The sequence below is a fragment of the Pseudomonas sp. FSL R10-2189 genome, from assembly GCF_009600325.1.
In the GTDB taxonomy this organism is placed as follows: domain Bacteria; phylum Pseudomonadota; class Gammaproteobacteria; order Pseudomonadales; family Pseudomonadaceae; genus Aquipseudomonas; species Aquipseudomonas helleri.
Genome location: NZ_WIVZ01000004.1, coordinates 1 through 112943, shown reverse-complemented (window position 1 = coordinate 112943; position 112943 = coordinate 1). Strand labels below are relative to the sequence as shown.

General features: G+C 57.4%; 109 protein-coding genes, 2 tRNA genes, 1 rRNA gene and 3 pseudogenes (1 of these 115 running past the window's edge). 54 read left to right on the top strand and 61 right to left on the bottom strand.

Annotated elements, in window-relative coordinates:
• Positions 1 to 517: the 3' portion of a sulfate transporter CysZ gene (cysZ, locus tag GHO32_RS04955; protein ID WP_123749624.1), read on the top strand. It extends 239 nt beyond the left edge of the window; only the last 517 of its 756 coding nucleotides appear in the window; the start codon falls outside the window, past its left edge; it ends in the stop codon at positions 515 to 517.
• Positions 518 to 668: 151 nt separating this feature from the next.
• Complete coding sequence (locus tag GHO32_RS04950) at positions 669 to 1838, top strand: glycosyltransferase family 1 protein (protein WP_153333310.1); 1170 nt, start codon at positions 669 to 671, stop codon at positions 1836 to 1838.
• A gap of 134 nt (positions 1839 to 1972) precedes the next feature.
• Here GHO32_RS04950 and GHO32_RS04945 read toward each other — a convergent pair whose 3' ends face one another.
• Positions 1973 to 2458 (bottom strand): peptidylprolyl isomerase, encoded by a 486-nt coding sequence (locus GHO32_RS04945; RefSeq protein ID WP_153333312.1) that lies wholly within the window; start codon positions 2456 to 2458, stop codon positions 1973 to 1975.
• Here GHO32_RS04945 and GHO32_RS04940 point away from each other — a divergent pair.
• The 3 genes from GHO32_RS04940 to GHO32_RS04930 are packed head-to-tail and all read left to right on the top strand — an operon-like array spanning position 2427 to position 5831.
• Entirely contained in the window at positions 2427 to 2765 is a 339-nt protein-coding gene (locus GHO32_RS04940) for a DUF3565 domain-containing protein (RefSeq protein ID WP_153333314.1), read from the top strand. The two genes, GHO32_RS04945 and GHO32_RS04940, sit on opposite strands and share 32 nt — an antisense overlap.
• Positions 2766 to 2825: 60 nt before the next feature.
• A complete protein-coding gene (gene pta, locus GHO32_RS04935; RefSeq protein ID WP_048368321.1) occupies positions 2826 to 4925 on the top strand; it encodes a phosphate acetyltransferase in 2100 nt (699 codons plus the stop codon).
• Positions 4926 to 5831 carry an acyltransferase gene (locus GHO32_RS04930; RefSeq protein WP_153333316.1) on the top strand — a complete coding sequence of 302 codons (906 nt, stop codon included), beginning with the start codon at positions 4926 to 4928 and terminating at the stop codon, positions 5829 to 5831.
• A gap of 96 nt (positions 5832 to 5927) precedes the next feature.
• On the opposite strand, the gene cysN is transcribed toward GHO32_RS04930, so the two are convergent.
• The 3 genes from cysN to GHO32_RS04915 all read right to left on the bottom strand — a co-directional run bounded on the left by cysN (position 5928) and on the right by GHO32_RS04915 (position 9776).
• A complete protein-coding gene (gene cysN, locus GHO32_RS04925) occupies positions 5928 to 7826 on the bottom strand; it encodes a sulfate adenylyltransferase subunit CysN (RefSeq protein ID WP_153333318.1) in 1899 nt (632 codons plus the stop codon).
• 9 nt (positions 7827 to 7835) lie between these two features.
• Positions 7836 to 8753 carry a sulfate adenylyltransferase subunit CysD gene (gene cysD, locus GHO32_RS04920; protein WP_153333320.1) on the bottom strand — a complete coding sequence of 306 codons (918 nt, stop codon included), beginning with the start codon at positions 8751 to 8753 and terminating at the stop codon, positions 7836 to 7838.
• Between the two features lie 264 nt (positions 8754 to 9017).
• Positions 9018 to 9776 carry a Nif3-like dinuclear metal center hexameric protein gene (locus GHO32_RS04915; protein WP_153333322.1) on the bottom strand — a complete coding sequence of 253 codons (759 nt, stop codon included), beginning with the start codon at positions 9774 to 9776 and terminating at the stop codon, positions 9018 to 9020.
• A 102-nt stretch (positions 9777 to 9878) separates the two neighbouring features.
• Here GHO32_RS04915 and algW point away from each other — a divergent pair, with 102 nt between their 5' ends.
• Positions 9879 to 11036, top strand: coding sequence for a Do family serine endopeptidase AlgW (gene algW, locus GHO32_RS04910; protein ID WP_048368331.1), 1158 nt, complete (start codon positions 9879 to 9881; stop codon positions 11034 to 11036).
• An 84-nt stretch (positions 11037 to 11120) separates the two neighbouring features.
• On the opposite strand, the gene hisC is transcribed toward algW, so the two are convergent.
• The 10 genes from hisC to GHO32_RS04860 all read right to left on the bottom strand — a co-directional run bounded on the left by hisC (position 11121) and on the right by GHO32_RS04860 (position 19162).
• A complete protein-coding gene (hisC, locus tag GHO32_RS04905; RefSeq protein ID WP_153333324.1) occupies positions 11121 to 12173 on the bottom strand; it encodes a histidinol-phosphate transaminase in 1053 nt (350 codons plus the stop codon).
• 2 nt (positions 12174 to 12175) lie between these two features.
• On the bottom strand, positions 12176 to 13504 hold the full coding sequence (hisD, locus tag GHO32_RS04900; protein WP_123749617.1) for a histidinol dehydrogenase: 1329 nt from the start codon (positions 13502 to 13504) through the stop codon (positions 12176 to 12178).
• A gap of 162 nt (positions 13505 to 13666) precedes the next feature.
• Entirely contained in the window at positions 13667 to 14302 is a 636-nt protein-coding gene (hisG, locus tag GHO32_RS04895) for an ATP phosphoribosyltransferase (RefSeq protein WP_048390272.1), read from the bottom strand.
• Between the two features lie 179 nt (positions 14303 to 14481).
• Positions 14482 to 15747, bottom strand: a complete 1266-nt coding sequence (gene murA / locus GHO32_RS04890) for a UDP-N-acetylglucosamine 1-carboxyvinyltransferase (protein WP_048368338.1) — start codon at positions 15745 to 15747, stop codon at positions 14482 to 14484.
• A gap of 23 nt (positions 15748 to 15770) precedes the next feature.
• Positions 15771 to 16010: a BolA family protein gene (locus GHO32_RS04885; RefSeq protein WP_048368340.1), complete on the bottom strand. Its 240-nt coding sequence runs from the start codon at positions 16008 to 16010 to the stop codon at positions 15771 to 15773.
• 114 nt (positions 16011 to 16124) lie between these two features.
• Positions 16125 to 16430 (bottom strand): lipid asymmetry maintenance protein MlaB, encoded by a 306-nt coding sequence (locus tag GHO32_RS04880; RefSeq protein WP_123749616.1) that lies wholly within the window; start codon positions 16428 to 16430, stop codon positions 16125 to 16127.
• Positions 16427 to 17077, bottom strand: a complete 651-nt coding sequence (locus tag GHO32_RS04875; protein ID WP_123749615.1) for a phospholipid-binding protein MlaC — start codon at positions 17075 to 17077, stop codon at positions 16427 to 16429. The genes GHO32_RS04880 and GHO32_RS04875 overlap by 4 nt, the downstream gene beginning before the upstream one ends.
• An 11-nt stretch (positions 17078 to 17088) precedes the next feature.
• Positions 17089 to 17556: an outer membrane lipid asymmetry maintenance protein MlaD gene (gene mlaD / locus GHO32_RS04870; RefSeq protein ID WP_048368345.1), complete on the bottom strand. Its 468-nt coding sequence runs from the start codon at positions 17554 to 17556 to the stop codon at positions 17089 to 17091.
• The gene (mlaE, locus tag GHO32_RS04865) at positions 17556 to 18353 is read right to left on the bottom strand and encodes a lipid asymmetry maintenance ABC transporter permease subunit MlaE (RefSeq protein WP_048368347.1); all 798 of its coding nucleotides are present in this window, start codon (positions 18351 to 18353) and stop codon (positions 17556 to 17558) included. Before mlaE ends, mlaD begins: the two co-directional genes overlap by 1 nt.
• Positions 18353 to 19162 carry an ATP-binding cassette domain-containing protein gene (locus GHO32_RS04860; protein ID WP_048368349.1) on the bottom strand — a complete coding sequence of 270 codons (810 nt, stop codon included), beginning with the start codon at positions 19160 to 19162 and terminating at the stop codon, positions 18353 to 18355. The genes mlaE and GHO32_RS04860 overlap by 1 nt, the downstream gene beginning before the upstream one ends.
• 292 nt (positions 19163 to 19454) lie before the next feature.
• On the opposite strand from GHO32_RS04860, the gene GHO32_RS04855 reads away from it, so the two are divergent.
• From GHO32_RS04855 to GHO32_RS04810, 10 genes are all read left to right on the top strand, one after another.
• A complete protein-coding gene (locus GHO32_RS04855; protein WP_153333327.1) occupies positions 19455 to 20429 on the top strand; it encodes a KpsF/GutQ family sugar-phosphate isomerase in 975 nt (324 codons plus the stop codon).
• A complete protein-coding gene (locus GHO32_RS04850) occupies positions 20429 to 20953 on the top strand; it encodes an HAD family hydrolase (protein ID WP_048390280.1) in 525 nt (174 codons plus the stop codon). Before GHO32_RS04855 ends, GHO32_RS04850 begins: the two co-directional genes overlap by 1 nt.
• Positions 20954 to 20961: 8 nt before the next feature.
• On the top strand, positions 20962 to 21534 hold the full coding sequence (gene lptC, locus GHO32_RS04845) for an LPS export ABC transporter periplasmic protein LptC (RefSeq protein WP_153333329.1): 573 nt from the start codon (positions 20962 to 20964) through the stop codon (positions 21532 to 21534).
• Positions 21521 to 22066 (top strand): lipopolysaccharide transport periplasmic protein LptA, encoded by a 546-nt coding sequence (lptA, locus tag GHO32_RS04840; protein WP_048368358.1) that lies wholly within the window; start codon positions 21521 to 21523, stop codon positions 22064 to 22066. The genes lptC and lptA overlap by 14 nt, the downstream gene beginning before the upstream one ends.
• Positions 22066 to 22791 carry an LPS export ABC transporter ATP-binding protein gene (gene lptB / locus GHO32_RS04835; RefSeq protein WP_048368360.1) on the top strand — a complete coding sequence of 242 codons (726 nt, stop codon included), beginning with the start codon at positions 22066 to 22068 and terminating at the stop codon, positions 22789 to 22791. Before lptA ends, lptB begins: the two co-directional genes overlap by 1 nt.
• A gap of 224 nt (positions 22792 to 23015) precedes the next feature.
• On the top strand, positions 23016 to 24512 hold the full coding sequence (locus GHO32_RS04830) for an RNA polymerase factor sigma-54 (RefSeq protein WP_048390283.1): 1497 nt from the start codon (positions 23016 to 23018) through the stop codon (positions 24510 to 24512).
• A 75-nt stretch (positions 24513 to 24587) separates the two neighbouring features.
• On the top strand, positions 24588 to 24896 hold the full coding sequence (hpf, locus tag GHO32_RS04825; protein WP_123749612.1) for a ribosome hibernation-promoting factor, HPF/YfiA family: 309 nt from the start codon (positions 24588 to 24590) through the stop codon (positions 24894 to 24896).
• Between the two features lie 12 nt (positions 24897 to 24908).
• Positions 24909 to 25373 carry a PTS IIA-like nitrogen regulatory protein PtsN gene (gene ptsN / locus GHO32_RS04820; RefSeq protein WP_123749611.1) on the top strand — a complete coding sequence of 155 codons (465 nt, stop codon included), beginning with the start codon at positions 24909 to 24911 and terminating at the stop codon, positions 25371 to 25373.
• Between the two features lie 2 nt (positions 25374 to 25375).
• Positions 25376 to 26233, top strand: a complete 858-nt coding sequence (gene rapZ / locus GHO32_RS04815; protein WP_048368367.1) for an RNase adapter RapZ — start codon at positions 25376 to 25378, stop codon at positions 26231 to 26233.
• A 16-nt stretch (positions 26234 to 26249) separates the two neighbouring features.
• Positions 26250 to 26522 (top strand): HPr family phosphocarrier protein, encoded by a 273-nt coding sequence (locus tag GHO32_RS04810; protein WP_048368368.1) that lies wholly within the window; start codon positions 26250 to 26252, stop codon positions 26520 to 26522.
• A 108-nt stretch (positions 26523 to 26630) separates the two neighbouring features.
• Here GHO32_RS04810 and GHO32_RS04805 read toward each other — a convergent pair whose 3' ends face one another.
• From GHO32_RS04805 to pmbA, 6 genes are all read right to left on the bottom strand, one after another.
• The gene (locus tag GHO32_RS04805; RefSeq protein ID WP_153331367.1) at positions 26631 to 27524 is read right to left on the bottom strand and encodes a ZIP family metal transporter; all 894 of its coding nucleotides are present in this window, start codon (positions 27522 to 27524) and stop codon (positions 26631 to 26633) included.
• A 27-nt stretch (positions 27525 to 27551) separates the two neighbouring features.
• A complete protein-coding gene (locus tag GHO32_RS04800; protein ID WP_153333331.1) occupies positions 27552 to 28163 on the bottom strand; it encodes a superoxide dismutase in 612 nt (203 codons plus the stop codon).
• Position 28164: 1 nt separating this feature from the next.
• Positions 28165 to 28614, bottom strand: a complete 450-nt coding sequence (locus GHO32_RS04795) for a hypothetical protein (RefSeq protein WP_153333333.1) — start codon at positions 28612 to 28614, stop codon at positions 28165 to 28167.
• A gap of 33 nt (positions 28615 to 28647) precedes the next feature.
• Positions 28648 to 30024 carry an aspartate ammonia-lyase gene (locus GHO32_RS04790; protein ID WP_153333335.1) on the bottom strand — a complete coding sequence of 459 codons (1377 nt, stop codon included), beginning with the start codon at positions 30022 to 30024 and terminating at the stop codon, positions 28648 to 28650.
• Entirely contained in the window at positions 30017 to 30412 is a 396-nt protein-coding gene (locus GHO32_RS04785; RefSeq protein ID WP_048368376.1) for a hypothetical protein, read from the bottom strand. Before GHO32_RS04785 ends, GHO32_RS04790 begins: the two co-directional genes overlap by 8 nt.
• Before the next feature lie 200 nt (positions 30413 to 30612).
• Positions 30613 to 31959 carry a metalloprotease PmbA gene (gene pmbA / locus GHO32_RS04780; RefSeq protein ID WP_153333337.1) on the bottom strand — a complete coding sequence of 449 codons (1347 nt, stop codon included), beginning with the start codon at positions 31957 to 31959 and terminating at the stop codon, positions 30613 to 30615.
• 107 nt (positions 31960 to 32066) lie between these two features.
• On the opposite strand from pmbA, the gene yjgA reads away from it, so the two are divergent.
• Positions 32067 to 32588 carry a ribosome biogenesis factor YjgA gene (gene yjgA / locus GHO32_RS04775; RefSeq protein ID WP_048368378.1) on the top strand — a complete coding sequence of 174 codons (522 nt, stop codon included), beginning with the start codon at positions 32067 to 32069 and terminating at the stop codon, positions 32586 to 32588.
• 44 nt (positions 32589 to 32632) lie between these two features.
• Here the strand turns inward: yjgA and tldD are convergent, their stop codons facing one another.
• From tldD to mreB, 8 genes are all read right to left on the bottom strand, one after another.
• The gene (gene tldD / locus GHO32_RS04770) at positions 32633 to 34075 is read right to left on the bottom strand and encodes a metalloprotease TldD (RefSeq protein WP_048368379.1); all 1443 of its coding nucleotides are present in this window, start codon (positions 34073 to 34075) and stop codon (positions 32633 to 32635) included.
• 62 nt (positions 34076 to 34137) lie between these two features.
• Entirely contained in the window at positions 34138 to 34986 is an 849-nt protein-coding gene (locus GHO32_RS04765; protein ID WP_153333339.1) for a carbon-nitrogen hydrolase family protein, read from the bottom strand.
• 63 nt (positions 34987 to 35049) lie between these two features.
• Positions 35050 to 38862 (bottom strand): YhdP family protein, encoded by a 3813-nt coding sequence (locus tag GHO32_RS04760; RefSeq protein WP_153333341.1) that lies wholly within the window; start codon positions 38860 to 38862, stop codon positions 35050 to 35052.
• Between the two features lie 75 nt (positions 38863 to 38937).
• Complete coding sequence (rng, locus tag GHO32_RS04755; RefSeq protein WP_048368382.1) at positions 38938 to 40395, bottom strand: ribonuclease G; 1458 nt, start codon at positions 40393 to 40395, stop codon at positions 38938 to 38940.
• Between the two features lie 53 nt (positions 40396 to 40448).
• Positions 40449 to 41057: a nucleoside triphosphate pyrophosphatase gene (locus GHO32_RS04750; protein ID WP_153333343.1), complete on the bottom strand. Its 609-nt coding sequence runs from the start codon at positions 41055 to 41057 to the stop codon at positions 40449 to 40451.
• A 52-nt stretch (positions 41058 to 41109) separates the two neighbouring features.
• The gene (gene mreD / locus GHO32_RS04745; RefSeq protein WP_048368384.1) at positions 41110 to 41598 is read right to left on the bottom strand and encodes a rod shape-determining protein MreD; all 489 of its coding nucleotides are present in this window, start codon (positions 41596 to 41598) and stop codon (positions 41110 to 41112) included.
• Entirely contained in the window at positions 41598 to 42620 is a 1023-nt protein-coding gene (gene mreC / locus GHO32_RS04740; RefSeq protein WP_372239786.1) for a rod shape-determining protein MreC, read from the bottom strand. The genes mreD and mreC overlap by 1 nt, the downstream gene beginning before the upstream one ends.
• Before the next feature lie 191 nt (positions 42621 to 42811).
• Entirely contained in the window at positions 42812 to 43849 is a 1038-nt protein-coding gene (gene mreB / locus GHO32_RS04735; RefSeq protein WP_002555108.1) for a rod shape-determining protein MreB, read from the bottom strand.
• 210 nt (positions 43850 to 44059) lie between these two features.
• On the opposite strand from mreB, the gene gatC reads away from it, so the two are divergent.
• The 6 genes from gatC to GHO32_RS04705 all read left to right on the top strand — a co-directional run bounded on the left by gatC (position 44060) and on the right by GHO32_RS04705 (position 49229).
• On the top strand, positions 44060 to 44347 hold the full coding sequence (gene gatC, locus GHO32_RS04730; protein ID WP_048368386.1) for an Asp-tRNA(Asn)/Glu-tRNA(Gln) amidotransferase subunit GatC: 288 nt from the start codon (positions 44060 to 44062) through the stop codon (positions 44345 to 44347).
• A 15-nt stretch (positions 44348 to 44362) separates the two neighbouring features.
• Positions 44363 to 45814, top strand: a complete 1452-nt coding sequence (gene gatA, locus GHO32_RS04725) for an Asp-tRNA(Asn)/Glu-tRNA(Gln) amidotransferase subunit GatA (protein ID WP_153333347.1) — start codon at positions 44363 to 44365, stop codon at positions 45812 to 45814.
• Positions 45815 to 45824: 10 nt separating this feature from the next.
• Positions 45825 to 47270 carry an Asp-tRNA(Asn)/Glu-tRNA(Gln) amidotransferase subunit GatB gene (gatB, locus tag GHO32_RS04720; protein ID WP_153442784.1) on the top strand — a complete coding sequence of 482 codons (1446 nt, stop codon included), beginning with the start codon at positions 45825 to 45827 and terminating at the stop codon, positions 47268 to 47270.
• A gap of 112 nt (positions 47271 to 47382) precedes the next feature.
• Entirely contained in the window at positions 47383 to 47754 is a 372-nt protein-coding gene (locus GHO32_RS04715; RefSeq protein ID WP_153333349.1) for a septal ring lytic transglycosylase RlpA family protein, read from the top strand.
• 51 nt (positions 47755 to 47805) lie between these two features.
• Positions 47806 to 48846, top strand: coding sequence for a calcium/sodium antiporter (locus GHO32_RS04710; RefSeq protein WP_153333399.1), 1041 nt, complete (start codon positions 47806 to 47808; stop codon positions 48844 to 48846).
• Between the two features lie 11 nt (positions 48847 to 48857).
• The gene (locus tag GHO32_RS04705; RefSeq protein WP_048368390.1) at positions 48858 to 49229 is read left to right on the top strand and encodes a carboxymuconolactone decarboxylase family protein; all 372 of its coding nucleotides are present in this window, start codon (positions 48858 to 48860) and stop codon (positions 49227 to 49229) included.
• Here the strand turns inward: GHO32_RS04705 and GHO32_RS04700 are convergent.
• Entirely contained in the window at positions 49226 to 50167 is a 942-nt protein-coding gene (locus GHO32_RS04700) for an AEC family transporter (protein WP_048368391.1), read from the bottom strand. The two genes, GHO32_RS04705 and GHO32_RS04700, sit on opposite strands and share 4 nt — an antisense overlap.
• A gap of 91 nt (positions 50168 to 50258) precedes the next feature.
• A complete protein-coding gene (locus tag GHO32_RS04695) occupies positions 50259 to 50816 on the bottom strand; it encodes a hypoxanthine-guanine phosphoribosyltransferase (RefSeq protein ID WP_153333351.1) in 558 nt (185 codons plus the stop codon).
• Between the two features lie 167 nt (positions 50817 to 50983).
• Here GHO32_RS04695 and upp point away from each other — a divergent pair, with 167 nt between their 5' ends.
• A complete protein-coding gene (gene upp / locus GHO32_RS04690; protein WP_048368393.1) occupies positions 50984 to 51619 on the top strand; it encodes a uracil phosphoribosyltransferase in 636 nt (211 codons plus the stop codon).
• Between the two features lie 4 nt (positions 51620 to 51623).
• The gene (locus GHO32_RS04685) at positions 51624 to 52898 is read left to right on the top strand and encodes a uracil-xanthine permease family protein (protein ID WP_153333353.1); all 1275 of its coding nucleotides are present in this window, start codon (positions 51624 to 51626) and stop codon (positions 52896 to 52898) included.
• A gap of 95 nt (positions 52899 to 52993) precedes the next feature.
• On the opposite strand, the gene hemH is transcribed toward GHO32_RS04685, so the two are convergent.
• Both hemH and GHO32_RS04675 read right to left on the bottom strand, forming a co-directional pair.
• Complete coding sequence (hemH, locus tag GHO32_RS04680) at positions 52994 to 54019, bottom strand: ferrochelatase (protein WP_123749600.1); 1026 nt, start codon at positions 54017 to 54019, stop codon at positions 52994 to 52996.
• A 13-nt stretch (positions 54020 to 54032) separates the two neighbouring features.
• The gene (locus GHO32_RS04675; protein WP_153333355.1) at positions 54033 to 54935 is read right to left on the bottom strand and encodes a TIGR01777 family oxidoreductase; all 903 of its coding nucleotides are present in this window, start codon (positions 54933 to 54935) and stop codon (positions 54033 to 54035) included.
• 192 nt (positions 54936 to 55127) lie between these two features.
• On the opposite strand from GHO32_RS04675, the gene GHO32_RS04670 reads away from it, so the two are divergent.
• The 7 genes from GHO32_RS04670 to GHO32_RS04640 all read left to right on the top strand — a co-directional run bounded on the left by GHO32_RS04670 (position 55128) and on the right by GHO32_RS04640 (position 60959).
• The gene (locus GHO32_RS04670; RefSeq protein ID WP_153333357.1) at positions 55128 to 56114 is read left to right on the top strand and encodes an NAD(P)/FAD-dependent oxidoreductase; all 987 of its coding nucleotides are present in this window, start codon (positions 55128 to 55130) and stop codon (positions 56112 to 56114) included.
• Positions 56111 to 56326 (top strand): TIGR02450 family Trp-rich protein, encoded by a 216-nt coding sequence (locus GHO32_RS04665; RefSeq protein WP_368668419.1) that lies wholly within the window; start codon positions 56111 to 56113, stop codon positions 56324 to 56326. The genes GHO32_RS04670 and GHO32_RS04665 overlap by 4 nt, the downstream gene beginning before the upstream one ends.
• 122 nt (positions 56327 to 56448) lie before the next feature.
• Positions 56449 to 57417 (top strand): DUF523 and DUF1722 domain-containing protein, encoded by a 969-nt coding sequence (locus GHO32_RS04660; protein ID WP_153333359.1) that lies wholly within the window; start codon positions 56449 to 56451, stop codon positions 57415 to 57417.
• 2 nt (positions 57418 to 57419) lie between these two features.
• Positions 57420 to 58355: a MerR family transcriptional regulator gene (locus GHO32_RS04655; protein ID WP_153333361.1), complete on the top strand. Its 936-nt coding sequence runs from the start codon at positions 57420 to 57422 to the stop codon at positions 58353 to 58355.
• A gap of 18 nt (positions 58356 to 58373) precedes the next feature.
• Positions 58374 to 59819 carry a deoxyribodipyrimidine photo-lyase gene (gene phrB, locus GHO32_RS04650; protein WP_153333363.1) on the top strand — a complete coding sequence of 482 codons (1446 nt, stop codon included), beginning with the start codon at positions 58374 to 58376 and terminating at the stop codon, positions 59817 to 59819.
• Complete coding sequence (locus tag GHO32_RS04645) at positions 59812 to 60582, top strand: SDR family oxidoreductase (protein WP_153333365.1); 771 nt, start codon at positions 59812 to 59814, stop codon at positions 60580 to 60582. Before phrB ends, GHO32_RS04645 begins: the two co-directional genes overlap by 8 nt.
• Before the next feature lie 71 nt (positions 60583 to 60653).
• Complete coding sequence (locus GHO32_RS04640; RefSeq protein WP_123749594.1) at positions 60654 to 60959, top strand: YkgJ family cysteine cluster protein; 306 nt, start codon at positions 60654 to 60656, stop codon at positions 60957 to 60959.
• Between the two features lie 59 nt (positions 60960 to 61018).
• On the opposite strand, the gene GHO32_RS04635 is transcribed toward GHO32_RS04640, so the two are convergent.
• The 6 genes from GHO32_RS04635 to hemA form a co-directional block, all read right to left on the bottom strand.
• Positions 61019 to 61537, bottom strand: coding sequence for an acyloxyacyl hydrolase (locus tag GHO32_RS04635; RefSeq protein WP_048368404.1), 519 nt, complete (start codon positions 61535 to 61537; stop codon positions 61019 to 61021).
• A 116-nt stretch (positions 61538 to 61653) separates the two neighbouring features.
• The gene (gene murI / locus GHO32_RS04630) at positions 61654 to 62445 is read right to left on the bottom strand and encodes a glutamate racemase (RefSeq protein WP_153333367.1); all 792 of its coding nucleotides are present in this window, start codon (positions 62443 to 62445) and stop codon (positions 61654 to 61656) included.
• Positions 62438 to 63193, bottom strand: coding sequence for a molybdopterin-synthase adenylyltransferase MoeB (locus GHO32_RS04625; RefSeq protein ID WP_368668420.1), 756 nt, complete (start codon positions 63191 to 63193; stop codon positions 62438 to 62440). Before GHO32_RS04625 ends, murI begins: the two co-directional genes overlap by 8 nt.
• A complete protein-coding gene (gene prmC, locus GHO32_RS04620; RefSeq protein ID WP_153338198.1) occupies positions 63187 to 64017 on the bottom strand; it encodes a peptide chain release factor N(5)-glutamine methyltransferase in 831 nt (276 codons plus the stop codon). The genes GHO32_RS04625 and prmC overlap by 7 nt, the downstream gene beginning before the upstream one ends.
• On the bottom strand, positions 64018 to 65100 hold the full coding sequence (gene prfA / locus GHO32_RS04615) for a peptide chain release factor 1 (RefSeq protein WP_153333371.1): 1083 nt from the start codon (positions 65098 to 65100) through the stop codon (positions 64018 to 64020).
• Complete coding sequence (hemA, locus tag GHO32_RS04610; protein ID WP_153333373.1) at positions 65100 to 66386, bottom strand: glutamyl-tRNA reductase; 1287 nt, start codon at positions 66384 to 66386, stop codon at positions 65100 to 65102. Before hemA ends, prfA begins: the two co-directional genes overlap by 1 nt.
• A 222-nt stretch (positions 66387 to 66608) precedes the next feature.
• Between hemA and GHO32_RS04605 the strand changes: the two genes are divergently transcribed.
• The 9 genes from GHO32_RS04605 to GHO32_RS04565 all read left to right on the top strand — a co-directional run bounded on the left by GHO32_RS04605 (position 66609) and on the right by GHO32_RS04565 (position 74691).
• Positions 66609 to 68333, top strand: a complete 1725-nt coding sequence (locus tag GHO32_RS04605) for a tetratricopeptide repeat protein (protein ID WP_153333375.1) — start codon at positions 66609 to 66611, stop codon at positions 68331 to 68333.
• Positions 68334 to 68336: 3 nt separating this feature from the next.
• The gene (lolB, locus tag GHO32_RS04600) at positions 68337 to 68963 is read left to right on the top strand and encodes a lipoprotein insertase outer membrane protein LolB (protein ID WP_153333377.1); all 627 of its coding nucleotides are present in this window, start codon (positions 68337 to 68339) and stop codon (positions 68961 to 68963) included.
• A 1-nt stretch (position 68964) separates the two neighbouring features.
• The gene (ispE, locus tag GHO32_RS04595; RefSeq protein WP_153333379.1) at positions 68965 to 69813 is read left to right on the top strand and encodes a 4-(cytidine 5'-diphospho)-2-C-methyl-D-erythritol kinase; all 849 of its coding nucleotides are present in this window, start codon (positions 68965 to 68967) and stop codon (positions 69811 to 69813) included.
• Positions 69814 to 69850: 37 nt separating this feature from the next.
• Positions 69851 to 69925 (top strand) — tRNA-Gln (locus GHO32_RS04590).
• Positions 69926 to 69970: 45 nt separating this feature from the next.
• A complete protein-coding gene (locus tag GHO32_RS04585; RefSeq protein WP_003171603.1) occupies positions 69971 to 70912 on the top strand; it encodes a ribose-phosphate pyrophosphokinase in 942 nt (313 codons plus the stop codon).
• 139 nt (positions 70913 to 71051) lie between these two features.
• Positions 71052 to 71642, top strand: coding sequence for a 50S ribosomal protein L25/general stress protein Ctc (locus GHO32_RS04580; RefSeq protein ID WP_153333381.1), 591 nt, complete (start codon positions 71052 to 71054; stop codon positions 71640 to 71642).
• Positions 71643 to 71807: 165 nt separating this feature from the next.
• The gene (gene pth, locus GHO32_RS04575; RefSeq protein WP_048368414.1) at positions 71808 to 72392 is read left to right on the top strand and encodes an aminoacyl-tRNA hydrolase; all 585 of its coding nucleotides are present in this window, start codon (positions 71808 to 71810) and stop codon (positions 72390 to 72392) included.
• Between the two features lie 23 nt (positions 72393 to 72415).
• A complete protein-coding gene (ychF, locus tag GHO32_RS04570; RefSeq protein ID WP_048368415.1) occupies positions 72416 to 73516 on the top strand; it encodes a redox-regulated ATPase YchF in 1101 nt (366 codons plus the stop codon).
• Positions 73517 to 73650: 134 nt separating this feature from the next.
• Positions 73651 to 74691, top strand: coding sequence for an aromatic acid exporter family protein (locus tag GHO32_RS04565; RefSeq protein ID WP_153333383.1), 1041 nt, complete (start codon positions 73651 to 73653; stop codon positions 74689 to 74691).
• Positions 74692 to 74794: 103 nt separating this feature from the next.
• On the opposite strand, the gene GHO32_RS04560 is transcribed toward GHO32_RS04565, so the two are convergent.
• Complete coding sequence (locus GHO32_RS04560) at positions 74795 to 75967, bottom strand: MFS transporter (RefSeq protein ID WP_153333385.1); 1173 nt, start codon at positions 75965 to 75967, stop codon at positions 74795 to 74797.
• Positions 75968 to 76182: 215 nt separating this feature from the next.
• Between GHO32_RS04560 and GHO32_RS04555 the strand changes: the two genes are divergently transcribed.
• Together GHO32_RS04555 and GHO32_RS04550 are read left to right on the top strand one after the other, a co-directional pair.
• Positions 76183 to 76259: transfer RNA gene (locus GHO32_RS04555), tRNA-Met, on the top strand.
• Between the two features lie 539 nt (positions 76260 to 76798).
• Positions 76799 to 77149 (top strand): DUF6124 family protein, encoded by a 351-nt coding sequence (locus tag GHO32_RS04550; RefSeq protein ID WP_153333387.1) that lies wholly within the window; start codon positions 76799 to 76801, stop codon positions 77147 to 77149.
• A 61-nt stretch (positions 77150 to 77210) separates the two neighbouring features.
• Here GHO32_RS04550 and GHO32_RS04545 read toward each other — a convergent pair whose 3' ends face one another.
• The 5 genes and pseudogenes from GHO32_RS04545 to GHO32_RS04530 all read right to left on the bottom strand — a co-directional run bounded on the left by GHO32_RS04545 (position 77211) and on the right by GHO32_RS04530 (position 80221).
• On the bottom strand, positions 77211 to 78095 hold the full coding sequence (locus tag GHO32_RS04545) for a Dyp-type peroxidase (protein WP_048368431.1): 885 nt from the start codon (positions 78093 to 78095) through the stop codon (positions 77211 to 77213).
• Positions 78096 to 78195: 100 nt separating this feature from the next.
• Positions 78196 to 78624, bottom strand: a pseudogene (locus GHO32_RS27145) (methyl-accepting chemotaxis protein); the annotation flags it as partial.
• Between the two features lie 111 nt (positions 78625 to 78735).
• Positions 78736 to 79413, bottom strand: a pseudogene (locus tag GHO32_RS27140) (PAS domain-containing protein); the annotation flags it as partial.
• 337 nt (positions 79414 to 79750) lie between these two features.
• A pseudogene (locus GHO32_RS04535) lies at positions 79751 to 79957 on the bottom strand (carbonic anhydrase); the annotation flags it as partial.
• Positions 79958 to 80053: 96 nt separating this feature from the next.
• Positions 80054 to 80221, bottom strand: a complete 168-nt coding sequence (locus GHO32_RS04530) for a metallothionein (RefSeq protein WP_048368434.1) — start codon at positions 80219 to 80221, stop codon at positions 80054 to 80056.
• 213 nt (positions 80222 to 80434) lie between these two features.
• Between GHO32_RS04530 and GHO32_RS04525 the strand changes: the two genes are divergently transcribed.
• Complete coding sequence (locus tag GHO32_RS04525; RefSeq protein WP_153333391.1) at positions 80435 to 81853, top strand: short-chain fatty acid transporter; 1419 nt, start codon at positions 80435 to 80437, stop codon at positions 81851 to 81853.
• Between the two features lie 80 nt (positions 81854 to 81933).
• On the opposite strand, the gene can is transcribed toward GHO32_RS04525, so the two are convergent.
• Entirely contained in the window at positions 81934 to 82578 is a 645-nt protein-coding gene (can, locus tag GHO32_RS04520; RefSeq protein WP_048391532.1) for a carbonate dehydratase, read from the bottom strand.
• Positions 82579 to 82733: 155 nt separating this feature from the next.
• On the opposite strand from can, the gene GHO32_RS04515 reads away from it, so the two are divergent.
• A complete protein-coding gene (locus GHO32_RS04515) occupies positions 82734 to 83159 on the top strand; it encodes a serine kinase/phosphatase (protein WP_153333393.1) in 426 nt (141 codons plus the stop codon).
• Positions 83160 to 83296: 137 nt separating this feature from the next.
• On the opposite strand, the gene rimI is transcribed toward GHO32_RS04515, so the two are convergent.
• Entirely contained in the window at positions 83297 to 83749 is a 453-nt protein-coding gene (gene rimI / locus GHO32_RS04510; protein ID WP_153333395.1) for a ribosomal protein S18-alanine N-acetyltransferase, read from the bottom strand.
• Positions 83742 to 84518: an SPOR domain-containing protein gene (locus tag GHO32_RS04505; protein WP_123749573.1), complete on the bottom strand. Its 777-nt coding sequence runs from the start codon at positions 84516 to 84518 to the stop codon at positions 83742 to 83744. Before GHO32_RS04505 ends, rimI begins: the two co-directional genes overlap by 8 nt.
• Before the next feature lie 143 nt (positions 84519 to 84661).
• Between GHO32_RS04505 and mksB the strand changes: the two genes are divergently transcribed.
• The 7 genes from mksB (at position 84662) to GHO32_RS04470 (ending at position 94079) form a co-directional block, all read left to right on the top strand.
• Positions 84662 to 85939, top strand: a complete 1278-nt coding sequence (mksB, locus tag GHO32_RS04500; protein ID WP_048368440.1) for an Mks condensin complex protein MksB — start codon at positions 84662 to 84664, stop codon at positions 85937 to 85939.
• Entirely contained in the window at positions 85929 to 86597 is a 669-nt protein-coding gene (gene mksE / locus GHO32_RS04495) for an Mks condensin complex protein MksE (RefSeq protein ID WP_153336502.1), read from the top strand. The genes mksB and mksE overlap by 11 nt, the downstream gene beginning before the upstream one ends.
• Complete coding sequence (mksF, locus tag GHO32_RS04490; protein WP_153336503.1) at positions 86594 to 89434, top strand: Mks condensin complex protein MksF; 2841 nt, start codon at positions 86594 to 86596, stop codon at positions 89432 to 89434. Before mksE ends, mksF begins: the two co-directional genes overlap by 4 nt.
• 572 nt (positions 89435 to 90006) lie before the next feature.
• On the top strand, positions 90007 to 90624 hold the full coding sequence (locus GHO32_RS04485) for a response regulator transcription factor (RefSeq protein WP_153336504.1): 618 nt from the start codon (positions 90007 to 90009) through the stop codon (positions 90622 to 90624).
• A 92-nt stretch (positions 90625 to 90716) separates the two neighbouring features.
• The gene (locus tag GHO32_RS04480) at positions 90717 to 92825 is read left to right on the top strand and encodes a transporter substrate-binding domain-containing protein (protein WP_218581158.1); all 2109 of its coding nucleotides are present in this window, start codon (positions 90717 to 90719) and stop codon (positions 92823 to 92825) included.
• Positions 92826 to 93021: 196 nt separating this feature from the next.
• A complete protein-coding gene (locus GHO32_RS04475) occupies positions 93022 to 93573 on the top strand; it encodes a type 4 pilus major pilin (protein WP_079744108.1) in 552 nt (183 codons plus the stop codon).
• Between the two features lie 188 nt (positions 93574 to 93761).
• The gene (locus GHO32_RS04470; RefSeq protein ID WP_057384159.1) at positions 93762 to 94079 is read left to right on the top strand and encodes a hypothetical protein; all 318 of its coding nucleotides are present in this window, start codon (positions 93762 to 93764) and stop codon (positions 94077 to 94079) included.
• Positions 94080 to 94319: 240 nt separating this feature from the next.
• Here the strand turns inward: GHO32_RS04470 and GHO32_RS04465 are convergent, their stop codons facing one another.
• From GHO32_RS04465 to GHO32_RS04455, 3 genes are all read right to left on the bottom strand, one after another.
• Positions 94320 to 95333 (bottom strand): replication initiation protein, encoded by a 1014-nt coding sequence (locus GHO32_RS04465; RefSeq protein WP_153442780.1) that lies wholly within the window; start codon positions 95331 to 95333, stop codon positions 94320 to 94322.
• Positions 95334 to 95678: 345 nt separating this feature from the next.
• On the bottom strand, positions 95679 to 97283 hold the full coding sequence (locus tag GHO32_RS04460; protein ID WP_153442778.1) for a hypothetical protein: 1605 nt from the start codon (positions 97281 to 97283) through the stop codon (positions 95679 to 95681).
• Positions 97284 to 97605: 322 nt separating this feature from the next.
• Entirely contained in the window at positions 97606 to 99201 is a 1596-nt protein-coding gene (locus GHO32_RS04455) for a recombinase family protein (RefSeq protein ID WP_057384460.1), read from the bottom strand.
• A 74-nt stretch (positions 99202 to 99275) separates the two neighbouring features.
• On the opposite strand from GHO32_RS04455, the gene GHO32_RS04450 reads away from it, so the two are divergent.
• Both GHO32_RS04450 and GHO32_RS04445 read left to right on the top strand, forming a co-directional pair.
• Positions 99276 to 100703 carry an ATP-binding protein gene (locus tag GHO32_RS04450; protein WP_153338208.1) on the top strand — a complete coding sequence of 476 codons (1428 nt, stop codon included), beginning with the start codon at positions 99276 to 99278 and terminating at the stop codon, positions 100701 to 100703.
• A 243-nt stretch (positions 100704 to 100946) separates the two neighbouring features.
• Positions 100947 to 101267 (top strand): hypothetical protein, encoded by a 321-nt coding sequence (locus tag GHO32_RS04445; protein WP_153336506.1) that lies wholly within the window; start codon positions 100947 to 100949, stop codon positions 101265 to 101267.
• A gap of 574 nt (positions 101268 to 101841) precedes the next feature.
• Here the strand turns inward: GHO32_RS04445 and GHO32_RS27035 are convergent.
• From GHO32_RS27035 to rrf, 11 genes are all read right to left on the bottom strand, one after another.
• Positions 101842 to 102873 carry a fimbrial protein gene (locus GHO32_RS27035; RefSeq protein WP_306106464.1) on the bottom strand — a complete coding sequence of 344 codons (1032 nt, stop codon included), beginning with the start codon at positions 102871 to 102873 and terminating at the stop codon, positions 101842 to 101844.
• Positions 102870 to 103379, bottom strand: coding sequence for a fimbrial protein (locus tag GHO32_RS04430; protein ID WP_153336507.1), 510 nt, complete (start codon positions 103377 to 103379; stop codon positions 102870 to 102872). The genes GHO32_RS27035 and GHO32_RS04430 overlap by 4 nt, the downstream gene beginning before the upstream one ends.
• Positions 103372 to 103971, bottom strand: a complete 600-nt coding sequence (locus GHO32_RS04425; RefSeq protein WP_256665518.1) for a fimbrial protein — start codon at positions 103969 to 103971, stop codon at positions 103372 to 103374. The genes GHO32_RS04430 and GHO32_RS04425 overlap by 8 nt, the downstream gene beginning before the upstream one ends.
• On the bottom strand, positions 103964 to 104725 hold the full coding sequence (locus GHO32_RS04420) for a fimbria/pilus periplasmic chaperone (RefSeq protein WP_153336508.1): 762 nt from the start codon (positions 104723 to 104725) through the stop codon (positions 103964 to 103966). The genes GHO32_RS04425 and GHO32_RS04420 overlap by 8 nt, the downstream gene beginning before the upstream one ends.
• Entirely contained in the window at positions 104722 to 107256 is a 2535-nt protein-coding gene (locus tag GHO32_RS04415; protein WP_153336514.1) for an outer membrane usher protein, read from the bottom strand. The genes GHO32_RS04420 and GHO32_RS04415 overlap by 4 nt, the downstream gene beginning before the upstream one ends.
• Before the next feature lie 19 nt (positions 107257 to 107275).
• The gene (locus GHO32_RS04410) at positions 107276 to 107839 is read right to left on the bottom strand and encodes a fimbrial protein (protein ID WP_368668421.1); all 564 of its coding nucleotides are present in this window, start codon (positions 107837 to 107839) and stop codon (positions 107276 to 107278) included.
• A 55-nt stretch (positions 107840 to 107894) separates the two neighbouring features.
• On the bottom strand, positions 107895 to 108425 hold the full coding sequence (locus tag GHO32_RS04405; RefSeq protein ID WP_153336510.1) for a fimbrial protein: 531 nt from the start codon (positions 108423 to 108425) through the stop codon (positions 107895 to 107897).
• A gap of 366 nt (positions 108426 to 108791) precedes the next feature.
• The gene (locus tag GHO32_RS04400; RefSeq protein ID WP_153442776.1) at positions 108792 to 111095 is read right to left on the bottom strand and encodes a PqiB family protein; all 2304 of its coding nucleotides are present in this window, start codon (positions 111093 to 111095) and stop codon (positions 108792 to 108794) included.
• Positions 111088 to 111711 carry a paraquat-inducible protein A gene (locus tag GHO32_RS04395; protein ID WP_048391768.1) on the bottom strand — a complete coding sequence of 208 codons (624 nt, stop codon included), beginning with the start codon at positions 111709 to 111711 and terminating at the stop codon, positions 111088 to 111090. The genes GHO32_RS04400 and GHO32_RS04395 overlap by 8 nt, the downstream gene beginning before the upstream one ends.
• Positions 111698 to 112357 carry a paraquat-inducible protein A gene (locus GHO32_RS04390; protein WP_153330760.1) on the bottom strand — a complete coding sequence of 220 codons (660 nt, stop codon included), beginning with the start codon at positions 112355 to 112357 and terminating at the stop codon, positions 111698 to 111700. The genes GHO32_RS04395 and GHO32_RS04390 overlap by 14 nt, the downstream gene beginning before the upstream one ends.
• A gap of 268 nt (positions 112358 to 112625) precedes the next feature.
• A 5S ribosomal RNA gene (gene rrf, locus GHO32_RS04385) occupies positions 112626 to 112741 on the bottom strand.
• Between the last annotated feature and the right edge of the window lie 202 nt (positions 112742 to 112943).

The window sequence follows — 112943 nt, the reverse complement described above, 5'->3', positions numbered from 1 at the left end:
CATTCTGATGGTGTTTTTCACCTTCACTATGTTCGCCAACATTATCGCCGCGCCTTTTAACGGGTTTCTTTCGGAGAAAGTCGAAGCCGTGGTACGCGGGGTCGATAACTCGCCGCCCTTCAGTTGGGGCGAACTGATCGCCATGGTGCCCCGCACACTGGCCCGTGAAATGCGTAAGCTGGGCTACTTTCTGCCCCGCGCCATTGCCTTACTGATTTTGTCGTTTGTGCCCGTGGTCAACCTGGTCGCCGCGCCGTTGTGGCTGATCTTCGGGGTCTGGATGATGGCCATCCAGTACATCGACTACCCAGCCGACAACCACAAACTGGGCTGGAACGAGATGCTCGCCTGGCTGCGCCAGAAACGCTGGCAGAGCCTGAGCTTTGGCGGGGTGGTGTATCTGGTACTGCTGGTGCCCGTGGTCAACCTGCTGATGATGCCTGCCGCTGTGGCCGGGGCAACGCTGTTTTGGGTGCGTGAACGGGGCGAAGAAGCCTTGACCGTGAAAAAGCCATGAAGGGATAAAAATCACGGCTCTCAGCGCTGCATTAAAAACGCTGAGAGCCTTATTGCACCTAAGCTGTCTCCACGCTGTCTACGGATCAGTCGCCATAAATTCATCATTTGGCTGACACGTAGCCGACACAGATCACGTTGAGACTGGTGCCATGACAACTGCCCTGCATATTTCCCTGATCACCGAAACGTTTCCACCAGAAATAAATGGCGTGGCCAACACCCTTGGGCGTTTGTTTGATGGCCTGCGCGCTCGCGATCACCATGTGGAGCTGGTGCGCCCTCGTCAGACCTGCGATGGCAATCAACGCAGTAACGATCAGGTGATGCTGTGCCGGGGCTGGTCTATCCCCGGTTATCCGGGACTGCAGTGGGGCATGGCCTCCACCCGTCGCTTGATGAAGCGCTGGCAAGTACAACGCCCGGACGTGGTGTACATCGCCACCGAAGGCCCGCTTGGGTTGTGTGCGCTGCGCGTGGCACGCCGACTGGGTATTGCAGTGGTCAGCGGTTTTCATACCAACTTCCAGCACTACTCCAGCATTTACGGCCTGGGGGTATTTACCCGGCTGCTGACCCAGTACTTGCGCTGGTTCCATAATCGCTCGGCGTTGACCCTGGTGCCCAGCGCCAGCCAGCGGCTTGAACTGCAGCGCCGGCATTTCGATCGCCTGGAATTACTGGAGCGCGGGGTCGACAGCCGACTGTTCAACCCGGCGAAACGCCAAAGCGCCTTGCGCCAGAGCTGGGGCCTGGGCGAAGACGATATTGCCCTGCTGCATGTGGGGCGCCTGGCACCCGAGAAAAATCTGGGTGCGCTCAAGCGCTGCCTGGAAGCCTTGCAGGAACGCTACCCACGGCGCCGCTTCAAGCTGATCATCGTCGGTGACGGGCCCAAACGGGCCGCACTGGAAGCCTCGCTGCCGGATGCGTTTTTTTGTGGCGCTCAGTCCGGTGAAGACCTGGCCCGCCACTATGCCTGTGGCGACGTTTTTTTGTTCCCGAGCATGACCGAAACGTTCGGCAATGTGGTGCTCGAAGCCTTGGCCTCAGGGCTGGGCGTTGTGGCTTATGACGCCGCTGCTGCGGGCCAGCATATTCGTCACGGCTACAACGGTGTGTTGGCTATGCCAGGGGATGAGTATGCCTGGGTCGACGCTGCCGCCTGGCTCCTTGAAGAGCCGGAAACCCTGCGCACCGTGCGTCTGAATGCGCGCCACCATGCCTGTCGCCAGGGCTGGCCGCAAATTATCGAACAGTTCGAAAACCAGTTGCAGCGCGCCTGCCAAAGCCAGACCGGCTCGCTGCCGCTACCTGAATAAATCCGCCCTGACCTGTGCCGCGCGATCGTCAATCAACAATCGTTCAGAGCGCTGATGACATAACTTAAAGGCGCAAAAAAGGCGCCAACAGGCGCCTTTCTCTACTCGCTCACAGGTGAGCGTAGTAGCCGGTATCAGTGCTGATGACCGCCTTCACCGTGCACGTGGCCGTGAGCAACTTCTTCTTCGCTCGCGTCACGTACAGCAACAACCTTGACCTCGAAGTTCAGGCGCTGACCGGCCAACGGGTGGTTGCCATCAACGGTTACGTCGTCGCCATCCAGGTCACGGATGGTCACGATTTGCATTTGGCCGTCCGGCGCGGAAGCGTGGAACTGCATACCAACTTCCAGTTGGTCAACGCCTTCGAACATGCTGCTGCTCAAGGTGCTGACCAGTTCAGCGGAGTACTCGCCGTAAGCGTCTTCTGGCTCAACGGAAACCTTCAGCTCGTCACCGACGTTTTTGCCTTCGAGGGCTTTTTCCAGACCCGGAATGATGTTGCCCGCGCCTTGCAGGTAAACCAGCGGAGCGCCGCCAGCAGAACTGTCAATGACATCACCAGCGTCGTTGGTCAGGGTATATTCGATGGAGACTGCCTTGTTGGCGGCGATCGTCATGGGGCGAGACCTTTTGCAAAATAATAATGAGTTCGCAAGTTTAACCAAGCATTCGCACGAAAGCGAACACAACCAAGACCAACGGATAACTTTGAAAACCTCAACAATCATTGGCTGGCGCCAAGATGAAGAGCAGCACTGGGTTGTTGTGCTCTCCTGTTGCCACACCCAGCATCAGCGCCATCAACCGCCCTGGCAGTCACGCCCCTGGGTGCTGGACCCTGAGCAGCGGGCAAAAAAAATAGGCCAGCCCTTTCGTTGTGGCTGGTGTGCTCAGGAGGCTGATAGCGTTAACCTTGGCAATTGATTCCAGCACATGGCTCGTTTATCGAGTGTTGCTCTTGCACTGCTACGTCAGGAAGCTCGCATGCAAACTTTCTTTATCGCCCCCACTGATTTTGGTGTGGGCCTGACCTCAATCAGCCTCGGCCTGGTTCGTACTCTGGAGCGTGCAGGCTTGAAAGTCGGCTTTTTCAAGCCCATTGCCCAGCCGCACCCCGGCGACACCGGGCCTGAACGCTCGACCGAACTGGTGGCGCGTACCCACGGCCTCAAGCCGCCACAGCCCTTGGGCCTGGCCCACGTTGAGCGCATGCTCGGCGACGGCCAGCTCGATGAGTTGCTCGAAGAGATTATCAGCCTTTATCAGCAAGCCGCCGTTGGCAAAGACGTGTTGATTGTTGAAGGCATGGTGCCCACGCGCACCGCCAGTTACGCGGCGCGCGTCAATCTGCACCTGGCCAAGAGCCTGGATGCAGAAGTGATTCTGGTGTCGGCCCCGGAAAACGAAGTGCTGACCGAGCTCTCCGGCCGGGTTGAGCTGCAAGCGCAGCTGTTCGGCGGGCCGAAAGACCCGAAAGTGCTCGGCGTGATCCTTAATAAGGTGAAAACCGACGAAAGCATGGAAGTGTTTTCAGCGCGTCTCAAGGAGCACTCACCGTTACTGCGGACCGGCGACTTCAAGCTATTGGGCTGCATTCCGTACCAGCCCGAACTCAATGCCCCGCGCACCCGTGACGTGGCCGAGTTGCTCGGCGCGCAGGTACTGAATGCGGGCGATTATGAAACCCGGCGCATGTCCAAGATCATCCTCTGCGCCCGCACCGTGCTGAACACGCTGCAACTGCTCAAACCCGGCGTGTTGGTGGTAACCCCCGGTGACCGCGATGACATCATCCTGGCCGTCAGCCTGGCCGCCATGAATGGCGTACCGCTGGCGGGCCTGCTGTTGACCAGCGACACCAAACCCGACCCGCGCCTGATGGAGCTGTGCCGTGGAGCTTTGCAAGCCGGTCTGCCCGTGCTATCGGTGAGCACCGGCTCGTACGACACCGCTAACCAGCTCAATCAGCTCAACAAAGAAATCCCGATCGATGACCGCGAGCGCGCAGAGATCATCACTGATTTTGTCGCCAGCCACCTCGACGCGCACTGGCTGCACCAGCGTTGCGGCACGCCACGGGAGATGCGCCTCACGCCTGCGGTGTTCCGCTATCAATTGATCCAGCGCGCCCAGCACGCCAACAAGCGCATCGTCTTGCCCGAAGGTAGCGAGCCCTTGACCGTGCAGGCCGCCGCCATTTGTCAGGCCCGCGGTATCGCCCGTTGCGTGCTGCTGGCCAAGCCTGAAGAAGTTCACGCCGTGGCCAAGGCCCATGGGTTTGAACTGCCGCCGGGGCTGGAGATTCTCGACCCGGATGTGATTCGTGGCCGTTATGTCGAACCGATGGTGGCCCTGCGCAAAACCAAAAGCATCAATGCGCCGATGGCCGAGCAGCAACTGGAAGACCCGGTGGTGATCGGCACCATGATGCTCGCGCTGGACGAGGTCGACGGGCTGGTTTCCGGGGTCATCCACTCCACGGCCAACACCATCCGTCCTGCCCTGCAACTGATCAAGACGGCGCCGGGCTGCACCTTGGTGTCGTCGGTGTTCTTCATGTTGTTCCCGGAACAGGTGCTGGTGTATGGCGACTGCGTGATGAACCCGCACCCGTCGGCCACTGAGCTGGCAGAAATTGCCCTGCAAAGCGCTGACTCGGCCGCAGCGTTCGGCATCACCCCGCGTGTGGCCATGATCAGCTACTCCAGCGGCGACTCGGCCAGCGGCGAAGAGGTCGAAAAAGTCCGTGAAGCCACCCTCCTCGCCCATGAAGCCCAGCGCGCACTGCTCATCGACGGCCCGTTGCAGTACGACGCTGCGGCCAACGAAACAGTGGCCCGCCAACTGGCGCCCAACAGCCAGGTGGCCGGCCGTGCGACGGTGTTTGTCTTCCCCGACCTGAACACCGGCAACACCACTCACAAGGCCGTGCAGCGCAGCGCTGATTGCGTGAGTTTGGGCCCGATGCTGCAAGGCCTGCGCAAACCGGTGAACGACCTGCCCCGTGGTGCGCAAGTGGACGACATCGTCTACACCATCGCCCTGACGGCGATTCAAGCCGCCAACCGACCTATGGATGTGTAAATGCTGGATTTTCTGCCTGCGCCGTTACGCGGCGTCATTGCTTCATTGTTCTTGGCGATCAACACCATCGTGTGTTGCACGCCGTTGTTTGTGGTCGCGATCTTTAAGCTGTGCCTGCCGTTCAAGCCTGCGCAACGGGTGACCGACGAACTGATGCGACACATTCACCAAGCCTGGGTCGGCAACAACAAACGCTGGATGGACCTGCTGGGCAAAACCCGCTGGCACATCAAGGGGCTCGACGGGCTGGACTATGAGCACTCGTACCTGGTGACCAGCAACCACCAGAGCTGGGTCGACATCATGGTGCTGCAATACGTGCTCAACAAACGTATCCGCCCGCTGAAGTTCTTCCTCAAGCAAGAGCTGATCTGGGTGCCGGTGATCGGGCTGGCGTGGTGGGCGTTGGGCTTCCCGTTCATGAAGCGCTACTCCAAGGCGTACCTGGCCAAACACCCGGAAAAGAAAGGCGCCGACCTGGCGACCACCCGCAGAACCTGCGCCAAGTTCAAAAACCAGCCGGTGGGCATTTTCAACTTCGTCGAAGGCACACGCTTCACCGAAGGCAAACACGCTGAACAGCAATCGCCGTTCCGCTACCTGCTCAAACCTAAAGCCGGCGGCATTGCCTTCGTGCTGGATGCGATGGGCGAACAGTTAAAGTCCATCGTCAACGTAACGATTCATTACCCTGGTGGACGCCCGGGGTATTGGGATTTGCTATGTGGCAACGTGCGGGACGTGGTGGTGGTGTTTGAAGAGCTGGAAATCCCGGCGGAGTTCATCGGCAAAAACTACGACCAGGACCCGGCCTATAAATTGGCGTTTCAGAGCTGGATCAACCAGCTGTGGGAAGACAAGGACCGCTTGCTGGAGCAATTGCATCGGGAATACCCCAAGGCCTAAGGCACCGCCGCTTTTGGGGATGCGTCCTGCCTCAGTTCCACACCCAACAAAAAGCCCGCCACCGATTGCTCGGTGGCGGGCTTTTTTAATCGCGGCTTAAATTGCGCCGCGTTGACGCAACAGGTCGAGCACCCGCTTGACGCCTTCTTCGATGGTCAGCGCTTGAGTGTCGACCACCAGGTCTGCATTCAAAGGCACGTCGTACGGGAAGGATTCGCCCGGGATGTTGTCGCCACCCGCTGCATACAGGCCCTGCGGGTCACGCTCGGCGCAGACCGCAGGCGATGCCTGTACATACACCGTGATCAAGCGGTCATCACCGATCAGGGCTTTGGCCTGTTCGCGGCCTTCAGCATCCGGCGCGACGAAAGCTGCCAGGGTCAGCAAGCCGGCTTCGTTGAATTGACGCGCCACGTGGGCAGCACGACGCCAGTTCTCGGTACGGCCCGCACGGTCCTGTGGCAGACCTTTGTTCAGGTCATGACGCAGGTTTTGACCGTCCAGGACGAACACCGCACGGCCCATGTCAAACAACTTGCGTTCAACCGCGTAGGCCAAGGTGCTTTTACCGGCACCCGACAAGCCGCTGAACAATACGGTCGCCGGTTGTTGGCCAAAGCGCTGGGCGCGCTCTTGAGTAGTGACGTGTGCCAACTCGCCGTGATGCGTGGCGCTGCCGTGGCTGACCGGCGAAGCGATGATCATACCCGCGCCCACGGTGCCGTTGGTCAAACGGTCGATGATGATGAACGAACCGGTGGTGCGGTTGCTTTCATAACCATCCAGGGCAATCGGTGCGTCGAGGCTGATCTTGACCTTGCCGATCTCGTTCAACTGCAACGAGCTGGCCGAGCCTTCTTCGAGGGTGTTCACATCGACTTTGTTGACGATGCTGGCAATCGAACCTGGCACATAGCTGGTCGCACGCTTGATGTCGTACTTCTTGCCCGGCAACATCGGCTCTTCAGCCATCCACACCAGCATGGCTTCGAAGTTATCAGTCACCTGCGGCACGTTGTCGGCATGCACCAACAAGTCGCCACGGGAGATGTCGATCTCGTCTTCCATGGTCAGCGTGATCGCCTGGCCAGGCCCGGCGTGCTCCAGTTCACCTTCAAAGGTGACAATGGATTTCACGCGGCTGCTTTTACCCGACGGCAGCACCACGATCTCGTCGCCCTTGTGCACGACGCCGCTGGCCAGCGTACCGGCGAAACCCCGGAAGTTCAGGTTCGGACGGTTCACGTATTGCACCGGGAAGCGCAGATCGGTGAGGTTGCGGTCGGCCGCGATTTCCACGGTTTCGAGGATTTCCATCAGCGACTGACCGGTGTACCACGGCGAGCGCTCGGACTTGTTCACCACGTTGTCGCCCTTGAGGGCAGACATCGGCACGAAATGCAGGCTAGAAGGCTTCATTTTCAAGCCTTCAGCGAACTTCAGGTAATCGGCCTTGATCGACTCGAACACGCCTTCGTCAAAGTTCTTGAGGTCCATCTTGTTGATGGCCACGACGATGTGCTTGATGCCCAGCAACGAGGCGATAAAGCTGTGACGACGGGTTTGGGTCTGCACGCCGTAACGGGCATCCACCAGAATGATAGCCAGGTCACAGGTGGACGCACCGGTGGCCATGTTGCGGGTGTACTGCTCGTGTCCCGGGGTATCGGCAATGATGAACTTGCGCTTGGCCGTGGAGAAGTAGCGGTACGCCACGTCAATGGTGATGCCCTGCTCGCGCTCGGCTTGCAGGCCGTCGACCAGCAGCGCCAGGTCGATGTCGTCGCCGGTGGTGCCGCTTTTTTTCGAATCGCGGGTAATGGCTTCCAGATGGTCTTCATAGATCATCTTGGAGTCGTGCAGCAGGCGCCCGATCAGGGTGCTCTTACCGTCATCGACGTTGCCGCAGGTCAGAAAGCGCAACATCTCTTTGCGCTCGTGCTGGCCCAGGTAGGCGAGGATGTCCTCGCTGATCAAATCAGATACGTGCGACATGACAACCCCTTAGAAATAACCTTGACGTTTTTTATCTTCCATCGAGCCTGCGCCATCGTGATCGATGACTCGGCCCTGGCGCTCGGAAGTTCGCGTCAGGAGCATTTCCTGGATGATGTCGGTCAGGGTTTCTGCCTCGGACTCTACCGCGCCAGTCAGCGGGTAGCAGCCCAGAGTACGGAAGCGGACCTTTTTCTTGACGATGCGCGCCTTGTCTTCGTCAGACAGGTGCTCAAGGATGCGCTCGTCGTCGATCATGATCAGTGTGCCGTTCTTCTCGATGACTTCACGCTCAGCCGCGAAGTACAGCGGCACGATCGGGATACCTTCAAGGTAGATGTATTGCCAGATGTCGAGTTCGGTCCAGTTGGACAACGGGAACACGCGAATCGACTCGCCTTTGTTGACGTTGCCGTTGTAGACGTTCCACAACTCGGGGCGCTGGTTTTTTGGGTCCCAGCGGTGTTTGCTGTCACGGAACGAGTACACGCGCTCTTTGGCACGGGACTTTTCTTCGTCGCGACGGGCACCACCGAAGGCGGCATCAAAACCGTGTTTGTCGAGCGCCTGTTTGAGGCCCTCAGTTTTCATGATGTCGGTGTGCTTGGCGCTGCCGTGGGTGAAGGGGTTGATCCCTTGCGCCACGCCGTCAGGATTTACGTGAGTGATGAGGTCCAGGCCCAGCTCGGCAACCATCTTGTCGCGAAAGCTGTACATCTCCTGGAATTTCCACTGGGTATCAACATGCATTACCGGAAACGGCAGCTTGCCAGGGAAAAATGCCTTGCGGGCAAGGTGCAGCATTACGGCGGAATCTTTACCAATGGAGTACAGCATCACCGGGTTATCGAACTCGGCGGCCACCTCGCGAATGATATGGATGCTCTCCGCCTCCAACTGTTTCAGGTGCGTCAGTTTGTCGACCATGGCTACTCACGAAAGCTATCTTATTAACGGCCTGCGGGCCGTGTTCGAGGGTCGAATGCTAGCACAGCGCCTACTTCTATTGAGGGCGCCAAGTAGACCTAAACGATCTAAGAATAGATCGCCAGGTTTGGCCGCCCCGCCCACTGTAGCCGCTGCCGCAGGCTGCGATGGGTTGCGCAGCAGCCCTGCTTTTGGGGTTAAAAGCGAAGGTCCTGCGGCCCTTATCGCAGCCTTCGGCAGCGGCTACAGATGTTTGCCAAAGTTTTAAATCGGATTGGGGCAGTCGATGAACAGGTGTTCCAGGGCAAAGCGTCGCGCCAGGTAATCGCCCAGCGCCTGTACGCCGTAACGCTCGGTGGCGTGGTGGCCGGCAGCGATGAAGCTGATGTCGTTTTCCCGCGCACTGTGGAAGGTTTGCTCGGACGCTTCGCCGCTCAAGTACAGGTCAACGCCCGCCAGCACGGCCTGGTCGATAAACCCTTGGCCGCCGCCGGTGCACCAGCCCACGCGGCGAATCATGTCGCGGCCTTCAATAAGCAACGGTTCACGACCCAGCGCTTCCTGGACACGGCGGGCAAAATCGCGGGCAGTCATCGGTTCGGCCAATGACCCCACCAGGCCCACGACTTTGTTGTTGGCCGGGTCCAGCGGGCCTTCAACGGTAATGTCCAGTTGCCGCGCCAATTGCACGTTATTACCCACCTCAGGGTGCAGGTCGAGTGGTAAGTGGTAGGCCAGCAAGCTGATATCGTGCTTGAGCAGGGTTTTCAGGCGACGCTGCTTCATGCCGGTGACGCACGGGTCTTCGCCCTTCCAGAAGTAGCCGTGATGCACCAGGATCAGGTCGGCCTCAGCGTCGACCGCAGCATCCAGCAACGCCTGGCTGGCAGTGACCCCGCTCACAATTCGCACTACTTGCGGTCGGCCTTCGACTTGCAGGCCGTTGGGGCAGTAATCGCTGATTGCAGCGCTGTTCAGGTAACGATTTGCTTCTTCTACCAGCGTGCTCAGGGCGACAGCCATAAAAGACTCCTAAATATAGCGTTCAGAGGCGCTCGGGCACTCGTATAATGGCCGCCATTATGGGCCGTCATGGTGGCTCTGCAACCTTCAGGATTAAGTTCAATGTTCAAGGCTTTGCGTTTTTTTGGCTGGCCATTGCTGGCCGGCGTGCTTATCGCTTTGCTGATTATTCAACGCTATCCAGAGTGGGTTGGCCTGCCGACGCTGGACGTTAATCTGCAACAAGCCCCGCGCACCAGTTATGTGCAGCAAGGCCCTGTGACCTATGCCGACGCCGTGACCCGCGCCGCCCCGGCAGTCGCCAACCTGTACACCACCAAAGTGGTGAACAAAAACGCCAGCCCGCTGTTTGAAGACCCGCAGTTCCGACGCTTTTTCGGCAACAACGCGCCCAAACAAAAGCGTATGGAATCGAGCCTCGGCTCGGGCGTGATCATGAGCCCGGAAGGCTATTTGCTGACCAACAACCACGTGGTGGCGGGTGCTGACCAGATTGTCGTGGCGCTCAAGGACGGTCGCGAAACCCTGGCCCGCATGATCGGCAGCGACCCTGAAACTGACCTGGCCGTGCTCAAGATTGACCTGAAAAACCTGCCCTCGATCACCATTGGTCGCTCTGACGCCTTGCGCATCGGTGACATCGCGCTGGCCATTGGTAACCCGTTTGGTGTGGGTCAAACCACCACCATGGGCATCATCAGCGCCACCGGGCGTAACCAGTTGGGCCTGAACAACTACGAAGACTTTATCCAGACCGATGCCGCGATCAACCCCGGCAACTCGGGCGGCGCGCTGGTGGATGCCAACGGCAACCTGACCGGCATCAACACCGCGATCTTCTCCGAGTCGGGTGGCTCGCAAGGTATTGGCTTTGCGATCCCGATCAACCTGGCGATGGAAGTCATGAAGTCGATTATCGAGCACGGCCAAGTGATCCGTGGCTGGCTGGGGATTGAAGTTCAGTCACTGACGCCGGACCTGGCCGAGTCGTTTGGCATGAATGGACGCCCGGGGATTGTCGTCGCGGGGATCTTCCGTGATGGCCCGGCGCAAAAAGCCGGTATGCAACTGGGTGATGTGATCCTGAGCATTGACGGCGAACCGGCCAACGATGGTCGTCGCTCGATGAACCAGGTGGCCCGCATCAAGCCTTCAGACAAGGTGGCGATTCTGGTCTTGCGCAATGGCAAAGAGCTCAAGCTCACCGCCGAAGTGGGCCTGCGGCCACAGCAAGAACAGCCGGCGCATACCGAGAAGTAAACACCCCTCTGTAGGAGCGAGCTTGCCTCGCGATCTTTTGATCTTAAAAGATCGCGAGGCAAGCTCGCTCCTACAGGTCGTTAGTTAAATATCTGACAACCCTTCAATCAGCGCCGCGTTCTGCTCAGGCGTGCCAATGCTGATGCGCAGGAACTGGGCGATGCGCAGTTGCTTAAAGTGACGCACGATCACGCCCTGTTCACGCAATTTGGCCGCCAGTGCTGGCGCATCGTGTTCCGGGTGGCGGGCAAAAATAAAGTTCGCCGCCGACGGCAGCACTTCAAAACCCAACGCCTTCAACTGACCGACCACGTGCTCGCGGCTGTCGATGACCGCCTGACAGGTCTGTGCGAAGTAGTCACGGTCGGCAAAAGCCGCAGCCGCGCCGACGATGGCGATGCGGTCCAGCGGGTAGGAGTTGAAGCTGTTTTTAATCCGCTCCAGGGCCTCGATCAGGTCAGGATGGCCCACCGCCAGGCCCACCCGCAAACCGGCCAGCGAGCGCGATTTGGACAGGGTTTGGGTCACCAGCAGGTTCGGATAGCGGTCCACCAGGCTGATGGCGGTTTCACCACCAAAGTCGATGTAGGCTTCGTCCACCACAACCACTGAGTCCGGGCTGGCCTCGAGCATTTGCTCAATGGCGTCCAGCGCCAGCAAGCAGCCCGTCGGCGCGTTAGGGTTCGGGAAGATGATGCCGCCGTTGGGCTTGGCATAGTCCGCAGGCTGGATCTGGAACTGCTCATCCAGCGGCACCGCGTCGAACTCGATGCCATAGAGGCCGCAGTACACCGGGTAGAAGCTGTAGCTGATGTCCGGGAACAACAGCGGTTTGTCGTGCTGCAACAGGCCATTGAAGATGTGCGCCAGCACTTCGTCAGAACCGTTGCCGAGAAACACCTGGTTGGTCTGTACGCCGTAATACTCGGCCACCGCCTGCTTGAGCAAGTCGCTGTTCGGATCCGGGTACAGACGCAGGTTGTCGTTAACTTCGGCCTGCATCGCAGCCAGCGCTTTGGGCGATGGCCCGTAAGGGTTCTCGTTGGTGTTGAGCTTGACCAGTTTGGTCAGTTTTGGCTGCTCACCCGGCACGTAGGGCACCAGCTCTTTAACGAACGAACTCCAGAATTTGCTCATGCTTATTGCCCCTGTTCGGTGTCGGCGATGATCCGGTATTCAGCACTGCGGGCGTGGCCGGTCAACGACTCGCCACGGGCCAGAATCGAAGCGGTTTTGCCCAGGTCAGAAGCGCCCTGCTCCGAGCAAAAAATGATCGATGAGCGCTTCTGGAAGTCGTACACACCCAGCGGCGACGAGAAACGTGCGGTACCCGACGTCGGCAATACGTGGTTCGGGCCTGCGCAGTAATCGCCCAGAGCTTCGGAGGTGTGACGGCCCATGAAGATGGCCCCGGCGTGACGGATCTGCGGCAACCAGGCTTGCGGGTCTGCCACCGACAGCTCCAGGTGTTCCGGGGCAATGCGGTTGGCAACGTCCATGGCTTGCTGCATGTCATTCACCAGAATCAACGCGCCACGGCCATTGATCGAGGTGTTGATGATGTCGGCACGTTCCATGGTCGGCAGCAGTTTGGCGATGCTGGCAGCCACCTTGTCGAGGAACTCGGCATCCGGGCTGACCAGAATCGCTTGCGCGTCTTCGTCGTGCTCGGCCTGGGAGAACAGGTCCATGGCGATCCAGTCCGGGTCGGTCAGGCCGTCGCAGACCACGAGGATCTCCGAAGGCCCGGCGATCATATCGATACCCACTTGGCCAAACACATGGCGCTTGGCGGTGGCCACGTAGATGTTGCCCGGCCCGACCACTTTGTCGACTTGCGGCACGCTTTCAGTGCCATAGGCCAGCGCTGCAACGGCCTGGGCGCCACCGATGGTGAACACCCGGTCAACCCCGGCAATGCAGGCAGCAGCGAGAACCAGCTCGTTGATTTCACCACGCGGCGTGGGCACGACCATGACCACTTCGCCCACACCTGCCACTTTGGCCGGGATCGCGTTCATCAACACGGAAGATGGATACGACGCTTTGCCGCCCGGCACGTACAGACCGGCGCGGTCCAGTGGCGTGACCTTCTGCCCCAGCACGGTGCCGTCGGCTTCTGTGTAGCTCCAGGAGTCCTGCTTCTGTTTTTCGTGGTAGCTGCGCACACGCTGTGCGGCTTTTTCCAGCGCTTCACGCTGCGCGTCGGTGATGCGGGTCAAGGCCAGTTCCAGGCGCTCACGCGGCAGGATCAAGTCGGCCATGGAGTTAACGCTCAAGCCGTCAAAACGCTGGGTGAACTCTACCAACGCGGCATCGCCACGCTCGCGAACGGCTTTGATGATGTCGAGCACACGCTGGTTGACCGAGTCGTCAGACACACTTTCCCAGCTCAGCAGATGATCCAGATGCTGCGCGAAGTCCGGGTCAGCAGCGTTGAGTCGGCGAATTGCAGTGGGAGCGGTCATAGCGAGGGCCTCGGTAATGGGCGTTTGCTTGGAATTAAGGGATGCAAGTATCAGGCACGGCAAGACTACCAAGCCATCCGCGTGGGTACCTGAAATTTCTGGCTATTACACGGATGGATGGGCGCGACGTAAAGATGCTGGATCCAGGGTCGCGCAGGTGTGTCAGCCGCGGTGTCGAGACTCGACTGCTTTGCGCAGGGTATCGATCAGGGCTTGAATGCGGGCGTGCTGCATTTTCATCGACGCTTTGTTGACCACCAGACGGGAACTGATGGCGGCGATGAAGTCTTGTGGCTCAAGGCCGTTGGCACGCAGGGTGTTACCGGTATCGACGACGTCGATGATTTTGTCGGCCAAGCCGATCAGCGGAGCCAGTTCCATCGAGCCGTAGAGCTTGATGATGTCGACCTGACGGCCTTGTTCGGCGTAGTAACGCTTGGCGATATTGACGAACTTGGTGGCAACGCGCAGGCGGCCTTTAGGTTCAGCGGCGCCGACAGCACCGGCTGTCATCAGCTTGCATTGGGCAATCTGAAGGTCCAGCGGCTCGTAAAGACCCTGGCCGCCGTATTCCATCAGCACATCTTTGCCCGCGACACCGAGGTCGGCGGCACCATGCTCGACATACGTTGGTACATCGGTGGCACGGACGATCAGCAGACGGACGTCCGGCTGGGAGGTCGGGATGATCAGCTTGCGGCTTTTGTCCGGATTCTCGGTCGGCACAATGCCTGCTTCAGCCAGAAGCGGCAGGGTGTCGTCAAGGATACGGCCCTTGGACAGTGCAATGGTCAACATGGGAAACGTAAGTCCTTATCAGGGTACTTATGCCCGGCGCAATCGGCGCCGGACATGCATCGAGCCTGATATCAGGCTCGACTTGAACGATTCAAGGCCAGGTAAGGTAACGCGTGGGAGCGCTTACGTCACCTGGCAGCTGGACACGATCCCTGTGCCCATGATGCCAAACCCCAAAACTAGCCCGGAACGCGGCGGATTTTGGCACCCAGCATTTGCAGTTTTTCTTCGATGCACTCGTAGCCACGGTCTATGTGGTAGATGCGGTCGATCAGGGTGTCGCCTTCAGCAACCAGTGCCGAAATGACCAGGCTGGCCGAAGCACGCAGGTCGGTGGCCATGACGGGCGCGCCTTTGAGCGTTTCAGTGCCGGTGACGATGGCGGTGTTGCCTTCTACCTGGATCTTGGCGCCCATGCGGTGCAGTTCGTAAACGTGCATGAAGCGGTTTTCGAAGATGGTCTCGATCACTGCACCGGTGCCTTCGGCAATGGCGTTGAGCGAAATGAACTGCGCTTGCATGTCCGTCGGGAACGCCGGGTACGGAGCCGTACGCACGTTGACCGCCTTCGGGCGTTTGCCGTGCATGTTCAGCTCGATCCAGTCTTCGCCGGTGGTGATCTCGGCGCCCGCTTCCTTGAGCTTCTCAAGGACGGCTTCGAGGATGGTCGGATCGGTGTCCTTAACCTTCACGCGACCGCCGGTCACAGCGGCAGCCACCAGGTAAGTACCGGTTTCGATACGGTCCGGCATCACGCGGTAAGTTGCCGGGTGCAGCTCTTTAACGCCATCAATGGTGATGGTGTCAGTGCCAGCACCGCTTACCTTGGCGCCCATGGCGTTCAGGAAGTTGGCCAGGTCAACCACTTCAGGCTCGCGCGCAGAGTTCTGCAATACGCTGCGGCCATTGGCCAGAGCTGCGGCCATCATGATGTTTTCAGTACCGGTTACGCTGACGGTATCAAAGAAGAAGTTGGCACCGCGCAAGCCGCCTTCTGGCGCCTTGGCCTTGATGTAGCCACCTTCGACGTCAATCACGGCGCCCATGGCTTCGAGGCCACGGATGTGCAGGTCGACTGGACGCGAGCCAATGGCGCAACCGCCAGGCAGGGCAACTTCGGCTTCACCGAAGCGTGCAACCATCGGGCCCAGCACCAGGATCGACGCACGCATGGTTTTCACCAACTCGTACGGTGCAACCAGGGTCTTGATGGTGTTCGGGTTGATTTCGACGCTGAGCTTCTCGTCGATCACCGGCTCAATGCCCATGCGACCGAACAGCTCGATCATGGTGGTGATGTCATGCAAATGCGGCAGGTTGCCAACCGTGACCGGGCCATTGCACAGCAAGGTCGCAGCCAGAATCGGCAAAGCAGAGTTCTTCGCACCGGAAATACGGATTTCGCCATCAAGACGGGCACCGCCGGTAATAATCAATTTATCCATAACAATCTCGACGCCAAGGGGGCTCAGGTGCGCTCGGCCCAGGCCGCGCGGCTGAAGAATTTCATAGTCACCGCATGGATGCTGCCATCAGCGATCCACGGGTTCAAATGGGTATAGATGCTTTGTTGACGTTTGACCGGGCTCAAGGCCGCCAGCTCGTCACTAATCACGTTCAGCTGAAAGTTGCAGCCTTCGCCTTCAACTTCTACCTGGATTTCAGGCAGCTTCTCTTCAAGAAAGCTCTTAACTTCTACGGCCTGCATGCTCAACCTCAATCGGCGCCTAACGCGCGCGGGTCGGCCATCATACAAAAAAGCCCCGCGCCTGCGAACCCCGTATAACAGGACTCTGACGGGGGGCTTTTTTATAAGTGGCTATTAATGATGTGCCAGCAACTCGGTCAGACCCGAAACTTTAGCGATTTCACGCATGTCTTCGGGCAAACCGGTGATGCTCATTGGCTTGTTCAGGGTTTGCGCGTCACGGATGTAGCACAGCAGCAGGGACAAGCCCACGCTGCTGGACTTGGTGACCGCCGAGCAATCCACCACCAGGGCTTTGGCCAAGGCCTTTTTGATCAAGGCCTGGCCTTCTTTGCGCAAGCGCGGGCCGGTCTGATAGTCGAGTACGCCACTCAGGCGCAGCTCGCTTTCGCCAGCCAGGGTAATGGCGGCGTCACTCATTGGCTCAACTTCTCGTCGGTTTTTTCCTTGGCCTTGGCAACTTCGCCGGCCCAGCCATCAATGGTCTTGTCCAGATCATTGCCGTTGCGCTGCATGGCATCGGCGAACTGATCACGGAACAACTTGCCGATGTTGATACCGTTGATGATGACGTTACGTACTTTCCACTCGCCATCCACTTGGGTCAGCGTGTAGGAAACAGGGTAAACCGCACCATTGGCACCTTTGACCGTCATCGGTACAGAGACATTATCGCCATTGGTCTGTTGCTTGGCGTCACCGACGCTGATGCCCTCGTTCTTGAACTCAAGCAAGGCGTTGCCGTAAAACTGGATCAGGCTGCGCTTGAAGTTGTCCTGAAAGCGCTGCATCTGTGCGGGGGTGGCCCTGCGCGAATACTTGACGGTCATGATGCTTTTGGAAACACCGTCAACGTCCACAACCGGCCCAACGATGTTGTTCAGGGCATCGTAAAACTCGGTCGGGCTTGCTTTGTATTTTTCTTTGTTGGCGGACAGGTCAGCCAGCAGTCGAGTGGTGGTGTCGGTCACGATGTCATGGGGAGACTGACCCGGCGCAGCACTCGCCATCATCGGCAAAGCCGCCGCCAACATTACCAGCAGGCCACGGCGCAAGAGAGAAATCATCTTAAGGCTCCTTATTTGGCTTCTTTGCTAACGGTGTTCATGAGGAACTTGCCGATCAGGTCTTCGAGGACCAGCGACGATTGCGTGTCGTGAATGGTGCCACCATCCTTGAGCACAACGTCATCCCCGCCTACGCTGATACCGATGTACTTCTCGCCCAACAGCCCGGCTGTGAGGATAGACGCTGTCGAGTCCGTCGGCAGGTTATTCACATCCTTTTCCACTTGCAGGGTGACGCGTGCCGTGAAGTTGTCACGGTCCAGGTCAATTGCCGTGACCTTGCCGATGGTGACGCCTGCCATGGTGACTTTGGCGCGCACCGTCAGACCGGCGATGTTGTCAAAGTAGGCATAGAGTTTGTAGGTGTCCGTGCTGGCAGTCGGCGACAGCCCACTGACTCGCAGGGCAAGTAACAGTAAAGCCAGGATGCCAGCCAGCAGGAACAGGCCGACACCGATTTCCATGGTGCGGTTTTGCATCAGAAATCTCCAAACATCAAGGCAGTCAAAATGAAGTCCAACCCGAGGACTGCCAGAGAGGCATACACCACGGTTTTGGTAGTGGCACGGCTGATCCCCTCTGATGTGGGCTCGCAGTCATAACCTTGAAACACAGCAATCCAGGTCACTACAAAAGCAAACACGATACTTTTGATGATCCCGTTAATCACGTCACCACTGAAGGTCACACTGTTCTGCATGTTGGCCCAGTAGGAACCGTCGTAGACACCCAGCCAGTCGACTGCCACCCACGAACCGCCCCAGATCCCGACCACACTGAAAATCATCGCCAGCACCGGCAGGGAAATGAACCCGGCCCACAAACGTGGCGCAATGATGTATTTGAGCGGGTCAACACCGATCATTTCCAGGCTGGACAACTGTTCGGTTGATTTCATGTTGCCGATTTCGGCGGTCAGCGCCGACCCGGCACGCCCGGCGAACAGCAAGGCAGTCACCACCGGCCCCAGCTCACGCAACAGGGTCAAGGCAACCATTTGCCCTACCGCCTGCTCGGAACCGTAGCTGGACAAGATACTGAAGCCCTGCAGCGCCAGCACCATGCCGATAAAAATACCGGACACCACGATGATGACCAGCGACATGACGCCCACAGAGTGCAGTTGTTTGAGCAACAGCCCAAACCCGCCGCCAATGCCGCCACGCCCAAGCAATGCATGGAACAGGAAGATGGTCGAACGGCCCAGTACCGAGACCATGTCGATCCCGGCTCTGCCGAATAACCCGATTCGGTCAATCATTGATTTTTTGGGCATTAACGCTTCCCCAGAAGATCGGTTCGGTAGTCCGACGCCGGAAAATGGAACGGAACCGGGCCGTCCGGATCGCCGTTCATGAATTGACGAATGCGCGGGTTATCCGCATTCATCAGTTCTTCTGGCGTGCCCTGCCCCAGCACCTGGCCATCGCCGACGACATAAAGATAGTCAGAAATACTCGCCGTCTCCGCCAGGTCGTGGGACACCACAATGCTGGTGATGCCCAACGCGTCGTTGAGCAGACGGATCAGCCGCACCAGAACCCCCATGGCAATCGGGTCCTGGCCAACAAAGGGTTCGTCATACATCAGGATCTGCGGATCCATGGCAATCGCCCGCGCCAGGGCTACCCGGCGCTTCATGCCGCCCGACAGCTCATCGGGCATCAGATCGATTGCCCCGCGCAGCCCCACGGCCTGCAATTTAAGCAGCACGATGTCACGGATCATGTCTTCTGGCAGTTGGGTGTGAACCCGCAGCGGGAACGCTACGTTTTCGAACACGTCCAGGTCGGTGAACAACGCGCCACTCTGGAACAACACGCCCATGTGCTTGCGCGCATCGAACAGGTCGCTGCGTGACAGGGTCGGCAGATTCTGGCCATTGACCCACACTTCACCGCTGCTGGGACGCAGTTGCATGCCCATCAAACGTAACAGGGTAGTCTTGCCGCAGCCGGACGGGCCCATGATTCCCGTGACTTTGCCACGCGGAATTCGAATATCGACATTATTGAAGATGCTGCGCGAACCGCGCTTGAAGGACACTCCCTTCAGCTCGACCGCGTAGGCGTTATCGGCGCTCATCTAAACTCCTTGCGATGCAGCTTCTGCCTCTCACCCGGACACCATGCTTCTTATTAAGAAGCTCGCGCTCCTGAGCGGGCCGAACTGGCGGCGAACTATAGCACTGCTGATACAGACCGCCCAAGACCGAAGGAGTGCCCTCACAGGTTCCAGACAGCTAATAAATGCCAAATTAACCGCAGTCCTGACACTGACTTGTAACCTGGCGCAACAAAGCATCACGATCAAGCGTGAGGGAATTGCGCATAACCGCTATAATCGTCGCCTTTTCTCAGGCTACCCGACTTCAAACATGAGCCAATCCAGCGACCTGATTCAATCTGCCCACCGTACTATCCGTCTTGAACTGGAAGCCGTCGAAGGTTTGCTGGCTCATATCGACGCTGATTTCGTACGCGCTTGCGAGATGATTCTGGCAAGTAAAGGCCGGGTTGTCGTGGTCGGCATGGGCAAATCCGGGCATGTCGGCAATAAAATTGCCGCCACCCTGGCCAGCACCGGCACCACGGCTTTTTTTGTTCATCCCGCAGAAGCCAGCCATGGCGACATGGGCATGATCACCAGCGATGACATCATTCTGGCCTTGTCGAACTCCGGCACCACGGCCGAAATCGTTACCCTGCTGCCACTGATCAAGCGCCTGGGCATCAAACTGATCAGCGTGACCGGCAACCCGAACTCGACGCTGGCCAAAGCCGCCGAGGTGAACCTCAACGTTCATGTTGCCCACGAAGCCTGCCCACTGAACCTGGCGCCGACTTCCTCGACCACCGCAGCGCTGGTCATGGGCGACGCCCTGGCCGTGGCATTGCTCGAAGCGCGCGGCTTTACCGCCGAAGACTTCGCCTTCTCGCACCCCGGTGGCGCCCTGGGCCGTCGCCTGCTGCTGAAAGTCGACAACGTGATGCACTCTGGCGATGAACTGCCAAACGTGGTCCGCGGCACCTTGCTTAAAGACGCCTTGATGGAAATGACCCGCAAAGGCCTTGGCATGACCGTTGTCGTTGAAGAAGACGGGCGACTGGCCGGGATCTTCACTGACGGCGACTTGCGCCGCACCCTGGACCGCGAAATCGATATTCGCAATGCAACCATCGACTCGGTCATGACGCCGCACGGCAAAACGGCCAAGGCCGACATGCTGGCCGCCGAAGCCCTGAAAATCATGGAAGACCACAAGATCAGCGCGCTGGTCGTGGTCGACAAGGATGATCGCCCGGTGGGCGCCTTGAACATGCACGACTTGTTGCGCGCAGGAGTAATGTAATGACCAGCGATCTGCTTGAGCGTGGCAAACACATCAAACTCGCTGTTTTTGACGTCGACGGCGTACTGACCGACGGTCGCCTGTACTTCCTCGAAGACGGCAGCGAATTCAAGACCTTCAACACTCTGGACGGCCAAGGCATCAAGATGCTGATGGCTGGCGGTGTGCAGACCGCAATCATCAGTGGTCGCAAGACCCCGGTCGTTGAACGGCGCGCACAAAACCTGGGCATCCCGCACCTCTATCAGGGGCGCGAAGATAAATTGGTGGTATTGGACGAGCTTCTCGGCCAACTCGGCCTAAGCTATGAACAGGTTGCCTACTTGGGTGACGACCTGCCCGACCTGCCCGTCATACGCCGGGTCGGCCTGGGCATGGCGGTGGCCAACGCTGCCGGTTTTGTTCGCGAGCACGCCCACGGCACTACCCAGGCACGCGGTGGCGAAGGTGCCGCCCGCGAATTTTGCGAGCTGATCCTGCGCGCTCAAGGGCGCCTTGACGCAGCCCTCGCCGCCTACTTATAGAGCGTTTTATGCTGAGTAAAAAGATTCGCAACATTCTGTTATTCGCAGTCATTGCCGCGCTGTTTGCGGCCGTTGGCTACTGGAATATCAGCCCGGAGCGCTTTCTCGACAAGCCTGTTGCGCCTGTCGATGACACCGCTATCGACTATTACGCAATCAATGCTCACAGCTTGCAGTTCTTGCCCGATGGCAAGCTGCAATATGAGCTGACATCTGACAAGGTCGAACATTTGCAGGCTTCTGAAGTCACATTAATGACCAAGCCAGATATGCAAATTTTCCGCGGCACACCCTTCCCGTGGCACGTTCAGAGCGAGCGCGGCGAAGTTAACCCGGACGGTACTCAGGTCGAACTCATCGATTCTGTGCGCGTTGCACGCACCGACGATAAAAACCGCACTACGATTATTACCACGACCCGCATGACTGTATTCCCACAGAAGGAATATGCGCAGACCGACCGAGACGTTAGAATCGACGGCGCCGGTGGTGTGACGACTGGTAAGGGAATGAAAGCATATTTGAAAGACGGCAGGATGGACCTGCTGTCCAACGTAAGAGGACAGTATGAGTCTCGTTAAAACCCTCCCTTTATTGCTCAGCCTGAGCGCAGCACTGGGAAGCGCGAGCGCCTGGGCTCTGCCGGATGACAACAAGCAGCCTATCCGTATCCAGGCCGACGAAGCCCAACTGGATGACAAGCAAGGCGTTGCGACTTACAAGGGCGATGTGATCATCACCCAAGGGTCCATGAAAATTACCGGTAACACCGTCACCCTTACCCGCACCGCAGCGGGCGATATTGACGTGGTGACCTCGGTCGGCAACCTGGCTTATTTCGAACAACTGCAAAAAGTGGGTGACCCGAAACCGGTTCAGGCGTACGCCGTGACGATTCAATATCACGCGCCGCAAAACCGCATCGTGCTGATCGACAAGGCTAAAGTCATCAACGAAGGCAACACGACCGAAGGCGAGAAGATCGTCTACGACACCGTGAAGCAAGTCGCCAATGCCGGCCGGGCCAATGGCACGAACGTCACTGCGCCTCGTCCACGCATTGACATGGTGATCCAGCCAAAGAGTAAAACCGACCAGCAGAAGGCCCAGTAATGGCAACCCTGAAAGCCCAGCATCTGGCTAAAAGCTACAAGAGTCGCCAAGTGGTACGCGATGTCAGCCTGTCGATCGACAGCGGGCAGATCGTCGGTTTGCTCGGGCCTAACGGCGCGGGTAAAACCACCTGCTTCTACATGATCGTCGGCCTGGTACAAGCGGATCAGGGCCGTGTGCTGATCGACGACCTGGACGTCAGCCACCAGCCCATGCACGGTCGCGCACGCGCCGGCATCGGCTACCTGCCGCAAGAAGCCTCGATCTTCCGCAAGCTGTCAGTCGCCGATAACATCATGGCGATTCTTGAGACACGCAAGGAGCTCGACAAGGCTGGCCGCCGCAAAGAGCTGGAAAGCCTGCTGCAGGAGTTCCATATCAATCACATCCGCGACAACCTCGGCATGAGCCTGTCCGGCGGTGAGCGTCGCCGTGTAGAAATCGCCCGTGCCCTGGCGACCAACCCCAAGTTCATCCTGCTCGATGAACCTTTTGCAGGCGTTGACCCCATCTCGGTGGGCGATATCAAGCAAATCATTCACCACCTCAAGGCCAAAGGCATTGGCGTGCTGATCACTGACCACAACGTCCGTGAGACGCTCGATATTTGCGAAACAGCCTACATCGTCAACGACGGTCAATTGATCGCTGAAGGCGATGCTGAAACGATTCTCGCCAACAAGTTGGTGCGAGAAGTGTATCTAGGCCACGAGTTCCGCCTCTAAAGCTGCACACTGAGCGCCATTTGAAGCACCCGGCAACCGCCCGTGTTGCCGAATCCTTCAAGTGGCGCCCTGCCGCAGATTGCCGCCCTAGCACAAACTTATTAAAAATGCCCCCTAGGCAAACGCCCCGCTTTCAGGCATATAATTTGCTTAAGTTTGGCGCTCACGCGCCCTGTAGTGGATGGCGCCATGCGCGCCGGCGAATAAGGTGTTAAGCCCCTGCCATGAAACCATCGCTAGTCTTGAGAATGGGCCAGCAGCTGACGATGACGCCTCAGCTGCAACAAGCCATCCGTTTGCTCCAACTGTCGACCCTGGACCTGCAACAGGAAATCCAGGAGGCCCTGGAATCCAATCCGATGCTCGAACGCCAGGAAGAAGGCGACGACTTCGACAACTCGGACCCTCTGGCTGACAACATCGAGCAAAAACCCAACAGCGATATTCAGGAGCCTTCCTACCAGCAAGAGTCCGCCCCTACCGTGGACAACCTGGAAGACGGCGACTGGAGCGAGCGTATCCCCAACGAACTGCCGGTCGATACCGCCTGGGAAGACATCTACCAGACCAGCGCCAGCAGCCTGCCCAGCAGCGATGATGACGAGTGGGACTTCACCACCCGTACCTCGGCCGGCGAAAGCCTGCAAAGCCATCTGTTGTGGCAATTGAACCTGGCACCGATGTCGGACACCGATCGCCTGATCGCTGTGACACTCATCGACTGCATCAACAACCAGGGTTACCTCGACGAAACACTCGAAGAAATTCTGGAAGCCTTTGATCCGGAACTCGATATCGAACTCGACGAGATCGAAGCCGTCTTGCACCGCATTCAACAATTTGAGCCAGCCGGCATTGGCGCCCGCAACCTGGGCGAGTGCTTGCTGCTGCAACTGCGCCAGTTGCCCGCCAAGACGCCCTGGATCAATGAAGCCAAGCGCCTGGTCACCGACTACATCGACTTGCTCGGCGCGCGTGACTACAGCCAACTGATGCGGCGCATGAAGCTCAAGGAAGACGAGCTGCGCCAGGTCATTGAACTGGTGCAAAGCCTCAACCCGCGTCCGGGTTCGCAAATCGAGTCCAGCGAAGCGGAATACGTGGTTCCTGACGTCATCGTTCGCAAGGACAACGACCGCTGGCTGGTCGAGCTGAACCAGGAGTCGGTGCCACGCCTGCGGGTCAACCCGCAATACGCAGGCTTCGTGCGCCGTGCCGACACCAGCGCCGACAACACCTTCATGCGCAACCAGTTGCAAGAAGCCCGCTGGTTTATCAAAAGCCTGCAGAGCCGCAATGAAACACTGATGAAAGTAGCGACCCAAATCGTCGAGCATCAGCGTGGCTTTCTGGAATATGGCGATGAGGCCATGAAGCCGCTGGTACTGCATGACATCGCAGAAGCGGTCGGCATGCACGAATCAACGATTTCGCGCGTCACCACACAAAAATTCATGCATACCCCGCGCGGTATTTATGAATTGAAGTACTTTTTTTCCAGCCACGTCAGCACCTCGGAAGGCGGTGAATGCTCGTCCACCGCGATCCGCGCGATCATCAAAAAACTGGTCGCCGCTGAAAATCAGAAAAAGCCGTTGAGTGACAGCAAGATCGCTGGTTTACTGGAGGCACAAGGCATTCAGGTGGCCCGTCGCACCGTCGCCAAGTACCGCGAATCCCTTGGGATTGCGCCTTCGAGCGAACGCAAGCGTTTGATGTAAGTACGGGTCACAGCGTTTCAGTGGCAGGCGCTTCGGCCTGTCACTTTATGCAATGGCAACAGAAGGAGAAACTGTATGCAAGTCAACATCAGTGGACAACATCTGGAAGTCACCCAAGCGCTGCGCGACTCGATCAATGACAAACTCGCACGTCTGGAACGTCACTACGACAAAATCACCAACGTGCAGGTGATCCTCTCTGTTGAAAAGCTTCAACAGAAAATCGAAGCCACTCTCAATATTCCCGGCGGAGAAGTTGTCGGCAATGCGGTCAATGAAGACATGTACGCCGCCATCGACAGCCTCTACGAGAAGCTTGATCGCCAACTGAAAAAGCATAAGGAAAAGACTCAAAGCCTGCTCCAGGGCGCAACGGGTCGTTAATACTCCATCACCATGATTCGACTTGAAACTATCCTGACCCCCGGCCGTTCCCTGGTGAACGCGCCGGGCGGCAGTAAAAAGCGCGCACTCGAACTGATTGCCCAACTGATCAGCCGCGAAGTACCTGATCTGGACGAGCAAAAAGTGTTTGAGGCGCTGATCGCCCGTGAAAAACTGGGCTCCACCGGTTTTGGCAACGGCATCGCAATACCTCATTGCCGTCTGGCTGGCTGCGAGTCGCCCATCAGCGCCTTGCTGCACCTGGACGCACCCATAGATTTCGACGCCATCGATGGCGCACCGGTCGACCTTTTGTTCGTTTTGCTGGTGCCACAAGCGGCTACCGATGCGCACCTGGAACTGCTCCGGCAGATCGCCAGCATGCTCGACCGCAAAGACGTGCGTGAAAGATTGCGCAGCGCACCCAGCAACGAAGCGTTGTATCAGGTTGTTCTGGACGTACAGAACGGTCATTAATCATGCGCTTAGTCATTGTCAGCGGACGCTCCGGCTCCGGAAAAAGTACAGCCCTCGCAGTCCTCGAAGACAACGGTTTTTATTGCATCGACAACCTGCCGGCCGGCTTGCTGCCTGAGCTGGCTGAACGCGCACTGATCCATACAGAATTACCGCAACCGCTGGTCGCCGTCTCCATTGATGCGCGTAACCTGCCGAGCCATCTGTCACGCTTTCCGCAATTGCTCGAAGAAGTGCGCAACCGGCATATCCAGTGCGATGTCCTGTATCTGGATGCCGATGAAGAAACCCTGCTCAAGCGCTTCTCGGAAACCCGTCGTCGGCACCCGCTGAGCAGTGAAAGCCGCTCGCTGGCAGAAGCCATTCGCGATGAAACCCACTTGCTGGGGCCAATTGCCGACCTCGCCGACCTGACCGTCAACACCACCAATCTGAACCTGTATCAGTTGCGCGATACGATCAAGTTGCGCCTGCTGAACAAGCCCGAACCGGGCACTGCGTTCCTGATTGAATCGTTTGGCTTCAAGCGCGGCATGCCGGTAGACGCTGACCTGGTGTTTGACGTGCGCTGCCTGCCCAACCCGTACTGGAAACCAGAACTGCGCGAACAGTCGGGCCTGGATCAACCCGTGGCGGATTACCTCGCCGCACAGCCGGATGTTGAAGAGATGTTTCAGGACATCTCCAGCTACCTGCTTAAATGGCTACCCCGCTTTGCCGCCAGCAATCGTGCTTATGTGACCATTGCTATCGGCTGCACAGGCGGGCACCACCGCTCGGTGTACCTGACCGAGCGGCTTGGCAAATGCCTGCAAGAAACTCTTAAGAACGTCCAGGTTCGCCACCGCGACCTGACCTGAAAGGACCCACCCCGCGATGCCTGCTCTGGAAATCGAAATCATCAACAAACTGGGCTTGCACGCTCGGGCATCAGCAAAATTCGTCGGCGTCGCCGGGAAGTTCCCGTGTCAGGTAAGAGCGGGTCGTACCCCTGAATCCATGGTCGACGGCAAGAGCATCATGGCCATGATGATGCTCGCTGCCGGCAAAGGCACCAAGATCCATTTGAAGACTGAAGGCGAGCAGGAACAGGAAGCGCTCGACGCACTGGTCAAACTCATCAACAACTACTTCGATGAGGGTGAGTGAAGAGCAGCCCGGCGTACCGTAGGCGCGAGCTTGCCTCGCGATCTTTTAAGATCAAAAGATCGCGAGGCAAGCTCGCTCCTACGGGTTTTTAGGGCATCAATGCGGACGTTAGCCCAGTGCGGTGTCCATCACCATCATCAGGCAAAAGCCGATGCACAAGCCCAGGCTTGCGAGCTTTTCGTGACCATTGCGCCGCGATTCGGGGATCACTTCTTGAGTGACCACCAACAACATCGCACCCGCCGCCAACGCCAGCCCAAATGGCAATAACACTTCGGCCAGGTTGACCAGCCAGGCACACAGCAGCGCAAACACCGGCTCTACCAGGCCGGAGGCCGCACCGATCAAGAACGCCTTGACCCGTGACATGCCTGCACCCGCCAGTACCAGCGCGATCACCAGGCCCTCCGGGACGTCCTGCAAGGCAATGCCCATCGCCAGGCTGTCAGCATCTGGCATGCCGCCGCCCGCTGACACCCCGACCGCCATCCCTTCCGGGATGTTGTGCGCAATGATGGCAATCACGAACAGCCAGATGCGCGGCGCAATCACGGGCTCGCCGGGCTTGCTGATGATCATTTCAGGGGCAGCCCCGGAGACCTTGAGGTCGACCAGAAACAGAAAAAATGCCCCCAGCAAAATACCCGCACTGACCAGGCCGCTGGCGCCCCATGACGACAGCCCAAGATTTTGTGCAGCCGTAATGCCCGGCACAATCAACGAAAATGCCGTGGCCGCCAACATGACCCCCGCCCCAAAACCCAGCAAGGTGTCGCTCACCGCAACCGGCATTTTGCGGATAACCAATACCGGCACGGCGCCCAAAGCGGTGCCCAGCGCACACAGCGCACCGCCTTGCAGAGCCCGCAACAACCTGGGTTCAAGATCCAGCCAGACCAACCCCTTGGCCACCAGCAAGGCCGTGCCCGCCAACAGCAAGAGCGTGCCCAGCGCATAGCGGAACATCCGCACGCCACCCACCGCTAATATTTGCGTGCCCATAATCTGCCTGAATCCTTCTGGGTCGGCTTAGGCAATCGCAGCTGCATAGCGCCGCTCGACTTCGGGCCAATTAATCACGTTGTAAAACGCATTAATGTATTCCGGACGGCGGTTCTGATAACGCAGATAATAAGCGTGCTCCCAAACGTCCAGCCCCAGAATCGGGGTGTTGCCGTTCATCAGTGGGCTGTCCTGGTTACCGCTGCTTTCGATGACCAGTTTTTTCTCGGGCGTCACGCTGAGCCAAGCCCAGCCGCTGCCGAAACGGGTCAAGGCCGCTTTGGTGAAGTTTTCCTTGAACGTCTCCAGCCCACCTAACTGTTCATCAATGGCCTTGGCCAATGCGCCTTTTGGGGTGCCGCCGCCGGTTGGGCTCATGACTTCCCAGAACAGTGAGTGGTTGGCATGCCCGCCGCCCTGGTTGATCACCGCTGCACGCAGTTTTTCTGGCAGTTCCTGGACGCTGGCGACCAGTTTTTCAACTGGCCATTTTGCCCACTCCGTGCCATCGACCGCGGCATTGAGGTTGTTGATGTAGGTCTGATGGTGCTTGGTGTAGTGAATTTCCATGGTTTGCGCATCGATATGCGGCTCAAGCGCGTCGTAGGCGTAAGGCAAGGCAGGCAAGGTGTAAGTCATATCAATGTGCTCCTGAGTGATGGCCGCTGACGGTTGAGAGTTCGTGACTTGACTGAGTCACAGGGCTTTTGAGCAACAGCTCGGAACGCGGGTATTCGCCGTGATCGCTGATAAAGTTCAAAAGCTCAACGTAGGTTTTGCTGCTCTGACGCAGCGCTGCTTCACGCAGCGCAGGCGCCAGGCGGGGGTTCTGCATGGTTTGCAGTAACCGCTGGTGAATCGCGCACAGGTACTCAACGCTCTCCTCCGGCTGGTTAAGGCGCAAATGCAGATCCGCCAGGTTGTGGTGGGAAATGACACAGGCCGCCACTGCTTCGTCGGCATCACTCCAGCGCTCAAACAGCACTTGTGCCAGTGCCAGCGCCTGCAAGTAATGTTCTCGGGCATCGACCAGCTCGCCCTCAGCGAAACAGCGGTTGGCTCTTTCGATCGTGCGTTTCCAGTGCTCCATGTGAACCTCCAAAGCAGTGAGTGGGGCGTGGGATTAAACGCCGCCGGCGGTCAATTTCTCGGGGTTGAGCAACACTTCAAGCTGGCTGCGCGACAGATCGGTGTACTCAAGGGCTACGTCAATCACCGGGCGCCCCTGCTGGTAGGCGGCCTTGGCAATTTCCGCCGCTTTTTGATAGCCGATGATCGGGTTCAGCGCCGTGACCAGGATCGGGTTGCGCGACAGCGCTTCCTTGAGCTTGGCTTCGTTGACCTTGAAGGTGGCAATGGCTTTGTCCGCCAGCAAGCGGCTGGAGTTGGCCAACAGCTCGATGCTGCTCAACAGGTTGTGCGCAATCACCGGCAGCATCACGTTGAGCTCAAAGTTGCCTGACTGCCCGGCGATAGTGATCACCGTGTCATTGCCGATCACCTGGGCAGCGACCATGGCGGTGGCTTCCGGGATCACCGGGTTGACCTTGCCCGGCATGATTGACGAGCCCGGCTGCAAGCCTTGCAGTTCAATTTCGCCCAAGCCTGCCAGCGGGCCAGAGTTCATCCAGCGCAGGTCGTTGGCGATTTTCATCAGCGATACAGCGGTCGCTTTAAGCTGGCCCGAAACAGATACGGCAGTGTCCTGTGAGCCAATCAAGGCAAACAGGTCTTTACCCGGCGTGAATTGCACGTGGGTCAGCGCACTGAGTTGCTGGCTGAACAGCGCGGCGAATTGCGGGTGCGCGTTGATCCCCGTGCCCACCGCCGTGCCGCCCTGGGCCAGCGACTGCAAGGCCGGTTGCAGAGTGTGCAGGTGCTCGATATTGGCCTTGAGCTGCTGCGCCCAGCCATTGAGCACCTGGCTCATGCGCACCGGCATGGCGTCCATCAGGTGTGTACGCCCGGTTTTAACGTAAACGTGAACCTGCTCGGCCTTGTGCTCGATCACCTCGACCAGATGCTTGAGGGCCGGCAGCAGTTCTTCGTGCAAGCCCAGTGCAGCGCTGACGTGAATGGTGGTCGGGATAATGTCGTTGCTGCTTTGCCCGCAGTTGACGTGATCGTTGGGGTTGACCACTCCGCCCAGCACGCGGGTTGCCAGTGTGGCGATGACTTCGTTGGCGTTCATGTTGGAACTGGTGCCCGAACCGGTCTGGAAAATATCCACCGGGAAGTGCTCCATGAAATCGCCGGACAGCAGGATCTGCGTGGCTTCGACAATGGCATTGCCCTGCGCTTCGCTGATTTGCTTGAGTTCAACATTGGCTTTGGCGGCAGCGGCCTTGGCCAGAATCAGGGCGCGAATGAATTGCGCGGGCATGCGTTGATGGCTGATCGGGAAGTTGTCTACCGCACGTTGTGTTTGCGCGCCATACAGCGCGGCCTCAGGCACGTGCAATTCACCCATGCTGTCCCGTTCGATACGCGTATTACTCATCAGGAAATCCTTGCAGCAGTTCTGTTAAAGAAATTGAAGGTTCGAGTTCGCAGGTCGCCAATTGCCAGGCAAAACTTTGCCAGCGCTTGAGGCGGCAGTTACACAGGGCTTGAGTTTCCATATCGCGCAGCGGGCGCCATGCATGGTCCAGGCACAGGTTGCGCCAGTGCCAAGGCAGGGCCGTATCAGCGGCGGTGTCCAGCAAGAGCCGGAACGCGGTAGCAGAAATCATCCAGGGAGAAGTCGCCGTGCAACCGGCCAGGTATCGGCCCTCGGCCAGATAGTGCTCAATCAGGCGCGGCTCGTCGGGCGCCAGGCCGCAACGGATCTGACGGCTCATCCAGCGCCAACTTTCCAGATAAGGGCCTTCATGCAAGGCTGAACTCATGACCTAGGCTCGCTCGATAATGAGATTCATTATTAGGCGATATTGATTATCAAAACAAGCCTGCCTTAGACAGACCTTTGTCTCGCGATCTCTTAATCCTGTAAAAGATCGCGAGGCAAGCTCGCTCCTACAGAGGTTGGGTTTAAAAAAAAGGCGTATCACCCGTGCAGGTGATACGCCTTGATTACAACCGGGAAGGTTTAGCTGCCCGCGACGGTCATGCGCTCGATCAGCACCGAACCGGTGCGGATGTTGCTGCGCAGTTCCAGGTCGTTACCCACGGCAACGATCTGTTTGAACATGTCACGCATGTTGCCCGCGATGGTCACTTCTTGAACGGGGAACTGGATTTCACCGTTCTCAACCCAGAAACCCGCCGCGCCACGGGAGTAGTCGCCCGTGACCATGTTGAGGCCGCTGCCCATCAGTTCAGTCACCAGCAAACCCCGGCCCATGCGGCGGATCAGGGCCGCCTGGTCTTCGTCACCGTGGGTCACGAACAGGTTGTGCACGCCGCCCGCGTTGGCGGTGCTGGGCAGGCCCAGTTTGCGGCCCGAGTATGTGCTGAGGATGTAGGACACCAACTCGCCATCCTTGATAAACGGTTTGGCGTAAGTCGCCAGGCCGTCGTTATCGAAGGAGGAACTGCCCATGGCCCGGACCAGATGCGGACGCTCGTCCAGGGTCAGCCATTCAGGGAAAATCTGCTGGCCCAACGCATCCAGCAAGAACGACGATTTACGGTGCAGGTTGCCCCCCGAAATCGCGCCCAAAAAGCTGCCAAACAAGCCACCGGCCAGTTCAGCCGAGAACAATACCGGGACTTCGCAGGTCGGCACCGGGCGCGAACCCAAGCGGCGAGCGGCGCGTTCTGCGGCGCGCTGGCCGATGCTGACGGCGTCCATCAGCAACTCGCCTTGGCAGTTCACGTCATACCAGTAGTCACGCTGCATTTGCCCGTCGCCTTCGGCGATCATCACGCAGCTCAAGCTGTGGCGGGTAGACGCCGAACCACCGATAAAGCCATTGCTGTTGCCGTACACACGGCAGCCCTGGTGGGTGCTGAGGGTGGTGCCGTCGGCATTTTTGATGCGGCTGTCAGCGTCAAAAGCCGCAGCTTCGCAGGCCAAAGCCTTTTCGATGGCTTGTTCCGGGGTGATGTCCCAGGTGTGGAACACATCAAAATCTTTCAGGTCGCGGGCCATCAGGCTGGCGTCGGCCAGGCCCGAGCTTTCGTCTTCGGAGGTGTGCTTGGCAATCGCCAAAGCGGCCGCGACGGTTTCGCGGATAGCATCCGGGCCGCTGGCCGAGGTGCTGGCCGAGCCTTTGCGCTGTCCTACATAGAGCGTGATGCCAAAACCCTGGTCGCGATTGAACTCAACGGTTTCGACTTCGCGCTGGCGTACAGAGGTCGACAGGCCCTGCTCCAGCGACACCGCGACTTCGCAGGCGCTGGCGCCCTGGCGCTTGGCTTCGGCGATGATTTGCTCGACCTGCTGTTGCAGTGCCGGCAAGGCCTGCGGGCCGACGCTTTGTACTGCACTCATGGTTTTCTCCACTCAAATTCTGTTTTCGGTAGGGCCGCCGAGCGACCAGGCCGGACAAGCGGCCTCCGACTGGTTATCATGGCGGCGTTTCTTTGCGGACTGCCACCATGGTTGATTCTTACGACGACGCCTTCGACGGCGAAAAAAGCAAAACACAGGTCAAGAAAGAGCTGCATGCTCTGGTTGATCTGGGCGAGCGTCTTACAACGCTCAAGCCTGATTTGCTGAACAAAATGCCTTTGACTGACGCTATGCGCAAGGCTCTGGCAGATGCTCCAAAACACACGGCTCATATTGCGCGCAAGCGCCATCTGATGTTCATCGGCAAGCTGATGCGCGATCAACCGATCGACGAAATTCTTGCTTTGATCGATCAAGTTGATGCCTCTTCTCGCCAATACAACGAGCGTTTCCACAACCTTGAGCGCTGGCGTGATCGCCTGCTCGAAGGCGACGACGCTGTACTGGAAAAATTTGTTGTCGAGTTCCCTGAGGCTGACCGCCAGCAAATGCGCTCGGTCATCCGTCAGGCCAAACACGAACTGGCTCATAACAAGGCACCGGCCTCAAGCCGCAAATTGTTCAAGTACATTCGTGGGTTGGACGAGACGCAACGCGGTCTGCGTTAAATCTCGCAGGTGGGTGGGTTGCCCTGCAACCCACCCGCTCTTCATCAACCGCCCGTACCGCCTACGGTAATTGCATCAATTTTCAGGGTTGGCTGCCCGACACCGACCGGTACCGACTGCCCATCCTTGCCACAGGTTCCGACGCCGCTGTCCAGCGACAGGTCGTTACCGACCATCGACACCTTGCTCATCGCTTCCGGCCCGTTGCCAATCAGGGTCGCGCCTTTGACTGGGCGAGTGATTTTGCCGTCTTCGATCAGGTAAGCCTCGCTGGTGGAAAACACAAACTTGCCGCTGGTGATGTCGACCTGACCACCGCCCAGATTGGCGCAGTAAATGCCCTTTTTCACCGACGCGATGATTTCGGCCGGATCACTTTCGCCACCCAACATGTAGGTGTTGGTCATGCGTGGCATGGGCAAGTGCGCATAGGATTCGCGACGGCCGTTACCGGTGCGTGCGACGCCCATCAGGCGCGCATTGAGCTTGTCTTGCATGTAGCCCTTGAGCACGCCGTTTTCAATCAGCGTGGTGCACTCGGTCGGGGTGCCTTCGTCATCGACGCTCAACGAACCACGACGACCGGCCAGGGTGCCGTCATCGACGATGGTGCACAGTTTGGAAGCAACCATTTCGCCCATACGGCCGCTGTAGGCCGAGCTGCCTTTGCGGTTGAAATCGCCTTCAAGGCCGTGCCCTACCGCTTCGTGCAGCAACACGCCCGACCAGCCGGAGCCCAAAACCACCGGCATGGTGCCCGCAGGGGCCGGCACGGCTTCGAGGTTGACCAGCGCCTGGCGCAACGCCTCACGGGCGTAGCCCATGGCGCGGTCGTCGGTCAGGAAGTAGCGGTAATCGGTACGACCACCGCCACCATGGCCACCGCGCTCGCGACGGCCATTTTGCTCGACGATCACACTGACATTGAAACGCACCAGCGGGCGCACATCGGCTGCCAGGCCGCCGTCGGTGGAGGCCACCAGAATGCGCTCCCACACCCCGGCCATGCTCACGGTCACTTGCTGGATGCGTGGGTCCAGAGCACGGGTGGCCGCATCGACGCGCTTGAGCAACTCAACTTTTTCGGCGCGGGTGATGACTTCCAGGGGGTTATCCGGGGCGTACAGTTGCGCCACGTCCTGGGTTGTAAAGGCTTGCACCGTGCCGTTTTGCCCGGCACGGGAGATGGAGCGGGCAGCTCGCGCCGCCAGCCCCAAAGCTTCCAGGGTGATGGCATTGCTGTAAGCAAAACCGGTTTTTTCACCGGACTGGGCACGCACACCAACACCCTGATCGAGGTTGAAGCTGCCTTCTTTGACGATGCCGTCTTCCAGTGCCCAGGATTCGGAAATCTGCCCCTGAAAATACAAATCTGCCGCATCAATGCCCGGCCCGGCCAAGTCACCCAATACGCCTTGCAGGCTGTCGAGGGTGACACCGCCCGGTGCCAACAGGTGTTCGCTGACTGAGGTCAACAACTCGCTCATATTCACTCCGTCTTGGCCCTTGCTTCAGCATCATGGATGCACTGAACCCACGGGCCTGAAAATTAGTCCTGCTGTGCAGGTCGCTGTGCGCCCTGCGAAAAAAACCGCCGGTGGTTCACCACCGGCATGCGCGCCCTGATAGCGGCTTGTTCGTCGGCATCACGCGCGGCCAGCAATACGCCCTCGCCTTGCGCCTGTTCCGCCAACACCCGGCCCCATGGGTCGATGATCGCCGCATGCCCGTAGGTTTCACGCGGGCCCGGGTGAACACCGCCTTGAGCGGCGGCCAGTACATAACATTGGGTTTCGATGGCCCGTGCCCGAATCAGAATGTCCCAATGTGCGGCGCCGGTCACGGCGGTAAAGGCCGAAGGCGCGGTGATCAACTCAGCCCCGGCAGCCCGCAATTCGCTGTACAGCTCCGGAAAACGCAGGTCGTAGCACACGGTCAGGCCCAATTTTCCCACCGGCGTATCGGCCACCACCACATGCTCACCGGGCGCGTAGTCATCCGACTCGCGATAACGACCCCGGCTATCAGACACATCCACATCAAACAAATGCAGCTTGTCGTACCGCGCGGCTTGCTCACCGTCGGCGTTGATCAACAATGAACAGGCATTGACCTTGGCGTCTGGCTGACCCGCTGGCGGCAGCGGCAAAGTGCCCGCCACTATCCATAACTTGAGGTCGCGCGCGGTCTGTTTCAACCATGGCAGGATCGGACCTTTGCCCAATGCCTCGGCGCGCCCCACATCAGCGATATCGCGACGGCCCATGGCAGCGAAGTTTTCCGGCAGCACCGCGAGTTGCGCCCCGCGCTGCGCTGCGTCTTCAAGCAAGCGCCGGGCCTGAGCCAAGTTGGCCAGCACATCGCTCTGGCTAACCATTTGAATCACTGCAAACGACATGACGCCCCCTTGATGGACTGTGTAGACAGTGCCCCTACCGGCACTGCCGTGGTCATGCTACTCCTAGTTTTTCTCAAATGGCTTGTCGAAGGTGATTTTCGGGTCGTTCCATGGGCCTTGAATGCTGTATTGCACGCTGGCGAAACGCGACACCTGATCACCGATCAGCTTATTGAGCAGGAACATCGCACCGCCCGCTGCCGGGCCGCCCACCAACAAGGCCGCCAGGGGCAGGTTGTTGGTCACGGGCAAGGTCACCAGCAGTTTCGCATTGACCTGTTCAGAAACCATGTTCAAGGTGCCACTGAGTTCAAGGTTAGTCGACGGACCGGTCATGAGGATCGGCGAGGTGGTGCGGTATACGCCGTTGTTGGCGGTCAGGAAGCCTTTGACCCGGTCGTAGCTCAGCCCTTTGCTGAACAGGTCCGAGAAGTCCAGGCGCAGACGCCGGCCAATGGCGTTGAAGTTCAGCAGGCCAAAAATACGCACCACCTGTGTGCTGCCGTCGACCTCAACAAAGCGGCCTTTATTCAAGGTGGCATCGAGGGTGCCAGAGAACCGGTTCAGGCCAATCCAGGCCGGCGAGCCCGGCCAGCGGCCATCGATATCGACTTTGAAATCCTCACTGGTCACGCTTGGGGCAAAGCCCCAGCCCTGCAGCACGTTAGCCAGGTTGCCACCGCCAATCCGGCCCCGATACCAGCTGTTGCTGGCCCCGGCAACGCCTTCCCAGCCGCCCGAGCCTTCGAGCAGCAAGCCCTTGAGGCCCAGGCTCAGGTTATTGAGGTTGATCCCGCGTGTGGTCGGCCTGATGTTGAGCGACCAGGCACCGAGCAAATCAGCGCCCTGATAGAGCTGGCGAATGATGATGTCGAGTGCCGGGATCTTGCGCGGATCAACCGACGCCAGCGGGTCCGGCGCATTGGGGTCGCTCACCGCTTTAGGGTCTGGCGCCGGGAGGCGGATGGTTTGCATCGTCACTTTGATCGGCGCGTTCTTCGCGTCCGGCAGCGTGACAGCGCCCGTCGCCTGTTTGCTGTTGATGTTCAGGTCCCAGGCCGCCCCGCTGCGCTTCATTTGCAGCCGCACCTGATCAAGCTGAGTACCGAAGGCGATGAGCTTGTTCACTTTGAAGTCGGCACTGCTGAGCAGTTGTTTGGCGCTGCCGCCCGGGTCTTTGCCCGCATAGCGCTCGGCCAGTGCCTGCCACGGGGCAACGTCCAGTTCTGACAGCACACCGCGAATGCGCAAGCCCTTGGTCACCGGCAACACCGGGTCTCCATACCCCAGGAACAACTCACCCCGGCCGTCTTCAAACTTGCCGTTGGGGGCGGCAAAGGTCAGGTTCGCCAAGTCACCGTAGTCAAACCAGTAACGGCGCTCGGCCCCTTGCAAGGTCATGCGAAACACCGCGTCGCGGCTTTCATTGGCGGCCAGGCCAAACGGTGCTGGCAAATCGATAGTCGCCCCTTTGAGTGACGAACTGACCCGCAACTGGCTGTCGGCATCGTCCAGGGTCAATTGCAACTGATAAGGCAGCATCCCGGACACCGGAATCGGCTGATTGAACTTGAGCCAGTCGGTCAGTTTTTTAACCCCGACCTGACCACTTGCCACCACGCGGGTACTCAGCTTGCCCGACTTGCCCTCGGCAAAGATTTGCGCCTTGATCGGCTGATCGAATGCCCGGCCGCTGATGGCTTTGCCGCTCAGGCCCTTGGCGCTGTCGAAGCGGAAGTCGCCTTTGAGTTGGGTCAGCTCAAGTTCTGGATCACTGATTTTCAGGCGGGCCTTGTCGGTGTTGAAATCCACCACGACTTTCGGTTCTTCGCCATGTTCCAGCGGGATGTCGAGATCAACACGGCCCTTGAGCGAGCCTTCGCCTTGCCAGCCGGCAAAGGTCGATTCAGTGCCAATCGGCGCTTCTTGCAAAATTTTCAGGCCATCGCCCAAACCGCCATCGAAGTCACCGTCCAAAAACAAGTGAGAGACTTTGCCTGCGTGAACGTGAGGGATATTGACCGCAACGTTGCGCACTTTGGTGTCGAGCAACAGGCCTTTGCTGGCCATGATCCGCACACCGCTGTCTTCGATAAACACGTCACCGGAGACATCGCGCACATGTGGCCAGCCAGGCTGGAACGCCAGCTCAGCGCCATGCACCTTGAAGAACAGGCTGATGTTACGCGCCGCGTCCACGGCATCGTGGTCCAGTGAGCCTTGGTACTGGAAAAAGCCCTCTTCCACCGAGCCTTTTAGAATCGCCGTTCTTAACCATTCAGACAATTCAGGACTCAAAACAGCTGGCAGATACTTGGGGGTGAATCGACCATCGCCATCGGTCAGACCGACGCGCAGGTCCATGTAGTCTTCCTGAGAGTGATCCATGTGGATGCGGATCAAGAAGTCAGCGGCAATCTTGCCCTCTTCGCCCAGCACCTTGATGTAGGGCGCGATCAAAGTGAAGCTGTTTTTATCCAGCGTCCACTTGAGCAACGCATTGGCTTGCAGGTACTGCCAGGGCTTGTCGAAAATCGGGTCCAGGTGCAGGACAAAATCTTTGCTGTCGAGGCGCAATTCGCCCTTGCCCAGGTCACCACTGATCAGCCCGCTGACGTTACGCGCCGCCGGTGCCCCGTGGGTGGCATTGAAACCCACTTGCTGCAAGTTGGCGGCGAAGCTGATTTTTTGATCGTCGGTCGCATTTGGCCGGTAGTCGGCCAGGACGTTGCGCAAGGTGCCGGTGACGCTCAGTTGGTCAATCACCTTGGCGACGGCTTCTGGCACCGGCGCCAGCGAATCCATTAACGGGGTGATCGGCGTCAGGTCCAGATGATCGGCCTGTAAATGCCAACGTTCCTGCTCGCCTTGGGTGGCGGCGAACTGTTGCAACTGCAGGCGGGTTTCCCAGCGCTTGTCAGCGATGTTCATTGCCAGTGAATCGAGGGTAACCGTGAACCCCCGTTTGCCACGTTCGACCCAGGCATGCAGCGCCAGGTTGTCGAGGGTTTCGGCTTTGCGATCGGCATAGGCACCGCTCAGCTTGGGCGCATTGAGACGCGCCACCGCGCTTTGCACGGTGCCATGGCCCCAGTTGAACCAGAACTCGCCACCGGCTTTTAACTCAGAGACTTTCCACGGCTGGATCAAGTTGGCCGGCAGCCATTTGGCCCAGTCACTCTGCGGCAAGCTCAGATAGGCCTGTGCGGCACCGTCGCGCCAGCGGCTGGCCTGGATCTGGGTCTTGAGGCTCAGCGCCAGCGGCTGGCCGTCGGGCAGAGTCAACCGCGCATCCAGACGCTGGTCAGAAGCCCCCACGTCCAGCGTCAGCCCGACATAGGTCAGGGTCATCGGCGCATGATTGAAGGGTTCGAGGGTCACCTGGCTGTCGAGGACCGACACCCGCGCCACCCGCTGCAATTGATTCAGCAGTTGCTCGGGGTCCAGTGGCTGATCGTCCTGCACGGGCAGCCCTTCCAGCGCCCAATGGCCGTCCTTGTCCTGACGGGCGCTCAGTTGCAGGCCGCCCAGTTGCACGCTGGCAAGCCGCACATCGCGATTGAGCAGGCTGGCCCAGACATCGGGCACCACCTTCACGTTGTCCAGCCGCAGGGCACTGCTGCCCTCGCCGACCATCACGTCGTGCGCCAGCAGCACTGGCGCCATGCCCTTCCAGCTGCCTTCAAGGCTGCCAATGGTCAACGGCATGCCCAAGGCATCACGGGCCTTGGTCTGGATTTCTGCGCGGTATTCGGCAATCAGAGGCGTCAGCTCACGACCCAAGCTGACGTAGAGCGCCGTAAGTACCAGAACCAGCGCACATAGACCTAATCCCCAGCGGGTCAGCGCGGCAAAAAAGCGTGTCAGACGCTCCATGTCAGGTGGCCCCTTCAGTGATGGTCGAGGGGGCTGCGCCCAGCCCCCTGTCATGCGAATACGCGTTCAGATACTTCAGAGCAGTACCACGTCGTATTGTTCCTGGGAGTACTGAGTTTCTACTTGAAAACGGATGGTACGCCCGATAAATCCTTCCAGCTCGGCGACGTTGCCCGACTCTTCGTCCAGCAAACGGTCAACAACACGCTGGTTTGCTAATACACGATAGCCAACGGCTTGGTACGCGCGGGCTTCACGGAGAATTTCGCGGAAGATTTCGTAGCAAATGGTTTCAGGGGTTTTCAGCTTGCCGCGCCCCTGGCAGCACACGCAGGGTTCGCAGAGCACTTGCTCGAGGCTTTCGCGAGTGCGTTTGCGCGTCATCTGAACCAACCCCAACTCGGTGATACCGATGATGTTGGTCTTGGCGTGATCACGTTCCAGCTGCTTTTCGAGGGTGCGCAGCACTTGGCGCTGGTGCTCTTCATCTTCCATGTCGATGAAGTCAATGATGATGATGCCGCCCAGGTTACGCAGGCGCAGTTGCCGGGCGATGGCTGTTGCCGCTTCGAGGTTGGTCTTGAAGATGGTTTCTTCAAGGTTGCGATGGCCCACGAACGCGCCGGTGTTGACGTCGATGGTGGTCATCGCTTCGGCCGGGTCGACTACCAGATAACCACCCGACTTGAGCGGCACTTTGCGGTCCAGCGCCTTCTGGATTTCGTCCTCTACGCCATACAGGTCAAAAATCGGCCGCTCGCCGGGGTAATGCTCAAGGCGGTCGGCGATTTCCGGCATCAGTTCAGCCACAAACTGTGTGGTCTTCTGGAAGGTTTCTCGCGAATCGATACGGATTTTTTCGATCTTGGGGCTAACCAGGTCACGCAAGGTGCGCAGCGCCAGGCCCAAGTCTTCATAGATAACGCTAGGAGCGCCCGCCGTTTTGATCTGCAGACCGATTTGGTCCCACAGGCGGCGCAAGTAGCGAATGTCCATCAGGATCTCATCCGCCCCGGCGCCTTCAGCGGCCGTGCGCAGGATAAAGCCACCCGCTTCCTTGATGCCTTCTTGCGCCACGCAATCGCTGACCACTTGCTTGAGGCGCTCACGTTCGGCTTCGTCTTCGATCTTCAGCGAAATGCCGACATGAGCGGTGCGCGGCATGTACACCAGGTAGCGCGAAGGAATCGACAGCTGCGTGGTCAGGCGTGCGCCTTTTGACGCAATCGGGTCTTTGGTGACTTGCACCACCAGGCTTTGACCTTCGTGCACCAGCGCGCTGATGCTCTCAACGGCCTGGCCTTCACGCAGGGAAATTTCAGACGCGTGAATAAAGGCGGCACGGTCCAGACCGATGTCGACAAAGGCAGCCTGCATGCCAGGCAATACCCGCACCACCTTGCCCTTGTAAATGTTGCCAACAATGCCACGGCGCTGGGTACGCTCGACATGCACCTCTTGCAGAACACCGTTCTCTACCACGGCCACGCGCGATTCCATCGGCGTGATGTTGATCAGAATCTCTTCACTCATGGCTGGGTCTCGTTCAGGCGTCATAGCATTAGTGCCAAGTCATGTAAGGCGCGTTATTCAGCGCTCGATAAGGTTTGCCAACAGGGTATGCCGAATTGCCCGAGCAGTTCTGCGGTTTCGCACACGGGCAAACCCACAACCCCGGAATAACTGCCATTAAGGCCCGCCACAAAAACCGCGGCCAACCCTTGAATGGCGTAGCCACCGGCTTTGTCCTGAGGTTCCCCACTGGCCCAATATTGGCCGGCTTCTTGCTGGCTGATGGTTCTGAAACTGACCCGGCTGCGCACCACACGGGTTTCGCAACGCTCGGCCGCCAGAATGGCAATGGCCGTCAAGACTTCATGCTCCCGGCCAGACAACGCCATGAGCATAGACAAGGCATCGGCCTCGTCGACCGGTTTGCCGAGAATCTGATCATCCAGTACGACGGCAGTGTCGGCGCCCAATACACAGAATGGCGCGCTTACCGAGGCCCCGAGCAGGTGCTCGCGCCCCGCACGGGCCTTTGCTCGCGCCAGGCGCTCGACATAGGCCGCAGGGCATTCGTCAGAGAGGGGAGTTTCGTCTATGGAGGCGCTGACCACCTGGAACGGCACGCCGATTTGAGTCAGTAACTCGCGGCGGCGCGGTGAGCCAGAGGCCAGAAAAAGCGGAGTCATCAAGACATCTCCCTGTCTACGTGCACAAACCAGGAAATGGCTCGCGATCCAGTCAATTGATTTTGAAACGTCGGCGCAAACCGCGCAGCCCGTAGCTCACCCATGGCCACAACAGCGCACTGACCAGCGCAGGCAATACCAACGCCAGCGTGGGCTGGCGATTGCCGGTCAAGGCACTCAGCCATAGCTGAGCCAGTTGAGCCAGGCCAAATATGACCAGGATCACCAGGCTTTGCTGCCACATCGGGAACGTGCGCAACCGTTGCGCCAGCGACAATACCAAAAAGGTGATGAGGGTCAGAATCAATGCATTCTGGCCCAGCAAGGTGCCGTACAGCACGTCTTCCATCAAGCCCAGGCACCAGGCGGTGACCATGCCCACCTTGTGCGGCAAGGCCAGGGCCCAGAATGCCAGCAACAGGGCCAGCCACAACGGGCGCAGGATTTCCATGAACTGCGGTAGCGGCGAAACGCTGAGCAACAGGCCGATGGCAAACGTCAGCCAGACAATCCAGCCGTTTCGCGAATGAGTGCCCGCCATTATTCCCTCTCCCGAGTAGTGGCCGGCGCAGCGGCTGGCGGCTTGGCTGCGGCGGGTACAGGTTTTTTCACGGTCTTGGGATCAGTTGCAGCCGGGGCTGGCGTCACCGCTGGTGCGGCGACAGGGGCAGCAGGTGCGGCGGCCGTTGGCGCTGGCTTGGGCACAGTGGCCGGCACCACCGGCGGTGCTTCACCCCGCTGCTCGGCCTCTTGGGCTTGAGCGGCGTCATTGGCGCGTTCTTCAGGGGTGCGGCTGTCGCTGAACACCAGCAGCAAATAGCGGCTGCGGTTCAAAGCGGCAGTCGGCACAGCCCGCACAATGGCAAATGGCTGGCCCGAGTCGTGAATGACCTCTTTGACCGTGGCCACCGGGTAACCGGCCGGGAAGCGTTGCCCCAGGCCCGAGCTGACCAGCAGGTCGCCTACTTTGATATCCGCCGTGTCGGCCACGTGACGCAGTTCAAGCCGCTCTGGGTTGCCCGTGCCGCTGGCAATGGCGCGCAGGCCGTTGCGATTCACCTGTACCGGAATGCTGTGGGTGGTATCGGTGAGCAACAGGACACGCGAGGTGTTCGGCATCAACTCGACCACCTGCCCCATCAACCCGCGTGCATCGAGCACCGGCTGCCCCAGTACTACGCCGTCGCGCTCACCCTTGTTGATGATGATGCGATGGGTGAACGGGTTCGGGTCCATGCCGATCAGCTCGGCCACTTCAACCTTTTCGTTCACCAGCGCCGAGGAGTTCAACAACTCGCGCAGGCGAACGTTCTGCTCGGTCAAGGCTGCCAGCTTTTGCATGCGGCCTTGCAACAGAAGGTTTTCAGTTTTGAGCTTCTCGTTTTCAGCCACCAGTTCGGTGCGACTGCCAAATTGGCTGGCAACCCCCTGAACCAGGCGTTGCGGCAAATCGGTCACCCAGTAGGTTTGCATCAGCACCAGCGACATCTGGCTGCGCACCGGCTTGAGCAACGTGAAACGGGCATCTACCACCATCAGCGCGACCGATAGCACGACCAGCACCAATAAGCGCACGCCCAATGAGGGGCCTTTAGAAAAGAGCGGTTTAATAAGCCGCCCCTCCCGGGCAAGTGTTCAATGTATTCATACGGCGTTAAAGCGGCCTGGATGAAGATTGGCAAAAGATAAACGCCAAAAGGCAGCACTGCAAAGTGCTACCTTTTGGTGATAACCATTGGCCTGCACCGGCGATCTTATTCGCTGGAGAGCAGGTCCATTGTGTGTTTATCCATCATTTCCAGCGCACGGCCACCACCACGGGCAACACAGGTCAGCGGGTCTTCGGCAACGATCACCGGCAGACCTGTTTCCTGGGCCAGCAGCTTGTCGAGGTCACGCAGCAAGGCGCCACCACCGGTCAGTACCAGGCCACGCTCGGCGATGTCCGAAGCCAGCTCTGGCGGAGACTGCTCCAGTGCGCTTTTCACGGCCTGAACGATGGTTGCCAGCGACTCTTGCAGAGCCTCGAGCACTTCGTTGGAGTTCAGGGTGAATGCACGTGGAACGCCTTCTGCCAGGTTACGGCCGCGTACGTCGACTTCACGCACTTCACCGCCCGGGTAGGCTGTGCCGATTTCCTGCTTGATGCGCTCAGCTGTCGACTCGCCGATCAGGCTGCCGTAGTTACGACGCACATAAGTGATGATCGCTTCGTCGAAGCGGTCGCCGCCAACCCGTACGGATTCAGCGTAAACCACACCGTTCAGGGAGATCAGCGCGATTTCTGTGGTACCACCACCGATATCGACGACCATCGAACCGCGTGCTTCCTCAACCGGCAAGCCAGCACCAATGGCCGCGGCCATCGGTTCTTCGATCAGGAATACTTCACGGGCACCGGCACCGAGTGCCGACTCACGAATGGCGCGACGCTCTACCTGAGTCGATTTGCACGGTACGCAAATCAAAACCCGAGGGCTTGGCTGCAAAAAGCTGTTTTCATGCACTTTGTTGATGAAGTACTGCAGCATCTTCTCGCAGACGCTGAAGTCGGCAATCACGCCATCCTTCATCGGACGAATGGCAGCAATGTTGCCAGGTGTACGGCCGAGCATGCGCTTGGCCTCGGTGCCGACGGCAACGACACTTTTCTGGTTACCGTGTGTCCGAATAGCCACAACCGATGGCTCATTCAGGACAATACCGCGCTCACGCACGTAAATAAGGGTGTTGGCAGTGCCCAGGTCGATGGAAAGATCGCTGGAAAACATGCCACGCAGTTTCTTGAACATGGGAAAGGGACCCTAGGCAACGCGTGGGTAAAAAAGTGCGGCAAACTCTAACAACGACAGGGATTTTGGGCAAGGCGCCAATATGTTAAATTGACCGCTTTTCCGTGCACCAACCCCCACAATCGCGGCCATATGACCGTAGAAATGCGGTAGTGTTCCGACAATCTAACACACGGACACCATCCGTCCTGTTTTCCACTGGAGAATCCCATGGCGCTAGAACGCTCCGACGTGGAAAAAATCGCACATTTGGCCCGTCTGGGTCTCAATGATGCCGATCTCCCACGCACCACCGAAGCCCTTAATAGCATTCTGGGGCTGATTGATCAGATGCAGGCTGTCGACACCACCGGTATCGAGCCGCTGGCCCACCCACTGGAAGCCAGCCAGCGCCTGCGCGCTGACGTCGTGACTGAAAGCAATCATCGCGAGGCTTACCAGTCCATCGCACCAGCGGTCGAAAACGGCCTCTATCTGGTTCCGAAAGTCATCGAGTAAAGGGAAAGAGCCTGCATGCATCAATTGACTCTGGCCGAGATCGCCCGCGGACTCGCCGATAAAAAGTTTTCTTCTGAAGAGCTGACCAAGACCTTGCTGGCGCGTATCGCCCAGCTCGATCCACAGCTCAACAGCTTCATCACCCTCACCGAAGACCTCGCCATCGAGCAGGCCAAGGCTGCTGACGCACGTCGCGCCAACGGTGAAAGCGGTGCCCTGCTGGGCGCGCCGATCGCGCACAAAGACCTGTTCTGCACCCTGGGCGTGCGCACCAGCTGTGCCTCGAAGATGCTCGACAACTTCAAGGCACCGTACGACGCCACCGTGGTTGCCAAGCTCGCCGAGGCTGGCGCGGTCAGCCTGGGCAAGACCAACATGGACGAGTTCGCGATGGGCTCGGCCAACGAATCGAGCTACTACGGCGCGGTCAAAAACCCGTGGAACCTTGAGCACGTACCTGGCGGTTCGTCGGGTGGTTCGGCAGCCGCCGTTGCCGCTCGTCTGTTACCGGCAGCGACCGGCACCGACACCGGCGGTTCGATCCGCCAGCCCGCTGCGCTGACCAACCTCACCGGCCTCAAGCCGACATACGGTCGGGTATCGCGCTGGGGCATGATCGCTTACGCCTCCAGCCTTGATCAGGGCGGCCCCTTGGCACGCACCGCTGAAGACTGCGCGATTTTGTTACAAGGCATGGCTGGCTTCGATTCTAAAGACTCCACCAGCATCGACGAACCGGTGCCGGACTTCAGCGCCGACCTCAACAGCTCGCTCAAAGGCCTGCGTATTGGTGTGCCTGCCGAGTTCTTCAGCGAAGGCCTCGACCCGCGCATTGCCGAACTGGTGCACAACAGCATCAAAGAGCTCGAAAAGCTCGGCGCGGTGATCAAGACCATCAGCCTGCCCAACATGCAGCACGCGATCCCTGCGTACTACGTGATCGCGCCCGCTGAGGCGTCTTCCAACCTGTCGCGTTTTGACGGCGTGCGCTTCGGCCACCGCTGTGAAGACCCGAAAGACCTGACCGACCTGTACAAGCGTTCGCGCGCCGAAGGCTTCGGCCCGGAAGTCCAGCGCCGGATTCTGGTCGGTGCCTACGCCCTGTCGGCCGGTTACTACGACGCTTACTACCTGCAAGCGCAAAAAATCCGTCGCCTGATCAAAAACGACTTTGTCGCAGCCTTCAACGAAGTCGACGTCATCCTCGGCCCAACCACGCCTAACCCGGCCTGGAAAATCGGCGCTAAAAACAGCGACCCGGTGTCTGCCTATCTGGAAGACGTGTACACCATTACCGCCAACCTCGCGGGCCTGCCGGGCCTGTCGATGCCAGCCGGTTTTGTCGATGGCTTGCCCGTCGGCGTGCAGTTGCTTGCGCCGTACTTCCAGGAAGGCCGCTTGCTCAATGTCGCTCACCAGTATCAGTTGAACACTGACTGGCACACGCGCTCACCTGCCGGCTTCTGAGGAGAAACATATGCAATGGGAAGTTGTGATCGGGCTGGAAATTCACTCCCAGCTCGCCACCCAATCGAAGATTTTCTCCGGCAGCGCCACCACGTTCGGCGCTGAGCCAAACACCCAGGCCAGCCTGGTTGATCTGGGCATGCCGGGCGTTTTGCCAGTGCTGAACCAAGAGGCCGTGCGCATGGCCGTCATGTTCGGCATCGCGGTTGACGCCGAAATCGGCCAGCACAACGTGTTCGCTCGCAAAAACTACTTCTACCCGGACCTGCCGAAGGGTTACCAGATCAGCCAGATGGAACTGCCAATTGTCGGCAAAGGCCATTTGGACATCACCCTGGAAGACGGCACCATCAAGCGCGTCGGCATTACCCGTGCGCACCTGGAAGAAGATGCGGGCAAAAGCCTGCACGAAGACTTCAGCGGCTCGACCGGTATCGACCTCAACCGTGCAGGCACCCCGCTGCTGGAAATCGTTTCCGAGCCGGACATGCGCAGCGCCAAAGAAGCGGTTGCCTACGTCAAGGCCATGCACGCACTGGTGCGCTACTTGGGCATCTGCGACGGCAACATGGCTGAAGGCTCGCTGCGTTGCGACTGCAACGTGTCGGTACGCCCGGTCGGCCAGGCCGAGTTCGGCACCCGCTGCGAGATCAAGAACGTCAACTCGTTCCGCTTCATCGAGAAGGCGATCAACAGCGAAGTGCAGCGCCAGATCGAACTGATCGAAGACGGCGGCAAAGTCATCCAGCAAACGCGCCTGTATGACCCGAACAAAGACGAAACCCGCGCCATGCGCAGCAAAGAGGAAGCCAACGACTACCGTTACTTCCCCGACCCGGACCTGCTGCCGGTAGTGATCGAAGACTCGTTCATCGAAGACGTGCGCGCTACCCTGCCGGAACTGCCACCGCAAAAACGCGAGCGCTTCCAGTCGCAGTTCGGCCTGTCGGCCTACGATGCCAGCGTTCTGGCCTCAAGCCGCGAACAGGCAGACTACTTCGAAAAAGTCGTGAGCATCAGCGGCGACGCCAAACTGGCGGCCAACTGGGTGATGGTTGAATTGGGCAGCCTGCTCAACAAGCAAGGCCTGGACATCGACCAGTCGCCGGTCAGCGCCGAGTTGCTGGGCGGCATGCTGCTGCGCATCAAGGACAACACCATCTCCGGCAAAATCGCCAAAGTGGTGTTTGAAGCGATGGCCAACGGCGAAGGCACTGCTGACGAAGTCATCGACAAGCAAGGCCTCAAGCAAGTCACCGACAGCGGCGCCATTGAAAAGGTGCTGGATGAAGTGTTGGCGGCCAACGCCGAGCAAGTTGAACAGTACCGCGCGGCTGACGAAGCCAAACGCGGCAAAATGTTTGGCTTCTTCGTCGGGCAGGCCATGAAAGCCTCCAAAGGCAAAGCCAACCCGCAACAAGTCAACGAACTGCTCAAGAGCAAGCTCGAAGGCTAAATCGCACACTCACTGTAGGAGCGAGCTTGTCTCGCGATCTTTTAAAGATCAAAAGATCGCGAGACAAGCTCGCTCCTACAGATATGAGTGGGCACACAAAGGACTCCCCCCCATGAAGCGGCTACTCGGCGCCTGCGCCCTGCTCGGCTTGCTCACCGGCTGCGCCAGCCACGACATAGACCCGAGCGGCTATGACGAAACCGGCGTTGCCTCTTATTACGGCGCTCGGCACCACGGTAAACGGACTGCCAGCGGCGAACCCTTCGACCAAAACGCCCTCACCGCCGCCCATCGCAGCCTGGCCTTCGGCTCACGGGTCGTGGTCACCAACCTCAGCAACAACAAATCGGTGGTGGTGCGCATCAATGACCGTGGCCCGCATACCCGCGGCCGCCTGATTGATCTTTCGCGCCAGGCCGCCCAACAGTTGGGTATGCTCAGCAGCGGCACGGCCAAGGTCCGGGTTCAGGGTTTAAGTGACTAATCAATGGAGTGAATCACCATTTTGGGGTTAAGCGCGTTATCACCGTGGAACCTGCTGCAACTGCTCTGCGGTCTCGCCATGCTGATTGCTGGCGCCGAACTGCTGGTGCACTGCGCGGTGCGCATGGCCGCCAACCTGAAGGTTCGCCCCCTGCTGATCGGCTTGACCGTGGTCGCCTTCGGCAGCAGCGCCCCGCAAATGACCGTCAGCCTGCAAGCCGCGTTTAACGACACCCCGGACATTGCCGTCGGCAGCGTCATCGGCAGCAACATTTTCAACGTCCTCGTCACCCTCGGCCTGTCGGCACTGATTATTCCCCTGCGCGTGTCACGCCAACTGGTGCGGCTCGATATCCCCTTGATGATCATCGCCAGCGCGCTGGTATTCGGCCTGGCCCTGAGCAAACAACTGGATAGCCTCGATGGCGCCATTCTGCTGGTCGGTCTGGTGATTTACCTCGGCTTGCTGCTTCGCCAGTCACGCCACAGCGGGCACCATCACGTCAGCCACGACCGACCGCCCACATCGTGGCCGGTCAACGTTCTGATGATGCTTATGGCCTTGGTCTTGCTGGGCGCTGCCGGGCATCTGTTGCTGGACGCCGCCGTCGGCGTGGCCACCGAACTGGGGCTGTCCGAGCGCATCATCGGCCTGACCATCATTGCCGTCAGCACTTCGCTGCCGGAGCTGGCCACCTCACTGATTGCAGCCTTTCGCGGACAACGTGAAATTGCCGTCGGCAACGTGATTGGCAGCAACGTCCTCAACCTGCTCGGCGTGCTCGGCCTCACCGCGCTGATCAGCCCCGAACCGCTGTCGGTATCACCCAACGCCCTGGCTTTTGACCTGCCGGTAATGCTCGGCGTCGCCGTGTTGTGCCTGCCAGTGTTCTATACCGGCTACCGCGTCACCCGCGCCGAAGGCTTGCTGTTTTTGGGGCTGTACCTGGCGTATGCGCTGCATGTGGTGTCGTTCACCACCGGCATGCCGCTGGCGGGCAGGCTCGAACACCTGATGCTGTTTTACATCTTGCCGGCGCTGCTGGTGTTTCTGCTGTTCAGTACCCTGCGCGCCTGGCGACGACAACACTGAGGAGTTTTGCGATGGACAACAAAAAGACCGGACTTGAAATGCGCCGCCAGGTGATGGGCGATGAATTTGTCGACCGCGCCCTGGGCAATGCCACCGACTTCACCCAACCGCTGCAAGACTTCGTCAACGAACACGCCTGGGGCGGCGTGTGGAACCGCGAGGGGCTGTCGCTAAAAACCCGCAGTCTGATCACCCTCGCCACCCTCACCGCGCTCAAGTGCCCGCAAGAACTCAAAGGCCACGTACGCGGCGCGCTGAATAACGGCTGCACCGTCGACGAGATCCGCGAAGCGCTGCTGCACTGCGCGGTGTACGCCGGCGTACCGGCGGCCATTGATGCGTTTCGGGCAGCTCAGGAAGTGATCGACGCCTATAAAGGCTAAATCCAGCCGCCCCACTGCAATACAAAGATCCCGATATTGGTCGTGATGGCCGCCATCAAGGTGGTGATCACGATAATCGAGGCGGCGAGTTCGTGGTTGCCGTTGGCCGCGCGCGCCATGACGTAGCTGGCGGCGGCTGTCGGGCTGGCGAAGTACAGGAACAACGTCCCCAGCTCCGGCCCGCGAAAGCCCAGGAGCCACGCCCCCAGTGTGGCCACCAGCGGCAGGCTGATCATTTTGACCAGGCTGGCACTCAACGCCAGGTTGCCGCTTTTGCGCAGGGACGCCAGAGACAAGGTGCCGCCGATACAAATCAGCGCCAGCGGCAAGGTCATGGACGCCAGGTATTCACCCGAGGCCTGCAACCAGCCCGGCAGCGTGATCTTGAACACCGCAAACGGGATCGCCGCCAGCACGCTGATAATCAGCGGGTTTTTCACCACGCTTTTGCAGACGCTCCACGGGTCGGACTTGATCACCGGGCTGTACACCGCCAGCACAATCGTCGACAGGGTGTTGTACAACAGGATCACCAACCCCGCGAGCACCGCCCCCAGCGAGATGCCGTAGTCGCCATACATGCTGGCCGCCAGGGCCAGGCCGATCACCGCGTTGTTGCCGCGAAAGGCGCCTTGGGTATAGATGCCGCGATCTTCACGCGGGCAACGCCAGATCGCCCAGCCCCAGGCCAGACCAAAACACACCAGTGTCGCCAGGGTGAAATAGCCCAGCACCTTGGGCTGCATGGCGGTTCTGAGGTCGGCGTGGACAATCCCCAGAAACAACAACGCCGGCATGGTGACGTTAAACACCAGTGCCGACGCCGTGTGGATAAAGTTGTCGTTAATCCAGCCCACCCGCTTGAGCACAATGCCCATAAAGAGCATGGCAAACACCGGGGCGGTGATCGAGAGGGTCAGAAAAAAGATAGCCAGCATGCAAACACGCTCGTGTGAGGTCGTTAAAAAACTAATGCATGTGCCAGAAACTGGCTGAAGCTTCCCCACAAGGAAGCTTCATCACTCGGGCTTACAGACCTTTAACGGCGAAGATCCCGGCAGCGTTGCGCCAGTAACCTTTGTAATCCATGCCGTAACCGAAAATATAACGGTCAATGCACGGCAGGCCGGCGTAGTCGGCTTTAAGGTCCGGGCTGGCCTTGCGGTCGTGGTCTTTGTCGATCAGCACCGCCGTGTGCACCTGACGGGCGCCCGCGTGTTTGCAGAAATCAACGATTGCGCTCAGGGTGTGGCCCTCATCGAGGATGTCATCGATGATCAGCACGTGACGGTCCATAAAGGACACTTCTGGCTTGGCTTTCCAGAAGAGGTCGCCGCCGCTGGTTTGGTTGCGGTAGCGGGTCGCGTGCAGGTAAGACGACTCAAGCGGGAATTTGAGGTGGGTGAGCAGCTTGCCGGCGAAAATCAGGCCGCCGTTCATCACACAAAAAACCACTGGATTGAATTCAGCCATTTCAGCTGTGATCTGCGCGCCAACGCGGGCAATCGCTGCCTCAACCTCGGCTTCGGTGTACAGGCAGTCAGCCTCTCGCATGACTTGACGGATATGCTCGAGATCAGCAGACATGACGCTCTCCAGGGGGGTGGTTTGCCAGAAAAGCGGGCAAAGGTACGCACACGCATGGCTCAGATCAAGCATTTATGGACTAACGTGCATTAATGTTTGTAGGACATCACCCCGGATTAGATTAATCTAGGCCGCTTTTTTTGCCTGCCCAACCGGAGCCTTTACTTATGCCCATCCGTGAGATCCGCCATCCGCTGATCCGTCACAAGCTCGGCCTGATGCGCCGTGCAGACATTAGCACGAAGAACTTCCGTGAGCTCGCCCAAGAAGTCGGCGCCTTGCTGACGTACGAAGCCACCAGTGACCTGACCCTCGAAACCTACGAGATTGAAGGCTGGAGCGGCCCTGTCCAAGTTGAAAAAATTGCCGGTAAGAAAATTACCGTCGTGCCTATCCTGCGCGCCGGCATCGGCATGCTGGAAGGCGTACTGACCCTGATCCCGGGTGCCAAAGTCAGCGCTGTCGGCGTTGCCCGTAACGAAGAAACCCTGCAGGCCCACACCTATCTGGAAAAACTGGTTCCAGAAATCGACGAGCGTCTGGCGATGATCATCGACCCGATGCTGGCCACGGGTTCGTCCATGGTTGCCACCATCGACCTGCTGAAAAAAGCCGGTTGCAAAGAGATCCGCGCCATGGTGCTGGTCGCTGCCCCAGAAGGGATTGCCGCCGTTGAAAAGGCTCACCCGGACGTGACCATCTATACCGCGTCCATCGATCACCGTCTGGACGAACACGGCTACATCATTCCGGGCTTGGGCGATGCTGGCGACAAGATCTTCGGCACCAAGCAAAAGGATTAATCACATGCAGGACGAGTTCAACGACCCACTCTGGCGCCAGATCATCTCTGGCGCGCAGATGTTGTTCGTGGCTTTCGGCGCCTTGGTATTGATGCCATTGATTACTGGCCTCGACCCTAACGTAGCGCTGTTCACGGCGGGTCTCGGAACTCTGCTGTTCCAGATAGTGACCCGCCGTCAGGTTCCGGTCTTTCTGGCTTCGAGTTTCGCTTTCATTACTCCGATCATTCTCGCCAAGGGCCAATTCGGTCTGGCCGCGACCATGGGCGGCGTGATGGCAGCCGGTTTCGTGTACACCTTTCTCGGTTTCGCGGTAAAGCTTAAAGGCACCGGTTTTATTGATCGCCTGCTGCCACCTGTGGTGATCGGCCCGGTGATTATTTCGATCGGCCTGGCGATGGCGCCCATTGCTGCGCACATGGCCATGGGCCGTGCTGAAGACGGCACTGAGCTGATCCATTACCAAACAGCCATGATGATCTCGATGCCAGCGCTGCTGACCACCTTGATCGTGGCCGTGTTCGGCAAAGGCATCTTCCGCCTGGTGCCGATCATTGCCGGTGTGCTGGTGGGTTTTGCGATGGCGTTTTACTTTGGTGTGGTCGACACGGCCAAAATCGCCGCCGCGCCATGGTTTGCCCTCCCGCACTTCACGGCCCCCGAGTTCAACTGGCAGGCGATTCTGTTTATCGTCCCCGTGGCCCTGGCCCCGGCCATTGAACACATTGGCGGCGTGATTGCCGTAGGCAGCGTGACCGGTCGTGACTATCTGAAAAAGCCGGGCTTGCACCGCACCCTGTTCGGTGACGGTCTTGCGACCACCGCCGCAGGCTTGCTGGGTGGCCCACCGAACACCACCTACGCCGAAGTGACGGGCGCGGTGATGCTGACCAAGAACTACAACCCGAAAATCATGACCTGGGCGGCGATTTTCGCCATCAGCCTGGCCTTTATCGGTAAGTTCGGCGCATTGCTGCAAAGCATTCCGATACCGGTGATGGGCGGGATTTTGTGCCTGTTGTTCGGTTCGATTGCTGCGGTCGGGATGAACACCCTGATCCGCCATCAGGTAGACCTGAGCGAAGCGCGCAACCTTGTGATTGTGTCGGTGACCTTGGTCTTCGGGATTGGCGGCGTGCTGATCGGCACAGGGATGGGCCCTGAAGACTTCGGCCTTAAAGGCATCGCGTTGTGCGCCATCGTGGCGATTGCACTCAACCTGCTTTTGCCGGGCAATGACAGTTGGAAGAACAAGAAAGGTGATGAGCCGATTCTATAAATCGGCCTGATCTCTGTAGGAGCGAGCTTGCCTCGCGATCTTTTGATCATTTAAAAGATCGCGAGGCAAGCTCGCTCCTACAGTCTTTGCGGCTTTTATAGCGCCAACGGCGCCCTTTCACAGATAGTATTCAACGCCGCCGCCCACTCCGGGTTGTCATTGAGACACGGCACCAGCACCAGCTCCTCGCCCCCCGCCTCAATAAACTGCTCGCGTCCGCGATCGCCGATCTCTTCCAGGGTCTCGATGCAATCGGCGACAAACGCCGGGCACATCACCAGAATTTTCTTCACGCCGTCTTTGGCCAACGCATCCAGACGCGCTTCGGTGTACGGTTCGATCCACTTGGCCCGGCCCAGTCGCGACTGAAAGGCCACCGACCACTTGCCCTCAGGCAAGCCCATGCGCTCGGCAAACGATTGCGCGGTGCGCAAGCATTGCGCCCGGTAGCAGGTCGCCAGCACTTCAGTCGAGGCATTCTGGCAGCAATCGGCATTTTTGAAGCAGTGATTGCCGGTCGGGTCCAGCTTGTGCAAATGCCGCTCAGGCAAGCCGTGAAAGCTCAGCAACAAGTGATCGTAGTCTTGCTCAAGGTGCGGCCGGGCGCTGGCCACCAAGGCATCAAGGTATTCAGCCTGATCGTAAAACGGCTGCACAATCGAGAACTGCATCGACAGTTTTTTGGCCTTGACCACCCGCTTGGCTTCTTCAATCACCGTGGTCACGGTGCTGTCCGCGAACTGTGGATACAGTGGCGCCAGCGTCACCTGCTTGATGCCTTGCGCAGCCAGACGCGTGAGCACGGTTTCAATCGACGGCTCGCCATAGCGCATGGCCAGCTCGACCGGGCCTTTGGTCCATTCGCGGGTCATGGCTTGCTGCAAGCGGCGGCTCAACACCACCAGCGGTGAGCCTTCGTCCCACCAGATCGAGGCGTAGGCATGCGCCGACTGCTCGGGCCGCTTGATCAAAATCAAGGACACCAACAGTCGACGCACAGGCCACGGCAAATCGATGACGTAAGGGTCCATCAAAAACTGGTTCAAGTAGCTGCGTACATCCGCTACCGAAGTAGACGCCGGCGAACCCAGGTTAACCAGCAACAGCGCGTGGTCGGTCATGCAACATCCTATTTCAGAGGCGGGCGGAAAGATCGTCTAGCGCCGCACGCAAATCGGTGAACTGAAAAGTGAAACCGGCAGCCAGCAAGCGGGCGGGCATTGCCCGCTGGCCACCCAACAATAACGTTGCCATCTCGCCCAATCCCACCTGCAAAACAAACGCCGGTGCTGGCATGAACGCAGGGCGGTGCAACACGCTGCCCAAGGTTTTGGCGAACTCAGCGTTGCGAACCGGGTGCGGGGCGCAGGCATTATAAGGACCCGAGGCGGCATTCTCATGCACAAGAAAATCAATCAGGGCAATTTGGTCTTTGATGTGAATCCACGACATCCATTGCCGACCGTTGCCCACCGGGCCGCCCAAGCCCATCTTGAACGGCAGCAACAGGCGCGACAAAAAGCCGCCTTCAGCCGCCAACACCAACCCCGTGCGCACCAGCACCACACGAATGCCCAAGGCTTGGGCACGCTGAGCAGTTTCTTCCCAGGCAATGCACAAGTGGGACGCGAAATCGTCGTTGACCGGCGGCGACTCTTCGGTCAGTTCACGCTCACCGCCGTCGCCATACCAGCCAACGGCCGACCCGGAGATCAGCACCGAAGGTTTGTGTTCGAGGCTTTCGAGCCAGACTAAAAGCGTTTCAGTGAGCGTGACCCGACTGCTCCACAACTGCGCCTTACGCTTGCGTGTCCAGCGGCCGCCGGCAATCGGCGCCCCGGCCAGATTGACCACGACGTCTACTGGCTCGTGGCTTAACTCAACCAGGTGCTCGATGCCCCGAACGCACGCCCCGCACAGTGCTTGCACGCGTTCAGGCTGGCGGCTCCACACACTCAGGCGATGACCTTGCGCCAGCCAGTGACGACACAGTTGGCGGCCTATCAAGCCTGTACCGCCGGTCAGCAATATGTGCATGGGGTGAACCTCCCGAGGAGTTTTATGCAGAGCACTGGTCTATTTTTAAAATAAGGCCCATTAATGGGCCATTAGCCTTATAAAGAATAGGTCAGTCTGACTCGGCAGGCGCACTAAAACCTATACCAAAAAATAATTTTGTACAGGTATTATAGAAAACGAAGTCTGTGCAAACAGGGGAACGAGACCAATATGACTGTACCCATTGCGATCATCGGAGCCGGCATTGCCGGACTCTCAGCCGCCAACGCGCTGCACAAGGCCGGTTATGCGGTTCATCTTTTTGATAAAAGTCGAGGCAGCGGCGGGCGCATGTCGAGCAAGCGCAGCGATGCCGGCGCGCTGGATCTGGGTGCACAGTATTTCACTGCCCGTGACCGTCGATTTGTCGATGAAGTCCAGCAGTGGCAAGCCCATGGCTGGGCTGCCGAATGGTCCCCGCATTTGTACAACCACAAAAACGGCCAACTGACCCCCTCGCCCGACGAGCAAACCCGCTGGGTCGGCGCACCGCGCATGAGCGCAATCACACGCGGGATGCTTGGGCGCCTGACGGTGAACTTTTCGTGCCGAATTACCGATTTGATCCACGGCGAAAAACACTGGCATTTGCTCGACTCAGACGAATGCACCCATGGCCCTTTTAGCCATGTGATTGTTGCCACCCCTGCCCCGCAGGCAATCGCTCTGCTGGCCGCAGCACCTAAACTGGCCACCACCGTTGCCGGGGTCAAGATGGACCCTACCTGGGCCGTCGCTTTGGCTTTCGAAACACCGCTCGACACCCCGATGGAGGGCTGCTTTATACAAGACAGCCCGCTCGACTGGCTGGCCCGCAACCGCAGCAAGCCCGGCCGCGAAGACACCCCGGACACCTGGGTTTTGCACGCGACCAGCGCCTGGAGCAAACAGAACCTCGACCTGCCCAAAGAGGCCGTGATCGAACACTTGCACGGCGCCTTTGCCGAGCTGATCCACTGCACCATGCCGGCGCCGGTCTTCACCTTGGCCCATCGCTGGCTTTACGCCCGCCCGTCTTCAGCTCATGAATGGGGCGCCCTGACCGATGCTGACCTAGGACTCTATGCCTGCGGCGACTGGTGCTTGTCTGGCCGGGTCGAAGGGGCCTGGCTCAGCGGCCAGGAAGCCGCCCGCCGATTGATCGAGCACTTGTCGTGAATCGCATTAATCCGCGCAAACTGCTGCTGTCCAAATGGACGGCAGCCCAGCCCAAACACCGCGAAAAACACTTTCTGGTCACCCAATTGTTCTGCGACGAAGAAGGCACTGTGCTGGAAGTCGAGCTTCAGGCCGTGCTCACCCAGCGCAACCAGCGTATGCCATGGCAACACTTGCAAGCCGCCGATGAATGGAAGCTGGGCTGGCTGTAACCGACCAGCCTAAACCTCAAATACCTTTACAAGATATTTGACTTGTACAAGCCTGCGCTTATGATGAAACCAAGTTGTACATCAATTAAAAGATGTACAAGTATTTCTTGGAGGTTCGTCACATGGGCAGCACTGCTTCTTGCCAGCACAAACCAAAAATTGCCATCAGTGCCTGCTTGCTGGGCGCCGAGGTTCGCTTCAATGGTGGGCACAAGGAATCGCGGCTGTGCAGTCAGACCCTGAGCGAGCATTTTGAATTTGTACCGCTATGCCCCGAGGTTGCCATTGGCCTGGGCACTCCGCGCCAGGCCATACGCCTGGTTGGCGACCCGGCACAGCCTCAGGCTGTCGGCAGTGTCGATAACCAACTGAACGTTACCCGGCCGCTGCACGATTACGGCGTAGAAATGGCCGCGGCGCATACCGACATCTGTGGCTACATCTTTATGCAAAAGTCGCCATCGTGCGGGCTTGAGCGGGTCAAGGTGTACCAGGACGGCGGTCGCCCTGCCGAATTGAGCGGCCGTGGCATTTATGCCCAGGCGTTTTGCGCCGCGCACCCGGATTTGCCGGTAGAAGAAGACGGCCGACTGAATGATCCGGTGCTGCGTGAGAATTTCCTGACCCGTGTGTACGCCTACAGCGACTGGCAAGCCTTGCTCAAACAAGGCATCACGCGCCGCGCCCTCACCGAGTACCACGCCCGTTACAAATATCAGCTCATGGCCAACAGCCCGGTGCAATACAAGGCGCTGGGTAACCTGCTGGGCAACCTTGGCAAGCAAGACCCGCGAGACATCGCCCCGCACTATTTCAGCGAATTGATGAAAGCGCTGAAAAAATGCGCCACGCGTCGTACGCACACCAACGTGCTGCAACACCTGAGCGGCTACCTCAAGCGCTCCATCAGCCCTGAAGACAAACAGGAAATGCAGCAACTGATCGGTCAGTACCTCAAGGGCATTGTGCCGCTGGTGGTGCCGCTGACCCTGCTCAAGCATCACTTCCGTCAGCACCCGGACCTTTACATCTCGCGGCAGGTCTACCTGCAACCGCACCCTGAAAACCTCAGCCTGCGTAATGCTATCTGACAATGAACGATGACCTGATCATGTCCAATACACCCGACTCGGACTACAGCAAAGCCTTGGCTGAAGGCTGGATACCGATCCGCGAAGTCGCCCGCATGACCGGTGTCAACGCCGTCACGCTGCGTGCCTGGGAGCGCCGCTACGGCCTGATCGTGCCGTTTCGTACTGCCAAAGGGCACCGTCTGTTCTCCACCGACCATGTGCTGCGTATTCGGCGCATTCTGACCTGGCTCAACCGCGGGGTTTCGGTCAGCCAGATCAAACCGCTGCTCGATTCTGCCCCCTCTTACCATGAGCCTGCCGACAATGATTGGCACGCATGGCGCCAAGCACTGACCCTGGCGATCCGTGAACTGGCGGAACGCCGCCTTGATGACAACTTCAATCAGGTCATGTCGCTGTACCCGGCCCAACCCTTGTGCGAGCACCTGTTGATGCCGCTGATCAGCGAGCTGGAACAACACTGGCACGGCCAATTTGGCGCGCAACTGGAACGCGTATTTTTTGAGTCCTGGCTGCGCAGCAAACTGGGCGCGCGGATTTACCACAACAACCGCTCCCTCAGCGGCCCGCCAGTGCTGCTGATCAACCAGTCAGACAGGCCATTCGAGCCCCATCTGTGGCTTACCGCCCTGATGGTCAGCAGCAGCCATTGCCCGGTTGAAGTGTTTGACGCCCAGGTGCCCGGCAGTGAGCTGGCGGTGGCTGTCGAGCGGCTCAACGCGCGCGCGGTGGTGCTGTATTCGAGTAAACCGCTGAACCTGCAACACCTGCCAAAACTGTTAAGCGCGATCACTTGCCCGGTGTTGATTGCCGGGCCCTCGGTGTCCATCCACAACGACGAATTAGCGGTATCCAGCGCTGAAAGCGCGGGTTTGTCTTTGGCAAAGGACCCCATCGAAGCCCATCAACGCCTGAGCCAACTTCGCCTCTTTTAGTGCTTTCAAGGAACAGACATGCAACTTTTGTGGTTACGCAGCGATTTGCGCCAACATGACAACACCGCTCTGAGCGCCAGTGCCGAGCGCGGCCCGACCGTGGCCGTGTACCTGATCAGCCCTGAGCAATGGCTGGCGCACGACGATGCGCCCTGCAAAGTCGATTTCTGGTTGCGCAACTTGAGCATCTTGAGCGACAGCCTGAAACGGTTGAACATCCCGCTGCTTATCCGCACCGCCACCACCTGGGATCAGGCGCCCGCTGTGCTGCTTGAGTTATGCCAGCAACTGGGCATTTATGACGTGCACGTCAACGAGGAATACGGGATCCACGAAACCCGTCGCGACCACGCTGTTGCCGACGCACTTAAGGCCCAAGGCATCGGCTTTCACAGCTATCTGGACCAGCTACTGTTTGCGCCCGGCAGCCTCCTGACGCAGTCCGGCTCGTATTTTAAGGTGTTCACCCAATTTCGCCGGCTTTGCTACAACCGCCTGCACATGGCCCTGCCGAAAACCGTCGCCGCGCCCAAAGCGCAAGCGGCCCTGCTGATCAAACGCGATAGCGTGCCGCAAGCCATCCCCGGCTTTGAAACACCGCCCCAGGCGCTGCGTGATCTCTGGCCCGCCGGTGAAGATGAAGCCCATGAGCGTTTGGCGCGCTTTACCAGTGAACACATTCACTATTACCAGGACGAGCGCGATTTACCCGCCAAGCCGGGTACCAGCCAGCTGTCCACCTATTTGGCCGCAGGCGTTCTTTCGCCTCGCCAGTGCTTGCATGCGGCGCTGGGCAGCAACAACGGTGAATTCGAAAGCGGCAGCCCTGGCGTCTTCACCTGGGTTAACGAACTGCTCTGGCGCGAGTTCTACAAACATGTGCTGGTGGGCTTCCCGCGTGTCTCACGGCACCGCGCCTTCAAACCAGAAACCGAATATTTGCCTTGGCGTAACGCCCCGGCCGAACTGGCCGCCTGGCAAGAAGGCCGTACCGGCGTGCCTATTGTCGACGCGGCGATCCGCCAACTGCTGGCCACCGGCTGGATGCACAACCGTTTGCGCATGGTGGTGGCGATGTTCCTGACCAAAAACCTGTTGATCGACTGGCGCGAAGGCGAGCGCTTTTTCATGCGTCATTTGATTGATGGCGACCTCGCGGCCAACAACGGCGGTTGGCAGTGGAGCGCATCAACCGGAACAGACTCCGTTCCGTATTTCAGAATTTTCAACCCGTTAAGCCAGTCAGAGCGCTTTGATCCTGAAGGGCAATTCATCAAGCACTGGTTGCCCGAGCTCGCTGCACTGAACAAGAAAGAAGTGCATAACCCAGCGTCTGCTGGCGGCCTGTTTGGTGTAGCCAATTACCCTGCGCCTATTGTCGACCTGAAGAAAAGCCGAGAACGCGCCCTCAGCGCCTTCAAAAGCCTACCCTCACGACAACTTCTCGAGGTGGTACATGATTGAAGGTCGTCGCATCTGGTTAACCGGCGCCAGCAGCGGTATTGGCGCGCACATGGCAAAAGAGCTGCTGCAACGCGGCGCCCACCTTGCCTTGACCGCCCGCACTCTGGGCCCGCTGGTGGCGTTGTCTGAACGCTTCCCCGGCCAGGTGTTGCTGGTGCCCGGCGACCTGACTGACCATCTGCAAGTGCGTGAAATCGGCATGACCATCGCGCAAAGCTGGGGTGCCCTGGACACGGTCATCCTGAGCGCTGGAACCTGTGAATATGTCGATGTCAGACAATTTGATGCCAGGGTGATCGAGCGCTCGGTGTGCACCAACTTGCTGGCCAGCAGTTATTGCATTGAAAGCGCGCTGCCCTTGTTGCGCGCCGGACGCACCCCGCATCTGGTCGGCGTTGTCAGCGCAGTCACAGCCTCGCCGCAGCGCCGGGCACAAGCCTTTGGTGCGGCAAAATCGGGGCTGCGTTACTTGCTCGAATCACTGCGGGTTGATCTGGCCGACGAAGGCATTGATGTGACCTTGGTCAGCCCGGGCTTTGTCGATACGTCGCGGGCAGAAAACCCTGAGCTGTCAATACAGGGCCGCTGGCCTGCCTCTAAAGCTGCTGCGTACATCTGCCAGCAGTTGCAAAAACGTCCACGGGAAGTCGTGTTCCCGACCCGCTTGCTAAAACTGCTCAACCTGCTGGCTACCCTGCCAAAACGCATGCAGGTTGCACTGGCCAAGCGCCTGTCACGCAGCCATGGCGAGACCTCGCTCTAAGCCTGTGAGGCTGGGGGTGATTGGTCAGCGGGTTTACACCTGAGCGCGGCTCTGCCTTACACTGCGCGCCTATGACCAACATCGCTCTGACCGACATTACTGAACCTGCCGTTACGTGTTCGACGTGCGCGGCCTGTTGCTGCCAACTGGAAGTGATGCTGATCACCGACACCGGTGTACCCGAGCGTTTTATCGACAACGATGACTGGGGCGGTGAGGTGATGCTCAGGCTGGACGATGGCTGGTGTGCTGCGCTGGATCGCAACACCATGATGTGCACGATTTATGAACAGCGCCCGCTGATTTGTCGAGAGTTCGAGATGGGCGACGTTGAATGCCTGAATGAACGCCAGGGTATTTCGACGGCATACGTGTAGGAGCGAGCGTCTTTTTAAGATCAAAAGATCGCGAGGCGAGCTCGCTCCTACAGGGGTGGTTACAGCGGGAGGGTGTAGTGCAGCGAGTAGCTTTCTACGCCGTCGTTGGTGCTGGACAACCCGGCATTGGAGTAGTGAGTCGCGCGAATGCCGACTTCATGCCCGCCCGCAAAGCGCAAGCCAAAGCCCAGGCGGTCTTCAAACTGGAATGCCGTGCCCAATTTGTTGCGCTCGACCTCGGTATGGCCAAACACCGCCACGCCGATCCCGGCTTCCAGGTAAGGCTTGACCGTTTCGCCGGCAAATTCGTACACAAAGACAGGCGAGAACGACAGGCTGTTGTTCGCCGAAGACTTGTCGCCTTCCCAGTAGGTGTAAGCGCCACTCCAGTAACCGGTCAAACGACCCACGTCACTTTGCAGCCAACTCTTGTCCCAATTTGAATTCAAGCCCAGACGATAGGTCATCGTTGACTCACTGGTGTGCCCCACACCGAATTCAATACCGGCCGCTTGTGCCGTATAGCTATACCCCAGAGCGGCCGTTGCCAGCGCCACCAAGCCAATCAAACGTTTCATATGAAAAATCCTATTTTCGTATGCCGATCTTAATTTTTATGTACCTCATCAAACCGATGAGTATGAATCCCCAGCCCCTGAGAAAGTTCAACGACTCAAATGCTCTTCATGTTTTCTTACAGGTCGAAGCTTCGCACAAGACCAGATTTATTCCACAACACATGAAGGATATTTCTTAGAGACTCGGGAGACGCGCTGGTCCATAGCTGTGTTTCCCGCGCAGGACCTGTCGCCAACAGGCCGCGCTCATCCAATAAGCGTTGCAGTTGGCGGGCCACGGCGGCGCCGGTGTCGATCAAGATGATCGACGGTGGGAGCATTTGGCTGAGCAAAGGCTTGAGGAAGGGGTAATGCGTGCAGCCCAGAATAATGGTGTCGCAGCCAGCGGCCAGCAGCGGCTCGACATAGCCGCGCAGCATCGTGCGCAAGGTTTCGCTGCTGAGGTCGCCGGTTTCGATCAGTTCGACCAGGCCGGGGCACGGCTGGGTGATCACCTGTACCGTACTGGCAAAGCGGTCGAGCAAAGCGGCGAACTTGGCACTCTGCAAGGTACCGGTGGTGGCGAGCACGCCGACCACGCCACTGCGGGTGGCGGCGGCAGCGGGTTTTACCGCGGGTTCCATCCCGACCACAGGCCAGTCGGGGTAGCGCTGACGCAAATCTGCGACGGCCGCCACGGTCGCGGTATTGCACGCCAGCACCAGGGCCTTGGCCCCTTCGCGCTGGAAGAACTCGGCGATGATCGCGCAGCGTTCACGAATGAACTCGGGGCTTTTTTCGCCGTAGGGAATATGCCCGCAGTCGCCGACATAGAGCAGCGATTCGTTGGGCAACAATTGGTTGATCTCACGCAACACCGACAAACCGCCAACGCCGGAATCGAACACACCAATCGGCGCTTCACTCATGGCCAGCCCCACACACACTACAGGCCGGGTCACGCTTGACCCGCAACTCGCGAAAACGCGTGGTCACGGCGTCTATCAATAACAGGCGCCCCACCAATGGCTCGCCAAAACCGGCCAACAGCTTGAGCGCCTCCAGCGCTTGCAGGCTGCCGACCAGCCCCACCAGCGGGCCGATCACGCCGGCTTCGCTGCAGGTGAGTTCGTCGTCGCTGCCGTGCCCATATAAACAGTGGTAACACGGGCTCGCGGGCTGACGCGGGTCAAAGACCGACAACTGCCCCTCAAGGCGAATCGCCGCACCGCTGACCAATGGCTTGCGCGCCGCGACACAGGCGCGGTTGACGGCCTCGCGGGTGCCGAAGTTGTCACAGCAATCGAGCACCACGTCTACCGCGGACACGGCCTCAGCCAGCGAGTCGATATCCAGCGCCGAGCGATGGGCGATTAATTTGATGTGCGGGTTCAGCAGACGAAGACGGCGCATGGCCGAGTCGACCTTGCTTTCGCCGACATTGGCGCTGTCATGGATAATCTGGCGTTGCAGGTTGGTCACGTCGACGCTGTCAAAATCAGCCACGTGCAACTCGCCTACCCCCGCTGCCGCCAGGTACAGCGCCACCGGCGAACCCAGCCCGCCCAGACCGACAATCAGCGCTCGGCTGTTTTTCAGCTTGAGCTGGCCGTCGATGTCGACCTGTTGCAACAGGATCTGTCGGCTGTAGCGCAACAGCTCCTCGTCGGTCAGCACGGCAGGCGGCCCAGGGTAATGCGTTCGTGGGTGCCCAGGTCTTTGCGGCTTTCTACCTGTTCAAAGCCCGCGCCTTGCAGCAGCTCACGAACCGCAGCGGCCTGGTCGTAGCCGTGCTCAAGCATCAACCAGCCACCGGCATTTAAATGCAGCGGGGCTTGGGCAATGATGTGGCGAATGTCATCCAGCCCGTCAGCACCGGCCACCAGCGCACTCTCAGGCTCGAAGCGCACGTCGCCTTCGGCCAGGTGCGAGTCACCTGCGGCGATGTAAGGCGGGTTGCTGATGATCAGGTCAAAGCGCTGGTCGGCCAGAGCGCTGAACCAGTGGCTGTGCAGTACGCTGACGTTGGCCAGTTGCAAACGCTGGCGGTTGCGTTCGGCAAGCGCTACGGCCTCTGGCACGCGGTCAACCGCGGTCACCTGCCAGGCGCCACGCTCACTGGCCAGCGCGAGGGCAATCGCCCCGCTGCCGGTGCCCAGATCCAGCACTTTGGCCGGGGTCTGGGGCAGCAACGCCAATGCCGTTTCGACCAGCAGCTCGGTGTCCGGGCGCGGGATCAAGGTGTGCGGCGCGACTTCCAGGTCGAGCTTCCAAAACCCTTGCTGACCCAAAATGTAGGCCACCGGCTCACCCTGGCGACGACGCTGCAAGAAGTCCGAGAAGGTCGACGCCGCTTCGCTGCTGACGATTTTTTCTGGCCACGTGTGCAGGTAACTGCGCGGTTTGCCCAGCGCGGCCGCCAGCAACAGCTCCGCATCAAGGCGGGCGGTGGGCGAGTCAGGCAATTGAGCGGCACGTAACAAACTGGCAATAATGGTCATTTACTCACCCAGGGCTGTCAGTTGATCAGCCTGAAATTCCGCCAATAATGGCTCAATAACGGCATCTACACCGCCGGCCAATACGTCATCCAGTGAATACAAGGTCAAGTTGACGCGATGGTCTGTCACACGGCCTTGTGCGAAGTTGTAAGTGCGAATGCGCTCGGAGCGGTCGCCGGAACCCACCAGCAATTTACGCTCGCTGGCGATGGCATTGGCGGCGGCGCTGGTTTGCTGGTCATTCAATTTAGCTGAAAGCCAGGACATCGCCCGCGCCCGGTTTTTATGCTGGGAACGCTCTTCCTGGCACTCGACCACGATGCCGGTCGGCAAGTGCGTGATGCGAATGGCCGAGTCGGTTTTGTTGACGTGCTGACCACCCGCCCCCGAAGAACGGTAGGTGTCGACGCGCAAGTCGGCCGGGTTGATCTCGATTGCTTCTTGCTCGTCAGGCTCAGGCAAAACGGCAACGGTACAGGCAGAGGTGTGGATACGGCCCTGGGACTCGGTGGCCGGCACACGCTGCACGCGGTGGGCGCCGGACTCGAACTTCAGCTTGCCGTACACATTCTCGCCTTCGACCCGGGCGATGACTTCTTTATAGCCGCCATGTTCGCCGATGCTTTCTGACAGGATCTCGACGCGCCAGCCACGACGCTCAGCGTAACGCGAGTACATGCGAAACAGGTCGCCGGCAAAAATAGCCGCCTCATCACCGCCGGTGCCCGCACGAATTTCGAGGAAGACGTTGCGCCCGTCGTTCGGGTCTTTGGGCAAGAGCATGCGTTGCAGGTCTTTTTCCAGCTCGATGAGCTGTTCTTTGGCTTCGCGGACTTCTTCAACCGCCATTTCGCGCATGTCAGGGTCGTTGTCCTTGAGCAGCGCCTGGGCGCCTTCGAGGTCGTCCTGCACCTTGAGCCACTGACCGTAGGTGGCAACAATGGGCTCAACCTCCGCGTACTCCTTGGAGTAGGCACGGAACTTGGTCTGATCCGAAATGACCTCGCCATCGCCAAGCAAGGCGGTCAATTCTTCAAATCGATCCCGGAGGATGTCCAGCTTATTAAGCAGTGACGCTTTCATTACAGTTTTTTATCCGCAGAGCTATCCGATGAGCCCTCACCGAGGGCAAAAAGTTCTTGGGCCATGGCCAGCGCATCGAGGCGGCCTTCGGCGGAAAGCTTTTTAAGCTGCACGCTGGGGGCGTGAAGTAGCTTATTGGTTAAACCACGCGCCAGTTGCACCAGCACGTCTTGCGGGTTGCTGCCATTGGCCATCATCCGCAGGGCTTTTTGCAATTCTTCATCGCGCAAGCGCTCGCCTTGCTGGCGATAGGCTTTAAGCACATCAACCGCCGCCAACTCACGCAAACGCACCATGAAGTCGTCGGCGCCGATACTCACCAGCTCTTCAGCGGCCTGGGCAGCACCCTGACGGCTCTTGAGGTTTTCTGCGACCACTTCGTGCAAGTCGTCGACGGTATAGAGGTAAACGTCGTCCAACTCGCCGACTTCTGGCTCGATATCCCGTGGAACGGCAATGTCGACCATGAAAATAGGCTTGTGCTTGCGCAGCTTCAAGGCACTTTCAACAGCGCCCTTGCCCAGTATCGGCAATTGGCTGGCGGTCGAGCTGATCACGATGTCGCTGTGCACCAGCTCTTGAGGAATGTCTGACAACAATACGGCATGGGCGCCGAATTGCTCGGCCAGAGTACTGGCCCGCTCTAAGGTACGGTTAGCCACCACGATGCGTTTAACCCCCAGATCATGCAGGTGCCGGGCGACCAGGGTGATGGTCTCGCCCGCCCCGATCAGCAGTGCCTGACTGCGCTGCAAGTCGCTGAAAATCTGCTTGGCCAGACTCACTGCAGCAAACGCCACCGACACCGGGTTTTCACCAATCGCCGTGTCGGTGCGCACTTGCTTGGCCGAGTTGAACGTGGCCTGGAACAGACGCCCCAATAGCGGCCCGACGGTACCCGCCTCACGCGCCACGGCGTAGGCAGATTTCATCTGGCCGAGAATTTGCGGCTCGCCCAACACCAGCGAGTCGAGCCCCGATGCCACGCGCATCATGTGACGAACGGCCGCATCATCTTCATGGATGTAGGCACACGCCCGCAGCTCTTCGTAGTTCAAATCGTGATATTCGGCCAGCCATTTCAGCACAGCTTCGGCGCCGAGTTGGTCTTGTTCGAGATAAAGCTCACTGCGATTGCAGGTCGAGAGGATCGCAGCTTCGCGACTGTCGGTGAGGCGGCAGAGTTGCTGCAAGGCTTCAACCAACTGCTCTGGAGTAAATGCCACGCGCTCGCGGACGTCTACTGAAGCAGTCTTGTGGTTAATACCGAGTGCGAGGAAGGCCATTCAATATCGCTGATGGTGACGAGAAGCCGACAATTGTCCTACTTCGTCTGATTCAGAACAACCATTGCTGACTATTGTCTCTATAGTTAACGTCTGTTGAACTCATCTTCCCTCGCATCATCAGAGCCTTATATCGCTTCTATCGATAGTCGCACCTGTTATGGTTTGCACCATCGCATGTGTCATGATGCCCAGACCGCAGGTAAGTCGCCTTTCTCTTATATGAATAGATCCTCCGCGTTGCTCCTTGCTCTCGTCGTTCTCAGTGGCTGCCAGTCTCTGGCCCCCACGCCCCCGGATGCTTCGTCCGCGGCAGAAGACGTTACCACCGTCCCGGAAAAGCCCACGGTCTATAGCTCGTTCAGCGAAGACACGCTGTACAGCTTGCTGAGCGCGGAGTTGGCCGGCCAACGCAATCGCCTGGATATTGCCCTCGATAACTACGTGACGCAGGCCATCAACACCCAGGATCCGGGCGTTGCCGAGCGTGCGTTTCGCATCGCTGAATACCTGGGCGCCGATCAGGCAGCCCTCGACACGGTGCTGATCTGGGCCAGAAACGCACCGGACGACCTGGACGCACAACGCGCGGCGGCCATTCAACTGGCACGCAGCGGGCGCTACGACGATTCCATGGCCTACATGGAAAAGGTCCTGCAGGCCAAAGGCGACACGCACTTCGACTTTTTAGCCTTATCGGCCCTCGAAACAGACCCCGACACCCGTGCCGGCCTGCAAAAAAACTTTGATCGCCTGCTGGTCAGACACCCGGACAACGATCAACTGATCTTCGGCAAAGCCTTGTTGATGCAACAGGACGATGACGCGGCCGGCGCCTTGAAACTGCTGGAGCAGCATCCGCCGCAAGACGGTGAAATAGCCCCGATTCTGCTGCGCGCCCGCCTGCTGCAAAGCCTTGACCGTGGCGACGAAGCCTTGCCGCTGCTGCAAAAAGCTATGCGCGACAACCCGGACGACAAACGGTTGGGCCTGACCTATGCACGTACGCTGGTCGAACAAAACCGCATCGATCAGGCAAAAGTGCAATTCGCCAGCCTGGTTCAGCAGTACCCGGAAGACGATGAACTGCGTTTCTCTTTGGCGCTGGTGTGCCTTGAGCTTAAGTCCTGGGACGAAGCCGAAGGCTATCTGCAAGAGCTGATCGACCGCGACAGCCATGTTGACTCGGCACACTTGAACCTGGGGCGCATTGCGGAAGAACGTAATGACCCGCAAGGCGCATTGATTCAATACGCTCTGGTAGAGCCAGGTAATGATTATTTGCCTGCACAACTGCGCCAGGCAGACATTTTGATTAACCACGGCCGCGGCGCCGAAGCCTCGCAAAAACTGGCGGCTGCCCGTGACGCCCAGCCGGACTACGCGATTCAGTTGTACCTGATCGAAGCCGAAACCCTGTCGGCAAACAATCAGACCGATCGCGCCTGGGCCGTCTTGCAACAAGCCGTCAAGCAATACCCCGACGACCTGAACCTGCTGTACTCACGCGCCATGCTGGCCGAAAAACGCAACGACCTCCCGCAAATGGAGGCCGATTTGCGCGCCATTATCCAGCGTGAACCTGACAACGCCATGGCCTTGAACGCGCTGGGGTACACCCTTGCGGACCGCACCACCCGCTACGCCGAAGCCAAAACGTACATCCAGCAAGCCTACGATTTGAACCCGGAAGACCCGGCCGTACTCGACAGCCTGGGCTGGGTGAACTTCCGCCTGGGTAATTTGCCTGAAGCAGAACGTTTGCTGCGCCAGGCGCTGGAGCGCTTCCCCGATCAAGAAGTGGCCGCGCATTTAGGCGAAGTGTTGTGGGTGAGTGGCCAGCAGCGTGAAGCCAAAAAACTCTGGGGGCAGTTCCTCAAGGACAACCCAGACAGCCCAATTCTGCGCAAAACCGTCTTGCGCCTGACCGGATCCGAGACTCCTTAAATCATGTTTTTTCGTCATGTACGCCCTCTCATTGCCTTTGGCCTGATCGCCCTGCTCGCCGGTTGCGCGGGCTTCGGCGCTCGTGAATCGGTCGAAGGTCACGGCAGCCCTGCCCTGTGGTCGCAGCATAAACAGCAGTTGAGCGCACTCGACGGCTGGCAAATCAACGGCAAGGTCGGTATTCGTGCCCCTAAAGACTCGGGCAGCGCGACCTTGTTTTGGCTGCAACGCCAGGACTACTACGACATTCGCCTGTCGGGCCCGCTGGGCCGAGGCGCCGCCCGCCTGACCGGCCGCCCGGGCAATGTCAGCCTGGAAGTCGCCAACCAGGGCCGCTATGAAGCCACCACCCCGGAACAATTGCTCGGCGAGCAGTTGGGCTGGAGCTTGCCGGTGTCGCATTTGGTCTGGTGGGTTCGCGGGCTGCCCGCGCCCGACAGCAAAAGCCGCGTCACTTTGAACGCCGACAGCCGCCTTGCCAGCCTGGAACAGGACGGCTGGCAGATCGAATACCTGAGCTACATCGAGCAAAACGGTTTTTGGTTGCCGGAGCGGGTCAAACTGCACGGCACGGATCTGGACGTCACGCTGGTCGTGAAAGATTGGCAACCGCGTCAGTTGGGACAATAAGATGCAAAAAGAGGCACTGGTTTTGCCCTCCCCGGCAAAACTGAATTTGATGCTGCACATTTTGGGTCGTCGTGCAGACGGCTATCACGAACTGCAAACCCTGTTTCAATTCCTCGATTACGGCGATGAAATGACCTTCGCCGTACGCGATGACGGGGTTATTTGCCTGCACACCGAGTTTGCCGGTGTGGCGCACGACGACAACTTGATCGTCAAAGCGGCGAAAAAACTGCAACAACAGTCCCACAGCACACTGGGCATCGATATCTGGATCAAAAAGATATTGCCCATGGGCGGCGGCATTGGCGGCGGCAGTTCAAATGCGGCCACCACCTTGCTGGGCCTCAACCATCTATGGCAATTGAACTGGACTGAAAACCAGTTGGCAGCGCTGGGCCTGAGCCTGGGGGCCGATGTTCCGGTTTTCGTCCGTGGCCACGCCGCTTTCGCAGAAGGCGTGGGCGAAATTCTTACCCCTGTCGAGCCGGAAGAGCCCTGGTACGTTGTACTTGTGCCGCAAGTCTCTGTCAGCACAGCAGAAATATTTTCAGATCCTTTGTTGACACGTGACTCTTTGCCCATTAAAGTGCGCCCCGTTCCCAAGGGAAACAGCCGAAACGACTGCGAAGCAGTAGTGAAGGAGCGTTATCCAGAAGTACGTAACGCTTTGAATTTGTTAGGTAAATATACCGAAGCAAAATTAACTGGAACTGGAAGTTGTATATTTGGGGCCTTCCCAGATGAAGCAAGTGCTGTTAAAGTGCTGCACCTTCTTACAGAGACCCTTACAGGGTTTGTAGCAAAAGGAAGCAACATTTCAATGTTGCATCGAACGCTACAAGATCTGTAAACGGAAACGGGTACACGGTACTCGTAGCAACAGATACAGGGGCGTCGCCAAGCGGTAAGGCAGCAGGTTTTGATCCTGCCATGCGTTGGTTCGAATCCAGCCGCCCCTGCCATTTCTTATACTCATCCAGGTTACCCTCAGCCTTCAGGTACTGCGCGTGTCCAAGATGATGGTCTTTACGGGGAACGCTAACCCCGATCTGGCTCGGCGTGTCGTACGTCAGCTGCATATCCCTCTCGGTGACATTTCTGTCGGCAAGTTTTCCGACGGCGAGATTACCGCTGAGATCAATGAAAATGTTCGCGGTAAAGACGTTTTCATTATTCAGCCGACGTGTGCTCCGACCAACGATAACCTGATGGAACTCGTCGTGATGGCTGATGCCTTCCGCCGTTCCTCAGCAACTCGTATTACTGCTGTTATTCCTTACTTTGGTTATGCCCGTCAGGATCGCCGTCCGCGTTCCGCACGTGTGGCTATCAGCGCAAAAGTTGTTGCTGACATGCTTACCGTAGTCGGCATCGACCGTGTTCTCACGGTTGATTTGCATGCTGACCAAATTCAGGGTTTCTTCGATATTCCTGTAGATAACATCTACGGCTCCCCAGTATTGGTGGATGACATCGAAGATCAGCGCTTTGAGAACCTCATGATTGTGTCCCCGGATATCGGCGGCGTCGTGCGTGCACGTGCTGTTGCCAAATCCTTGGGCGTGGATCTGGGGATCATCGACAAACGCCGTGAGAAAGCCAATCACTCGGAAGTGATGCATATCATTGGTGATGTCGAAGGGCGTACCTGTATTTTGGTTGACGACATGGTCGATACCGCCGGCACTCTGTGCCACGCGGCTAAAGCCTTGAAAGAGCATGGCGCTGCCAAAGTGTTCGCCTACTGCACACACCCTGTGCTGTCGGGTCGGGCAATCGAGAATATCGAGAACTCTGTGCTGGACGAGCTGGTGGTGACTAACACCATCCCGCTGTCCGCCGCCGCACAAGCCTGTGCGCGTATCCGTCAACTGGATATCGCACCGGTTGTGGCTGAAGCGGTTCGCCGCATCAGCAACGAAGAATCGATCAGCGCGATGTTCCGATAAGGGCCCTGCCCTGCTCTGACATCCGTTGACGAAAAGCGCCCCGCCCCAACAGCCTGTTGGGGCGGGGCTTTTTTGCCCATACCGTCCATAGCGCTGGTCGCAAACGCTTGGTCGGATGTGGATATTTTGGAGATACAACATGAACGATTTTACTCTGAATGCTGAAGCGCGTTCCGACCTGGGGAAAGGTGCGAGCCGCCGCCTGCGTCGTCTCGCAAGCCTGGTTCCAGCTGTAGTTTACGGTGGCGAAAAAGCCCCTGAATCCATCAGCCTGCTGGCTAAAGAAATTGCCAAACTGCTCGAAAACGAAGCTGCTTACAGCCACGTTATCGAACTGACCGTTGGCGGCGTTAAGCAAAACGTGATCATCAAAGCTCTGCAACGTCACCCGGCTAAAGGCCACGTGATGCACGCTGACTTCGTACGCGTTGTTGCTGGTCAAAAGCTGACTGCAATCGTTCCAGTTCACTTTGTTGGTGAAGCTGCTCCGGTTAAGAAAGGCGGCGAGATCTCGCACGTTGTTGCGGAAATCGAAGTTTCCTGCCTGCCAAAAGACCTGCCTGAATTCATCGAAGTTGATCTGGCTAACGCCGAAATCGGCTCGATCATTCACCTGTCGGACATCACCGCTCCTAAAGGCGTTGAGTTCGTAGCTCTGGCACACGGTAACGACCTGGCAGTAGCCAACGTTCACGCTCCACGTGTTGCACCAGAAGCAGACGCTGAGTAATTCATTACTCTGTCGTTGGAGTTTTGAGAAACATCGCGAGCTAACACGCAGCGAGTAAAGCGGACAAGATCGCGAAGTTTACTCAGGTAAACCCGTTTTCTTGTCTGTTTTCGCCGCTACCGTTAGCGGCGATGTGATCCATAACTCTATAGAAGGGCCCTTGTCGTGACCGCCATAAAACTGATCGTTGGCCTGGGAAATCCAGGCACCGAATACGAACAGACCCGGCATAACGCAGGGGCCCTTTTTGTTGAGCGCCTCGCGGCGGCAAACGGGGTCAATCTCGTTGCCGATCGTAAATATTTTGGCCTGACCGGACGTTTCAGCCATCAGGGTCAGGATGTTCGTCTGTTGATTCCCACCACCTATATGAACCGAAGCGGCCAGGCCGTTGCGGCGCTTGCCGGTTTCTACCGCATCGCGCCAGAAGCCATATTGGTGGCCCACGACGAACTCGATCTCCCACCGGGTGTTGCCAAGCTCAAGCTGGGCGGCGGCCATGGAGGTCATAACGGCTTGCGTGACATCATTGCGCAACTGGGAAACAACAATAATTTCTACCGTCTGCGGCTCGGCATTGGCCACCCAGGCGTCGCGAGCATGGTGTCCAACTTTGTTCTGGGTCGTGCGCCACGCGCCGAGCAGGAAAAACTGGACGCCAGCATCGATTTTGCCCTCGGCGTGCTGCCGGATATCCTCGCCGGTGAATGGAACCGCGCGATGAAAAACCTGCACAGCCAGAAGGCCTGACTCTTTTTCCGAGGGGAAACACCATGGGATTCAACTGCGGCATCGTCGGCCTGCCTAACGTCGGCAAGTCCACCCTGTTCAACGCCCTGACCAAATCCGGCATTGCAGCGGAGAACTTCCCCTTCTGCACGATCGAGCCGAACACCGGTATCGTGCCGATGCCCGACCCACGTCTGGCAGCACTGGCCGAGATCGTTAAACCGAATCGCATCCTGCCGACCACTATGGAGTTCGTTGACATCGCTGGCCTGGTAGCCGGTGCATCGAAAGGCGAAGGTCTGGGCAACAAGTTCCTGGCCAACATCCGCGAGACCGATGCCATCGCTCACGTAGTGCGCTGCTTTGAAGACGAAAACGTGATCCACGTTTCCAACACTGTCGACCCTAAGCGTGACATTGAGATCATCGACCTTGAGCTGATCTTCGCCGACCTCGACAGCTGCGAAAAGCAACTGCAAAAAGTCGCACGCAACGCCAAAGGCGGTGACAAAGAAGCCGTTGCCCAAAAAGCCCTGCTGGAACAACTGATTGCCCACTTCACCCTGGGCAAGCCAGCACGCAGCCTGATCAAGAACATGGACGCCGATGAGAAGCAAATCATCAAGGGCTTCCACCTGCTGACCACCAAGCCGGTGATGTACATCGCCAACGTGGCCGAAGACGGTTTTGAAAACAACCCGCTGTTGGACGTGGTGAAAGCCATTGCCGAAGAAGAAGGCGCGACTGTTGTTCCTGTGTGCAACAAGATCGAAGCTGAAATTGCCGAGCTTGAAGACGGCGAAGAAAAGGACATGTTCCTTGAAGCTCTGGGCCTTGAAGAGCCAGGTCTGAACCGTGTGATCCGTGCCGGTTACGAAATGCTCAACCTGCAAACCTACTTCACCGCCGGCGTTCAAGAAGTACGCGCCTGGACCGTGAAAGTAGGCGCTACCGCTCCACAAGCGGCTGGCGTGATCCACACCGACTTCGAAAAAGGCTTTATCCGTGCCGAAGTCGTCGCCTACGAAGACTTCATCCAGTACAAGGGTGAAGCGGGCGCAAAAGAAGCCGGTAAATGGCGCCTGGAAGGCAAGGACTACATCGTTAAAGACGGCGACGTCCTGCACTTCCGCTTCAACGTGTAAACCAACACACGTCTAAAAAACCGCGCCCAGGCGCGGTTTTTTTTGGCCCGGGTTTTACCCCGACAAACACCGTGGCAAGCAAACAGTCTATGGTTAGCCCCAAGACCTAAAGGCTGACTGTGTAGGGAGTCGCAATGCTGTCCAAGGTGTTCTTCAACCGTTTCACCACTCCTCTTATTGAGCGAATCCAGTTTCGCTGGACCACGGCCTGGCGCGATGCCCTGGCCTCAGCCATCGCCGCTGCACTGGCGTGGATCCTCGCCAAGCACTTATTCGGCCACGTGCACCCGGTGTTTGCCGCCATCAGCGCGATTGTTTGTCTGGCGCCCGGCCTGCCCAGCCATGGCAAGCAAGCAGTCGGTTTAATGGTCGGCGTGGCCACCGGAATCATCATCGGTGAAGCCGCGCTGTGGTTACCAGATGGCTACCCGTTGCTGCGCATCGGCTTCGCTACGTTCTCGGCCATTGCCATTGCCGCGCTCTACGGCTTGGGCGCTGTCGTACCGATTCAGGCAGGCGTGTCAGCCGTATTGATGTTGGCGGTGGGCCCGGAGAGCGCAGGTTTTGTGCGCATGCTTGATGTGGTGGTGGGCGCCGGGGTGGGCTTGATGTTCAGCCAGATCCTGCTGACGCCCAACCCCATCGGCATCATTGATGACTCGGCCAAGGACTTGCTGGAGAAACTCGCCAAAGGCTTCGGCCAAAGCCTGACAGCCCTTGAAAAGAACGATGCAAAAAGCGCACAGCACGCGGTGTTTATTTTCTCGGGTGCTCACGACAGCCTCATCACCCTGGAGAACGGCATTGCCAGTGCGCGCAATACCGCACGCTGGACGTTGCGCGGCCGGTTTGCCTCGCGTGAAGTCAAAGACATAGCCAGCCGTTACGAGCGACACGCCGTGCGCTTGTACGCCAGCGCCCTGCTGTTCTCTGAGGCCTTCGCGGACGCCATGCGCAAAGAACAGGGCTCGCCACCCGCCGCGCTGCACGAACGGCTGGCCAGCGTCGCCTCAGGCTGTGCAGCGATTGCCGGCGATACAGAGAAACCGGTGTTGGCCGCCTATGACGACCAACAGGTTGAAGCGGTGTCCGCGCCGTGGCAAATCTGCCTGCAGCATTTGAGCACCGTCGAAAGCGCGCTGCAGAGTTTTAGTGCCAGCGCGCAAAACACGTAGTCGCTGCCGAGGTACGAGGGCTGCGATGGGGTGCGCAGCGCCCCTGAATGGCGGTCCTTCGGCCCGCATCGCAGCCTTCGTACCTCGACAGCGGCTACAGCAATCAGCCCTTTTTGGTGCGCGGCAAAAAGATCGCCAGCACGCCAAACAGTGGCAGGTACGAGCACAGCTTATAGACGTATTCGATACCGTGAATGTCGGCCAAATGCCCCAGCAACGCCGCACCAATCCCGCCAAAGCCGAACATCAAGCCAAAAAAGATACCGGCAATCATACCCACGTTGCCCGGCACCAATTCTTGGGCATACACCACAATCGCCGAGAACGCCGACGCCAGAATAAAACCGATGACCACGCTGAGGACGCTGGTCCAGAACAGATCGGCATACGGCAGCAGCAAGGTGAACGGCGCGACACCCAGGATCGAGAACCAGATCACCGCCTTACGCCCGATGCGGTCACCAATCGGGCCGCCAAAGAACGTGCCCGCCGCCACCGCCCCCAGGAACAGAAACAGATACATCTGCGAGTTGGCGATGGAGACGTCGAATTTCTGAATCAGGAAGAAGGTGTAATAGCTGGTGAGGCTGGCCATGTAGAAGTACTTGGAGAACACCAGCAGCCCCAACACCACCAGCGCGCCCAGCACACGCCGACTGGACAAACCGTGCGCGGCCTTCTGCCCGGCCTTGAGCTTGAACAGGCTCAAGTGCGTGCGGTACCAGCGGCTGATCACATACAGCAGCCCTACCGCGAACAGCGCAAACAACCCGAACCAGGCCACATTACCCTGCCCATAGGGAATGATGATGGCGGCGGCCAGCAACGGCCCGAACGCCGACCCTGCGTTACCGCCCACCTGAAACGTCGACTGAGCAAACCCGTAACGCCCGCCCGACGCCAGCCGCGCCACCCGCGAGGCCTCGGGGTGAAACGTCGAAGAACCGATGCCGACCAACGCAGCGGCCAGCAAAATCAAAGGAAAACTACCGACCTGAGACAACATTAAAATCCCGATCAGCGTACACACCATGCCGCATGGCAATAACAGCGGGTTGGGATGACGGTCGGTGTAATAACCCACCCAGGGCTGCAGCAGCGACGCGGTGAGTTGAAAAGTCAGGGTAATCAGACCGATCTGCGTGAAGGTCAGATCGTATTTATCCTTGAGCAACGGATAGATCGACGGTAACACCGCCTGGATCAAGTCATTGATCAAATGCGCCAGCGCCACGGCCCCGATAATACGCAGGACTAACGGGCTGGCTTGAGGCATTTGAAGGTCTGGCGTTGATTTTATTGGAGTGTCGCTAATAGCCATAAGGGTTTCCAGGCAACAGATGAATGCACGTGCAAGTGAGCCAATGTGCCACTTTTTAACAAGATATTGCCATCCGAACCCCGAGAAACCTTAAGCGTTTGATAGCGCAGAGAAAATTTTCAGATATTTGCTTGACACACCCCCCTTACGAGGGAATAATGCGCGCCATCGGCTACATAGCTCAGTTGGTTAGAGCATAGCATTCATAATGCTGGGGTCCGGGGTTCAAGTCCCTGTGTAGCCACCAAACACCGGTTTCACCACATCGCAAGATGAAATGAAACCAACGAGAAAGCCCGCCTAGTGCGGGCTTTTTTGTGCCTGTCGATAAATTGCCCAGTAGCCGCTGACGAGAAACGAAGGCTGCGATGGGTTGCGCAGCGACCCCGCTTTTGAAGGTCCTGCGGCCCTTATCGCAGCCTGCGGCAGCGGCTACAGAGGACTGGTCAAGCCTTAAAAATCAGCCATTTCGTACGACGCTTCCCTTTCAATCCGCTGAAACATCCTAGAAACTTCCGTTTGCTTGTGCCTGAGCATTTCGGGGAATAGTCTCGGCCCATCGCTGCAAAACAGCGGTCGGGTTTAGTCGCCCGTGTTCCCTAGGCGCAAGGCGCCACCTCCGCGAGGCGCTTTTTCTTGGCCTGCGTTTTATGGTGGCCGTGCGCAGGGCGCCCATGTGGCGCGCCGGGTTCCTAGGTGACCGGTCGACTAACCTGCGCATGGCTGCCACCCATTCGTTTAGTCGCGACAAGTGACAGCTCCTTAAACACCCTAGGAGTTGTAACAATGAAAAAGCTGGTTCCAGATCCACCCGCCCTCCCCCTGCAAACTGCTGCTCAGTGCGATGCATCGTCGTTAGACCGCGCCGCCACCGATCGCGCCCTCGATTACTACCTGCTTAACCATAAGCCTCCACGGCACGTGGATCAGGCCACGTATGCCATACCCGACAGCGTCAATTTAGAAGCGGCTTTGGCCCAAGCGTCAGACTTGTTGCGCTGCGCGGGCGCTTCGGCGAGTGAGGCGGGGAATGGCTTGAGCGGGCATTCGCGCAGTTTGGTGTTGTCCTGCATGCACCTTGTGGAGCTGGCCAAGGCGTATGTGGACAAATCGCTGGATGGTGTGACGACGCACTAAAGCAGCACGCGCCTGAGTGCAAGCAGGCGCGTCACCGTTTAAGGCTGGAGCGATACCGCACTTAAGCGGGGCGAAGCGCGCTCAAATCCAGGCGGCCGTCTTTAAGCGGCGGGCACCAGTAGTAACCACCGTTCAACGGGCGGCTGAAGCTGTAGAGGGCGTCTACAATGCCGTCTTCCATGCCGCTCATGCGGCGCAGTTGAACTTCAAACGCGTTCAAGGTGCGGCTGAACGAGACGAACATCAGCCCCGATTTGCCGTTTTCAATCCAGGGCATGGAACGGCGTACGGTGAAGGCCTCAGGCGAGAAGCTTTCTTGGGCAGTGCGTTTGACGTGGGCCGATTCCGGCGCGTCGTCCAGTTCTTCGTTGTCGCTTTTACGGCGGCCAATCATGTTGTCCTGTTCGGCCTGCGGGCGGGCGGCAAAGCCATTGAGGTCGTGTTGCCACTGTTGCACGGCAACAAACACGCCGCCGTCCAGCCCCGGACCTGCATTGGTGACGATGGCCGCATCTACGGCTGCTTCGTCCACCGGGTTCTCGGTGCCGTCTTCATAGCCGGTGAGGTCGCGGTCGGTGTTGTAGAGGAAGCCTTCGGTCACTTGCAGCAGGTTGAGCGCAGGCGCCAGCGCCGTTTCAATGGCCTGGCTGCGGTGTAACAGCTCGCCGCGATCATCGCCCCACAACCACAACCACAGGGCGTGTTGGGTCGACGGGTTTTCAACCACGGCATTGAGTGCGGGGAAGACGCGCAGCCCCGGCACTTTTGCGCCCAAGGCCAGTACCAGCGGTGAACCCAAGCCTGCTACCACGCTTTTGCCGTCTACCCACTGCGACAAGGTGTCGAGTGCAGCCGGCAGTGCTTCTACAGACTTGAGGGCGAAAAACATATAGCGCGCCTGCGGCGGCACGGGTTTGGCGAGGATGCCGGGCTGGTAAAGACTCATAGAAACTCCTTCAGGAAAGCCTGGAGTTTACGCCTCACCAGCGACTTTTCGGACACCAAAGGGTTATTTTTGTTGGCCCACGCCCTACGTAGATCAAGTCTTAGGCTGATAGCTGATTAGCAAATCGCCCTACGACATCTACTACCTTTTTCGCGCCATCCTGAATTTCGACAATCACCGTGCCGGCTTCCGCGGCCAGAGACAGGCCCTCTTCGGCTTGCCGTTTGCCGTCGGCAATCAACGCCACGGCATGGCTTGCCATGTCTTGGTTCTTACGCACCACAGAGATGATTTCTTCGGTGGCCTTGCTGGTGCGCGAAGCCAGTTGGCGCACTTCATCGGCCACCACGGCAAAGCCGCGCCCTTGCTCACCCGCGCGGGCGGCTTCAATCGCGGCGTTAAGCGCCAGCAAGTTGGTTTGCTCGGCAATCGCGCTGATGGTTTTGACGATGCTGCCAATGACCTGCGACTGATCGTTCAGTGCTTCGATGCCATCGCCTGCTTGCTGCATGTGCTTGGCCAGCTCACGCATCACATCGACCGCTTGTGTCACGACGATGGTCCCGCGTTGAGCGCTGTTGTCGGTGTGCAACGAGGTGCTGTAGGCAATCCCCGCCGCCTCGGACACGGCTTGCTCCTGCTGCACTTGGTCGGTGATGACGGTGGCGAATTTCACCACTTTATAAAGGTTGTCATTGGCGTCGCGCACCGGGTTGTAGGAAACCTCAAGCCAGACTTCACGCCCCTGGCTATCAATACGCTTAAAACGATCGGCAACAAACTCCCCCGCGTTCAAGCGCTTCCAGAAGACTTCATATTCAGCGCTGCTCTGCTCTTGGGAGGTACAGAACATACGATGATGCCGACCCTGAATCTGCGCCAGCGAGTAACCCATGCCCCGCAGGAAACGGTCGTTGGCCGTGAGCACTTCACCCTTGAGATTGAACTCGATAACGGCGGTTGAACGCATCAGCGCGTCCATCAGGTTTTCGTGGTCACGCGAGGCTTCTATGGTGCGAGTCAGGTCGCTGGAAAAAATCGAGATGCGCATAATCTGACCGCTGGAGTTGCGCACCGGCTGCATGATTGAGCGCAGCCAGGCTTCCTGCCCATTGCCCCGGAGCAAACGCACGGTACCGCTGTAATGCTCACCACGGTTCATGGCATTTTTAAAACGCAGATGATGCTCGTCATGCTTTAAATGAGCCGGCACCAACTCATCAATATGCCGCCCCAGGAGCTGGCTGCCCGAGTAGTTCATGTCGTGAGTGAAGTTGCCATTGACCGACTCGACCCGCCCATCAGGGTCCAGGCTCATGCAGAGCATTTCGCTCTCCAGGCTGTCTTTGATTTGCTGAATTGAGGACAGTTCTTCGCGAAGAGCTGACAGCTCCTGTTTCAAGCGTTTGTTAAACATGGGGGATACCAAGAGATAGGAAGCGCGTGATAGAGGCATCGGCTTTCGCCTGCGTTTCTAAAGGCTTCCTGACGAGCGGTCATGTGCTGAAAAAGCTGAACAAATCGGCTGCTTGCCATGGGTACTGTAACGCGATTGTGGGAGCTGGTTTACCAGCGATTCAGGCGACTCGATCGCTCAGAAAAACCGAGTTGATACTATCGCTGGCAAGCCGGCTCCCACTTGCATGTGTAACGGTTTAAACAGGTTTTACCGGGAGCAGGCGGTATTGCGGTGGCAGTTGGTCCAGACCACTGATGGTGGTATCGAGGCTTTTCCAGCGGGCGTCTTTAATGCCGTAGATGCAACCGTGAACCGAGAGCTTTTGCCCGCGATGCCAGGCGTTTTGCACAATGTTGGTGTGCCCGACGTTGGCCACTTGCTGGATGACGTTCAGCTCGCACAGCGAGCACTTTTCTTACGCACACTTACACCGCCAAAGAAAGGCAAGTGTCTTTCATGAGAGCGCGCAGCGCGTGGCTGCGCGCGCAGGCTTTACACGTTACTTGGCTTTATCGCCGCAGTGGCAGCCGCTGGAGGTGCTGCACGCCTGGCCTTTGGGGTGATGGTCGGCACACGCCTGGCAGCAGTAGTGCTTGCCATCGCGCTCGATGCCGTGGCTACCGACTTTGCAGTTACAACTCGGACAATCACACGTGTGCTCTTTCATTTTCAACTCCATGTTGTCAGGTCGTTATCAAGCGACAGGCGTGCCGCTTACAAGCAATGACTGTAGACGCTGAGGCAGAGTTCAAAGGTCAGCCTATCGGAAAGCCGCCGAAATTCATTTACTGTACCCACCAGCCCAGCTGTAAACCGCGAGCCTGAGGGCTCGCAGTGAGATTGGGCATCCAATAATCATAAGAAAGACGAGGTATCCCCCATGGCCGCTGAGATGACCGACAGTCGCTCTGCCCGCTTTGCCCTGCGCTGCTCAAACTTTGCCGAACGCTGGTTCCCCGATTCCTGGGTGTTTGCCGCCGTTGCGGTGATTGTCGTGGCGCTCGCCACTCTGATGATGGGCGCCAAACCCACCGATGCCGCGATGGCGTTTGGTGACGGGTTCTGGAGCCTGATCCCCTTCACCATGCAAATGGCATTCGTGGTGATTGGTGGTTACGTGGTCGCCAGTTCGCCACCCGCAGTGAAGTTGATCGACAAACTCGCCAAGGTGCCGAAAAACGGTCGCCAGGCCGTGTGCTGGGTGGCGTTGATTTCAATGGTTGCCTCGTTGCTCAACTGGGGCTTGTCGCTGGTGTTTGGCGGGCTGCTGGTGCGCGCCCTGGCCAGGCGCACCAACTTGCGCATGGACTATCGCGCAGCCGGGGCTGCTGCCTACTTGGGGCTGGGCGCGGTGTGGGCGCTGGGCTTGTCGTCGTCGGCGGCGCAGTTGCAGGCCAACCCGGCCAGCTTGCCGCCGTCGATTCTGGCGATCACCGGGGTGATCCCGTTCACGGAGACAATCTTTTTATGGCAGTCGGGTGTGTTACTGGCAGCGCTGGTGGTGGTGTCGTTGATCGTGGCGTACGCCACCGCACCCGGCCCGGATTCGGCACGTGATGCCGCCGCGTGTGGAGTTGACCCGAGTTTTAACACGCCAAAACTGCCACCACGTACGCGTCCCGGCGAGTGGCTGGAATACAGCCCGCTGCTGACGATTTTGCTGGTGCTGTTGGCCGCCGGCTGGTTGTATCACGAGTTTTCGACCAAACCTGCGATCAACGCCATTTCGGGCCTGAACACCTACAACTTTTTGTTCCTGATGCTCGGCGCCCTGCTGCACTGGCGCCCGCGCAGCTTTCTGAATGCCGTGGCCAGCGCCGTGCCGACCACCACCGGGGTGATGATCCAGTTCCCGCTGTACGGCTCGATTGCTGCGCTGATGACCGTGGTCAAAGGCGTGGACGGGCAAACCCTGGCGCACCACATCTCGACCTTCTTCGTACAAATCGCCTCCCATGACACCTATGCGGTGCTGATGGGTGTGTACTCGGCAATCTTGGGCTTCTTTATTCCGTCGGGCGGCGGCAAATGGATTATTGAGGCGCCCTACGTGATGCAAGTCGCCAATGACCTGCAATACCACTTGGGCTGGGCAGTGCAGATCTACAACGCGGCCGAAGCCTTGCCGAACCTGATCAACCCGTTCTACATGCTGCCGCTGTTGGGCGTGCTGGGGCTGAAGGCGCGAGACTTGATCGGTTTTTCGTTTGTGCAGTTGCTGGTGCATACACCGCTGGTGCTGTTCTTGCTGTGGGCGCTGGGCACGACGTTGGTGTATGTCGCGCCCGTGATGCCTTAGCGGTAGACGCGAGCTTGTCTCGCGGTCTTTTGGAAGGTCAAAAGATCGCGAGGCAAGCTCGCTCCTACAGGGGAGCGGTGTTATGTCGGGGTTAGCGGGCGCAGGCGGTATTGCGGTGGCAGTTGGTCCAGACCGCTGATGGTGGTGTCGAGGCTTTTCCAGCGGCCGTCTTTAATGCCGTAGATGCAACCGTGAACCGAGAGCTTTTGCCCACGATGCCAGGCGTTTTGCACAATGTTGGTATGCCCGACGTTGGCCACTTGCTGGATGACGTTCAGCTCGCACAGACGGTCAACGCGTTCTTCTTCAGTGGGCAATTTTGCCAATACTTCGCGGTTTTCGTAGTACAGGTCGCGAATCGAGCGCAACCAGCCGTCAATCAGGCCATATTGCTGGTTCTGCATCGATGCACGCACCCCGCCACAGCCGTAGTGGCCGGTGACCAGAATGTGTTTGACCTTCAATACATCCACCGCGTACTGGATCACGGACAGGCAATTGAGGTCGGTGTGCAGCACGACGTTGGCCACGTTACGGTGCACAAACAGGTCACCGGGCAGCATGCCGACGATCTCGTTGGCGGGTACGCGGGCATCCGAACAACCAATCCACAGGTATTCCGGCGTTTGCTGGCGGGCCAACTTGGCGAAGAAATCAGGATCTTCCTGCTTGATCGCATCGGCCCAGCGCTCGTTGTTATCAATCAGATCTTGTAGTTCGTTCATGCGGTAAACCCTCGAGAGTTGATGCGCAAACTATGACTGCGGACCGCTGGTCGGGGTCACGTTAATCTGCGCTTTTATCCGCCGGTCCGTTGGGTGGAATCTTAAACCGTGGCTACAGTCCATCGTATTAAGCAGCCACAGTATGAGGAATGACCATGTCTGATTCACGTCGCCCGTATGGAGCAGAAGAACCCGCAGAGATTGATGACCTCGAAGACCGTTCGGGCTCGGTTGAGCCGTTGAACTTTGAGGATGATGATGAGGATCACGAGAGCATCAGCGATCTGTTTACCGACGAAGAGCGCGCCCTGCATGTCGCCGGAAAACCTGCGCGCAAGGCCCGGCTGAGCGGCGGCGCGTTGCCCGATGAAGACCTGGACGCCGGGTTTGACGACGATGATCTGGAGCAGGAGATGCTCATTCGTGAAGACGGCGCCCGCGATGCCAAAGAGGCCGCAGAAGGCGATGATGACGCGGCGGATCAGGAATTACGCGTAGTCGATGAAGACGACATCGGCGCTGGCAGAGGGCTGGATGAAGCAGAACTGGCGGATATTGATCCGGTGGGGCGTAAACGTTGAAAGCCCCTCACCCTAACCCTCTCCCGGAGGGAGAGGGGATTGATTGGGGGATGCTGAATAACATCCGCAACCTGAATTCTTGTGCTGACCTGAGAGTATCTCGGTAAAGCACCCTCTCCCTCCGGGAGAGGGTTTATTCAGTCCACCAACGTACAAGCCATGACCACCGCGTCTTCACGCCCGCCCACGGCCGGGTAGTAGTCGCGGCGGCGGCCGATTTCGTTGAAGCCGTAGCGCTCGTACAGCTTGAAGGCGGCCGTGTTGCTGTCACGCAGTTCGAGGAAGCATTCGCGGGCTTCATGCTGGTAGGCAATAGACATCAGGTGCTCAAGCAATTTGAGCCCCAGGCCACGGCCCTGGTTTTCTGGCTTGACGGTGATGTTGAGCAGGTGTGCTTCATCCAGAATGATTTGCACCACGCCGTGCCCCACTTGTTGCTCGCCTTCGAACATCAGCCAGATGTGGTATTTGCCCAAACCGTCGAGAAAGATCCCACGGGTCCACGGGTGGGTGAACGCCGCGTATTCAACTTTTAAAACCGCATCAAGGTCCGCTTCGATCATCGGGCGGAAGGTTACTGCGTCACTCATCGTTTTGTTTCCAGCGCGACATCAGCCTGCGCATGGCTTGCCACACATCCGCTTTGCGGTGCGGCTCTTCCATTAAGAGTTCCAGGCCCGGCAGCGCCCATGCGCTACCCAGCCCTTCGATTTCAAGTTCGGTGTTGAAGGCTTCAGCGTTCGCTTCGCTGGCAAAACGCACAGCCGGCAGGCCGATCAGCCATAAGCAAGCGCATTCGGCTTCTTCAAGGCGGGCCATGACAAAACCCTGCACAAACTGACGCGCCGCCTCTGGGCCCTGGTCGACATTGCCGCGCCTGAGCAGCGGCCAACGGACTGGCTCGCCAACGATTTGCGGGCTGTCAGGCAAACCGGCAGCTCGCAACATATCTTTTAACAATAAATAAGCCGGGTCGCGGCTCTGGAATGCGCCGCCTGTGGGTAACTCCACCAGCACCAGGCAACGCCCCGCCCGGAGCAACTGCAAGGCAAAACGCGGCGGCGCCACCGCGGCGGCTTTTACCGGCGCCGGGGCCGCTTCGGCTTCCACCACCGGTTTGCTGGCAGGTCGCGGGGTGACCGATGGCCGTGGCACTTCGATTTTAGGCCGTTCAGCGGGCTTGCTCGGCGCAGCCGCAGGCTTGACCACAGGCCGGATGACTTCAGGTGCGGCAGGCGGTTCGGGGAGCACCAGCAGTTCGGGCCGCGAAGGGGCGGCAAACGGCAGCTCTGTGCGCGGTACCCAACTGACCACTTGCATGGCAGTCAAATAAGCGCGGCGGCGGGACTCGTTCAACAAGGGTCGGCCATCTGTGGATAACTAAAGAGCAGCGATTCTACCGCCCTTCTGCCCTTCTCGCCCGCCTCTGATCGCCAAGTAATGACTCAAACCCGTGTTGCAGTACAATCGCGACCTTTCATTGGCAATCGACCGGCCCTCCCATGATCGAACCCAAGCGCGTTTTACGTGCCCTCGCCGAACACTGGGCACTCCTTGAGCCTTTGTGTGAACACTTCGACCAAGGCACTTTGAGCCTGAGCGAGTTGCGCCTGCAACTGGCTGCCCAGCAACTGGACAGCACACCGCAAGACATCACCAACGTGCTCGACAGCTGGATCCGCCTGGACATTCTGGTGCCGGTGGCCAAGAGCCCGAACCGCTTTGAGCTGAACGCCCAAATCCACGACTTCCTCGCCTATCTGCGCCGCGAACACCGCCTCGGGCTGTGCCTGGAAATCGAAGCCTACCTGCGCCATCTGGAGCGCCTGGCCGGTTACATTCAGGACGCGTTCGACATTCGTGACGGTAACGATCTGGCGCGCCAGCTGCGTTTGCTCGACATGCGTGTGCGCGATGTTTTGAAGAAGCTCGCCAATGACGAACAGGCCCTGGTGGCGGTGGCCGAACGGGCCAAGACCAGCGACCGGCAGATCCCGCTGCGCCAGCGGTACGCCGAGGTGCTGGCGACGTGGGACGAATACGTCGAACCGATGATCCAACTGGTGAACGCTGACGGCGCTTTCGAACAAGGCGTACGTAAGGTCGAGAATGTACTGCTGCGCATGCTCAGCGAGCAGCAACGCCTCGGCCACCTGGTGGACGACGACATGCTGCTGCGCACCCATGCGCGGATCCTTGAGATGCAAACCAGCGCCCAGCTCACCTTGCGCCACGCCCGCGAACTGCTGTTGCCGCTGCGTGAGGAGGCGCGACGCCACAACGCGGTTACCCGTGGCGCCGCGCTGGCGCTGGCGGCCATACGCCGTAAAGGGCTGGACGCGGTGCCGCAAGCGGCGATGCCAATGTTTACTCGCCCGCAAAGCACCTTTTTGGGCAGCGCCAGCCAGGTTGAAGCCTATGTGTACGCGCTGGCCCGCTTTGAGCCCAAGCCGGCACGCTTCCCGAAAGCCCACAAGGCCCATCGCGGTGAAACGCCCAAGGCCCCGCGCACGGTCAAGGAAATGCTCGACCGTTGCAGCGACGCGCTGCCGATGCCCGATTTGATGAGCTGGCTACTGGCCCAAGAGCCCAACGGCGACACCGACGAATTGCTGTACTGGTTCTCGCGCCTGTCGCGCGAAAAACGTTTCGTGCGCGAACGCCTTGAGCGCCGCGATTACCACACCCACGAACATCTGGTCAGCCTGCGCTCCTTCGCCCTGCTTTCACGCAGCGATGACGCGAGCGAGACTTCTGCGAGCCCTCTCCATGCATCTTGATCTGTCTGAACTGTCCCATCTGGCGCCGATCTTTCGTGAGCTGTTCAAGGGTTATCACGTGAGCCGTCGCGACCCGGAGCTGTACGCGCAACTATCGAATTTTCAGGACCAGTACCGCGCCCTGTTCAAGGCCCTTGGCTTTGAACTGGTGTGTGACACCCGTGGTTTTTATTATTTCGTGCCCGACACCGCCATTGCCTCGGCGCAGGTCAACAAGACCGCGCAACGCCTGGCGTTGTTCACGTTTATCCTCGTCGAGCATTTGGCCGATCAGGGCCGCGACCCGATTGCCGTGCTCGATGGCGGCAGCCTGGGCCGTGATGAACTGCCCGCGCTGCTGGAAAAATACCGCGACCTGTTTGTGCAGGCCGAAGTCACCACCCAGGACGAGCTGGAAGAGAAGATCATGCGCCGCATGACCCAGCTCGGTTTTGCCAGCGAAGACAACGGCGTTTACCGTTTTCTGCCGCCGATGCATCGCTTTCTTGACGTGTGTTTGTCGGTGCAGCAAGACCGCGATCTGGCCGCCAGTCTGCACAGCATCTTGCCGCTGCCGACCCCGGTGCTGGTGGATGATGAAGCCGAGGTTGAGGAAGAAGACGAAGACGCGGCACTGGCCCGCGCCATTGCCGATGAGCAACAGGAGTTGGACGCATGAGCCAGGAACGCTACGGAATACGCCGCTTCGCCCTGCTGAATACCGCCGGTTACAGCTTGGGATTGTTCCCGCTGGAGCATCCGCTGTCGGTGTACGGGGCCAACAACCTCGGTAAATCAGCCTCGATCAACGCCTTGCAGTTCCCGATTCTGGCGCGCATGTCAGACATGAGCTTCGGCAAGTACAGCCTCGAACAATCGCGGCGCTTTTACTTCGCTTCCGACACCAGCTACATCCTCGTCGAAGTGTCGCTGCCCCACGGCCCGCATGTGATTGGCGTGGTGGGACGCGGCCCCGGTGGCGGTTTCGGTCACCAGTTTTTCGCCTATGCCGGCAAGCTCGACCTGGCCCATTACCAGAAAGAAGACACCTGCCTGCGGCAAAAAGAGCTGTTCAGCAACCTTGAGCGCAATGGCCTGAAAGCCTACGAACTCAAACCTGATGAGCTGCGCCGTTTGTTGGTCGGCGGGCACACGTCGATCCCGCTGGACCTGACGCTGATCCCACTGCGCTCCACCAGTGAGCAAAGCCTGAAAACGTTCCGCGCGCTGTTTATCAACCTATTGCACATGCGCGAAATTACCGCGGCCAAACTCAAGCAATTGTTTCTCGATGCGTTTGAGCACAGCCTGCGCTCCGGCAGCGTGGACTACATCGCCGCGTGTGAAGAAGCCTTCCGCGATGTGCGCCGCATGGAGCAGGATTACAACGCGCTGGTCGGTGCCGGGCCATTGGTCGAGTCGTTGGCCGCCGGTGTCCGCCAGCGCGATCTGCTGCGCGGCAAGCTGCATCGCCTGTCGCCGCTGCTCGACTCGCTGCTCGGCACGTGGCAGGACTACGCCGGGGCACGCAAGGATGAGTTGCTGATCCAGTCCGAGCACTACCGCAACGAACAAGACGCCCTGCAAAACGATCAGCGCAGCAGCACCCAGGAGCTGATGCGTCTGGAGCGCGAGATCACCGGCATTCAACGCTGGCTGGGCGAGTTGTCGGTGCTCAAGCACCGCTTTGCGCTGGTGGACGACGTGAAGGTGCTGGAGCAGCAACTGCTGGCCGCCAAAGACGCCCACGACGAGTTGGCCGGTGCCTTGGCGCAGTCGCGTCAGTTCAGTGCCGAAGACCTGGACGAACGTCTGCGCGATCTGGAAAAACGCCTCAAATCGGTCAAGCAACAGCTCGACCACGCCGACAACAACAGCTATGCCCGCCTTCGCGAAGAATTCTCGCAACAAGATGTTGAGCGCCTGATGCGCCTGTTCAACAGCGCCCTGTTCAGCCTGCCGCTGGGCGAGCAAGGGATTGCGCTGGATGACGGCGACGCCTGGGTCAAATCCCTGGAGGCGATCCTCGATGGCTTTAAAGGTGAACGCTTTGAAGCGCCGGGTTTGTCCATCGACCTCAGCCATATCGAGCCACCCGCCCTGCAAGCGCTGGCGGATCGCGCCGCCTTGCGCGACCAGAAAGAGCGTCTGGAAAAAGAACTCAAGCAACTGAAAACCCAGCAGGCGGTCACCTCGGACCGGGCGGCGAGCAAGTCCGAAGCCGAGTCGTTGTACCAGCAAGTGCTGGACGCGCAGAAGGCGCTGGAAGATTTCCGTCGTGCGCAAACCCTGGGCGCCGAAGAAGGCGAAAAACTGGAGCAGTTAGCCCAGGCCGAAGCCGCGCAAGATGAATTGAAGCGCTCCAGCGATGCCTTCACCGAGCGCGTGCAGCACCTGTCAGCCAAGCTGCAATTGGTCGGTCGGCAGATCGGTGACATGGAAGCCAAGCAGCGCACCCTCGATGACAGCCTGCGTCGGCGCCAGCTGTTGCCGGCCGACTTGCCGTTCGGTACGCCGTTCATGGACCCGGTCGACGACTCCATGGACAACTTGCTGCCGCTGCTCAATGACTACCAGGACACGTGGCAAAGCCTGCTGCGCTGCGACGGCCAGATCGAAGCGCTGTACGCGCAGGTGCGCTTGAAGGGTGTGGCCAAGTTCGACAGCGAAGACGACATGGAGCGCCGCCTGCAACTGTTGATCAACGCCTATGCGCACCGCAGCGAAGAAGCCCTGACGTTGGGCAAGGCGCGCCGTGCTGCCGTGACGGACATCGCCCGGACCCTGCGCAACATTCGCAGCGACTACGACAGCCTTGAACATCAACTGGCACTGTTCAACCGCGAGATTAACAAGCGCCAAGTGTCGAACCTGCAGAGTTTCCGGATTGTGCTGGCACCGAACAAAGAGGCGCTCAAGCACATCGACCAGATTATCCACAGCGCCGGGCAGTACGAAGAAGGCGAAACCTTGTCGGTGTTTGACCTCAGCCAAAGCGCCGAGCAAGACAACAAGAACGAAGAAGCCAAGGAATACCTGGCGCGTCTGGTGGCGGCCAACCACAACCAGTTGGGCCTCAAAGACCTGTTTGAGCTGGCGTTCGAGATCACCAAGGTTAACGGCCAGCCGGTGATTCACACCGACATCGACGGTGCGGCGTCCAACGGTACGACCATGACCATCAAGGCGCTGACCAACATGTATTTGTTGCTGCACTTGATGGATCGCGACCTGGCCGGGCGTATCCGTTTGCCGTATTACCTCGATGAAGCGGCAGACATTGACGAGAGAAACCAGACCGCGCTGCTGGAAACCAGTTTGCAGTTGGGCTTTGTGCCGATTCTGGCGAGTGTGAAGCCGCAGGTCTGTGCTCATGTGGCTATCGACCTGGAAGGCGGCAGCGGGCCTAACGGGATCTATATCGACGAGGATGACTGGAAGTACATCCGCCGCCATGACGACGTGACCAGCCCTGCGGCTGCCGAGCAGCAACTGGAGGACGTCACGGCAATCTGATGCAGGGGGTACAGGCTCGCGAGGCTCGCTTGACGTGCTTCGCGAGCCCTCTCGTTACTGCCCACTTCGCACACGCCTGCCGAAAAGAAATTTCAACTTTTCAGAAAATTCCTACCTTCATTTTGCATCGTGAGAAGCACACTCCCTTGTACCCCTGTCAGGCCCCAAACAGGAAGACTACGCAGAGGAGCACACGATGAACTCAGTCACACGTGGGCATGACCGTGCAAAGACGCCCGACGACCGGTCACTCATTGACGTGAATCTTTTAGACACCCTGCCGATAACGTGTTTGCCACTTAAAAAGAGGCAATAAGCCATTAGTCACGGCATGGGCCATCCTTTCTAAAAAGTGTTAAACCACTATTCCTTAGGATATTTCGCACATCGCTTCTGACAGCAAACCCGTTGGATAACTAACGGTTTGACGCCATTGAAAATAGAGTTGTTCATGGGTGTTTATGACCCGCATTTAATTCAACTCGAACATTGAGCGCTTGACTCCCAAGTTGTGACGACTGCCCCTACCGCCGCGACGACAAAAGCGCCCTCTTAACGTTGTAGGAATTATCATGCGTAAAGCTTTGATAGTAGACGATCATCCTTTTATTCGAAGGATCGTCAGGCTGGTACTGGAAAACGCCAACTTCCAGATTGCGGCTGAAACCGATAACGGTGCTACGGCACTGGATCTGGCACGCGAGCACTTGCCCCATCTGATCGTGCTGGACCTGTCGATGCCCAAGCTTGACGGGCTGGAGGTGCTTAAAAGGCTGCACATACTGGGACTCCCGATCAAAGTGTTAGTGCTGACCTCCAAAGGCTCAGCTTTTTTCGCAGACCGTTGTTTCAGGGCCGGCGCTATTGGTTTTATTGAAAAGACTGAAGATGTAGACGCCTTGACCAAGGCGATTAATGTGGTGATGAGCGGCCGGGTTTATTTAAATGATTGTGATGTCGAGCTGTCGCCCGAATACACAGACCAACAATTAATCAAAACACTCTCAGATCGCGAATTACGCACCCTTCAATATTTAGTATCCGGTTTTTCCAATAAAAAGATTTCACAAGTCATGCTACTGAGTGAGAAAACAGTCAGTACTTACAAGACGCGCGTCTTACAAAAACTCAATATCAAATCAGTGGTGTATCTGGCTGAATTTGCCAAGCGCAATAACTTAATCGAATGAAACAGGCCGTCTGGTTATTGACGTTATGCCTGACAACGGTGAGTCATGCCTCACCAAGCCCCCTGCACTTGCTTGCGCGATCACAGGCAGACATGCCTGCGCTCAAGCTCAGCGAGGGCGATATCCAATGGCTGCGAGCCAAACAGTCGCTGATTTTGGGCACGTCGGCGCCAGATAATGGCCCTTTCGATATGTCTACAGGCAGTGATTACTTCGAAGGTTTGACCGCCGATTATGCCGGGCTGCTCGCTCAGGCACTGAACCTTGAGATCAAGGTCAGGCGCTATGACTCCAGGGCGCAGGTGATCGAAGCGTTGAAAAATGATCAGATCGATCTGCTCGGCACCGCCAATGCCTTTGAAAGTGCCGATGATCAATTGGCACTCTCGTCCGCCTATGCTCTCGATACCCCCGTGCTGGTCTCGCGTACCGGCGACAGCAAAAGCAGCATCCCGCTGCCGGTGGGTCTGCGCCTGGCCATGTTTTATCACTACCAGCCCGTCACAGCGGTGAAGGCGCAGTATCCAGACGTGCAGTTACAGCTGTACGCCTCCCCCCTCGCGGCCCTCGGCGCCGTAGCGTTTGGCCAGGCCGACCTGTATTTGGGGGACGCCATCAGCGCCCACTACCTGATTAGCAAAAACTATCCGAATAACGTGTACATCCGGGACTTGGCCCTCCTTGAAGAGCAGTCGTTTTCGTTTGCCGTGCATCACCCCAACCCGCGCCTGCTGCGTCTGATCAATTCGGCGCTGGCGGCCATTCCTCCCGCCCACAACAATGCCATTCAGCATCGCTGGGGCGTCGGCACAATGAGCCTCGAGCGGCGTGGACCGTTGCAGCTCACCCCGTCTGAACAACGCTGGATCGAGGCCCATCCGCGCCTGAAAGTAGCGGTTTCCGAAGACTTCCTGCCGTTTACCTTTTTTAACGACCAAGGGGTTTTCAGTGGCCTGGCGGCCGACCTGCTGGCCAAGATCAGCCTGCGCACGGGGATTAAATTTGAATGGGTACGCAGCCAGTCCGTGCCGGACCTGATCGAGGATGTAAAGCTGGGGCGTGCCGACCTGATGCCAGCCTTCACCGCCAGCGCCAGCCGCGAACATGTTTTACGTTTTACCAAGCCCTATATTTCAACGCCCTTTGTGCTGGTGACCCGTCTGTTCACGGGCAGCCCGCAGACGCTGGATAAACTGGACGGCAAACGTGTTGCGCTGGTGATCGACAATAACGTCAGCACCTACCTGACACAGCACTATCCGGGTGTGCAATTGATTGCCGCACGCAACTCAGCGCTCGCGCTGGAAATGGCCAGCAGAGGCGACGTTCAAGGGGCTGTGATCAATCTGATCAGTGCGCGTTATCTGATCCAGCAGCACTACGCCACACAGTTAAAAATCAGCAGCACAGTGGGCATTGTGCCCGCCCAGTTTTCACTGGCGGTGAATGCGCAGGCAACCACGCTGCACGCGATTCTCGACAAGGCGCTGGCCAGTATTTCACCCGAAGAAATGGACACCCTGACCGCCCGCTGGCACAGCGCCGTGATGCTCGATAATCGCTTTTGGGCACGTCACCGTTCGGCGATCATGCGCATCTCAGCGGTGGTGATCGGGGTGTTGCTGGTCGCCATCGTGTGGATCTCTTACCTGCGCCGGGTGTTGCGCAAACGTGATCAGGCCGAGCGGGCCCTAAGCGATCAATTGGCGTTCATGCGTACGCTGATTGACGGCACGCCCCACCCCATCTACGTGCGCGACCGTCAGGGGCGGCTGTTGATTTGCAACGAAGGTTATCTGGATACGTTTGGTGCTGAACGCGAATCCATTGTCGGTAAAACCTTGCTCGAACATTCGCTAACGTCGAAGCGCCAACACATGGCCTACCACAGTGATTACATGCGGGTGATGCAGGAAGGCAAGCCGCTGGTTCGAGATCACCAGTTGGAACTGCCCAACACTCAGGTCCTGACTATTTACCACTGGATCCTGCCTTATCGCGGCAGTGACAATGAGGTGCTTGGCATCATTGGCGGCTGGATTGATATCAGCGAGCGCCAGCAGTTGGTTGAACAACTGCAGGAAGCCAAACAGCAGGCCGAGCAGGCCAATCTGGCCAAGAGTGATTTTCTGACCACCATGAGCCATGAGATCCGTACGCCCATGAACGCAATCATTGGATGGATTTGTAGAAATGTTTGACTGCCCTACTGCCAGGAATTTGAGGCTGAGAAATAACAAAACCGCCCTCGCGGACGGTTTGATAACAACGTTAGCTAAATATTTAATAACAACAAAAAACACCAGCTAAAATTAGCGTAACATTTAAAACTCCAATTACAAGGCTAAACAATAAAATAAAGTGATAGGATAATAAATATAACAAACATTAACACTAATGAAAATCAAAAAAAGAAATAATGTCGGGCTTACGCTAATTGAAGCCTTGATATGGTTTGCCATTTTTGCGGCAGTAGTAGCTGGGGTATTTGCGCTTTACTCTCAGTCAAGAAATTCGAGCAACGCCTCAACAGTTAACAAAGAGCTATCAACAATATTCTCCCAAACAGAACAGCTTTTTGCATCAGAAGATACTGCACAACTGACAACGGGCGGCAATAGATTAGCGATGAATCTTGGTATCTATCCAAGCAGCCTCAAGACAACAAAAGGAGGAGATAAAGTTCAAAACGTATTTGGCGGAGAAGTGAAAATTGATGGGCAAACCCCCAGTGGATTCTCCATTGAATATAAAAATATTCCAAAAGGCGAGGTTTGTGCAAATATCGTGAAATCTCAAAAGGCAGTAGGGTGGGATAGCGTCGGAACTGTGAAATATAATGATGGCTATAAGATATCCGATGTATCGACTTTCTGCGGATCAAACGGTAGCGGGGTCATTACTTTGAAATTTGCGAGAGACAATGCAAATGGTAGCACAACACCTTAATAATTCGTAATCAAACCGCCTAATAAGGCGGTTTTTATAAAACTTCGCGAAGTTGCCCCCCTATGGGGCCATTATCCCTGATATAGTAAAAGTGCAACTTTTGTCTCACGCACTATCCCTACCAGAATAAATACTTGACAAATTCTCATTCCGAGCCTAATGTTTTGTGAAAAATGGAGTGCGTCACAATGGATAAAGCAGACAATTACGAAGACGCGGTAGTTCAGCTCAATAATTCCATTCACGAGTTGGAAAGAGTCATTCTAACTGATCGGTTTGAAGGAGTGAAAATTTTAGAGTTTTTTCTTTCCTTCAACCCGGCAATATTTAATCAAGATGATTTGAGCCTTAAAATGGATGCGTGGAGGCCGTTGAATGCGCATTGCAAGGCACATGCTCGCCTGATTGTTGAGCAAAGCATGACCTTTGATATTCCTATCTGGAAAACCTATAGGGAAAAAATTCAAAAGGTTATAGACCGTAGAAGAGAGATATTTGGAGTTTGAGCGAGAATATTGGATTAGGAAGGGAAAACCCCTGCCAAGAAACTCCCCTACTGGGCTATTATCCCTGATATAGTTAAATTCCAACTTTAGTGCCAAATTCAAATTAATCTGCCTTGGATGGGCGGTTTTGTCTTTTTCGAAATTTATCTATTAATTTGGATAAGTCCTCGCCAAGACACTCCCCCTACGGGGCTATTATCCCTGATATAGTTAAATTCCAACTTTAGTGCCAAATTCAAATTAATCTGCCTCAATGAGTCCTTGGCTTTTCCTTCTGTAATACGTTCTTCTACTAATATTGAGCTTTTCCCAAGGCTTATCTCTGGATTCATTTTTATGCTCCGGCGCTACATCATTGGCCTTTCTATAATAGAAAGTCGAGGATGGAATACCTTCCGTCTCCCAAGGTTTCTCCCCTGTGTAAATCACGTTCCCTTTGCTTTTGGCTCTTGATTGCTTAGCTCGCTCGCTTTTCAGTTCGTTGAGCCTTTCAATCGAGAAGTGCTGGGTGATAAAGCGATATACGCTGTCGGCAATGGTTCTAACCTCGTTCATGCCTAACGGGCACTCAAATGTGTTGAGCATCATCGCTTGGTCAAGGATCTCGGCATGCAGCGCGACCTGGTGGAACCTATGCCAGTTTGAATAGGCCCATAAACGTAGCGTTTCGAATAAGGTGCAGTTTCTTCCCGATGCGAATCCGTCCTCTACGTTCTTCTTTTTCTTTGCCTCCCTCTGCTGCCTAACAAGGTCTTTATCTACAAATTCATTAAGATAATCTAAGTCATATGGTTCATCTTGAAATGAAAAAACCTTAAAGGCAGATGTATTGAACGGGTTTTTCGTTAAGAGCCCATTGTAGTTCATGTCTGCACCGATTCTCACAGCAAGCCCATGCTCAACATCCGAACAATATTTAATAGGCTTTAAAAGCCCTCTAACGTCTGTTTTAACAGAAGTGTTGAGAATGTAAGTCAGGTGAGAACGACCGTTGTCTAAGTTTCTGACTATCAAGTGAGGGGCTGGCAATCCTTTATCCGACCAGTCCAATACGCTCATGTCGCTATCCAAATCAAATATCATAAAATATTTGTGAGTGAGCGAGTTAGGTTGAAGGTAGATGGATTTTATAGCTGAACTTACTGGGCCAACTTGTTTTCCAAATGAATAGTTGTTTGTATGGTAGGGTTTCTTAGGAAGTTTCGACCTGTATACTTCAAGCGTATTTTTGAGCGTTAATTGACTGCAGTGCATTTTCTCCTCTATTATTTTTATTATCAGGAGAAAATTTCGAGACTGGCTCTTGCTACATCAACTTTAAATGGTATATTGAATATACAAAGTGTTGAGCGTAGAAATTATTAAGGTTGGTCGCCCCGGAATTTCTACTCCTTTATAAGCAAGATAACATTTACCCCTTAAAGTGCAAATTTTAAGGGGTTTGTTTTTAATCGACTTGATCATTTATTCACGGTTTTCTAAAAAAGCGAAAAATCATAGTCTCCGACGGTTTGCCCATCCCCATTTAGCAATGGGGGTTTGTTAACTGATTCAGCTATCTCCATTGTGCGTCTAAAAAGTCTTCGACGGACGCACAAATTAAATTGGCTTTATGATCCTTTTCCTTACCTCCTTCGCCGCTGGCATGCCAAGAAGCTCATTGTCATATAGTTCTAATTCTGCCAGTTGAGTATCTACCTGCGCCTCTGCCTTCTTGGTAAAACGACTATCCTCGGACTTGTCATTCTCACGAACCCTCTCATATGCTTTTCTCGCTCTCTCCAAATATTTATCTTGAATATCCTTGCGTCGTGCGGCGAAAGTTTCTTCGAGCCAATTGGTTATTCCGTCAATCAGCTCTGACATATTGCTTCTGAATAATTTCAATTCAGCTTTTATTTTGGAGTGATCTGCTTCTGCTTTGGCTTGGTCAGCACGCATTTTTGAAATAGCCCCTTCATAATTTTCAGCTTTTCTTCGATACGCCTCTGCAAGCTCTCTTTCTTCTACTGTGGCTTGTTCTGCCAGCCTATGACGCTCTATAGCGTTCTCTGCTGCTGCTTCGGCCTTGATACGGTTTTGCTGTGCAAGCTGGGCCTTCTGCTCAGCTTTTGCCTTTCGCTCCTGGGCGAGCGTGTAAAGGTTGAAGGCACGTTCGGATTTTGGCTTTTTAGCTTCTGCGTTGATATATCGAAGCGTCTTCATGTGTCCCTCTGTTTTTTCGTGTTTCTTGGCTCGATATGGTGTTTCCTTCAATAGCGTGTTATTGGTGTAGGCGTAAAACATATCTTGCAGATACCCAAACAGTAACTGTGACTCCAGAAAGTCGGGTTTTTCGCCAATAGGATTTGTTCCTGGACGATACTTTTTCAAATAAGCATTAACCCTCTTTATCTGTGTGTCTCGCAAATCATAGCGCCCAGTCTTACTGTTTTTAGTGGATATAAAAATATGCGGATGGTCGCTATGCTCCGTCAGGTCGGCATCTTCATCACCATGCAATACAACAAAATGAATAGGGTATTCTGGGAAAATGTTATTGTAAAAACTCCTTATTAGGTCGATGCGTTTTTCTGGCAGTATACCTTCAACCTCATTCTTGGATGGGAATTTGAAAAAGGCTTCCTGTATCACCGCCTGATTTTTTTTGATCAGCGGTTTGGCCCCACGTTCTATCTCGTTATGGCATTCGAGAAACTGCCTTGCTGTGTCGAGTTTCTGGCCTTTGCGCTTAATGTCGAACTGGTTAAGGTCGGATAGAAGTTGTTCAGTATCAGCAATGCCTGACACGTTCAGGATGTTCTGAAAGGCGAGAATGCTTCCATCATCAGTTTCTTTTTTACTGGCATTTTTCACGGTATTTTTTAACTTGGCACGCAACGCAATAAGTTCTGACCTGTTATCTTCTGCGATGCTCGGGGATTCCGCCTCGGTCGTTATCTTGACAAGAAGTGCTTCTCTCTGTTCTTTTGGATAATCGTTGAGTTTTATCGTGCCCGTTTCTGGAAGCCAAATTAGGTTAAGGTGGGATTGTTCATCGAACCATTCCAGCTTCTTGGGCTGGCTTGCGGGAATGCGCAGAGAGTGGCGCAGGCTCTTGAACAATTGACGGCGACCGCCATGTCCATTTGTTGATTTTTTCTTGATCTCGTTTGTATAGTTCAAAGTCTTGAAAATCATCGAAGTTATTTTTTTATCATTCATTTTGTCCTCATGTTGAATATTTTATTGGTGCCGCTTTGCTTTTGCTTCTGCCATTCCGGCGAGGAACCCGTGCTTATTACCGGAAGCGAAGCGTCTTAACGAAGTTAAGTCTGGTAATAAGCCCAACGGGTTAAAAGAAGCCCTACTTAAATAGTAGCATTTGGATCAATGCTTTTGATTTTAGCCGAATTTGTCCGGCTGAACCTGACTTGTCAGGTTTTGCTTTGGGCTGGATTTGTCCAGCCTGCTTGAATGCTCTTGGGCAAAGCCCTAAAAGGTGCCCAAGCTTGCTTGGGTGCGTTTTTAGGGCTGGATAGCGGTGTCAGAGGTTAACAGTTTTATCAGCAAAATAACCATCTGGGGTCACTTGAATGCGATCAATGTGAATATCACCAAGGTAAAGATCAATGATATAGTGTTTCTTCTTTATTGGCGTGACATTGAGCCTTACGCCCTGACCTTGCAAGAAGTTGTTAACCCTCATTCGACCGTGCTCCGTTAGGAGTAGTTTGTAAATTTCCATCACGTTAATGGTGGATTTACTTGCAAGGTGCAGGGTGCTAATTCTGTGGCTGATTTCCTGCTCCTTGGCTTTGAGCTGGTCGAGTTCTTGGCTCACTTCTTCGATTCTGGTTAGGACGTATTTTTGCGCACTTTCTGACGCCTTTTCCAAAATTGAAAAATTGTTAGCCAATGCTTTTTCTTTTTGGATCAACAATCCTGAAATTTCACCATGGGCTTTTTCCAGTGCTTGAATATCTTCTGTTTTCGCAATAATTCTGTGGAAGGGGATTTTTGCCTGATAAGCCAGAAAAATTTCTTCCAGTCGTGCATAGCGGTATCTAACGCCTTTTCCGGGTTTGGCTGAGGTGCAGCGTCCAGTTAGCGATGCAGAACAGACGAGATCAACATAACCACTTTTCTGAGCGTGGTAGCGAAAACCAGATCCACAAGCGCAATAAACCAATCCTCGGAGAATGTTTTTAAACTCTGCCGCTTTACGGCCAGCCAGTTTCGGATCTTGTCTTTCTTGGAGCTTTACACTGATTCTATGAAATTCGGCTTCTGTGATGACAGCAGGGTAATAGCCTTTAATTTCTTTCTTCAACTGCACCGGCTTGCCTGATTCGTCCCATTCCATAGCGATAAATGAACCATAGATTGCTGGTTGGCGTAAAAATTTACCAACGATGCTTTCTGTGTATTTTTTCGGATGGATCTCGTCGTTCAGCGTTTTTGCAATTGCTTGAAATCCCATGTCAAAGCAAAGTTCAACGGCTCGGCTGATGGCCTGAGCGTGTTCATTTAGGACAAATTTCCCATCTGTGAAGCTGATCCAGAAAGGGCAGCGTTTGGTTATGATCCCGCCATTTTCGCCTTTCAATAAATTTCTTGCTTTCGCGTCCGATACTCGTTCTGATTTTGAACGGCTCTCATCATTAGCCCGTTCCAGAATGTTCTGGATTAGGCTGATGTCAGCGCTGCTGTCTGTTTTACGGCGAGAGTAGAGACGATTATCAAAAAGCGTATAAATGGCGCAGTCCGCTTGGATTATGGAGATTATGAGTTCAAGGGCATCGTATCCGCCCATACGGCTGATCCGGTCGAAGGATTCCACCAGCAATAGGGCATTGGGGAGAATCTCCTTTGCTTTGATTCGCTCAACAAATAGGGCCAATTGCCCGGATTTCAGGTTTTTGCCCTTGAAGGCAGAGACGCCGAGGTCTTCATAGCGCTCGACCTGTCGAGCCTGTGGGTAGTGCTCGAAAAAGCGGTTCAGTTGATCAATCTGCCTCATCTCACTGAATCCAAGCTTTTGGGCCTTGGATGAAAAGCGGATGTAGCTGTATACGTTGATCCTGTCGTTGCCCTGAAAGACCTCTGCAAAGGCTCTGGGCAGTGGGTGTGCGCTGGTCATGGATGCTCTCAACCCTTGTCGATGTGGGATGGTAGCATTTTCTACTAAATCAACCTGTCATTGCGGTGATCGGCATGCTCGAACTGGCCATGAAAAAGGCCGAGCAAGGGCTTGCCGACAACGACAGCCTGGAAGTTGCCTCGCAGGCCGCCCACGGCTTGCTGGAGTTGATTGGCGACATTCTGGATATCACCCAGATCGAATCGGGGCGCATGTCGCTCAATCAGCAGCGCACTCACCTGATGAAGCTGGTGGAGTCCACCGCCCGGGTGTTTGAAGCCCTGGCGGAAAAAAAGGGCTTGCTGATCAGCTTTGAACTCGACCCCAGGATCAACACAGAGGTGCTGATTGACCCTCTGCGCTTTCGTCAGGTGCTGTCGAACCTGCTGAGCAATGCGATCAAGTTCACTGACAGCGGCCATGTCGGCCTGAGCGTACGCGCCAAGGGCTCGCGGGACAGCGAACGGTTGAATGTATGCATTCAGATCGAAGACACCGGGATCGGTATTTCAGAGCAAGACCAACTGCGCCTGTTCAGCCCTTTCTCTCAGGCCAGCTCGAAAAACAAGCTGCCGGGCGGCTCGGGTCTGGGGCTGATGATCAGCCGCCAGTTGTGCGAAATGATGGGCGGTACACTGCAGTTGTGCAGCACGCTGGGCAAAGGCACGCGCATTACTCTGGAGTTCGACATGGTGACCTTGCTTGCGGTCTCGCCTGTGGTGGTGCCAAACGAACCACCCGCCCCCCCGCAACGCGCCTTGAAAGTACTGGTGGTCGATGATTACCCGCCCAATCGAAGGCTATTGACGCAACAACTCGGCTATTTGGGGCACATGGCGCAAGAAGCCAACGAAGGCGCACAAGCCTTGAAGGCCTGGAGAGCCCAGCGTTTTGACCTGATCATGACCGACTGCGCCATGCCGGTGATGGACGGCTATGAACTGGCCCGCACCATCCGCGCTGAAGAGGCCGCCAACGGCATGCCAGCGGTATTGATCGTCGGGTTTACCGCCAATGCCCAGACGGGCGAAGTAGAACGCTGCATGACAGCCGGAATGAATGATTGCCTGTTCAAACCCATCAGCTTGCAACACCTTGAAGCACGCTTGGCGTCAGCCGATCTGGAACCGCTCAACCTGCAAAACACGCCCGAACCTGCGCAGTCGGAGCGTGAGATTGATCTCGACGCGCTGGAGCGTTTGACCCAAGGGGATGCCGACGCTCTCAAGCACTTGATCGAACCGCTGATCAGCAGCATGGAAGAGGACATGGCGGCATTACTGCAAGCGTTCACCAAGCATGACTTGCCGGGCATGAGTGCGGTGGCGCACAAGGTCAAAAGCGGTGCCCGGATGATCAAGGCCCGGCATTTGTTGCAATGCTGTGAGGACCTTGAAAAAGCCTGCCTGCTCGCCAACTGGTCGCAGGTGGCTGAGCGGGTCGATGATCAGTACGAAGCCATGGCCCAGATACTGGAAATGATTGAGGTGTATCGGGTGTAAAGAGTCCAATCAAAGGCTCGATAAACAAGCTTGGCCCCGGTCTGAAGTAAACGAAGGCTTTGTATAACTCAGAGGATAGTGATACGGAGCACGACAGACGTGTTGAAGGCACCATATGCCGTCCCTGTATCACGCAGAGTGGAGGAAATCGTATGGTTACTGATACCTGACGGCAATTGCATCTGTGTTCCGAGCGCGCGCCCATCTATTTCCAGGGTGGATGTAATTCCCGGTAGAACCGGGATGGGCGCATTGCCCTGCACATTATTCACAATGACGTTTGCAGCGGTAGAACAGTTAGTAGAGAGGCTGGATGTCACGGTGTGTCCGTTTACAGAGCTTTTGTCAATTGTCTGGTGGTTGAGGGTGATCGACTGTACGTTGAATTCGCATTTTGCTGGCGCGGGCAATATTGCACCGCAGGTGGCAGGCAAAGGGATCTGCCCTGGCGACAAATCGCCATTACTTTTACTGGCTCGCAAGCAGGTTGATAGGAGCTGTCCCGTGGTGCTAGACCAATATGACGAAAAGGTTCCCGACCTACCGAACGTATTCGTCCACTGACTTACAGCCTCATCCCATAGAGTGCCTGAGGGTACAGAGATAACCTGCGAACCTATGTAAGCCCAGTAGTATCCGGGATGGTTAGTGGTATTGCGCCACCGGTACGACAGGCCGACCCTGCACGTTGTCGCACCGCACGATACATAGCCTGGCGTGGTCCCGCTAGTAGTTCCCCAACGCTGTACGTAGACACCTGGGTTGCCGATCGACTCAAGATACCCGTTCGCATAAATAATATCGGCTGTCGATATATTTGGGGCTGCGATGACGGCCAGAAAACAGGCAGTTGTTCGGGTTGCTCCAAAAACTTTAAACATAGGCAGTCCATTTAAGCGACTGCAGTGGTAAAAAAATCTGTTGACCGCGCACTTTGATGCGTTGGCAAGTGAATTGATGAGCCATAAATACAAGGCCGCCCTGTAGTTCATGTGTAATTTCCTTTGTGAAGCTTCAATGGGTATCAAGCTGTAGCGCATAGCCTTTCAACCGAGGCGCCACCGTACTTACAAAATGTTTTGAATGAGCACCACCGCTCTGGAGAAAGACCGGCTAGTGCTGCATGAGGTTGGGAATATCACGGATACTCCAGCGTGAAAGTCGAGTTCGCCACGAAGCGGCCTTTTCGGATGGATTCGTTGGCAATGGCGGTAGGCTCGCCCCGGACGTAGGCATAGAACACCATGGCATTGTCGCCATTGTTCAAGAGCTGTTCGGGGCTGACCACGTTGAGGGGTAAGGGCTGACCGGTGGCCGCTTCAAGACCGATGGCGATGCCCCGCGCCGCACTGCCGGTGGCCAGCGCCAGCAAGCCCGGTAACTCGGCATTTTCAGCACCGCTAAACGTGGCGGTCACCGAGTCGGCGATCTGGGTGTCGCAGTCTTGCAGGTGAATATAAAAAAGCTCACTGGGGGTGCGGGTGTTCAGGTAAAGGCTGGAGGTGGAGATGTCACTGAACTCCACCGCGATGAGTTCATCGCCAGGACGAATGGTACATGCCTGGGCGACCAGCACGCCCTTGAAGCTCAGGTTGTCTGCCGCCTGCACTTGGCTGGCCAGCAGGTACGCCGTGGCCACCGAGATCGCGAGGGTTGCTATGACTGATCGCATGGTGCGGCTCCTCATTGGTAGTTCGCCAATAGCGGTGAAGCCACCGGGGGCCAGCGTAGAGCCCGGTCGTTTGACCGGCACGGCCTCAAGCACAGGCGGTGAGTTGGGGGTAACCACCAGTGGTGTGTTGAGTTCCATGGGCTTGCCGTTTTGCAGCAGCTTGATGCCGAGGTCGACCACACTCGATTGCACGGCTGAGGACTCAAAAGAGGTCGCCGAGCCCCGCACGGTGAGGATCATTTCCCAGGGCAAGGTGTCGGTTGAACAGGTGATGGTGTAATTCACCGGCTGGCGGTAATGCTCGCCATCCACTTTGCTGATACCCACTTCTTTAAAGTCCACTTCAATGGTGCTGCCGCCATTGATGGTGCACGGCGGCGGCTCGATCAGCGTTCCATTGAACGCCACGTTAGCCGTGGCAGTGCTGCACAGGCCCAAAGAGAGCACGGTCAGCAGTACGGGCGATGGCGAGAATTTCATCAGGCGTTCTTTTCTCATTGCACCACCACCACCAAGGTTGCCGCAGCGGTAAACCCGCCGCCGGTCAGGGTGCTACCGGGGCGTTTGACAGGTACCGCTTGCACGGCGGGCAAGGTCGGGTAAGTGAATTTCACGGCCGTGTTGAGCGGCCAGTCGGCGCCGTCGACGAACAGCTTGACCCCCAGGTCCGCCTTGCTGGTGGCCAGCGATTTAGCGTCGAACGCCGCCCCTGTCCCTTTGAGTTCCAGGGTCATGGCATTGGAGGTCGGGTTGCTGCACGACACTTTGTAGTCCACCCCGCGCTGATAATTAATGCCGTCGATGCGGGTGGTTTGCAACGCATCGCCAAACGGCACGGTGAGCGTTGAGCCGTCGTTGATGACGCACGGTGGCGGCGCTTGCACCACGCCGCTGATGGTCACGTTGACATCTGCCAGGGCGCCCTGACTGAGCGCCCATAACAGGCAGCCGCCGATCAGGACGATGGGTAAGCCGGGGCTGGGCATGGTTGCTTCCTCAGTCATAGTTGAGCCTGAAATCCACGACAGCCCGGAAGGCGCCATTGGTCAGGGGGGCTGGTGTGCGGGTGGCCTGGACGTACCAAGTCACGGTGTCGCGACCGTGCACCAAAAATAAGGGCTGGCCCCATGACCCCAGGCGCACATCACGACCCAGGGTGTCGGTAAGGCGCAAGCCCATCCCGGTAACGCCCTGCACTTTCACCAGACGCGGGTCATCAGGGTCGGCCGGGGCCACAAAAGCCACCGAGACAATCGGCTCATATGGGCTCCAGACCAGGCGCCCGGTGCGCTCGTTTGGCAGCCCGCCAGCAATGCGCCGACAGTCCAGAAACCGCAACTGAAAGGCCACGGGCTCGGCCATGTCGCCGGGCTTGAGCAAGTCGGCCCGCGAGACGTTGTTGAGTTCAACGGTCTGGTAGGCCGAGGACATTTCCAGCATGCAGGGCGCATGGTTGAGTGAGCCGCTGATATCCAGCAAGCCGTCGGTATCGATGATGGGCTCGGGCTCGTCTTCGGCGCGGCACAGGTTGGCTGACAACGCCAGTATCAGACCGGTCAGCGCCAGCCCACGGGCCAGGGGCATGACGCTATTCATGGCGCGAAGAAGCCTTGGGGTCGACGCTGCATTCATTGCCCGCGCAGGTGAAGGCCAAGGTCGGGCGGCCGCCGTAGTCATTGATGTAGGTCAGGTACGGCGTGCTGCCCAACGCTGTTGCCGTCGGCCCCAATGTCAGGGCGCCTTTGGGCGGGACCATCAGCGGCTCGAAGCCGTCTGCGGTTTTGCCGTCTTTGCTGTTACGTGCATCCACCAGGGTCACGTAGTACGGAGTCGGGTTATTGACCTGGTAATGATCGCCCTGACGGGTCAGGGTCAGTTTCTCCTGCCAAGGATTGGACTGTTGCTGCTGGGTCGGGATGATCGACGCTGGCCGGTAGAACAATTTGATGCGCGTTTGCAACGCAATTTGCAGGGTGTTGGTCTTGTCGCTGCGCGGCGGTATTTCTCGCAAGTTGAAGTAATAGACACTTTCGCGGTCTTGAGGCAATGACTTGGCCGCTGGCAGGGCCTGAACCTTGACCTGGCTGTTCTTGCCCGGCTCCAGGCGTTGTACGGGGGGCAATACGGTCAGCGGCGTGCTGATTTTTTTGCCGGATTCGTCTTCGATCCAGCCTTGGGCCAGGTAGGGCAGCTCGGTGTTGTTATTGGTGATGTTCATGCTGACGGCGTCTTTGCTGCCGTCAAAAATCACCCGGGTACGGTCCAGGCCGATGGCGGCCTTGCTGTTGTTGATCAGGCACATCGCCAACAGGGCCAGTGCGAAAGGGGCAAAACGGGGGTTGAGGTTCATGAGGCTTTTTTCTCCAAAACATCAGGCAGGACTGCCGAGGCGGGTGTGCTGTCAGCCTTGATGGGCTGGCACAGCAGGTTCAGGGTCGAGGCCAGCCCGTCGGCCGGGAGCACCTCGGGCAAACTCAGGCTGCAGCGCTCGGTGCTGCCCCAACTGACGGTCATTTGTGAGCCAGGCTGAATGCCGCTCAGGTACACGTTGCCTTCGTCGTTGACGATGCCGGTGTCCTGTTGCTTGTCATTTTTGACGCTGGCACCGAACGGCGGGACGCTGCCATCAGGCAGGCGCAGGACCGCCATAGCTTTCTCACCAGAGATCACCGCCAGGGTGCGATAACCGATGGCACCTTCGGTCAGGGTCAGTTCGGTGACCGACTGGGTGGCCTCGATGTTGCTCGGCAGGCTTTCCAGGTCCACGCTGGCTGAGGTGCGGTAGAAGCTGCTGATGTCCGAGATCACCGCTTTGCCGAAGCCATTGCTGCGGGTCGGCGCGCCGTAGCCGCGTATCGGCACATCCGCCACGCCGCTGGTGTCGACCATCAGGCGAGTGCCACCCATGCTGGAGCTTCGATGCAATGCAGCGCCGTCTTTGGTCAGCGTGCCGCCACCTCGGGCAGACACGCTGAGGCTTGAACGGCTGTCTTTTTCGATGCCTGCGCTGAGGTCAACATCGGCTCGATCACCGGCGTGGCTCAGGAAGCCGCTGACTGAGGTATCGCTTGCCGCCAGCTGGTAGTTGTTGCGTTCATTGATGCGGTCGCTGTAACGCGTCGAAACGCTGTTGGTATTTTGAGCTCTGTTGAAGCTGCTGGATAATGAGCCCGAGCGGCCCAGGGGCACGCTGAAGGTGAGGAACATGCCGTTGGTGGCTGGATCTCGACCTTGCTGGGACTGGAACAGGTTAAGGGACATGCTCAAGTTTTTGACCGGTCCCACATCGAAGTAGCGCGACAAGGACAGGTTCCAGCGTTCGCTGTCGGGCCGGTCCCAGTAGGATTGATTACTGTAATCCAGGTAGATCGACACACCCGCATCGCGAAACTGTTTGTTGAAGGTGGCCGTGTACAGCGATTTGCTCCCCCCTGCGTCTCCCCCGTAATAGCGAACATCGAGGTATTCGCTCATGCTCAGGTAGTTCTTTTCTGAAAATCGATAACCGGCGAACGAGACTTGGCTGTCGTACTCTTCAAAACGTTTGGAGTAACTCAAGCGGTACGAGGCCCCCGAGTAGGTGCCATCGCGCAACGTGGTGCTGGCTCGGGTGGCGTCCAGTGATACCGCACCGAAGGCCATCAGGTCGCGGCCAACACCCACTGAAAAAGCGCGGTAGTTGTTGTCGGTGATGGCCCCGCCAAACAGTGACCAGCCGTTGCTGACCCCCCAGGAAAACTCGCCAGTACTGAATACGTTGCCGTCATCGCCCTCTTGCAGGTTGGACGGCCTGCCCGCCGCCACTTTGAAACGCACGCTGCCGGGCCGTGTGAGGTAAGGAATGCTGGCAGATTCGACCTTAAAGGTCTGTACCGAGCCATCTTGTTCCTCCACCCGTACATCCATCGAGCCGCTGACGGCATCGTTGAGGTCCTGGATGCGAAATGGCCCGGCGGCCACCAGCGCTTCGTAGAGCACACGCCCTTGTTGGCTGATGACAACTTTGGCGTTCGTGCGGGCGACCCCCACGACTTCCGGGGCGTAGCCGCGCAAGTTGGGCGGCAATTGGTTGTCATCAGAATTGAGTGAGACGCCGGTAAACCGGAAGCTGTCGAACAGGTCGGAATACAAGTAGTTTTCGCCCACCGACAAGCGCGCCTGCAAGGATGGCAAGGCGCGGTAGGCGTAGAAGCGGTTCCATTCCATGCGCTGGGTGCGGCTGGCGTCTTCGGCATCAACGCGCCCTTGCCAGTCGGCACGCACTCGCCATGCCCCGACGTTGGCGCCAAGGGTGCCATTGCCGCTGAGGTTATTTTTAACGCCGTCGTTTCGGTCACGAATGGATTGGGCGGTGAGGTTGTAATCAAACAACAGGCCCGGCACGCCTTCATCCCATCGCGAAGGCGGGTCCCAGTTTTGCGCGGTGTATTGCAGGTAGGCCTGCGGCAACGAGATGCGCAGGGTCGAGGTGCTTAGATCGCCCGTGACTTCCATGCCGGGCAGACTGCGAATGTTCAGGCACTCATTGTTTTTCCACCAGGTGAGTTCAGCGTCCTTGCCTTCTTTGAGCCCCAGTAGCGCAACCAGCTCGGGCGTCAGGCAGGCTTCGCTGCCTTTGGGGTCATCCTCGGGAGGGATGAACGCGATGCGCTGCTCGCCCAGGCTTTGGGCATTGATCTGCACGTTCATCGGGTAAACACCGGGCAGGATGAAACCGCTGCGCGAGAATTGCGACAGATCGATATTGGAACGGTCGTTAAGGTCCAGAATGTCAGTGTTGAACTGAATGTCGCCGGCCGCGATTGCGCTGCCAGCCACGATCATCAGCCCGCTCATGACACACGGTGGCCATGCGGCTTTTATCGTTGAGGTTTTGAGCATGGAAAACAGGCCAACCATGTCAGTAATACTCCAGCCTGAAGCGCACCGCAGCGCGATGGCTGCCGACCGAAAGAGGCTGGTCATTACCGACCAATTTGAGGGTGTAATGCAGTACTTGATCGCGGGCGCTCGAGAGCGGAATCATGGCCATGGGCACGCCCGGAAGGCTTTCGCGGCCTTGGGCATCGATGATGTGGAAGGCCACACCCTGTGAAGACCCATTGGCGGCGAAGGAACGGCCCTGGCGGTCTGGCACGCCGTCAAATGTCACACGTACGTGTTGCCAGTCGGGCAACGTCTCACCAGGACGATCCGGGTTAGTACGGGTGAGTGAGCAATTAGTTAAACGCAGGGTAAACGAATGCGGGTCGCCCTCACCCAGCCGAATAAGTCGACCAACGGGCATGGGGTCCATTTCAATCACTTGATAAGCGCTGCTGGTGTCCATGGCGCAGGCCGAATCAAGAATCTCGCCGCCGAGTGTGACAACGCCATTTTGTTGTCCAGCCGCGACGACGTTATTAAAAGGCACCACTAACAGTGCGAACGAAGAAGTAATAGTTAACTGCGTTATTACATTCACGAGCAGGTTCTCATTTTCAAGTTACCCTGCCACCTCGCGGTGGCAGGGCAATGACTTACTGATAAGCCAATGAGAAGTTGGTGATGGCGGTGAATTCACCTGGTACGACAGTATCGGCGGCAGTAGCGCCTTTAAGGAATGCGCCAAACAGCAAAGTATTATTGCCATCCCCAATTGCCTGAAATGCTGTTGGAGTGCCCAGCACAATGTCTGCACCCGTCGAATCGCGCATGACGATGCCTGCGCCAGAAGCCGTACCTACGATCCCCAATGCCCCTGGAACGTCTTTCGATACGCCACCGGTAAAGGTGGTGCTGACGCTTTTAAGGGTCGTGGTATCGCAACCCACCAGCTTGATTTCGAACGGCTCAGGCTGACTCGAACCACCCGCTTCTAATTGCGACTTGGCAACTTGGCCAAGCCCTACAGTCTGGTCAACACTTTCAGGCGCGATAGAGCAGGCCGCTTCAATAATTGCACCTTCGAAAGTGACTGTTCCTTGACCGGCACCTGCTGCTTGAACCATCGAAGCAGAACCCGCCAACATGAACAGGGAGACCAAAGCAGTTTTAGTTACACACTTCATTTTTTTAATTTCCTTTAGATAATTAAGTTTCGGAGCCACCCTTTAAATTAAACTTGTTTTCAGGCACGGCATTGCACACCTTTAAATCAAGAAGTTCATCCGTGAGTTATTTAAACAATGAAGCCCCAAGGTTTTGCCGCGTTAATGTTGGCCACACCCCTATTATTTAACCCCTTAACAGTGGACGTGACCCGAACGACGAAACTGGGAAGAAGTTAACTTGCTCCAAGCAAATCCAACGTAGGAATTCTCTGAACTTTTTGAAATAGCCGGCGTGGCGCTGAGCGCGGTTGTGGCTGGAGGAGAATACGGAGACGAAAAAAAACCGCGATCAGTGATCGCGGTTTTTAATGGCCGTGTTGCGGGTTATTTAGCCAACGGGATTTTCGGTGCCCATTGCAGCCATTCCTCTTCGAACGTGTCGAAGAGCGGGAAGGTTTGTTGTGGGCGAGCCGGGTTGCCCATTTTGTCCCCATCCGGCGTGGCGAAGGCAATACCGCCTTGAACCAGGGTTTCAAGGGACTCGGTACGAATCGTCGCGCCTTTGAACAAACCAAAGTCGACACCGAAGCCGCTGGTGTTCCAAAAACGGCTGCCGCTGCGTACCAGTGGCGCATAACGCGGCTCGATCAGGATATGCACCAAGACTCGATCAGCGGTGTTGCCCAACTCGTACCCGGTGACCTTGCCGACGGTGACTTCACGGTAGGTGACGGGGACGCCCTCTTTGAGCGAGCCTCGACGTGCAGCACTCAATACCAGGCGCAGCCCTGCTTCAGGGACTACGGCGTCGGGCGCTTGCTCCAGAGCAACGAAGTCACTTTGTGGACCGCGGCCTTTGGGTGCCGGTTGTACTTCGAGGTATTGGCCCGTCACCAAGGTTTGCAGGTTGGCGGTTTTCATCAGGCCCAGTTCGGGTTTGACAACCCAAAATTGGGTACCTGCCCGCGCAATGCGCTCTGGCACTTCGGTGATGCGCGCTTGCAGCAGGACAGATTGCAGGTCGTCACTGAGGTCGACGCTTTCGATCTTGCCGACTGTCAAACCTTTGAAGCGGATGGGTGACCCGCTGCTCAAGCCGTCTGCACTTGCCACTTTGATGGTAATCGGCACGCCTTGTTCCATCGCCGCGTCACGATCGCTGAAGAGGCGGAAACGCGGGATACGTTTTTGCAAAGGCGCCGTGGCTTTCGGGGTTTCGAACGCGATGCCGCCTGCCATCAAGCTTTGCAGGGACTCACTTTTCACCTGGATGCCGCTGGTCAGGCCGCCGGTGAGAGTCACGCCGCTGGCGTTCCAGAAGCGGGTTGACGCGTTGACCAGGCCTTCGTATTCCTTCTCGATGTGCACGCCAATGATCAATTGCTTTTTAGTGCGGGAGAACTGGTAGCTCTGGACCGAACCGACTTTGACCTGTTTGTAGAGCACCGGGCTGCCGACATCCAGTGAGCCCAGGTTGTCGGTGAAGAGCACCATGTGCAGGCCGGGTGAGCGCAGGTCCAGAGGTGGCGCTTTGGGGCGGGCCACAAACTCGCGCTCGGGCTTGCTGCCTTTGTCACCCGGACGAATGGCGATGTAGTTGCCTTTCACCAGCGCTTCGAGCCCGGTAATACCGGCCAGTGAGATGGACGGTTTGACCACCCAGAATTGGGTGCCTTCTACCAGATAGTCTTCGGCCAAGGGATCTAGGGCCAATTCGGCGCTGGCGCTGCTCAGATCTGGGTCGACTTTCAAGGCTTTGAGGCTACCCACCTGAATGCCTTTGTACATGACAGGCGTGCGCCCTGCTTGCAGGCCTTCGAAGTCGCTGAGTTTGACTTTGACCTTGATGCCCGCCTGGGCTGCATCGAAGTCTTCATATAAGCGGAACGGCAGGTTGGGATCCGTTGGCGGGCTATCTTTGCGATTCTCGGGGGTGGCGAAAGCGATACCGCCTGCGACGATGCTGGCCAGCGATTCGCTGCGAACTTTCACACCTGACAGGTTAGCGTCGATGCTGATGCCGCTGGCGTTCCAGAAGCGCGTGTGTTTGCGCACCAGATTCGCGTAGGTCGGCTCAATAAAGACTTTGATCTCGACGGTGTTGTGGTCTTCGGACAATACGTAGCTTTTAACCTGGCCAACCTGGATCTGTTTGTAGAACACCGGGCTGCCGCGATTCAGCGACCCCAGTCGTTCGGCCTTGAGTGTCAGGTGCAAGCCTGGCTTGGCGTCAGACAACGGCGGTTCTTGCGACAGCGCTTTGAACTTGCGTGTGGACTCGCCATCACCCGGGCTGACCGCAATGTAGTTGCCGGAGACCAGGGTTTCGAGGCCGGTAATACCCGCCAAAGAAACGCTGGGTTTGACCAGCCAGAAGCGGGTGTTGGTTTTGAGGTATTGCTCAACGTCCTTGTCCATCTCGATGGTGGCGATGACCCCTTTGCTCGGGCCACTCTCATCCAGTGCCAAGGTTTTGACCTTGCCTACGGGCATGCCTTTGTAGACCACTTCGGTCTTGTTGGCGACGATGCCTTCACCACTTTCAAAGCGCAACTGAATATCGATGCCCGTCTCGCTGTAGGCTTTCCAGCCCAGCCAGCCACCGATGATCAAGGCAATGAGCGGGAGAATCCAGATGGCCGACCAATTGGATGCCGGACGGGTTTTAGCGGTAGGTAAATCACTCATGGTCGTCATCCGACTCCGTGTTATCCCAAATAAGTCGGGGATCAAAAGTTACAGCTGCAAGCATGGTGAGGATCACGACGCTGGCGAAGGCGACAGCGCCGAGATTAGCTTCAATGCTGGCAATACGCCCAAAGTTCACCACCGCCACCAGAATGGCAATGACAAAAATATCGAGCATCGACCAGCGGCCTATGAACTCGATAAATCGGTACATGATGATACGTTGCCGGGCAGACAAAGGCTGATGGCGTTGTACCGAAAACAGCAGCAAGGCAATGCCGACCAGCTTGAAGGTGGGCACCAAGATACTTGCCACGAACACGACCGCGGCTATGGGTATCATCCCGTGCTGCACCAGTTCGATTACCCCGGACATGATCGTACTGGGGCTGCCTTGGCCCAGCGTATTGATGGTCATGATCGGCAACAAATTCGCCGGGATGTACAGAATGGCAGAGGTCAGTAACAGGGCCCAGGTACGCAGCAAGCTGTTCGGGCGACGAGCGTGCACTAAAGCACCACATCGGGTGCAAGTTTGCTCATCGACGTCTTTATCTTGCCGATTTAATTCGTGGCATTCGGTGCAAATCAGGATGCCGGCATCAATCGCACGCATGCGTATCCTCCCCTGAAAGCGCCTGCCAGATTTGGTGAGGTGACATGACGACCTCCAGCCAGACCTGAACCAGCAGCAGACTGACGAAGCAGGTAAGGCCTAGCCCCAGACTCAGCTCGGCCAGGTCGACCAATTTCACAATGGCCACCAGCACGCCCATCAGGTACACCTCAAGCATGCCCCAGTCTTTCAAGTGGTGATAAATCCTGTAGATGAGCAAGCCGTAAGAGCGGCCAATGTTCCAGCGGATGCTTAGTAGCACTGCCAGCTGGCACAGCAATTTGAGTAACGGAATCCCCATGCTGCACAAGAACACCACGACGGCGATGCCTTGCATGCCTGTGTCAAAGAGGCCGACAACGCCACTCCAAACGGTATCTTGAGAAGCCTGGCCCAACAGGTTGAGTTCCATGATGGGCAAAAAGTTCGCGGGGACATACAGCAGCAAGGCGGCAATGACGAGAGCGAGGCTACGCTCGACCACATTGTGACGATGGGCATAAAGCTCATAACCGCAACGCGGGCATTGGGCTTTCTCACCAAGCGCGAGATGCGGTTTACGCATCAGAAGATCGCACTCATGGCAGGCCACTAACTCGTCCAGCGGTAAATCTGACACCCTGCTGGCGTCAGCTGGATCTGGCATATAAGGCGTCTCTGTCTTAGAAATGACTGCGCCTATTCTAATGTGCGAAGTCCTAAAGAAGTTTGCCTATTTGTAGGACTTTAGATGCAAGGGGGGATGAAATGAGCTGCAAGCTGCAAGAGCGTGGGGGGCTTGGGCGGGGGTGTCCAGTTTTAGTTGGGGTTTCGCTGGGTTTATCGATTGTTTGTTGCGGGGCAATGTTCTGTGTTTTTCGAGCACAAAAACAAAATCCCTGTCTGCGTGAGCAGACAGGGATTTTGGAATTTAATCTTGACGATGACCTACTCTCACATGGGGAAACCCCACACTACCATCGGCGATGCATCGTTTCACTACTGAGTTCGGGATGGGATCAGGTGGTTCCAATGCTCTATGGTCGTCAAGAAATTCGGTAGCCAGGTCGTTACGTGCGTAACGCTCCAGCGAATGGGTATGTAATAGAGTCGGTGTTTTGTGATTGCAAACTTTCGGTTTGTATCGTCTTCACACACCGCAATCTGGTCTCTTCGACTCAAATTGCTTGGGTGTTATATGGTCAAGCCTCACGGGCAATTAGTATTGGTTAGCTCAACGCCTCACAGCGCTT

Excerpts from the sequence above, each read along its gene's own strand:
- GHO32_RS04950 (WP_153333310.1), top strand. The coding sequence starts at position 669 with ATGACAACTGCCCTGCATATTTCCCTGATCACCGAAACGTTTCCACCA.
- GHO32_RS04940 (WP_153333314.1), top strand. The coding sequence starts at position 2,427 with ATGGAGACTGCCTTGTTGGCGGCGATCGTCATGGGGCGAGACCTTTTG.
- GHO32_RS04945 (WP_153333312.1), bottom strand. The coding sequence starts at position 2,458 with ATGACGATCGCCGCCAACAAGGCAGTCTCCATCGAATATACCCTGACC.
- pta (WP_048368321.1), top strand. The coding sequence starts at position 2,826 with ATGCAAACTTTCTTTATCGCCCCCACTGATTTTGGTGTGGGCCTGACC.
- GHO32_RS04930 (WP_153333316.1), top strand. The coding sequence starts at position 4,926 with ATGCTGGATTTTCTGCCTGCGCCGTTACGCGGCGTCATTGCTTCATTG.
- cysN (WP_153333318.1), bottom strand. The coding sequence starts at position 7,826 with ATGTCGCACGTATCTGATTTGATCAGCGAGGACATCCTCGCCTACCTG.
- cysD (WP_153333320.1), bottom strand. The coding sequence starts at position 8,753 with ATGGTCGACAAACTGACGCACCTGAAACAGTTGGAGGCGGAGAGCATC.
- GHO32_RS04915 (WP_153333322.1), bottom strand. The coding sequence starts at position 9,776 with ATGGCTGTCGCCCTGAGCACGCTGGTAGAAGAAGCAAATCGTTACCTG.
- algW (WP_048368331.1), top strand. The coding sequence starts at position 9,879 with ATGTTCAAGGCTTTGCGTTTTTTTGGCTGGCCATTGCTGGCCGGCGTG.
- hisC (WP_153333324.1), bottom strand. The coding sequence starts at position 12,173 with ATGAGCAAATTCTGGAGTTCGTTCGTTAAAGAGCTGGTGCCCTACGTG.
- hisD (WP_123749617.1), bottom strand. The coding sequence starts at position 13,504 with ATGACCGCTCCCACTGCAATTCGCCGACTCAACGCTGCTGACCCGGAC.
- hisG (WP_048390272.1), bottom strand. The coding sequence starts at position 14,302 with ATGTTGACCATTGCACTGTCCAAGGGCCGTATCCTTGACGACACCCTG.
- murA (WP_048368338.1), bottom strand. The coding sequence starts at position 15,747 with ATGGATAAATTGATTATTACCGGCGGTGCCCGTCTTGATGGCGAAATC.
- GHO32_RS04885 (WP_048368340.1), bottom strand. The coding sequence starts at position 16,010 with ATGCAGGCCGTAGAAGTTAAGAGCTTTCTTGAAGAGAAGCTGCCTGAA.
- GHO32_RS04880 (WP_123749616.1), bottom strand. The coding sequence starts at position 16,430 with ATGAGTGACGCCGCCATTACCCTGGCTGGCGAAAGCGAGCTGCGCCTG.
- GHO32_RS04875 (WP_123749615.1), bottom strand. The coding sequence starts at position 17,077 with ATGATTTCTCTCTTGCGCCGTGGCCTGCTGGTAATGTTGGCGGCGGCT.
- mlaD (WP_048368345.1), bottom strand. The coding sequence starts at position 17,556 with ATGCAAAACCGCACCATGGAAATCGGTGTCGGCCTGTTCCTGCTGGCT.
- mlaE (WP_048368347.1), bottom strand. The coding sequence starts at position 18,353 with ATGCCCAAAAAATCAATGATTGACCGAATCGGGTTATTCGGCAGAGCC.
- GHO32_RS04860 (WP_048368349.1), bottom strand. The coding sequence starts at position 19,162 with ATGAGCGCCGATAACGCCTACGCGGTCGAGCTGAAGGGAGTGTCCTTC.
- GHO32_RS04855 (WP_153333327.1), top strand. The coding sequence starts at position 19,455 with ATGAGCCAATCCAGCGACCTGATTCAATCTGCCCACCGTACTATCCGT.
- GHO32_RS04850 (WP_048390280.1), top strand. The coding sequence starts at position 20,429 with ATGACCAGCGATCTGCTTGAGCGTGGCAAACACATCAAACTCGCTGTT.
- lptC (WP_153333329.1), top strand. The coding sequence starts at position 20,962 with ATGCTGAGTAAAAAGATTCGCAACATTCTGTTATTCGCAGTCATTGCC.
- lptA (WP_048368358.1), top strand. The coding sequence starts at position 21,521 with ATGAGTCTCGTTAAAACCCTCCCTTTATTGCTCAGCCTGAGCGCAGCA.
- lptB (WP_048368360.1), top strand. The coding sequence starts at position 22,066 with ATGGCAACCCTGAAAGCCCAGCATCTGGCTAAAAGCTACAAGAGTCGC.
- GHO32_RS04830 (WP_048390283.1), top strand. The coding sequence starts at position 23,016 with ATGAAACCATCGCTAGTCTTGAGAATGGGCCAGCAGCTGACGATGACG.
- hpf (WP_123749612.1), top strand. The coding sequence starts at position 24,588 with ATGCAAGTCAACATCAGTGGACAACATCTGGAAGTCACCCAAGCGCTG.
- ptsN (WP_123749611.1), top strand. The coding sequence starts at position 24,909 with ATGATTCGACTTGAAACTATCCTGACCCCCGGCCGTTCCCTGGTGAAC.
- rapZ (WP_048368367.1), top strand. The coding sequence starts at position 25,376 with ATGCGCTTAGTCATTGTCAGCGGACGCTCCGGCTCCGGAAAAAGTACA.
- GHO32_RS04810 (WP_048368368.1), top strand. The coding sequence starts at position 26,250 with ATGCCTGCTCTGGAAATCGAAATCATCAACAAACTGGGCTTGCACGCT.
- GHO32_RS04805 (WP_153331367.1), bottom strand. The coding sequence starts at position 27,524 with ATGGGCACGCAAATATTAGCGGTGGGTGGCGTGCGGATGTTCCGCTAT.
- GHO32_RS04800 (WP_153333331.1), bottom strand. The coding sequence starts at position 28,163 with ATGACTTACACCTTGCCTGCCTTGCCTTACGCCTACGACGCGCTTGAG.
- GHO32_RS04795 (WP_153333333.1), bottom strand. The coding sequence starts at position 28,614 with ATGGAGCACTGGAAACGCACGATCGAAAGAGCCAACCGCTGTTTCGCT.
- GHO32_RS04790 (WP_153333335.1), bottom strand. The coding sequence starts at position 30,024 with ATGAGTAATACGCGTATCGAACGGGACAGCATGGGTGAATTGCACGTG.
- GHO32_RS04785 (WP_048368376.1), bottom strand. The coding sequence starts at position 30,412 with ATGAGTTCAGCCTTGCATGAAGGCCCTTATCTGGAAAGTTGGCGCTGG.
- pmbA (WP_153333337.1), bottom strand. The coding sequence starts at position 31,959 with ATGAGTGCAGTACAAAGCGTCGGCCCGCAGGCCTTGCCGGCACTGCAA.
- yjgA (WP_048368378.1), top strand. The coding sequence starts at position 32,067 with ATGGTTGATTCTTACGACGACGCCTTCGACGGCGAAAAAAGCAAAACA.
- tldD (WP_048368379.1), bottom strand. The coding sequence starts at position 34,075 with ATGAGCGAGTTGTTGACCTCAGTCAGCGAACACCTGTTGGCACCGGGC.
- GHO32_RS04765 (WP_153333339.1), bottom strand. The coding sequence starts at position 34,986 with ATGTCGTTTGCAGTGATTCAAATGGTTAGCCAGAGCGATGTGCTGGCC.
- GHO32_RS04760 (WP_153333341.1), bottom strand. The coding sequence starts at position 38,862 with ATGGAGCGTCTGACACGCTTTTTTGCCGCGCTGACCCGCTGGGGATTA.
- rng (WP_048368382.1), bottom strand. The coding sequence starts at position 40,395 with ATGAGTGAAGAGATTCTGATCAACATCACGCCGATGGAATCGCGCGTG.
- GHO32_RS04750 (WP_153333343.1), bottom strand. The coding sequence starts at position 41,057 with ATGACTCCGCTTTTTCTGGCCTCTGGCTCACCGCGCCGCCGCGAGTTA.
- mreD (WP_048368384.1), bottom strand. The coding sequence starts at position 41,598 with ATGGCGGGCACTCATTCGCGAAACGGCTGGATTGTCTGGCTGACGTTT.
- mreB (WP_002555108.1), bottom strand. The coding sequence starts at position 43,849 with ATGTTCAAGAAACTGCGTGGCATGTTTTCCAGCGATCTTTCCATCGAC.
- gatC (WP_048368386.1), top strand. The coding sequence starts at position 44,060 with ATGGCGCTAGAACGCTCCGACGTGGAAAAAATCGCACATTTGGCCCGT.
- gatA (WP_153333347.1), top strand. The coding sequence starts at position 44,363 with ATGCATCAATTGACTCTGGCCGAGATCGCCCGCGGACTCGCCGATAAA.
- gatB (WP_153442784.1), top strand. The coding sequence starts at position 45,825 with ATGCAATGGGAAGTTGTGATCGGGCTGGAAATTCACTCCCAGCTCGCC.
- GHO32_RS04715 (WP_153333349.1), top strand. The coding sequence starts at position 47,383 with ATGAAGCGGCTACTCGGCGCCTGCGCCCTGCTCGGCTTGCTCACCGGC.
- GHO32_RS04705 (WP_048368390.1), top strand. The coding sequence starts at position 48,858 with ATGGACAACAAAAAGACCGGACTTGAAATGCGCCGCCAGGTGATGGGC.
- GHO32_RS04700 (WP_048368391.1), bottom strand. The coding sequence starts at position 50,167 with ATGCTGGCTATCTTTTTTCTGACCCTCTCGATCACCGCCCCGGTGTTT.
- GHO32_RS04695 (WP_153333351.1), bottom strand. The coding sequence starts at position 50,816 with ATGTCTGCTGATCTCGAGCATATCCGTCAAGTCATGCGAGAGGCTGAC.
- upp (WP_048368393.1), top strand. The coding sequence starts at position 50,984 with ATGCCCATCCGTGAGATCCGCCATCCGCTGATCCGTCACAAGCTCGGC.
- GHO32_RS04685 (WP_153333353.1), top strand. The coding sequence starts at position 51,624 with ATGCAGGACGAGTTCAACGACCCACTCTGGCGCCAGATCATCTCTGGC.
- hemH (WP_123749600.1), bottom strand. The coding sequence starts at position 54,019 with ATGACCGACCACGCGCTGTTGCTGGTTAACCTGGGTTCGCCGGCGTCT.
- GHO32_RS04675 (WP_153333355.1), bottom strand. The coding sequence starts at position 54,935 with ATGCACATATTGCTGACCGGCGGTACAGGCTTGATAGGCCGCCAACTG.
- GHO32_RS04670 (WP_153333357.1), top strand. The coding sequence starts at position 55,128 with ATGACTGTACCCATTGCGATCATCGGAGCCGGCATTGCCGGACTCTCA.
- GHO32_RS04660 (WP_153333359.1), top strand. The coding sequence starts at position 56,449 with ATGGGCAGCACTGCTTCTTGCCAGCACAAACCAAAAATTGCCATCAGT.
- GHO32_RS04655 (WP_153333361.1), top strand. The coding sequence starts at position 57,420 with ATGAACGATGACCTGATCATGTCCAATACACCCGACTCGGACTACAGC.
- phrB (WP_153333363.1), top strand. The coding sequence starts at position 58,374 with ATGCAACTTTTGTGGTTACGCAGCGATTTGCGCCAACATGACAACACC.
- GHO32_RS04645 (WP_153333365.1), top strand. The coding sequence starts at position 59,812 with ATGATTGAAGGTCGTCGCATCTGGTTAACCGGCGCCAGCAGCGGTATT.
- GHO32_RS04640 (WP_123749594.1), top strand. The coding sequence starts at position 60,654 with ATGACCAACATCGCTCTGACCGACATTACTGAACCTGCCGTTACGTGT.
- GHO32_RS04635 (WP_048368404.1), bottom strand. The coding sequence starts at position 61,537 with ATGAAACGTTTGATTGGCTTGGTGGCGCTGGCAACGGCCGCTCTGGGG.
- murI (WP_153333367.1), bottom strand. The coding sequence starts at position 62,445 with ATGAGTGAAGCGCCGATTGGTGTGTTCGATTCCGGCGTTGGCGGTTTG.
- prmC (WP_153338198.1), bottom strand. The coding sequence starts at position 64,017 with ATGACCATTATTGCCAGTTTGTTACGTGCCGCTCAATTGCCTGACTCG.
- prfA (WP_153333371.1), bottom strand. The coding sequence starts at position 65,100 with ATGAAAGCGTCACTGCTTAATAAGCTGGACATCCTCCGGGATCGATTT.
- hemA (WP_153333373.1), bottom strand. The coding sequence starts at position 66,386 with ATGGCCTTCCTCGCACTCGGTATTAACCACAAGACTGCTTCAGTAGAC.
- GHO32_RS04605 (WP_153333375.1), top strand. The coding sequence starts at position 66,609 with ATGAATAGATCCTCCGCGTTGCTCCTTGCTCTCGTCGTTCTCAGTGGC.
- lolB (WP_153333377.1), top strand. The coding sequence starts at position 68,337 with ATGTTTTTTCGTCATGTACGCCCTCTCATTGCCTTTGGCCTGATCGCC.
- ispE (WP_153333379.1), top strand. The coding sequence starts at position 68,965 with ATGCAAAAAGAGGCACTGGTTTTGCCCTCCCCGGCAAAACTGAATTTG.
- GHO32_RS04580 (WP_153333381.1), top strand. The coding sequence starts at position 71,052 with ATGAACGATTTTACTCTGAATGCTGAAGCGCGTTCCGACCTGGGGAAA.
- ychF (WP_048368415.1), top strand. The coding sequence starts at position 72,416 with ATGGGATTCAACTGCGGCATCGTCGGCCTGCCTAACGTCGGCAAGTCC.
- GHO32_RS04565 (WP_153333383.1), top strand. The coding sequence starts at position 73,651 with ATGCTGTCCAAGGTGTTCTTCAACCGTTTCACCACTCCTCTTATTGAG.
- GHO32_RS04560 (WP_153333385.1), bottom strand. The coding sequence starts at position 75,967 with ATGCCTCAAGCCAGCCCGTTAGTCCTGCGTATTATCGGGGCCGTGGCG.
- GHO32_RS04550 (WP_153333387.1), top strand. The coding sequence starts at position 76,799 with ATGAAAAAGCTGGTTCCAGATCCACCCGCCCTCCCCCTGCAAACTGCT.
- GHO32_RS04545 (WP_048368431.1), bottom strand. The coding sequence starts at position 78,095 with ATGAGTCTTTACCAGCCCGGCATCCTCGCCAAACCCGTGCCGCCGCAG.
- GHO32_RS04530 (WP_048368434.1), bottom strand. The coding sequence starts at position 80,221 with ATGAAAGAGCACACGTGTGATTGTCCGAGTTGTAACTGCAAAGTCGGT.
- GHO32_RS04525 (WP_153333391.1), top strand. The coding sequence starts at position 80,435 with ATGGCCGCTGAGATGACCGACAGTCGCTCTGCCCGCTTTGCCCTGCGC.
- can (WP_048391532.1), bottom strand. The coding sequence starts at position 82,578 with ATGAACGAACTACAAGATCTGATTGATAACAACGAGCGCTGGGCCGAT.
- GHO32_RS04515 (WP_153333393.1), top strand. The coding sequence starts at position 82,734 with ATGTCTGATTCACGTCGCCCGTATGGAGCAGAAGAACCCGCAGAGATT.
- rimI (WP_153333395.1), bottom strand. The coding sequence starts at position 83,749 with ATGAGTGACGCAGTAACCTTCCGCCCGATGATCGAAGCGGACCTTGAT.
- mksB (WP_048368440.1), top strand. The coding sequence starts at position 84,662 with ATGATCGAACCCAAGCGCGTTTTACGTGCCCTCGCCGAACACTGGGCA.
- mksE (WP_153336502.1), top strand. The coding sequence starts at position 85,929 with ATGCATCTTGATCTGTCTGAACTGTCCCATCTGGCGCCGATCTTTCGT.
- mksF (WP_153336503.1), top strand. The coding sequence starts at position 86,594 with ATGAGCCAGGAACGCTACGGAATACGCCGCTTCGCCCTGCTGAATACC.
- GHO32_RS04485 (WP_153336504.1), top strand. The coding sequence starts at position 90,007 with ATGCGTAAAGCTTTGATAGTAGACGATCATCCTTTTATTCGAAGGATC.
- GHO32_RS04480 (WP_218581158.1), top strand. The coding sequence starts at position 90,717 with ATGCCTGCGCTCAAGCTCAGCGAGGGCGATATCCAATGGCTGCGAGCC.
- GHO32_RS04475 (WP_079744108.1), top strand. The coding sequence starts at position 93,022 with ATGAAAATCAAAAAAAGAAATAATGTCGGGCTTACGCTAATTGAAGCC.
- GHO32_RS04470 (WP_057384159.1), top strand. The coding sequence starts at position 93,762 with ATGGATAAAGCAGACAATTACGAAGACGCGGTAGTTCAGCTCAATAAT.
- GHO32_RS04465 (WP_153442780.1), bottom strand. The coding sequence starts at position 95,333 with ATGCACTGCAGTCAATTAACGCTCAAAAATACGCTTGAAGTATACAGG.
- GHO32_RS04460 (WP_153442778.1), bottom strand. The coding sequence starts at position 97,283 with ATGAATGATAAAAAAATAACTTCGATGATTTTCAAGACTTTGAACTAT.
- GHO32_RS04455 (WP_057384460.1), bottom strand. The coding sequence starts at position 99,201 with ATGACCAGCGCACACCCACTGCCCAGAGCCTTTGCAGAGGTCTTTCAG.
- GHO32_RS04450 (WP_153338208.1), top strand. The coding sequence starts at position 99,276 with ATGCTCGAACTGGCCATGAAAAAGGCCGAGCAAGGGCTTGCCGACAAC.
- GHO32_RS04445 (WP_153336506.1), top strand. The coding sequence starts at position 100,947 with ATGGGCGCATTGCCCTGCACATTATTCACAATGACGTTTGCAGCGGTA.
- GHO32_RS27035 (WP_306106464.1), bottom strand. The coding sequence starts at position 102,873 with ATGAGAAAAGAACGCCTGATGAAATTCTCGCCATCGCCCGTACTGCTG.
- GHO32_RS04430 (WP_153336507.1), bottom strand. The coding sequence starts at position 103,379 with ATGACTGAGGAAGCAACCATGCCCAGCCCCGGCTTACCCATCGTCCTG.
- GHO32_RS04425 (WP_256665518.1), bottom strand. The coding sequence starts at position 103,971 with ATGAATAGCGTCATGCCCCTGGCCCGTGGGCTGGCGCTGACCGGTCTG.
- GHO32_RS04420 (WP_153336508.1), bottom strand. The coding sequence starts at position 104,725 with ATGAACCTCAACCCCCGTTTTGCCCCTTTCGCACTGGCCCTGTTGGCG.
- GHO32_RS04415 (WP_153336514.1), bottom strand. The coding sequence starts at position 107,256 with ATGCTCAAAACCTCAACGATAAAAGCCGCATGGCCACCGTGTGTCATG.
- GHO32_RS04405 (WP_153336510.1), bottom strand. The coding sequence starts at position 108,425 with ATGAAGTGTGTAACTAAAACTGCTTTGGTCTCCCTGTTCATGTTGGCG.
- GHO32_RS04400 (WP_153442776.1), bottom strand. The coding sequence starts at position 111,095 with ATGAGTGATTTACCTACCGCTAAAACCCGTCCGGCATCCAATTGGTCG.
- GHO32_RS04395 (WP_048391768.1), bottom strand. The coding sequence starts at position 111,711 with ATGCGTGCGATTGATGCCGGCATCCTGATTTGCACCGAATGCCACGAA.
- GHO32_RS04390 (WP_153330760.1), bottom strand. The coding sequence starts at position 112,357 with ATGCCAGATCCAGCTGACGCCAGCAGGGTGTCAGATTTACCGCTGGAC.